A 115,343-nucleotide genomic window follows, 5' to 3' on the forward strand; every position below is an offset into this window, starting at 1 on the left:
AATCCATTATCAGTCCCAAAAAGCCCAACACTACAGAAGTTCAAATCTCCCGACCACAGACTGAATCTGTTGTAAATAATAAAAAAGCTAGCTATGTCCGCATGTTTGAAGACATTGCGATCGCGCCAAACTTCACACCTAAAGTACTGGAGTTACGGGGCATTAGTGGCGGCGAAGTCGAAACTCAAAAAACATCAGGACGCAAATCCACAGAAACGGGACCTTGTATTGGCTTTATTGATGCCACTCCCGATCACAAAATTACCCTAACAAAACCATTTCGCTATCTCAAACTGCAAGTCAAGAGTTCTGGCGATACAGTTCTACTTGTACGCGGACCAGGGGGAAGTTGGTGTAGTGACGATGTTAGCGATCGCAACCCCGAAATTGCTGGTGACTGGCTAGAAGGAACCTATGAAGTGTGGGTCGGCTCCTACGAAAAAAACGCCTCCTTTCCCTACCTGTTACAAATCACAGAAACTCCCTAGCTAAAGATTAATTCTTAAAAATCTTAGATGGGACAGCCGAGGGTCTGCCTACTGTCGTTTTTAGTAAATGGATGCGTGCCACTAGCGATCGTACAAAGATATAACCTAGTGCGATCGTCTAGGTTTCGTACACCCGTAAACTCCGTATCCGCACAAGTCCTCAAATTCTTTAAGATTGCCCCACGCAAATTTGTACCGCGTAAGTTGGAGCCTTTCATAATTGAGCCAGTAAAATCTGCTTCGATCAAATTAGCGCCACTGAAATTAGTGACGCTTAAGTTAGCGCGAATAAATTTGGTGTTTGATGAATTTGACCAAGTTAAATTTGCCCAACTTAAATCAGCATCGGAGAAATTGCCGCCTCTCAGTAATGCACCTCTTAGGTTAGTCTCGATCAAATTAGCCCCTGTTAAGTTTGCATCAATCAAATTAGCGCTACTAAGATCAGCTTTATTCAAAGTAGATCCACGTAAATCAATACCAATGAGAGTCACACTGCGTAATTGAGCGTTACTCAGATCTATATTAGAGAAGTTACGTTGTCCCTGTCTGTATAGTTCTAATAGTTGATCGACTTCCAAGGCATTTACTCCCACAAATTATGACTGTGTAGTTAAACAGCGTATGAGATTTACAGAGTTTATGTTCGAGGTATGAGTTTAACTCATGTTAGGTGCGTTTTACCTAAACATTAAGTCATTATTCCCCCATACAAATCGTATTAAATATTAAGCTATTTAACAAGCTTGATCTTGACTAATTCTCAAAAATTACCTTTTTCCTACTTGTTTGATCTATAGCTGTCGCCAAGTGTATCAGGACATAAAACCCAAGAAGAGAAAGGCGGCGCTTCGCGCCGCCTTTCTCTTCTTGGGTTTTGATTTTTTCCTAACAATAAGTGACGGCAGCTATAACTTGCGATCGGGCTAACTTAAAAATAGCTGTGAGAGAGGTTTTGCGCCGCAAAACCTCTCTCACAGCCCAGAAACAAAAGCTTTGCTAAGCAAATTATCTAGGAGAGCTAGACCCAAGAGATGAGTGGCGGCGCTTTGCGCCGCCACTCATCTCTTGGGTTTTATGAGTCTAGTTAGATCGCTAGTCTGAGGACGCTATAAGATATAAGCTGAATATAAACTTTAATAAAGCTGCACAATTCTGTAAGTAAACCGCTATGAGTACGACCGAACTTCCAAAACAATATAATCCTCTCGAATCCGAAGCCAAATGGCAAAAATATTGGGAGGAAAGTGGCGTATTTGTAGCAGAGAGCCAAAGCGACAAAGATCCATACTGCATCATGATTCCACCGCCAAATGTTACGGGTAGCCTACATATGGGTCATGCTTTTCAGGAAGTATTAATCGATATTTTAATTCGCTATCACCGTATGCGTGGGTTTAATACCCTCTGGCTGCCCGGGACCGACCACGCCAGTATTGCGGTGCAGACGATCCTCGATAAGCAAATTAAGGCTGAAGGTAAAACCAATCAAGAAATCGGGCGCGAAAAATTTCTGGAACGGGCTTGGCAATGGAAAGCTGAATCAGGGGGAACGATTGTTTCGCAACTGCGCCGCCTTGGGGTCTCGGCAGACTGGACAAGAGAACGCTTCACGATGGATGAAGGTTTGTCCAATTCTGTTACAGAAGCCTTTGTCAAACTCTACGAAGCTGGCTTAATTTATCGCGGCGAATATCTGGTTAACTGGTGTCCTGAGTCTCAATCCGCAGTTTCTGACCTCGAAGTTGATAATAAAGAAGTTAAAGGACATCTCTGGAACTTCCGTTATCCCTTAGCCGATGGCTCTGGGCATCTAGTAGTCGCAACTACTCGCCCCGAAACAATGCTAGGTGATACCGCCGTAGCCGTAAATCCTGACGACGATCGCTATAAGCATCTCATTGGCAAAACGGTGATGTTGCCAATCATGAATCGTGAGATTCCGATCATTAGCGATCGCTATGTCGATAAGGCTTTTGGTAGCGGCTGTGTTAAGGTGACTCCTGCCCATGACCCCAATGACTTTGAAATGGGACAACGCCATAGCTTACCCTTAATCAATATTCTCAATAAAGATGGCTCAATCAATGCCAATGGCGGCGAATTTGAAGGGCAGGATCGCTTTGTAGCGCGTAAAAATATCGTAAAGAAGCTGGATGAACTGGGCTTAGTAGAGAAGATTGAAGATTATGCCCACACGGTTCCCTATTCGGAACGCGGTAAAGTCCCCGTCGAGCCATTGCTATCAATTCAATGGTTTGTGAAGATTAAGCCTCTATCAGACTTTGCCCTAGAGCAGTTTGATAAGCAGAACTCGCCTACCTTTGTTCCCGATCGCTGGGGTAAGGTATATCGCGATTGGTTGATTCGCCTCAAGGATTGGTGTATTTCCCGTCAATTGTGGTGGGGACATCAGATTCCTGCATGGTATGCCCCCGATGGCTCCATTTTCGTGGCAAGAACAGAAGAGGAAGCCTATACACAGGCAAAAGCTAAATTTGGCGAAGAAGTCACCTTAGAACGCGATCCTGATGTACTAGATACATGGTTCTCTTCAGGTTTATGGCCATTCTCAACTTTGGGCTGGCCTGAAGAAACACAGGATTTTCAAACCTTCTATCCTACTAGTGTTCTCGTTACAGGGTTTGACATTATCTTCTTCTGGGTGGCGCGGATGACGATGATGGCAGGCTATTTTACGGGCAAGATGCCTTTTAATACGGTCTATATTCATGGACTGGTGCGTGATGAGAATAACCAGAAGATGTCTAAATCAAAGAATAATGGCATCGATCCGTTAGTTCTAATTAATAAGTATGGAACCGATGCTTTGCGCTATTCCCTAGTTAAGGAAGTAACGGGTGCAGGTCAAGATATTCGTCTTGATTACAATCGCAAAACCGATGAATCCACAACTGTAGAGACTGCCAGAAATTTCGCGAATAAGCTCTGGAATGCTTCGCGATTTGTGATGATGAACCTGACTAGTATCGAGACTCGCACTGCGAGTCTCGATACTGAGAAGTTAGAACTTGCCGATCGCTGGATTTTGTCGCGCTATGCTCAAACTGTATTACAAGTACGCGAACAGCTTGATAGCTATAGCTTAGGCGAAGCAACGAGAAGCATCTATGAATTCTTCTGGGGCGATTTTTGTGACTGGTATATCGAACTAGTCAAGTCACGTTTACAGGAATCCGCCGATCCTACTTCTCGCGAAACCGTACAGCAAAACCTCAGATTTGTCCTTGATGGTATTTTGCGCCTCTTACATCCATTCTTGCCTCACGTCACCGAGGAGATTTGGCAATTGCTGACCTACGGCACTAGAGAACCATCTAGCGATCGCCCTGTCCTTGCAATTCAACCCTATCCTGAAATTGATACCAGTTATATCAATGAGGAATTAGAAGAACAGTTCAATTTATTAATTGGCACGATCCGCACGATTCGCAATCTTCGCGCTGAGGCTGAGATTAAGCCTAGTGCAAAGGTCTCGGCGATTTTGCAATCCGATAGTGATCGCGAACGCAGTTTATTACAAGCAGGGCAAAGCTATATTCTCGACTTGGCAAGGGTTGAAGATTTAGCAGTTGTGGCATCTGTCGATGCATCGGCAACGGAACAGGCGATCGCAGGTGTAGTTGGTACGATTCAGGTAATTGTCTCGCTGGTTGGTGTGGTTGATATCGGTCAATTGATTTCCAAATTGGAACGCACGTTGACGAAACTTGAAGGGGCGATCGCTTCTACTCAGGGACGTTTAAGTAATGAGGGATATCTCAAAAAAGCACCTCCTGATGTTGTGGCAACAGCGCGTGCTGAATTGGAAGAATCTCTGAAGCAACAGGAGATTCTCAAAGCACGTTTGGCTCAGTTACAAGGCAAATAAATATGCTAGACAAGGGGCTTAAGCCCCTTGTTCTATAACTGAGTCAAGCGATCGCCTAAGTCAAAACCAAAATACACTCGCGATCGCTAGGCTGCTTTAAAAATTACGGATGTGCGTAAAATCTACTTAGATTGGGCGCGATTTTGCCGTGATATAATTACAAAGATATCGCTTTGGTATTGGCAAGAAGAAAGTTTATTATTAGTTTGACAGATGACTGTTTTAAAATCTTGGGATGAAAAAGTTTATATGCGATCGCTTGTCACTGAAATAATTAATGGCGAATCCTATAGCTACTATCCACTAGGGCAGTATGTTGTTCGGGCTATGGGGGTTTGTGGCGATCGCCCAACTTTTAAGTACACTCGGATTGAGATTGCGGGTGTGATGGAGCGATTAGCTAAGGGGGAAAATGTTGAAAGTATCGTGCTTGGCTTTCGGGGAAGGGTTTCGCGTGAGGCGATCGCTGAGGCGATTCAAGTTGTGACCACTCATTTTCTTGAGAGTCTTCCTATTTTGAGTGCAGCATGATTGTCCTTGACGAACAGCTTTTAGGAGCGAATCTGGAACAGGCGATCGGCAAGTGGTATCAGGGTAATGTTTGCTTTATTACGGACTTGCGACCTAATTCGATTATTAAAGATGAAGCGATTCCTATGTTGTTGCGAAAAGAGGCGCAGCCTACGTTTATTACTATCAATGAACGGGATTTTTGGCGAAAAGTAGCAATAAGTGAATATTTTTGTATAGTCTGCTTTAATTTGCCAGATTCGCGTGCTTCCGAAATCTCTCTTCTACTCAGAAATCTCTTTCGTTATCCTGAGTTTAATGTAAAAGTAAAGCGGATGGGAAAGGTGATCAGGATCGCGGATAGTAGTGTTAGCTATTATTCTACTGGCAATAGAGAAATACAAGAATTTACTTTACAGATTCAGTAACAATTCCACGTCTCAATCAAAACCAAAATACACCCGCGATCACCTTTACAGTCAAGTAGTTTTTGGCTTTATGGCAGGTAAAGACAGATTCTGGCTACACTATTTTCTCTTTCTTGAGCCGTTAGAGCTTCTACTGTAAAACCGTTGTCTTGATACCATTTGATTAGTTTCGGGTTAGCATTAAGATCGTCTTGAGTTATTGACCCATGAAGCTTTTTGATTCCTTTCTTCTCAATATACTCGATAAGAAATTTTAGCGTGGCAGTTCCTAGTCCCAGCTTGCGGTAGCTTTTCGGTTCTTGGTGAAAAAATGCATAAATGCGTCCTAGTGGGGTACGGGCTATCTTGTCTTCAAAGTGAATATCTGCTAGAAGCATTTCGTTATGAGACTTAAAAATGCACTTGATATGACCGACCATATCCCTCAGTCCATGCAGCGAACGATAAACTTTGAGCGAAAGAATGGACTCTTGCTCATTAACTTCAATTTGGTAATCACGCCCTTGTTTATCATAAATAGTCACAATATTTTTAGGAGTCATATTCATTAGTTTTGTATATCGCGTAGAGACTGGAGATTATTGCGAACGGTTTTAGTACTTGGATGTTCCATGCCTAGCAAAACTTCCATAATTTCTAATGCTTTCACATAGAGATGTTCTGCTTCTTCATATCTCTCTTGCGAAGAGTACAGAAATGCGAGGTTGTGGATACTGGTGGCGACATTGGGATGTCGCTCTCCTAAAAGTTCTTGCATCAGTGCAAGGGCTTGTTTCAACAGTGGTTCTGCTTCTTCATATCTCCCTTGCGAACGATACAGCAATGCGAGGCTGTTAATAATGGTAGCGACATTGGGATGTCGCTCTCCTAAAAGTTCTTGCATTAGTGCAAGGGCTTGTTTCAACAGTGGTTCTGCTTCTTCATATCTCCCTTGCGAATAGTACAGTCCTGCAAGGTTGCTGATACTGCTCGCGACATCGGGATGGTGATCGCCTAACAGTTCTTGCCTCAGTGCAAGAGCTTGTTTATAAAGTGGTTCTGCTTCTTCATATCTCCCTTGCGAACCGTACAGCCCTGCGAGGTTGTTGATAATGGTCGCGACATAGGGATGACGCTCTCCTAAAAGTTCTTGATACAGTGCAAGGGCTTGTTTATAGAGTGGTTCTGCTTCTTCATATCTTCCTTGCAAACGATTCAACTCTGCAAGGTTGTTGATACTGGTGGCGACAGAAGGATGTCGCTCTCCTAAAAGTTCTTGCCTCAGTGCAAGAGCTTGTTTATAAAGTGGTTCTGCTTTTTCATATCTCCCTTGCGAAGAATACAGCACTGCGAGGTTGTTGATAATGGTCGCGACATCGGGATGTCGCTCTCCTAAAAATTCTTGCCTCAGGGATAGGGCTTGTTTCAACAGTGGTTCTGATTCCTCATATCTTCCTTGGGAATCGTATAGCCCTGCGAGGTTGTTGATAATGGTGGCGACAGAAGGATGTCGCTCTCCTAACAGTTCTTGCATAGCTTTCAAACATCTTTGATAGGGATCTTCAGCAAGTGCGTAGAATCCTTGTCCTTCATAAAATCGCGCATTTCCTATAAATGCCCAAGTCAAATCTTCTTCAGGATTGGGAATATCATCCAGCATTTCGCGACTCAGCATATCTAAATGGGGAATAGTAAAAGCTACCCTTGCAATCAGATCTCGTGTTGGTGTTTCTGGTATTTCTTTAGCTAAGGCAATCAAACTGGTTACAAATGCTCGCCGAAATTGATGATTCTCTTCAGCTTTTGATAGCTTTGCCCGAAAGAAATCGCGGACTAGTGTATGAATCTTATAAAAGCTGCATTCCTCATCAATTGGTTGAATCAAATGCAAACTATCTAACTGCCCTCTAGCTTCATCGAGTTCATCTTCCGTAATTTCAGCACTTGCGCCAATCTTAGCCACCAACTCCCACAAAATCTCAACAGGTGCAAACAGCCCTAACAACATCGCCACTCCCTGAGAGCCAGTACTGATGTCATCCCAACTCAGTTGGATTGCTGCTTCCACACCACGATGGGCATAAAACCTATACTTGCGTTCCCGTGCAATCGACTCATCGGCAAGATTTAACCTTTCTTGTAACTTGGCAAAACTCAGATGACGATTTTTACTCAGATATTCACCGATTAACTCGATGCCCAAAGGCAAATAGCCCAAAGTTTTGCAAATCTCCTTGACCGTGACCAGTTCTTTATCTACCTTTGACGCGCCAACTATTTTTCTTAACAGTTCCAGCGCTTTCTCCTCTGACAGCACATCCAGAGGCACAGACTCAAAACCCACATTCAATTCGCGTTCTCTCGTCGTTACCAATACACGCACACGCGGATCGATGGGCATGGCAACATCGGGAATGCTCTCCGCCTTCGGCACATCATCGAGAATCACCAATAACTTACCAGTCTGAGGCAACCAGTTTTGCCAACACCATGCCGCTTGTTCATCTAGGCTAGCCGACTGCATCGCTTCGGGTAAGTCCAGATAAGGACTAGCCAAAGTCACCACCGCCTGAGCCAATCCCATCTCTCGCAAAGACAACCAATACCGCGCCACATATTCCTGTTGATAGCGAGTCGCATATTGCAGAGCAAGTTCAGTCTTACCGACACCACCCATTCCCTCAACCGCACAGACGATTACACCCTGCCCCTCTTGCAACTTTGCATGAATATCTGCAAGTTCTTCCTCTCGCCCCACAAAGTTAGGCGAACCATGCCGCACATTACTAGGAATGGGTTGCTTGGCTTTTGACGATGCAAAATTGAACGTATTATTCTGCGTGTTACCTGTTCCGCCTTGACCGATGTTAATTTCGGGATTGCTCACGACTCACCTCTTGCGAATCAGCGATCAAACTAGCCACAGAAATATGCGTTAAATAAAATTCTTCACCCTCCGAATCGCGCAAAGCATCCAAATAGGCATCAATCCCACGCGGTTTAGGCAACTCATCCACATCGGCAAGATGCAAAACCAACGCCGATCGCATTAATTTTGTCGTATCTTCTAAAGTCTCACCCGTAGCGATACAACCAGCCACATCAGGCGAATATGCCGAAAACCCAGTATCACTTTTTTCCAAGACGATGAGATATTGGTCAATCATTTTAAACCTGCCTGTCTGAGAATACTTGCCAACGTTCCTTTACGCACATCATCGCTCAACTTACCCGCCACCGTCACCTTTCCTGCTTTAGTCGGATGCTTATATTGCCTATGACTACCCACAGTATCAACCAAAAACCACCCATCAGCCTCAAGCAACTTAATCAGATCGCGTACCTTTGTGCTCATAGATTGAAAGTATTATTCTGAGTGTTATTTGTCCCTGACTGATCGACATTGACTTGTTTCTTAATTGTCTTGTTACCATCAACATTCAGCGTACCAATATTTACAACACTCCCTGATTGAGCAACAACACCGATTTTTTCGGAAAGTTTGTTTGTTTTATTCCCAATATTTTGGGTGATGTTGGAACCAACAGCTTCATAGGCTGTTCCAGTTAGAGCGCATTTGTATATGTTGCTAACACTTCGATCACATATCAGAAAACCACTAGCCGCCAAAGCATCAAGTGTTGTTGTTTTTACTTGAGGAATGTCTGAATTTCCTTTATATCCACCTAAAAGTGTGCCGTTAACAGTCCAACTAAACCAGATTTCTTCCTCATCAAGATTTTCTGCACGTACTTCTTCTACTAGCCAACGCAAAACACGTTTCTGGGTTTCATTTAAGTTCATAGCTAATGTATTTGAAAGATTTACATTTAATTTAAGCGATCGGAATCTGTTGCATATAAATAAATGCTGACTTACATATTGAACGTCCCAATATCCGCCTTGCCACCACTCTGAACAACAATGCCAATTTTTTCAGCTAACTTGTTTGGATTATCAAATTTTGACTGATTCAGTTGTGATTGCAAAGCCTCAACCTTAGCCGCTAGTTCTTGATTGCTGGCTAAAAGCGATCGCACCTCATCCAATAACTTCGTCACCTCAGGATCGTCCGCGATCGCCTCTACATCGATTACTGCTTGCCCAGCATCAAAATCTTCCCCCGCACTAATCGCTTTTACCGTCTGCGTATTGGGAGCTTTACGGCTGAGGACTGACCAAAGCGATCTCGCCAGTTTCAAGGTTTCATCAGTAATATTTTCGCCAACCTTGGTTAACGAACCTGTTCCCACAATCACCAACAACCCCACAATCAAAGAAACTGGCTCCATATTTGCACCAATGATTTACCAATATTTTGATTTTATAGCCATAGCCAGTTATGTTATGACAAAACCAAAACCCAAAAGAGAGTTGCGGGCGCTTCGCGCCCGCAACTCTCTTTTGGGTTTTAGCTATGGCTATATCCTAGCTACCAGAAACTAAAGCGATCGCCAAGTTACTTAGCTAAAGCACATGAAGGAAAGTAGAACGGATTTTTTGTGGCGTGGCTTTGCTACGTCACAAAAAATTTTAAATTGCAGAATCCTAATTTAATTCTTGTATTAATGCTATCTGTATCAACTCCCAAAAACAAAGTAATATTACTTACGGTCTTCGTCTAGAGATGTATAAAATATGATGCGAATACTGGCATTGGTTCCAGGTGGGACTGGCGATCAGTTACTGTTTTTCCCGACACTGGATACCCTCAAACAACAGTATCCCAATGCCGAAATTGATGTGGTGGTCGAGCCACGCGCGATCGCTACCTATCGAATTAGCCAATCTGTCAATCGCGTACTTAAATTTGATTTTAGCGATCGCAACTCTTTGGCGGATTTTGGCAATTTACTTGGGACAATCCGCGATCGCGAATATGACGCGGCAATTCTTAGCAAGCCCAGCTTCTCGATTAATACCTTGTTATGGCTAAGCGGTATTCCCAAGCGAATCTCCTTTGCAGGGGCAGGGGAATTTTTACTGACGGATGTGATTCCTGTAGATCCTGAAGAATATATTGCGGTACAGAACCATAACTTGCTGATCGGTCTTGGCATTCAGCAGTCATCCCCATCGATCAAGGTTAACCTTCCTAAAAATGACTTGGATTGGGCATCGGGTGAACAAAAACGCCTTGACATCCAAAAGAGTGGCTTTATCTTGCTCAATTGCGGTGCATATGCCAACTATCCTGCGGAAAGCTGGGCAGAGATCGCCCGCAATATTAAAACCAAACTACCAGATTTGCCAATTGTGGCGATCGATAGTGTCAACAATGCTGATTTACTCAAGCAGCTCTCAACGAAATTTCCTAACCTCCTGATTACCAGCCCCACGGATATTGGCAAACTGACTGCCATGATTGCAGCAGCCAATCTGTTTATCTGTGCGGAAGGTGATGCAATGCAGTTGGGCGTTGCGGTTGGTACTGCCTTAGTCGCAATTTTAAGTTCGACGATATCCGCATCTGCTTTCTTGCCGATTCAAGAAAAACGGGTGAAATATGTACAGGCGGTGAAGGGACAACCCCTCAAAGATATCCCAGCCAAAACAGTTCTTGCCAAAATTTGGGAAGGCTAAACAACAAAGGCTCGCTAAGCGAGCCTTTGTTGTTTTTATAGCTATATTCACCCGTATCAGGACAAATCAAAACCCAAATAGTGTAAGGCGGCGCGAAGCGCCGCCTTACACTATTTGGGTTTTATGTCCTAACAAGAATAGCGGCAGCTATAGGAAAGATTTAATGCTTGATATTTTCTAGAAAAGCTCCATCTAGTTTCGCCGCATGAAGATCGGTATTGCGTAAATCTGCCTCCTTGAGTTTTGCTCCATTAAAGTCCGTTTTGCGTAGGACTGCCCCACTCAGATTGGCTCTAGTTAAATTTGCCCCACTGAGGTTCGCTCCACTTAGCTCCGTTTCACAAAGCGTAGCATTACTCAAATTTGCCCCATTCAGATTTGCCCCACAGAGATTAGCATCGCTCAGATCGGCATTAGTTAAATCTGCGCCACTCAAATTCACTCCCATTAAGTTGGCATTTCGTAACACGGCTCCACTCAGGTTTGCACCACTGAGATTTGCCAGACTCAGATTGACAGCGCTGAGATTTGCCAAGCTCAGATTTGTGCCACTGAGATTGGTCATGCAGAGGGTGACATCCTGAAATGACGCTAGACTCAGATTTGCGCCACTGAGATTGGCGAGGGTTAGGTTTGCTTCTCGGAGATTTGCCCCAACTAAGTTGGCTCCACCCAGATTGGCTAAGCTCAGATCTGCGCCACTAAAGTCAGCTTTACTCACTTCGGCATAGGCAAGATCTGCTTCACTGAGATCGATTTGAGCACGATGCTTTTGCGATCGCCAGAAGTTCCAACTACCCACCCCTTTTTGTAGTTGAATCAAATGTTCATTATTTGCCACGATCTTAACTTCGCTTAGCGTATTGCGATTAGTAAAAATTTACAGAAAAAGATTTAGAGAGTAGATGCGGTATAGAGCCACAATTTCTCTCTTTAAGGATAAGTCAAGACTGAAAAAGTTTGTTTTAGTCATGACAATTCGCAATATAAAGTGGTATATCTCAATCAATTATTGGGAATATAGCGATTTTAATTTCGGCTACGGCAAAATGAAAACTCAAAACTCTGACTAGGATTGATTTTTTGTTTTCAAGTGAGGATGCACTTACGATGCACTTATTTGAAAACCGCTATATTTACCGATCTAGATGGTGGTTAACATAGAGGCTCCAGAGGAAATAGGTTTAGGATGATCAGATCGTTAATTTTCAATAGCAGTTCATCACGGGCGATCGCTGCCAATTGTTTACTGATTGCTGGATATGTCCTCGGTGATCTTGCCTTAACAGGCTCGATGGCGATCGCGGAGACAATCGCTCAAGCCAATATACCGACCAACAACTGCTCACAACTGACCAATCGGCGCTATGTGACCATCATTGATCGTCCTGCTAACTTATTGCCGCAGCTACCCAGATATCTAGTGCTAGCCGCCATTCCCTGCAACTATCTCAATGGTTCGATGACCTTTTTTGGCGGTTTCGATAATGTCAAAACCTCAGCATTTCGCGCCAATCAACTTCGCGAAATGGGACTAGATGCGGTTGTTTATTCTTTTAATACCAGAGTCAGTGATGTTCCGAGCAACCTACAAGCGGCAGCAGTTTTAGTAGAACTAAATAATGATCCCAATGTGGTCATGCAGCAGGTGCGATCGCTTACTGGCAAGACTGCGGTCTTAGCAACCTTCAACAATCGATCAGTGATTGTCAATGCACCGCTATCAAGTATCCCAACTGCTAATGCGATCGCCTCATTACTTCGCAACCGAGGGTTTGCGGCACAGGTCATTAGTGCAGATATCATCGCTCCACCGACTGCTGCCCCTGTCAATGATATTTCCACACCTTCAGTGCCAATTAGCAATCCCACAACCCCCAATAACAACTCAACTTCTACACGCACCATTTATCGCGTCCTAGTTCCTGATGCTAATGCCAATACATTGCAACAAATTCGTGCCTCTGCTCCCGATGCCTTTTTGACGATTTTCCGAGGGCAATCCTATATTCAGGTACGCACCTATACCAATCGCGACAATGCCCACCGTGAGCGCGATCGCCTAAATGCTATTTACCCCGGTACGATTTTGCTACGAGATTAAAGAACCGATTTTTGTGGTGTGGCTCAGCCACATCACAATACATGTCCCTTAGTTTTTGAGACTCTATAAAACAGGTTATAAAATTAAATCTATGGGATCTCGTTCTCCATCCTTAGCCAATCCAATCAACCCAGAGTTGCCAGCCTACACGGTACGGATCAGCGATCGCGCTAAATGTGTACGCCTTGCCCTGTCAGTTGACAAGGGACTAGAGGTGGTAATCCCTAAAAATTACGATCACCTAAAAATTCCTGAACTCATTCACCAAAAGCGTGATTGGATTATTCGCAATCAACGCAAACTTGATGAGCGTGAAGCATTCTTGCAGTCACAAGCACCCCATGAACTGCCTGATGTGATAAAGTTGAGATCGCTAGGTGAGGAATGGCAAATCATCTATAACCAAACAGTTACTAAATTTGGCTCGATTACCATTAGTGAACAAAAGGAACAGTTTCAGCTAATTATCAGTGGTAATGTCACCGACACCGAAGGCTGCAAAACCTTACTAAAGCAATGGCTGATGCGGAAAGCTGAAAAACATCTATTTAGTTGGTTACGCCGAGTTAGTATTCAGATCAATTTGCCTTATTGCACTACCACGATTAGGGGGCAAAAAACTTTGTGGGGTAGCTGCTCTAGCGATCGAAATATTAGCCTCAACTACAAGCTTCTATTCCTCGAAACCAAGGTAGTGGAATATGTCCTCATCCATGAGCTATGCCACACCATCCATATGAACCACTCCGCCAAATTCTGGAATTTGGTGAGTAAGTTTGAGCCAAATTACAAAACCTTAGATGAATCCCTCAAGCAAGCATGGCAGATTGTCCCTGCATGGGTAGGGTTGTAAAAACAAATAGTGTAAGGCGGCGCGAAGCGCCGCCTTACACTATTTGTTTTTACAGAAGCTTGTGCCGCCCACTCCACTATGTGGGCGGCACAAGCTTCTGTAGCTGTAGAATCATCCTTTAGGGAGATTTTCTATCTATTGTTGATAGTTTGAGATAAATAAAAATTGCTTGCAACTATTATCCCATAAGCAAATTAGCGCTTTATCTCAAGCTAGATGTGAGCAAGCTCACAATGGATACGTGCATTGGATCTATGGGGATTTTAGGGTTAAGCACTATACTGACATCTTGCAACTAACAAATTGGAGGTCTCATTTATGACTGAAAGAAAACCGAATTTACTGCCAATTATTGGTGGTGCTGCTGTAGTAGTTGCTGGTGGTGTAGGAGCTTATTTTTTCTTCAATAAACCAGCCATTTTGCCTACTAGCAATGCTGCTGCGGGAACTCTCAGTGTTGTTCCCAAACAGTCTCTGATGGCAATGTCTATCTCTACTGATGGTGCTGCACTTTCTCAAATAGAGCAATTTCTGTCTCCAGAAACCAAAAAACTTTACGATACAGAACTGGAAAAATTTAGAAAGAATCTTTCCTCAAGTGATTTTGACTATGATAAAGACGTAAAGCCTTGGATTGGCAAAAGTGTGACGATCGCCTTTTTACCATCGGGCAAGAAAGCAAGTTTTGTACCTAACAAATCTCAATCTTCACTCCAACCTCGATATGTACCCATGAGCGATACAGGGTCAATTCAGTTTGTGCAAGATAAGGCTAAAGATCAAGCTGAGCCTACATCGGATACTCCTAATGTACTCTTAGTAATTGAGGTAAAGGATAAAGCTGGTGCTGAGAAATTTTTGGCAGACAAAGTCAAAACTAAAGCGGGTGGAAAAGAGAAGCAATCTGACTATAAGGGCGTAAAAATTACGCAATATGGTGAAGGCTCAAATGCCAGTGCTACCGCCACAGTCGGCAATTATTTAATCGTTGCGCCCCGTGAACAAATTACGCAAAAGGCGATCGATACCTTTAAAGGTGAAGCTTCGATCGCTAGTGCTGCGAGTGCCGATGATCTCAAGCTTAAAAATACTGTTGCTCAAATTTATATTCCCAACTTCGGCGAATCAATCGTTGAGCTAGCAGCATTAAATCCCAAAGCTGAAACCATTCCTCCAGAATCCTTGGAACAGTTGAAGAAGATTAAATCCGTCAACTTAGGCTTTGGCATTGATGACGCAGGTATTCGCTTTAAAGCATTAGGCAAATTCGACGCATCCGCAATTGCTGCACTCAAGAATTCTCCTAACAAGATTATCGGTCAAATTCCTTCCCAAGCATTTGCAGTAATTTCTGGATTTAATATCAAGAATTCATGGGAAGAGTTTACCAAGTCAGCCGAGAAGAATCCTGAAATCAAGAAAAGTCTTGATGAAGCCAGAACTCAACTAAAGTCTTCTCCCTTGGCGCTTGATCTAGACAAAGATATTTTCGGATGGATGGATGGTGAATATGCCCTTGCCTCAGTATCTGGCAAGCCAGAGGGCATCCTTGCCCAAACTCAAGGATTAGCACCTGTCTTGATGATCCAAACCAACAATCGTTCTGCTGGGGAATCCTTGCTCAATAAATTGGATGATTTTATTTCCAAGAATGGCGGTAAGGTTAGCAAAAAAGATGTTGGTGGTGTTTCTGTCACTGAATGGTCAGTTCCCGGTGCCCCGGGGGCGATCGTCTCCCACGGTTGGAGCCAAAAAGATACAGTCTTTATCACAGCTTCGCCAATTGTGCCTCTCTTTGTACCCAAGCCTGAAAGCTCTCTAGATGCTGATGCTACCTACAAATCTGTAGTTAGTACTCTACCTTCCAATAATGTTGGCTATTTCTATCTTGATGCTGATAGAACATGGGGCATTATTCAAAGCTTCTTACCTCCTGCGGAGAAGGAAAAAACTCCTCCTGAAGTGAAGGCATTGATTACCTCTGTACGTGGTTTAGCCGCAACAGCCGCTTATCCTAATCAGGATACTGCCGAATTTGAGGCTATTCTCGCGCTTAAAAAGGGTGGAAAATAGATAAGGCTTAGATGGCTTTATTCTTAAATATAGAAGATGCACTAGTGCATCTTCTATATGAACAAAACGACTTGCAGGTTTGTTTTTTAGAGCAAGAGATAATAATTTTTGGGATAGTTATTAGCTGTGGATAGTTAGCTCTTAGGACATTGGGGACTCATGTGTTTAGATCTTGGAGCTATTTTGGGCTTACACTCTTTAGAAAGGGTATATCTTGAAAAGATACTATGTCTAAATCTGTTGATGTGTTTGTTGAGCCTGAGATTAGTTGTGGTGCGGTGTATCAGGGTGATCGTGCTAGTTGTCCTGTTGAAGCCACATTAGAAGCAATTGGAGGACGCTGGAAGGTATTGATCTTGCATGAGTTGTTTAATGGAACTAGGCGCTTTGGGGAATTACACCGAGGTTTGCGTGGGATAACTCAGAAAATGTTGACGCAACAGTTGCGAGAGATGGAGCGCGATGGGTTGATTCATCGCGAGATTTATATGCAAGTTCCGCCTAAGGTGGAGTACTCACTGACAGATCTGGGTAGAACTTTGCAGCCTGTGCTAGATGCGATGCACCTTTGGGGCAAGAAGTATATTGAGCAGAGATAGCTAAGTGTTTTTATCTACTTTTATTGTTTGACTATTTAAGGAATGAAATGAATAACAACTGGCAAGAGAATATGCAGGTTTTCTCGTCTCAAGTCATCAAAAACATTAAATCTAATGCTGTTGCTCCAGCTAATTTCTTAGCAGTATTTGGCGTAACATTTTTTTTAGGGGTTATGATCACTTGCTTGTCAATGCAACAGATATGGTTTGCAATTGCTTGCTTCGTATTAGCGGCAATCTGTGTAATACCTGCAATTTTCTTAATCATATATTTTGCATTGAAAGATCCAGATCGTCTTCAAACGGAAAGATACCTCACTGAAAATAGGTGGATAGATGCATGGAAAGATGTTGCTAAAAATGGTGATTCTGATGATCTCAAGCTTGCAAATTTGATAGATTCTGAATCACCAATAGCTAAGCCCAACTTGCAACCTCGTCTAAGTCGGAAAAAGTTATCTGATTCGACGCAATCCGATCTTGGCGAGGACAATTCAGACGAAACTATAGGAGATAATCATGGTCAGAAGTAGTAGTAATAATCCTAACAGAGGAAGAATAGCTCAGATCCCAAAAACTGATGTAGAGTTATATGCTTATTTACTAGTATGTGATGAATCTGTCGGGACAATGGTAGAAATAAGTAGTTTTCTAAACAAAAATGAAAGTGTTTTTTTGAATTGGCTAACTGTTCTTCCTCATTCATTTTTTATTGTTTCTCACAGATCTGCTACCGAACTTACAAAAGTATTTCGTACTTTTACTAAGGATCAAGCAAGATTTATTATTCTTGATGTCAATACGGATAGAAATGGCTGGCTCCCAAAAAAAGCTTGGGATTTTATCAATAATCCTCAAAGTATCTAAAAACTATAAAATCTCGTCAAAGATAAATCTGCATGTTCATTATTTAATTTTCTTGATTTGTTTCTTAGAGGATTTATAGCTGAAGTCAAAGGTTCGAGAATAAAAATATCTAAGTATTTTCCCATAGTATCTTTTTGGTGTGTACCTTACAAAAAAGTGCATACTTTACGTTAAGAGTGTATGTCAATTATATTGGAATGGTTGAAAGTTGAACCAATTAATACAAGGAACAAGGGAAAATGAGCGAGCCTAAAATTGTTGATAAGAAGCCTGTTGTATTGGAACTAGAACCTAAAACCTATTACTGGTGTACCTGTGGAGCATCCACCAACCAGCCCTATTGTAACGGCGCTCATAAAGGCACTGAGTTTACTCCCCTTGCCTTTGAAGTCACAGAAACGAAGAAGGTTGCACTTTGTTTATGCAAGCATACAGGCAATGCTCCTTTCTGTGATGGCGCACATACCAAACTTTAACTTTTAACTCACCTTACGCAGATGGAAGATTTGCCCTCACTCCCCAGCCCCCTCTCCCGCAAGGCGAGGGGGAGAAAGATTTAATTATTTTCTTGTTCCCCTCTCCTGCGAGAGAGGGGCTAGGGGTGAGGGCTTTACTAACCTTCTGCGTAAGATGACCTTTTAACTTTATTGTCGATTGTTGGTATTTTGTACCAACTAATCAACTAGGAGAGAATCTATGCTCACTATTCGGAAATCAGAAGAAAGAGGACATGCCAATCATGGTTGGCTCGATAGTTATCACACTTTCTCCTTTGCGAACTACTACGATCCGCAGCATATGGCGTTTCGCTCACTGCGTGTAATTAATCAAGATGTGATTGCTGGTGGTAAAGGATTTGGCACACATCCTCACCGTGACATGGAAATCATTACCTATATGCTTGATGGAGCCTTAGAGCATAAGGACAGCATGGGTAATGGATCAATCATTCATGTTGGTGATGTGCAGAGAATGAGTGCAGGTACTGGGATTACCCATAGTGAGTTTAATCATTCAGCGACAGAAACTGCTCATTTATTGCAAATCTGGATTTTGCCCAATCAGCAGAATGTTACACCCAGCTATGAGCAAATTTCTTTCTCACGGCAAGAGAAGTTAAACCAGTTAAAACTGATTGCTTCTCCTGACGGACGCGATCGCTCAGTGACGATTCATCAAGATGCAAATGTATATGCCTCGATCCTTGAAGATGGCGCAGAGGTGACGCATAGGCTCAATCCTAACCGCTATGCGTGGATACAGGTTGCTAGAGGGAATGTGTTAGTAGGCGATCGCCTGCTCAGCGCTGGCGACGCAATTTCTAGCGATCAAGCTGGTGATTTGAAAATCACTAGTCAAGGTAATGCTGAAATTTTAGTGTTTGACTTAGCTTAGATTTAGCATCTACATTAAAATAAAGGTTGATAGTGCGTGGCAAAGCCACGCGCTATCAACCTTTGTTTTTTATATTTGGAAAATTGCAATCAAATCGTTACAATACTCGCAGTGAAGAATCAAGTACTCTTCATATCCAAATATTTGCAACATCTAGAGACTTGTAATAACTGTGGGCGCAACTAATCACACCGACAACCAGCCGAATTTACAATCATTGAATAAACCTAAAATTGTATTAACAGGTGGTGGTACTGGTGGTCACGTTAGCCCCAATCTTGCTTTAATTCCTGCGCTCGAAGCCGATGGTTGGGAAATTTTTTATATCGGCTCTAGCAATGGCATTGAGAAGCAACTTGTTGCAGAAGTGGGACTTCCCTACTACGGCATCTCTTCAGGGAAATTGCGCCGTTATTTTTCTTGGCAGAACTTCATCGATCCTTTCAAAGTGATTAAAGGCATATTTGATGCTTTTTGGGCGATCGCGAAAATTAAGCCCCAAGTAGTGTTTTCTAAGGGCGGCTTCGTGACTGTTCCTGTGATCTTCGCGAGTTGGTTGCAGCGGATTCCTGTAATTATTCATGAATCAGATTTCTCTTCAGGTTTAGCCAATCGCCTCTCACTTCCCTTTGCTACTAAGGTCTGCGTCACTTTCCCTGAAACCGCTAAGAAATTGGCGAAATATGGCTCTAAAGTGAAGCATACAGGATTGCCCATTCGTCCTGATATACGGAATGGCAATGCCGATAGAGGGAGAGCTTTTTGTGGCATTTACGGAGACTTGCCAGTTCTATTTGTAGTGGGCGGTAGTACAGGTTCTGCCAAAATCAATCAGGCTGTGCGATCAGTTTTAGATACACTCACTCAAAAGTATCAAGTGGTTCATGCCTGCGGTAAGGGCAATCTTGATCCCCATCTCAAAGATCATCCGCGTTACTGTCAATTTGAATATTTAGGAACGGAATTGGCGGATGTGTTAGCATTGGCGGATTTAGTAGTATCTAGATCGGGTGCTAATGCTGTATTTGAGTTTTTGACTCTACGCAAGCCGAATTTGTTAATTCCTCTATCAAAATTATCGAGTCGCGGTGATCAGATTCTGAATGCGAAGTCTTTTCAAGCGCGGGGCTATAGTGCCGTTCTCTTTGAAGAAGATTTAACTAGTGAGAGTTTATTAACAGCGATCGCTGATTTAGATGCTCGTCGTGATGAATATATTCAAAACATGAATCAGAGCGAGGATGCTAATGCGATCGCCCAAATTGTAGAACTAGTTAAAGCTTTTTCCGAAAAATAATGATTGTTCTGTCACTATTGCGGGCGATCGCTTCAGGAATATTGCCATGAAGCATCTGTTGGAAAAAGTTTTCATGGCTTGCACCAAGCATAATTACATCGCTGCGTTGCTGATTGGCGAGATCGACGATCGCATCGGCGGTTGATTTGGCACAAACGGCAATTTGTCCTACGGAGAAACGCAAAGATTTATATAAGGATTCTGCGTATTTTTCCATTTGGCTAGATTCATAATCTTTGTCATTAGGAGAAAAGACTTGACAGAGATAAATTTCGGGATAGGGTGCAAGATTGATTAATGCAGGCATTAGTAATAATGCATTTTCAGTATTGGAACTACCAGCAATAGGAATTAACCAGCGATTGAAGGAAATATTCGGCTTCTTAAATTCCTGTTTAAAGGGATTAAATTTTTGGAGGCGATCGCTAAATTTTACGAGCATCACATCACAACTTGCTTGCTGCACTACCGTATCCACAATATCTTCGAGGATTCGCTCTGGTGATACAGACTTGCCATGCCAGCCAATTAAGAGCAGATTATTATCGCGATCGCCAGCTACTTCTAAAATTGCTTGACTGATATCATGGGCGACTCGTATCTGGGTATGTAAAGAAACCTGTTTCAATTCCGCTGCCACCGTTGCCGTTTGAAAAAGTTCCAAACTAGGATTTAAATCGACAGGAGTCTCCGACAGGGATAGATGGGGGGCGAGGGTAATAATATGCAGGCATTCTAATTCGTAGTTACGAGCAACAGCGATCGCTAAGCCAATTTCAATTAAGTAGGGTGCTGTCTGAGGATTAGCCAATGGTAATAACAAGCGTCCTTTGCCTGTGGCAGTACCCCGTCTCTGATAAACCAAATAGGAAGGTTTTGTAGTTTTAGAACTGACTCCCCGTAAGCGTTTAGCTTGAGCACGGAGAATATCACTGCGGGTGATAATTCCTACAAGTTTGTGGCGATCGATGACTGGTAAACGGGACAGTTTATAATAGGAAAGCAAATAGAGAACCTGAGATAGGCTTTCTTCTGGACTAACGGTAATCGGTTTGGTCGTCATGATTTGAGAAATCTCCATATCTCCCGATAGCTTTCTCTCCTGCACTTTGCCCAAATCCATTTGAGTGATTATACCTACTAATTCATCATCGGCAACCACAGGAAACCCACGATGGCGCGATCGCCCGAAAAACTGGATCGCTTCATCAATAGTCATCTGTTCAGGCAATGCCTCCACCTGACGCTGCATCACATCTAACGCTCTCATCCCATCCCATAGTCCCTCAGTGACAATTTCCGTTTGTAAGTAAATCCCCTTGAGTTCTAATAAGCGCGTATACAAGGAGTTGGGTGCATATTTCTCAGCACAGAGATAGGCAACAACGCTCGTAATCATCAATGGCAAGATGATATTAAAATCCATCGTGATCTCAAACACAATCACAAATGCAGTAATCGGAACCTTTGCCACTGCCCCAAAAAATGCGCCCATTCCCGAAAGCGAATAGGTTGCGAGGGTTCCTATGCCCAAGAAAGAATGCTCTAAATTCCCCACCAATGAACCTAATGCTGCCCCTAAAATCAAACTCGGTACAAATAAGCCCCCCGGAGTCTCCGCACTACAGGCAATCAGAGTCAGGATAAAGCGCACTACAAAAGCTCCTGCCGTAATCTGCCAGTCCGATTGTCCCATCGCTAAAAATAGCTGTAAGCCAGAACTATCTCGAAAGTCCATTGGTAGCATGGCGATCGCTATTCCTGACAAACAACCTGCGATCGCTATCCGCCACGACAATCCCATCCGAAAGGTTTGGCGATTCCATTTAGTCACATTAATAACGCTGTTATTAAATAGCGCCGCAAACCAGCCGACTAATAATCCCAGTAATAGCAAAAACGGAATCTCTTGAGCCGAAAATTGCACCTGCGGAATGCTCTGACTTAATCCCTGTCCTGTCAAGATCCGCGAAACCACACCACCAATAAATGAGGCAAGAATTGCTGTGCCTAATGTCAAGCTAGAAACATCATGCAGCAGTTCTTCGATCACAAATAGCACCCCAGCGATCGGCGCATTAAAACCTGCGGCGAGTCCTGCGGCGGCTCCTGCGGCAATCAGTTGGCGCTGATATTCGGGCGAGTTGGGAATCCATTGGCTCACCTGTCCTGCGATCGCAGCTCCAATTTGCACCGTTGGCCCCTGCCGACCAAGGGCTAAGCCTGAGCCCAAGGACAAGATTGTGCTAGCTAGCTTGACAACTGCCACACGAAAATTGAGCGCCACAGGAATATAACCGAGGGCTGCCTTAACTTGAGGAATGCCACTACCTGAAGCCTCCGTAGCAAACTTTTCAATTAAAAATCCTGATAGAAATCCCCCAGTTAGTCCAATTAAAGGTAATGCGATCCATGCAGGTATTTCTTGGGCAATATGGACGCGCCACCCTCCTAGCCAACCAATACCGATTTTGAGCACTACTGCCGCTAAGCCTGCCACTAGACCAATTAGACAAGCTTCGATAATGGCTAACCGTTTGGGATTTAACCATTTCTGTAATGCTGTTATTCCTAAAGCCATAAAAAATTACTGAGTTTTGTAGTAAAACCCATTACCTGTAGTCATTAAGAAGTCAAAGATATCATTTAATTCTTTGCATTTATATCTTGAATAAATTTCTGTATCCCATTTTTAAACTGGGCAGTTTCAATCATCTCTGAAATATTATTATGACCAAAGTTATCAATTAAAAGTAGTTGTTTTGGCTCAGGTGCAGCAGTATATAACTTTTGACTCATGATCGATGGATTAAATGTATCGGAAGTACCATGAATAAACATCACTGGTGTCTTTAAGTAAGGAACCTTACTAATTGATTCAAATCTTTGATTTAGTATTAGGTGAATAGGGAACATCCTATATCCTAAATGATATATCTCTTCTTGCATGGATGTAAAAGTACTAACCACTATCAATCCTGCTACATTTGGTTCTTTCAGTGCCAAATCAATAGCGACTGCACCACCTAAAGATACACCAAACAAATAAATACTTTTGAGTGGAGTTATTTTTTGCTCAGTTAGATACTTTAACGCAGTCTGAGCATCTGCATAAATACTCATTTCTGATGGAAAGTTTCCTATGCTTTTTCCATAACCTCTATAGTCAAATAAGAAAACAGAAAATCCTAATTTCTTAAGTTGGGCAACATCTCGAAGATAAATATGGTCACTAATATTTCCCCCAGATCCATGCAAATATAAAATTGTTCCTATCTCTAAAATATCCTTTTCTGGATATATAAAATATCCATGCAATTTATCTTGAGTGCTGTAATTACTGTCTAATGTAATCCAAACTTCTTCATAATCAAGATATAATTTCAAAGAATTTTCTTGGGATTCGTCATAGGTTGGAGTGAAGATCATTTGCCTCTGGCGAATCAATAGAAAAATACAAGCAGCTATATAAATTATTACTAATAACGCTCCAGTAGTAAATATTCCTATTTTGAAGAGATTATATTCTGTCATAAGTTTTCCAACTTTTTCACAAATCAAGAAGGGATCAAGTAAGTAGCTAGGCTCAATTAAATATAAAACTCCAAAACCTGTGGTGCACGCGCAGCGTGCACCACAGGTTTTGACTCTATTTTTTTAATTATGCCCAGCTACTTAGATGTTCTCTATATCTTAAATAAAGCACTTTTAAAGCGCTATAAGCTTCAATTAATCGTAACGCATCATTTACAGAAGATAATCGAAATTCAATACAACGTGCTTAATTAACGTCAGTTCGGGTTAAGCTGGCAAATTCTCAAAGTCCAAAAGTAAAAGCCTTGCTACGCAAGGCTTTTACTTTTGGACTTTGAGAGAGGGTTTGCATAGCAAACCCTCTCTCAAAGCTCGTTTCAAATTATCCCGAACTCGCGTTAATTAAAGACTAGAGAAAAATTTGAAAGCGCGGCTTTGCCGTGCTTTCAAATTTTTCTTGGGGTGCTAATGTGAGCGAAAAGCTACATCTACCTAGAAAATATCCTTGGTGGAAATCTTACCTGCAAGTTCAGGTTTATACTTGACGATCGCACTATATTCTGCGATCGTTTCAGGTCTTGCCCTCTTATAACAACGTTCCCAAATTGGCTTGGCTTGATCTGCCCGATCAGTCTTCTCATAAACATGTCCTAAAAAGCAAGATGCCATACCTGAACCTTTAAAAGTTACACCTGCTAAATGCTTGTCAGTAAGCGTTCTGGCATTTTCCAATTCCTGCTCTGCTTCCTTATAACGCTTACTCTCAACATATACCCAGCCTAAATTCCGATGAAAATGATATTGCAGTTCGTAATTTTTTTGATCTTCCTGATTCGCTATTCTCTCTAGACCAATCTTTAGATATGTCTCAGCCTTCATTAGATCTGGTTGTTCGGAACTAATGTAAACTCGCGCAATATTATTAAGTGATTCTTTATCGCCTAGCAAGATAGCGCGATCATATTTTTCGATCGCCTCCTTTGTCCTACCGACAGACTCTTCAATTTTTCCTAAATAATTCCAGACCTTCTGGATTCTCTCTGGTTCTATGTCAGGAAGTTGCAAAGCATTTTCTAGCTCTTTCTCAGCACGAATGAGTCTATTTTCTTCATAATACTTAATCCCCTGCTTAAGGGAAACTCTGAAGTAATAATCAGGTAAGGATTGACGTACCGCATAAGTAATCCCAAACAAAGTTGCAGCAAGAAAACAAGTCACTTCACTACAAAATTTGCGAGGAATACCTAATTTCTCCACATTTTTCATGAATCTGTCTCGATTTTCTCCTCCCTTGAAATTCGAGGCGATCACTGTCAGTAAGGCTCCTGGCCCTACAAATCCTAGGGATTCAATTAGTCCTAAACCATTAGAAAAGACCATTGGTAAAATTTCAGAAGTTAGGGATACAAATCCTGCCAAAAAGGCTACGCTAAGTAGATTAAATAGCCAATCAAATCGATCCCATCTAGATACTACTTCTGGTTCTTCAGCGAGTTGCATATACCACCACCATCTTGCTTCTGGTGGCATTAAAACCTTTTGGACTTTTTCTGAATTAATTGACTTGAGAAGGGTATTACGGTTCTCTATGAGACAAGTATCTAATTCAGCGATTACAAAAACCTGTGCTGGCGAAAGTTTGTGGTTTTGATCAAGTAGATCTTGCAATTCATCTCTAGCTAAGAGGATTGCCAATGCATCTTGTTCGTTGAATGGTTCAGGGGTCTGATTCTCTGTAGATTTATCTACTTCTGGAGGTTCACTATGGTCATCTATTTCTAATTTATGACTAGGATCTTCTTTCTTTCGCATCACATGGAGAGCGAGTGTATAATTTTTAATTTTGTCTTCAATTAGTTCATTCATTGACATAGATGTTAGTACTCGTCGCCAAAGCGAAATTGATAATTACGAATATTTAAACATATAAAAATCACTTTGAAAACTAAAAGTTATCCTAAAAACTTGTAGTATTTTTCACGGAATATAGAAATCTCTTAAGAAGTTAAATAATGGACTTCTCTACGGCGTGAATAAATCCCAAAAAAGAGATCGCCCCTCTTTTCTTGCTTGGTACGGGGGGATTTATTAAAATATTTATAGATAAATAAAAGTCAATCTAAATCTAGAAAGCATAGACCATTATTTAAGTGTTAGAATTATAGACTATATTAAAAGAAATGTCGCTAAATTAATTTACTATTTCACTACCTTCGGACGTAACATTACCTATTCTTTTATATGGATTTACCACTGGATTCTCTTCGCTAACACTCAAACTTATCGCGGGAAATATAACGCTTTTCAAGATCTGTTTGTTTCCCAGCCATCTGCGGGAAAACAAACATATACTTCACTAGATTGGGAAATGCTATATACCTTGAGCCGATCGCAAAACTTGTTTTGGTAATGTGCAACTCCATTAACTCGACACTCAGTCAAAAAGTGATCGCTAATTCGGGAATTTCAATATCGGGGCAAATAAATCCTCAATCAAGATCCAACCATTAAGGATTACGGTTTGCGCCTAGGGAAATTACCATAGAGCCAAATACTACAGCGATCGCACCTAGATAACCTAGCCAAGTTAGAGGCGAAGGTGGTAAGAACTGCGGTACAAAATTTGTCAAGATTGCTGAAGCAACTAAAGTCACAAGGGGCGCAAGGGTAATCACTGCGCTCACCCGTGAGGCTTCCCAATGTTCAAGAGCAGCAGCAAATGCACCATAGGCAATCAAAGTATTAAATGCACAAAAAATCAGTGCTGTCAGAGGTAATGCTGAGAGAGTGAGAACTCTTTGCGGATGTGCCATTGGTGCTAATAAGGTGGAGGCACTGAGATATAGGCACAACAATACTGAGGCTGAGGGGAGATTCAGTAATAGTTGTTTTTGGGCTAGTCCATAAAATGCCCAAACGATCGCACCTAATACAAGCAGAGCATTGCCCCACATATAGGTATCAAAACTAGTAATTAGCGATCGCACTTGGTCATGGGAAAAGAGCAACAATCCGCAAACGAGAATCGCAACACCGCCCCATTGCTTATAGTTATATTTCTCTTTAAAAATGACTAAAGAAGCCATGCCCATGATTACAGGAGCGATTTGCGTAATTACCTGAGCATTATTTGCAGAGGTTTTGCCTACCCCGATTAAAAACAAAATATAGTTCAGCGTTAGTCCCCCAACGGCAACTAAGAAAATGGGTAGGGAAACTTTGCGTAGTTGTTGCCACGTTGGTAATTTATGGCGTGAAGCGAGGTATCCCCCTAGCAAAATCCCTGAGACAGTAAAGCGAAACCAAGTAACTGTAAATGGATCTAGCTCCTGTAGGACTATCTTGAGAGCGATCGCTAGCAATCCCCAGAGCAAAACCGTAAGCAGTGATAGCGCTAGACCTAAACGCGATCGACCAGAAACTTGATGTAGAGGCATTGAAGTTGGTACTTATAAAATCAAAGGTGAGTGTTTTGCACTCACCTTTGATTTTACGAAAACATCTCAACGCTAGAGGAGTAAATTGGCTCGACATGGATGGCGATAACTCGCTTAGGTCGCACTAACAAAATTTCATTTAGCTCTGCTTTTACAGGAATGGGCATGAGATCATCCTCATTTGCCTTTGCCTTAAATTGCGATGCATACCAAGTTTTTACTTCTTCGATTGTGGTAAATCTGGTTGTAACTTCTTGCCCACCTTCTAGCTTTAAATGCACGATATATTCATTCGGCTTTCTGGGTTCTCTCGGCATCTCGATCTACTCCGTCTAAATTTCGCGTAATCATGCTGAATTATATAGCAAATGCTAGTAGGGGCAATTCATGAATTGATCCTAAGTATCTGAGCGCAAATTAAATATACTGTGGCGCAAGCGCAGCGTGCGCCACAGTTTTTTATTATGTCTAGCTACTTACTAGCATTTTCATTGCGATAATATGGGTTATTAAGTAGCTCAGCATACGCATAAACCAAACCCAAATTGCTGTTTCGCCCACATGGCGGGCGAAACAGCAATTTGGGTTTTAGGTTTACTTATGTTTAACTACTTAGTACAAAAGTGATTTTTAAAAGCATTGTCAAATAAGCCTTTTAAAGATTATTCGCACATAAGTTAAAGGAATTTAGAGTGAAAATTAATAAGTGGGCGATCGCCATATTATTGTGGGGTTTCCTCTTTAGGGCTACGTCCGCTATCTATCTCAATACAGGCTTTGACGAAGCTTATTACTATCTCTACACGCAAAATCTCAACTGGAGCTATTTCGATCATCCACCATTAGTAGCTTTAACGACGGGGCTTGGTGTTTGGCTCACAGGCGCAGTTACGCCCTTTACCATTCGCATTGGTGGCGTTTTACTTTATACAGGAACCTTAATTTTTTCCTATCTCACCAGTAAAAGGCTATTTGGCGATCGCACTGCCACGCTGACCTTAGGGATTCTGACAACGATTCCGATTTTTCAGATTGCCTTTGGCATTCTTACCTTGCCAGATAATGCATTGATGTTTTTCTGGTCAGCTTGTTTATATGTAGCCGCCATTGAGTTTTTTCCTTCTAATGATCTTTATGACGATAAGCCCTATAAACCGACTTATCGCCTCGCGATCATCGGACTCTTAGTAGGGCTAGCATTTTTAGGCAAATATCATGGAGTCATCCTCGGTGGTGGACTGGTACTATTTTGCTTGCTTAGTTCTCGCCATCGTCGCGCCCTATTGTCCATCTGGACATTGGCAGCGATCGCTTTATTTGCGATCGCGATTTCGCCTGTTCTCTTCTGGAATTATCAACATGAGTTTGCCTCATTCCGATTCCAGAGTGGGCGAGCAGTGCCATCACAGGGATATAACTTTGAGAGATTGCTGGTAACGTTTTTAGTGGCTTTAGGCTATCTCTTCCCTACTTTTGGCTTTCCACTCTGGTGGACAAGTTTCCGCACCTTGGGAGAACTATTGCAGTCTAGTAATCGCAAACTTAAAGGGATTCAGAGCGAAGCGCCAGAACAAGAAAATCTTGCTCTAGAGATCTTGCATCAAAAGCGATTACTCATTCTCTGCGTATCCATGCCAATTTTCTTTGGCTTCACCTTTATGGGAGGATTTATCCAAATTCTCCCCTCATGGCATATGCCTGGATTCTTCGGTGCAACTCTGTTGTTAGGCGAACGGGCTGCATTGGTACAGATCAAGAGACCAAAATTTATCCGCAATTGGCTCTGGGGTTCAGGTATGGTGATTTTGCCCCTGTTGCTAATCGGCTTGCTCCATGTGCATTTAGGACTTGTGCAAAAGGGTGGTGATGCCGCGATTGCAGGTGGTTTCTGGGAAGCGAAAGATGATCCTTCCACACAAATGATTGACATTGTGCAATTACGTCAAGCCTTTGTTGATTCGCCCAAACTGAAGGAGGAGTTACAAAAGGCAGATTTTGTATTTAGCAATAGTTTCTTTGTCGCAGGACAAATCGGTATGGCGATCGAGCCGTTGGGCAAAAAAGTGACTTGTTTTGACTCCGATCTGCGCGGCTTTGCCTATTGGAGTAAAGCCCAAGATTTTGTCGGAAAGACTGCTCTTTTTATAAGTTCCGAACAATTTATGAAGGATGAACGATTCCCAGATCCCTTAGTGAAATATCAAGATTATTTTCAATCCCTAGCAAAAATTACCGATATTCCCATTAAACGTGGTGGTCAAGCAGTTCAGATATTTCCTGTTTATCGTGCTTCTCCCATGCTTAAACCCTATCCTCGACCCTACGGCTAAATAAAAAATGGCTCAAAGAGCCGTTTTTTATTTAGCATTCTTATCGCTTATGAATTGCTGCCATTGGGTTTGCTTTATATAGCAATGTAAGAGATAGCTAGGACTAATCAAAACCCAAATATAGTGAAGGCGGCACTTCGTGCCGCCTTCACTTATTTGGGTTTTAAGTCCTAAGCAAAACTTATAGTTGTTTTAAATAATTTGCAGAGGGGCTTCGACTCCGCTCAGCCATCGGTGTAAGCTAGCTGAGCGAAGTCGAAGCTGTAGTTCTTATTTGAATTATCTATAGAACCCATTTGGTATCCTAGGAAGCCTTAGCGAGACGCTTAAGCATAAGCCTGATAAAGCAAAGATGGATTCTGGCATTAGCATTGTCTAAAGTTCTGTCAAAGTTTTTGACCAGACTTTTACAACGATCCATCCAAGCATTGGAACGTTCGACAATCCAACGCATCGGAATGACCACAAAACCAGATATGCCCAGTTCCGCCTTTTCCTGTCTAGACATTTTCGGTGCAACCTTAAACCGAATCTTGGACATAATTTGCGGGTAAATCGCTTCTAAAGCAGGGATTAACTTGTCAGGGTGATAGCCATGATCAACCATGACAGTGATCTTGGGTATATTCACAGGCTTAGCTTTAAAGTAGTCAATATTTTGAGCAAACATTTCAATCAAAGCCTTATCATCGGACAGACTTGCCTTGGTGCAAAGGGTGAAGAATGGCAAACCGAGAGCATCCACTCCGAGATTTTTCTTGATCCCATTCGTGGCTTTGTAGGAGCAGAAACCTTTGGACTCAGTGCTTGCGTTACAGGTATTTTTGGTTGCTTGGGAATCGACGATGATTAAGGTTGTCCACTTTGGCTTTTTTGCGGCTTGTGCTCTTACTTGCTCGTGTAATGCCGTCATGATTTCTCTCAGTACTCCTGATGCTCTCCATTGCTTGTAATGCCAATATACTGTGGAGTATGGGGGTAAATCTTTGGGTAAGTCTGCCCAATTACATCCATTTTTGAGTTGATAAAATACTCCATCTAATATTTGCCGTTTTGTCCATGTTGGTGGACAGGTCTTCTTTTTCTTAGGCAACAGAGGTTCGATTATCTCCCACTCTTGATCGCTTAGACTGCTGCTATATCCCATATTTGACTCATTTTTCTTTTCTTCCTAAGATACCAAATGGGTTCTATACATTGCTATATTTTGATTAATTCTGAACCATTGATGGATTTGCGAACATGAATTTGTGTGGGTAATCGCTCGGCTAAGGATTGGATGTGGGTAATCACACCAATTAAGCGATCCTGTTGGCGTAAGGATTCGAGGATTTGGGTGACGCTTTCGAGTGTTTCACTGTCGAGCGTGCCGAAACCCTCGTCAAGGAAGAGGCTACCCAGTTCGATACCCATAGATAATTTCTCTGATAGCGCCAGTGCCATTGAGAGGGAAGCTGCAAAGGTTTCACCACCAGAGAGGGTGCGGACACGGCGCTTTTCGCCACCATTCCAATTATCTGCTACCCAATAGTCACCACTTTCGATTTGGAGGATATAACGATCTTCCGAAAGTTGTTGAAGGAGAACGGAGGCACGGTTCGCGAGTTCCTGTTGCAGACTGTCGAGGATATATTCCTGAAAGCGATTTGATTGCAGATCTTGAGCGAGGATGTGATAGGTTTGCTCTTGTGCTTGTAGAGCTAGTTTACGTTCTTCAAGTTCCTGCGATTCTTGACGTTTTTGGTGGGCTTGCTCTAGCCATGCTTTGAGGTCGGCACGATTTTCACTGGCTATCTGTAAGGACTCTGCGGCTTGTTGAGATTCCTCACGCAATTTCGCGATCGCCTGTTGATCTGTCGTTCGCTCAGCGATCGCCTCCGCAAATATTTGTAAGCGCGTCGTTAAATCCTGCTCTTGACGCTGATAGTTGTCGATTTGCTGTTGCCATGCGTCCATTTGCGATCGCGCCGTTTGTGCAGCGATAAATTCTAGTTCAGTGAAGTTAATGGAATTAAGTTCCTGTTGCCAGTTGGATTCCTGTTGTGTTTGTTCAGCAATGGCGAGATCGTGATTTTCTTGAGCCTTAGTTGCCGCTTCCTCCCGCTTAGCAAAGGTTTCACGGGCTTGTTGATATTTGGTTTCGATGGTTTTGAGGCGATCGCTAAGTTCCTGCTTTGCTTGCACAATACTTTGTCGCAAGGATTCATAACTCTTGCCATTGGTAATTTCTAGCAACCGTTGCGAAATTTCCTGTAGTTGCGATTCTCTGAGGACTTTTTCCTGTGATGATTTATCGAATTCCGTTTGGGCTAATTGGAGATTTTCTTGACTAGTTTTAAGTTTATTTTCGGCATTTTGAGCAGCGATCGCGATTTCCTTTTGTTCGGCAATCAGCTTGAGATAAGCCGATTCTTGTGCTTCCAGTACTTGGCGATCGCGGAGAATATCAACCGATTGCCAAGCGGACTTAAGAACTAGATCAATCTGTTTTTGCGATTTAGAAAGTTGTGATTCTAAATCCTCGATTTCCTGAATTTGACTCTGGAACTGTTGCTGTGAAGCTTCAAGACTAGCCTCAATTTTTGCCTTGTCCTGTAATAATTTCGCTAACTGACGCTCAATGGTTTCTTTTTGTTTTACCAACCCTGTCGTATCAATTAATTCTAGTTCTGGAAGTTCGGGCAATCCCTCTAAACTATAAAGATGATTACAAACGGGGCAATGATCGCCATCATGCAATTCAGCACGTAAAGCGTTAGCGTGACTAGTTTGTAGGGCTTGCAAATTAGAAGCTTCCGCTTGCTTTAGAGCATTACTCGCAGTTTGGAAATCAGTTTCAGCCTTAGCGATCACCTGCTGTGCTTTTTCCAGTTGTTGCGTGAATTTCTGGATTTCTATTTGGAACTGGGTTGATTTTTGCTGCTGTTTAGTCAAATTTTCTTGCAGAATTTGCCATTGCGTAAGCGGTTCAGCGACTTGACGGAATTGTTCGAGTCTAGTGGGATCGTATTGCGAATTTTTAAGAGTGGTTTCAAGGTTTTGCAGATTTTGCCTAATAGCTTGTAAATCTAACTCTGCTTGAGTTACAGCCTTATTTGCCTTTTGGAGAACCTGCGATCGCTCTTGCAAATTCTGTTCAGCACGTTTTAACTCAGATTCCGATTGTTGTTGCTGTGTATGTAGAGATTCCGCTAGAGCAAGATTGCGCTCTTGAGACTCGATTTGACTTTGGGCGGCGACCTGCTCGGTACGCGATTTTTCATAGGCTTCTTGCTGCTGATCGAGATCCAGCCTCGAAATTTCTAGCTGTTTCTTGGAGCTTGCAAGATTAGCGATCGCAGTTTCTACCCGCTTACGCGCAGTCTGGAGAACTGTCCAAGTTCCCATAATCGAATTTGCTAATTGAGCATTTCGTAATTGATTTTCTAAAACTTGGATTTGTGATGCGTCCTCTTGCAATTGCGCTAATTTTAGAGAAAGCTGTTGATATTGCTGGATTTGAGCAAAGAGTCTTTCTTCTACTTCCAAAAGCTTCTGACTTTGCTTTGCTTGTAAATCCAACTCAGGAATTAAAATTTCCAGATTCGCTAACTCTAATTGTTGCGCTTCCACTTCCGCTTGCGTTGGCGCTTGCATCCCTTCAAGCACTTTATCTAAGCCTTCACGCTCCGCTTTAAACCGACTAGTGCGATCGCTTGCTTCTTTCCGCATTTGCTCAAAGATTTGAAATCCTGCTAACTGTCGCAAGATCTCGCGCCTTTTACCCGCTTCACCTTTGAGAAATTCATCAAACTGTCCCTGCGGCAAAATGATCACACGGGTAAAAGTCTCAAAGTCCATGCCGATAATATCTTCTACTTTTTGGGTGCGATCGCATCTTTCCCATTCCCCATCAATTAATTGATCAAACAGAAATTTCTTCTCATCAGTTTTGCCGCGATTGCGCCAAGTTCGCAATACCCGATATTCCGTTTGACGCATCTCAAACCGAAATTCCACTTTTAACTGGGTCGCGCCTTGGCTAACTAATTCCTTTGATGAATTGGGCTTATTCGCTACCTTGTCATAAAGAGCAAAAGTAATCGCATCCAATAGGGAAGTTTTCCCTGCACCCGTTGCGCCTGTAATCGCAAACAAATCAAGGTTCGTAAAATCTAATACTTGCCGAGTGCGAAAACTGGTAAATCCTTCGACAATTAACTCAAGGGGACGCATCAAGAAACTCCATGTAGAATAGCAATAATCAATTAGTTATTATTTTTGTTTTTTAAGCAGGTATTTCGCTAAATTCCATATACAACTCTTTAAAGGCGGTAATTACTTCAGGTGATAAGTTTTTTTCCCGATCACTATAAAACTTTTGAAACTCAGCGATCGGATCAAAGCGATCGTAATCCTTCATTTCAGGAACCTGTGCCGATTCATTTACGATTAACTTCGGCTCGACTATTACCGCTTGCGGACAAACTTTTCGTACCCGATCCGCGAGTCCGATGGGAGGTGTATCCACAGCGACCGCAAATTTCAAATAGCCTGCATAATCACGATGGGCTTCTAGATGTTCATCTAGTTGATCTAGGTGGCATTCGACGCGCTTGAGGGGTTTATGGCAAGTAAGCGGCTGAAATTGCACTTTTGCAGGTCGCCCAGTTTCCACTTCAATTAAATTAAATCCTTTCTCTTCGCCTACTTCCCCAAAATCCACTTGAATTAGCGAACCAGCATAATAGGTTGGCGCAGCATTGGGAATTTGCTGTGGTCGATGGATATGCCCTAATCCCACATACTGACATTCCGAAGGAATCGATTGTCCCGAAAGACTATACACAGCACCACTATAAAAAGCTGCCTCAGAACCCGTAAACTTCGCGCCATCAACGGTCATATGCGCCAGCATCACATTCACCGCATCGGGTTTAAAGGCATTAGCAAGATTCTGGAGAACATAGGTAACCGTAGTTTTATAATCATTTCGCTGTTCCAAAGCATCCTTATTCCAAACATCCTCAGCAGCTAATAATTTCCGTTCCGAGGCGAAGGGCATCGCACCGATGCAAAGTTTACCACTTGCCGTTTCCAGATTGACCACACCACCTTCTTCGGCAATTCTAGGACGACCTAATGCTCTCACGCCTGCGAGGGATAGTAAATGGGCAAGACTATCAATGCGATTCGCTGAGTCATGATTTCCTGCGATCGCTACGGAAGGAATGCTTAACTGATTGAGCTTATAGAAAAAATCATAGGCAACCCGCTCAGCTTCAGTGGTGGGATTTGGCACATCGAAAATATCGCCTGACACTAAAACGGCATCTACCTCATATTCTTTTGCATATTTGAGGATTTCGTCTAGGGCTAAGGCAATTTCAGGCGTGCGATCAACTCCTTTTAACTTTCTTCCCAAATGCCAATCTGAAGTATGTATTAAACGCATAATCGAGGTTTACCGATGAGAGCAAGCTAGGTAGATCAGAAATAGCACGAATACCAAAATTATGCCACTTAGCAGTTATTTATAGCAATTCCTTATCATTAGTAGATTTGAGGATTTATAAAAGAGATCGCACAAATAGAAGCTTTTTAGTAACGATTGAGGATAAATACTTTACATAAATTACAAGTTAGGTATAAGCTAATTGCAAATTATATTCAATTAGCTATGATGCTATGTGAGTTATAAAAAGTCATGCTTTTGACTAAATGGCGCTTACATAGTTTAATCAAATAATTGATAATGATAATCGTTATCAAATTCAGGATCATATAAATTTAGGTGAGGAACTACGCTGTGGCTAAGGTTTGGTCTCAACAAGTACAAATATCTCTGGTTGGCGCGATCGCTATTTCCGCGATCGGTATGAGTGCGAATGCGTCTGCTCAATCGCAACAGTTGAACTCAGTCGCAACTCAAGATGTAATCGGGCAAAATGTCACATCGGTCTCTCAACTTAGCGATGTCCGTCCCACCGATTGGGCTTTTACCGCTTTGCAATCCCTAGTTGAACGCTATGGTTGCATCGCAGGATATCCCGATCGCACATTTCGCGGGAAACAAGCGACGAGCCGTTATGAATTTGCCGCAGGTTTGAATGCTTGTTTAGACAAAATCAATGAAATTATTTCCGCAGGTTTAGCCGACAAAGTTAGCAAAGAAGACCTAGCCACATTGCGAAAACTGCAAGAAGAATTTGCCGCAGAGTTAGCAACCTTGCGCGGGCGTGTGGATGCCCTAGATGCTAAAGTTACTAAACTTGAAGCACAGCAATTCTCCACTACGACTAAACTTGATGGTCAGGTAATTGTGACAGTTTCGGCAAGTGGTTCGGGAACAGATAATCTGTTAACTCCAAATGGAACTCTCTCAGGCAATTCAGGCAAAGCGAATACAACTGTAATTAGTCGTGTACGCCTGAATTTGAATACCAGTTTTACGGGTGAAGATCTTTTGCTAACGCGATTGGAAGCAGGTAATGGCGGCGCTAGCGTCAGCAATTCTCTGGATGCCGCAAATAATATCTTTCGCGGTTTTACAGGATTTAAAAATAGTTCTGTTTTTGACTATAGCGAAGCAGGTAATAACTTTACTTTGGGGCGGTTGCGATATGATTTCCCCGTTGGCAAAGATGCGAGAGTCACCCTTGGTGCGGTGATGTCTTTAAATGACCACCTCGATCATAATAGTTTTGCCAATGACGAATCTGTGGACTTTTCCACCCGTTTATTCATCAATAATCCGCTAATTTTGCCTGTGAATGATGGAGCTGGAGCCGCGATCGCATGGAATATAAACGGTGGTGCTTTTAGCGTCAGGGCAGGATATGTGGCAGCAAATGCTAATAGTCCAACCAGTAGCGTTGCGGCGGCTTCACCGAATGGCAGAATTAACCAAGGATTGTTTGGAGATTCCTACCAAGGTACGTTTGAGTTAGAGTTTGCGCCAAAAAATGGCGAGGATGAAAAGCCTTTTGCGGTACGTTTGCAATATACCCGTGCATCGGTCAATAATCTTGATTACAACACTGGTGGCTTGAACCTAGAGTGGGCATTTAATAAAGCGATCGCTCTTTTTGGTCATTATGGATTTGGCAATATCAGCAATCGTGGTACAGCGATCGCCACAGCACTGCCGACATATATCAATGCTGGGGCAACGGGTGATTCGCTCAGTCCGCAAACATGGTCGACTGGGTTTGCTTTTCCTGATTTGTTTAAAGAAGGAGCAATGGCAGCGATCGCTGTGGGGCAGCCTCTAATCGAGAGTAAAGTTGGTAATGCCACGCAGACCAATGTAGAGTTGTTCTATCGCTTCCCAGTTTCCAGCAATATCAGCATCACCCCTGATTTGCAGTTCATCTTCAATCCCAATAACAACAGTGGCAATAGCACCATTACTGTCGGTACATTGAGAACGGTATTTACATTCTAAGAATTTTACCTATTCCCTATGCTTAACACCTAACGTATACACACAAGTCATAAAACCCAGTCAAGGCAACAACTAATCGCCCCCTAGCCCCCAATTCTGGGGGAACAAGAAAATACTTTCAAAGTCCCCCAGAATTGGGGGATTTAGGGGGCTTAGATACATCAAACCGTAGGCAGTTGACTTGTGTGTATACCGTAGTTCCTTAACACGAGTTTGATAATAGCTTTGAGGTTGTGCTACGCACAACCTCAAAGCTTAGGGTTCTGCCATTTTGAGTAATAGCTCAGCATCTAATAAAAATACCATTTGCAATTCTTCCGATTTTTTGAGAGGAACTTGCATCATATGACTAGCAATCCCTAACGTGTCACGAGCGCGATATTCAAGAGGGACAGGCTGCAAATTATTGACAGGCACATCCTGCACATTTGGCAAAGAAGCGATCGTGATCCCATAGAGACTACGGATTCCTGCAAAAATGACTAAAAATCCATTATCAATACTTGATTCTTGACCATAGATTCGCTTATACAGATCAATTACTAAAACTTCCTGATCCTCATAGGTTGTTATTCCCAATAACTTATTACCACTGCGATGAATTGTGGGTAGGGGAATAATCCGAATCACACTATCGATTCCCATCGCTAAATTGAGATTTCCCATTGTGAAAATGAGAAATTTGAGCGTTTCTTGCTTTTTCTGACTGCTGAGCATAGTAGAGTACTTTTTAAATTGGGAACGAATACTTTATGACTGCTTGGGCAAAAGATCTTGAATGGTTTTAATGAGTTCCTGCTCTAAATAGGGTTTAGTCAAATAGCCTGATGCTCCGAGCATTTGGGCAACCCCACGGTGTTTTGCGCCACCTCGTGAAGTGAGCATGACAATGGGGAGATTGGCAAAACGGCTGTCTTTGCGGCAAGCAGTTAAAAATTCAAAGCCATTCATATTCGGCATTTCCACATCACACAATACCACTTGGATTTCCTTGGAGCGGCAGAGTTGATCGATCGCTTCTCGTCCATCCCCTGCCTGAATAACCTGAAAGCCAAACTTTTCTAGGGTTAAATATAGAGATTGGCGAGTAGTCAGCGAATCATCAACAATTAAGACTGTTTTCCTTTGGATCGGCTGGGGTTTGAGATTGTTAGTTGGTAATGACGAATCAGGCTCCAAGGTGGCTGGGCTTGATGGTGATGTTGAAAATTTGATAGCGATTAAGGATGCACTGTCGATTACGGGTACGAGTGTGCCATCACCCAAGATCGTACAGCCATAAAGATATGGTGGTGGAGCGATCGCTTTACCAAAGGGTTTAATTACTAATTCCTGCTCATTGAGTACGCGATCAATTGGTATAGCTACTATTTCACTACCATCGCTCAACAGTAATAGAGTGGTTTGATCCTCCTCTATAAATGACTCAGTACTCAGTACTTCAATGGATTTTTTCGGTAAAGGATAACCATCTGCAAAGATTGAGGTGGGATATAGAGGAATGAGTCGATTTTCAAAACGGAAAAATTCTTTGCCTTGAATAATTTGAATGGCATCAGCATCGACAGTAATAATCCCCAAGAGTGTGTCAATAGCGATCGAGAATAACCGCTCCTGCACACTAAAAATCAGGAGTTTGGCAATACTCAGAGTGAGCGGCAACTTAATGATAAAGGTCGTGCCTTGCCCAATTTCTGATTTAATCTCAATGGAACCTTTAAGACTGCGGACTTGCTCTTGGACAGTTGATAGCCCCATGCCTCTACCTGATAGTTCAGATACAGCTTCGGCGGTGGAGAAACTTGGCTCAAAGAGAAATTGGTAGATTTCCTCATTAGTTACTTGATCGGCTTTGTCAGGGGGAAGTAATCCAACGGCGATCGCTTTTGTCTTGACTTTCTCCAGATTAATGCCCTGACCATCATCCTTAATTTCGATATAGGTTTGGTTTCCACGATAGTAAGCACGAATTTCAATGGAGGCAATTACAGGTTTTCCGAGATTGACTCGTTCTTGGGTAGATTCTGTACCATGATCGAAGGCGTTACGAACTAAGTGGACAAAGGGATCGTAGAGTTTTTCGAGTACGGATTTGTCAACTAATGTCCCTGTTCCAAATAGCTTCAGGTTGACCTGCTTGTTATATTTGTTGGACATTTCCCGTACCATGCGTGGCAAGCTACTGAGAATATCGCCTAGTGGCAACATCCGTGACCACAGCAGGTCATACCTTACTTGTTTGAGGATTTGCTGTTTGCGGCGTTGGGTTTGCTGGGTTTGCTGCATTAAAATTGACATGTCACGCATCCCCTCATCCATTTGGGCAATTTCTTCGAGGGCTTCCTGAATGACGCTATATAGGCGATTATAGGAATCCATTTGTAATGGATCGAAATCAGCCAGTAAATTGATAGAAGTAGATAAGTTAGTGGCTAGAGAGTTCGTATCAAATAAATTGATTGAGGAAGTAGGACTAAAAGCGCTAAATGCTTGATTCCTTACCTGCGATCGCTGAGCTTTATCGAGCCAAGTTTGCAGGTTTTTTGATAGGTTCTCAAATCCCTTAAACTGCTTTTGTAGGCGTTCAATTTTGGCTTGCATCTGCTGATTATGCAAAATTGAAGCATTCTCTTGGGTTACTAATTCACCCGAAAAGTTATTTAATCTTTCTAATCTTGATAGATCAACCCTGACCGTTTCCGAGATATAAGGAGTTGTTGTTTCTGAGGTTTTAGTAGTTTTTTTAGGAATAGGCTTGGTACTAGGCTTGACAACTGCCCTGAAAGGCAATGCTGCCTTCTCCAGATCAATTAGAGAACTCGATATGGATGAAAGGCTTTGAGAACTTAACTCCAGTTTTGGAGTAGCTGTATTTATAGAGATTTCAGGCTTGTCGGGAGGTGTAGATTCTAACCATGCTTCGGGTTCTTCTAAATCCTCTTGAGATAGAATCTGCGGAATATCATCCAGTAAAATGTTATTAGAGTCAAATTCTATAAATTCAAAGGCGGAATCTAGATCATTGTTTAAGTCATGAAAGATATTTGCTTCAGCTTCATCATGAACCTCATCTAGATTTGCAGAAAAAATCTCAAAATTCTGATCAAGGCTCATATCAAAACTTGCCTCACCAAAACCATTATCGATTTCAGAGTCTGGTATTTCCGCAAATAACTCTAAATTACTTGGATTACGCCCAAAGTCTTCAAAATCTTCAAATTCTAAATTAGATTGTTGGGGGGGTGGGGAATTTATCTCTGATAAATCAATTTGCTCTAGCTCTAGCAAATTGACACTACTATCTGGCAAATCTAAATGAGAAAGATAATTTTTGCTATCTATTTCCTGTTCTAAAGCTTCAAACCAATTGTCATGTTCTTCAAACTCTAGGTGCAATGCTTCTTCGTTTACAAGATTTTGAGTAGTGGTCTCTAGACTAGATTGAGGGTTGGGAGATTGCTTAACTTGACTTAGTTGATCTGGAGGTTGTTTACCTGTAAGGGCAATTAGCTCTGGACTTGGCTTGCCTCCTTGATGGCGATCGCCTGCTAATACTTCTGCTCGTGCCGCCACAAAATTGGCTACCGCCACATTGCCTACCAAAATTGGATTATCGGGATTATGATCAAGGGCTTGCAAAGTTGTATGGGCGATCGCTTTAAATCCTGATAGATTTAACAGCTCACCAATGCCGCTAAACACCTCAACCTGTGCTCTAATTTCCCCCGTAACAGGCACACCATCTGGATTCGCCAGTACATTTTGCAAGCGTAAGATTCCTTGCTGGACATCGCCATCAAAGACAATTTGGACTATATCTACGCCTAGCTCGGCTGCCGTTGGTAGTTCGGCATCCTCATCCGTATCACCCAAATAGAGCTTTAAGACATCAAATACAGGCTCCGCAGCTTCTAATGCCGAAGTCGATTCATAATGTCCCGATTGCAGTTGATCCATTAAAGGCAATCGCAAGCAGTCATAGGCTTGGAGTAGCAAGCTCTCTAAGTCAGCATCAATTTCCCCTTCAAAGCGATAGAGCGAACGAAAAACATCCTCTAATTGATGGGCGATCGTTTTGATGCCTTCCAAATTCAGACTAGCTGCTCCTCCCTTAATGGAGTGAGCCGCCCGCATCACGGAGTGGATATTTGACGTGCTACGATCTTCGCGGAGGGAGAGCAAACCAGTTTCAATTATCTGCAAAAATTCAGGTGCTTCTTGCTTAAAAAATTGATACGCCTGATCTTGAATTTCTGTTTCGGTACTGTACATCGCTACGATCCTGCTACTCTAGCTAACTTTAAACTGAGATACGCTGACTTGTAACTCTTGGGCAACCTTCAGTAGTTCTCTGAAAGCATCATGCATACTCTCAGATTGGGTAGAGTTAGTTGCAGCAATTAAAGCAACATCCTGAATGGTATGGCTAACCTCTTCTGAAGTTTTAACCTGAATAGAAGCCGATCGCGCAATTTCTTGAACCAGTTGATTGACTCTCTGACTAGAAGCAGAGATATCAGCAAGTTTTTGGCGAGATTCCTCGACTAACTGAGATCCATTATTTACCTGTGTTGTCCCAATCTCCATCGCTTTAATCAGGTCATTGGATTGGGCTTGAATTTCTTCGATTAACTGACGGATTTCTGTGGTTGCCTTGGCGGAGCGCTGAGCTAAGGCGCGTACCTCGTTTGCAACTACCCCAAAGCCCTGACCTTCTTCACCAGCACGGGCCGCTTCAATGGAGGCATTCAACGCTAACATATTTGTCTGAGCCGCAAAACCGCTAATTAGTTTGATTACCTTAGAAATCTTTTGGGAAGCTTCTCCTAATAGTTTTACCTTTTCGGCGGTTTCCGAAACCGTATCGCGAATTGCCGTAATCCCTTCAACGGTACTATTCATCGCTGCATCACCTGCAACTAGGACTTGACTGGTATAGTCCACTTGCTCTTTCGCCTGAGCAGCAAAGGCTTCTACCCCTTCAATCGATTCTGTGAGGTCATGGATACGTTGTAAGGTTTGGGTAATTGCTTGTACCTGTTGATTGGCTCCACTCGATACACTTTCCACAGTTTGCTCGTTATGGGAGATTGTTTGTGATAAAGCTTGAGAAGCTTGTTGTACTTCTAATACCAGTTTTCGCAGGTTTCTAATCGTAGAGTTATAGGAGTCAGCGATCGTGCCGATTTCATCTTCAGTTACCTTGGCACGAATTGTTAAGTCACCACGACTGATCGGATCAACTTCGATGAGCAATTCGAGTGCTCGTTGTTGCAGGGCTTCCTTAGCTTGACGCTGTTCTTGAATCCGCAATTCCGCTTCGGTTTTGGCAACTTCCTGTCTGGCTTCGGCAATGCGTTCTGCTTCCTGCTGTTTCTCAATAATGAGAATTTCTAACTGTTCCGCCATTTTATTTAGCTCTTTGGACAAAGTGCCAATTTCATCGCGGCGATCGCTATCGGCTAGACGTTCGCCAATTTCACCACGACCAATCTTTTGGGTAAAGCCTGACAAACGACTTAAGGGACTAGCAAAGGAACTGGCAATCATGACTCCGAGAGCACCTGCTATGACAATCGAAATTGTCGCGATCGCATAGCCAGCATTAGACAAGTTAGATAGTAATTCTTGGATTTCTGAGAGGGGACGACCAACATAGGCAATACCAACGGGCTTAGCATTGGGATCAAGCAATTTACGGTGGTCATAGAGTGGGGCATAAAATGTTAAGTAGTTAACACCTGTAATGTTTGTCTCACCCACATATTGCTCTCCTTTCTGAAGCACAACATCCGACACTTCACGGGCGGCACGAGTACCGATCGCTCTAGTTTTATCAGGATTTTTGGTATTAGGATCGGTATAGGGCACGTTGGTGCTCACTCGCCAATCTTGGGCAAAGATCGTTGCTGTCGGCATGTTGTAGCGTTTAGAAAATTTGTCAACGATGCCGTAGTTACGATTTAACAAAGCTCCGACAACTGCCGTGCCCACAACCCGACCTTTGACCTTGATCGGATAAACCGCCATACTCACCAGTCCTGATTTGCCTTGTTCAGTGTCATAGGTTCCTAAGGGTGCTGGTTGCTTGGATTCTTTTAAGCCTTGGGTGATTTGTGGACGGATGCCAATATTTGCTTGTTTTTCTAGACCTAAAGCCTGTAAGTCTGAGGTTTTCACTAGCTCAATGCCATACATGGGATTGCCCGTAGCGATCGCATTTTTCACAATCGGCAAGTTTGCCAAATTACTGCTCGGTAGGGCAACCTGCTGTTTATATTTCTGTGGTACGAGTTCCTCTTTATCCTTATTAACAGCAGCAAGTTGGGGATATTTGGTAAAGTCCTCATCCAAAATGATCACATTACCTTCAATACTGCGCCCTGTACTATCGGTGATCAATTTCACATTTTTAATAGATTCAGGATCAATCCCATCGCTACTAACTTGCAATAGGGGCTGTAGGAGAGATCGCTTTGCACTCAGATCGGCGGCATCACTCAAATCTAGTTTGGCATCTTCAACGGATTTAGCGATCGCCTCCGCATCACGCTTCGTTTCAGAATTTGTCCACATGACATATTCCGAAACGAAGAAAGAACCTTTTTCCTTTACTGTCGTGCGTAATTCCTTGAGTGATGCTTCTTCAGATGATTTAACTAAGGTCTGGGTAACTAACCATACAGGGATGCCTGCGGTTAATAAGAGTACAAGAGAGAGTTTCCATCGGACACCGACATTATTCCAAACTTGCAGAGGTAACTTCCAAACGGGAACCTTAGATTTGGATGGAGAAACTGCAACTGCTGCGTTGGCTACAGATATTTTGGTGACTGATCTTTTCTCTGAAGTCGGCGCTACATCTTCAGAAGGTGGTATCTCTGGTTTATCTTTTAGTAACATAATGCTCTCTAAAAATAATCATTTAATCGTTAACTGACATTAATTTCTCTATAGTCGGAAATCCCCTGTGCAGATCAAACCAATTGCCGCAGAGGATTTCCATATCTACGCAACTTTGAACTGAGATACGCTTACTTGTAAATCTTGAGCAACTTGTAGCAACTCAGAGAATGATCGCGCTACTTCTTCAGATTGGTGAGAGGTGTCTTGAGCAATGACCGCAATATCTTGCATCGTCTCACCCATACGTGCGGATGTTTTCGTCTGTGTATTTGCAGCGATCGCAATTTCTTGAACGATGGAGTTAACCTGCTGGCTCACCGTTGCAATTTGGTTGAGTTTTTCACGGGCATTTTGTACGAGTTTTGTACCTGTGACCACCTGCTCTGTACCAGTTTCCATCGCCGCTACGACTTCATTGGTTTGGGTCTGAATCTCTTCTACAAGCTGCTCGATTTCTGCCGTTGAGGTAGCGGACTGTTCCGCAAGGTCACGCACTTCTTCCGCAACTACACTAAAGCCTCGACCTTCCTCTCCTGCACGAGCCGCCTCAATCGCCGCATTTAGTGCGAGTAGGTTCGTTTGTGCCGCAAAGTTACTAATCAAGTTAACGATGCGGGAAATCTTTTGAGAAGTTTCACCAAGACGTTTGACTTTTTTTGCAGTTTCCGAAACGGTTTCACGGATCTCGGAAATACCTAATACTGTATTGTTCATCGCTTCGTCCCCTTCTTTGAGTACGACGGCAGCTACCTGCATCCCCTCCTCGGCTTGTTTAGCTTTGACCTCTACGCTTCGGCTCGACTCAGCCATCACTTTAATTTCTTCTAGAGCTGAGTTAATGGATTCCGCTTGCTTCATTGCCTCCACAGACACCGATCGCACAGATACCTCATTACTAGTAGCGGTTTGGGTGACTGACTGAGTAGCTCCTTGTACTTCTAATACGAGCTTCCGCAAGTTACGAATAATTGCGTTGTAGGAGTCAGCGATCGTGCCTACTTCGTCAGCCGTTACGTTTGCCCGAATCGTCAAGTCACCTCGGCTAACAGGATCAACTTCCATCAACAGTTCCAAAGCTCGACGCTGCAACAGTTCCTTTTCTTGTTTTTGTTGCTCAGCACGGGCATCCGCCTCGGCACGTGCTTCTTGACGCGCATTTTCCAGTCTTTCGGATTCTTTTTGTTGCGCTTCACTCAAGTACTTGAGCTGTTCCGCCATCCCATTAATGTTGCTGGACAAGATCCCTAATTCATCTTCGCTCTCGACAACTAGGCGCGTATCCAGATCTCCCTGACCAATTTTTTCTACCACACTAGCCGCATCTCGAATGGGTTTCACACCTCGGTTAGCGATAATTGCTGCCAGAATACCTACTAAAAGGGCAGTTATCCCAGTCCCTGTTGCTACTGTAAATAATAGATCGCGTTGGGGTTTGAAAACTGTGACGGTATCAATCGAGATAATTACTCCTAAATTGAGATTAGGCATATTGAGATAAGTAGGCAATGCAACATAAGTTATAAGTTTTTCCTTGCCAGAATCAGAACCTATAACCGTGGCTGAAGTCTTAGTATCAATCGCTGATGCTAATTGAGGAAAAATTTCCTTGGCCTGTTTATTTTCTTCATCATTTTCCTTAGCAATAAACATCTTGCCTGATCCATCAACCAAGTGATATTCATCATCATCGTTAATACTCTCTTTAACCACATCCTCTAGCTTTTCAATGGGCATTCGAGTTCGTATAACACCAATCGCCTTGTCTGAATTTACTTCTTTGACTGGGGCAGAGACAAATATACTCAGTTTTTTGGTGACAGTTGACAACTTTGGCTGACTGATAAATGGCTTACCTGATGTAAGAGGGGTTTCAAAGTAGTCACGTCCTTTAATATTAGGTGCAGGTTCAATCGTGATCGTTGAGTAGATGGTTGTGTTTGCTGTTAAATCTGCAAAGGCAATTAGGTTATATACGCCATAAGCTCTAGCATATTCATTCAGGATTCCCTCTCGCTCAACTTGTGGAACAACTGCCTGAACCTTACGATTAGTAAAAATAATTTGATTGGCTAGTACTTGAATATCACCATAGCGCTCATACATAAAGCGGTTGAGCTTAGAAGCAATTACGATCGCTTTTTGTTGTTGAGTGTCGCGAATCTGTTCATCCAGTGAACGGCTAGAGAAGTAGTAAGCAATACCACCGATCGCTACTACAGGCAAGGTACTGACAGCGACTGCTAGTAAGGTCACTTTTGCTCGTAAGCCCAGCGATCGCCAACTCCACCGTTTTGATTTAGACAATTTTGGACTTGAGGGTAGATCCTCTAATAAATTTTCTAGAGAAAGAGGTTCTGTTTGAGCATCATCATCAAAGTTTAGAACTCCATTTACGCTGTTGTTCTGGTCACTATTACCCGATTGAGGCTGATTTTTAGGTTGGTTATTTTGTGTTAGCATCGCCTATTCTCCGCAAATATAAAAATACTGAATATACTTAAAATCAATTTCATAAATCAAAGCTCGGAAACTGTCTGGACTATTGCCTATGTCTGGGCAAGTTGACCGATCGCATTTCCATCTAGCACCAAAAATGTCTCGTTACTTCCATTCAGCCAATATCCTCGGCAAGCCTTCATCATGGCTGGATTTGTAAAGGTAAAACCTGAAGTCTGGATTGTATTCGTATCACATCTAATCATCTGCCCCACCCTTGACACCGCAAATCCCAGCACATGTTCTTGGCTGCGTAAAAAGATTACATGACATCGATCTTGAAATTTCCCCTGATCATATTCCTGTGCATAGAGGGGCTTATAACCTAAGAGACTAGCTAGATCCACCACCCAGATCACGTCACCACGCCAGTTATACACCCCCATTACACTAGTCGATATACCTGCGATCGCCGTTATTTGTGACAAATTGACTTTGACAATTTCTAACAACTGCTGAGTTGGTAACAGAGCTTGTTGATCAGGTACTAACGAAAAAGTCAAAAACTGGTCAAGGGACTGCTGATATTTTGTTTGGGACAAATTTTGCGGATTCCCAATAATTTTATTTGCCACGGCGATCGACCTCCTAATCCTTGACTAATAATTTGATAGTACGCACTAGTTCCGCAGCATCGATGGGTTTCGTAAGATAGGCTGAAGCTCCCTGTTTCATCCCCCAAAATTTATCCATCTCACCATTTTTAGTTGAACAAAGCACAATAGGAATATCCTTGGTTTCAGGCTTTTCCTTTAGATCGCGACATAGTTCAAAGCCACTCTCATTTGGTAAAACCACATCTAAAACAATGGCACTAGGCTTCTGCTGGTTAATCTTAGTTCTCGCTTCATCACCATTAGTTGCCAAAACGGTTGTAAAGCCAGCATTTCTGAGACTTCCTGTAATAATCTCTGCTTGGGTCAAGGTATCTTCCACTACTAAAATCGTACTCATCTCAAATTTTTCCTTTATCTACTTTATTTGTCTAAATATTCTGAATGTTTAGTTAGGAGTACGGCATCAAATACCTTACTTCTCTATTTAATAAATGTTTGTTTGTACTTATTGACCTTTTTAACCTTTTTTATAGAAGAGAAAATATCTCTATGGAGCTTCATCAGTTTGCAAAAACCTACGGAGTATTTGCAAGACTTTACTAGGATCGGGAGGCTTACTTAAAAAGTCTGACGAGCCAGCTATTTTTGCCCGCACCCGATCAATTACCCCATCTCGCCCCGTTAGGATGACGATAGGAACTTCCTGAAAAGTAGTAGTTTTCCGCAAAAAGGTACATAGTTCATAACCATTGGTATTTGGCATGATCAAATCTAGAAAGATCAAATCAGGCTTTCGTTGTAATAGGGTACTAACACTCTGCAAAGGGTCAGTAATCCCTAAAACCTCATAACCTAATGGTTCCAAAATGCGGCGCATTTCTACTTCAACTTGAGGACTATCATCAATACAAGCAATCAATCCTCGATTTGGTGACTGATGCTTAGAAGATACCTTCCAATTGGGAGATGCCCAATCAGGAATTTCTCGGAAGGCGACGATGCCATCGATAACTAGGGGCAATAGCGATCGCATTACCGCAATCATGGAGCAATGCATGATGATCGACAAATCCCAAAGCGTATTTGTCCCATTCAAAATCTTGTTGAGACTGTTATAGGTTTTGCTAGAAATTGCATCAGCATCTAGCATTACTTTTAACTGATCGGGATTAGCAATGTAGGGTGCGATATCAAAGGAAAACCCTTGAATCATATTTTGGACATGGGATAAACCTGCTTTATTCCATTTGTTCTGTGCTGTGATAATGCTATCTAACGTCTGCATTGTCGAAAGCGCAACAATTGGTTTAAAAGATAGAGAATCTAGAGGCTTCCATGACGCTTTGGGTTGCTTTTGTTCACTCAGGCTATAAAAGACCTCATGAATACTCGTCTGAATGATGGCACGGGCTTGCTCAGTTGTCAGTTGCTGCCCTTGAATCGCGCTCTCAATTAGCTTTAATTCCCAAGCCTCAGTTTCGGGATTAACTTTTTTGAGCAGATCTTGAATATTGATGTTGTGGGCATGTTGGCGGATTGCCCTTGCTAACCTACGCACACGATGTTTGCCACCTGTGGCATATACCAATCGACCTAGATAAAAATATATGTTCCAGTCAGGTGCTGATTCATCTTCGTCGGTCACTACTAACTCGCCAGTAGCCTGTTGAAACAATACATGGAGATGCTTCAAATCTTGAATAAACTTTGGAGTTAACTGTGTTGATGTATTATCCACTGGAGAAAGTTTAGTAAGGAGCATTTGCAAGAGGTTTGGAGGACGCGAGAATTAAAAATAGTGTCAGGAGTCACCTACTAAAGTGAATACTTTCCCAAAAAAAAACACATAAAACAACTTTAATATAAGCATATATAAGTATTTTAGATATTTTATTGGTTCAAGTGGGGATTTGGTAATTTAACTTTTGAGCTTGTTTTGAATAAGCTACTATACTACAATCCAATGATTTTAACTACTGTTTTAAATAATTATTTAGAATTATTTAAACACCTCTAAAGTTGACTAATCATTAAAGATAAATTTGAATGCCTGTCTGCAAATAAATTTATTTAAATTAAGAGATAAGAGAATAAATTTTAAGAGTTATACATTATTTATATGACTAACTATTGTTCTAAATTGGTGTTTTAGGAATTGATGTTTTAGGATATATTTTTTATGTGATTCATTATTAAACAAACAAATAAATTAAATAAAATTGGTTTTTAAAAATAATTTAAATCAAGCTGTAAGTATTGAATGAATGTTAGATTATTTGCCATATAGTTTATTAACTAATTTATCACTACATCTATAGAGAGGGAGCCTACAAAGTCTTTATAAGAAATTAGATAATCAATAAAAAATCATAGATATCCATTTATTTAATTCGCCAAAAGAATAGACTTTTGCTTATGATTTGTTTGGCAGCTAAATAACCCCCTTTCAATAATATTTCGGTACATATGAATCATCTAGATTCTTATAATATTTTTCATTTATTTAAGTCCATGACTTGTACAGTATCTACCACGTATAGCTTTCCCCCAAAGCACAAATTTGTCATCAGTACTTTGTGCTGAATTTTACCAAAATTAAATTCAAGAAGTTTCTTGTGAATTTCTAGAGATGGATTTCTTAGTTATTACTTAAATGCTTTTGACTTTTATGATATTCATAATTCTTACAGGGATGTCAAGTATCTTTATCCCCTAATAAAAGCTCAAGAATAATCGCTCTGAATATCTGTATTAACTGAATCTTTGGGCTTTTGCAGATCTCTTGTGCAAATATTTAGATAAAAACAAGAAAATTAAAGTAAAATTTTTGATACGGGAGTGGTTGATATGGATTTTATAAAATTTTAGAGTCGAGCCTATGGCTGCAAAAAATGGAGAAACATCTATGGAACAGGCTATTGTGCGTGAACCATTAACGATTTCTGCGAATGCGACAGTTGCCGAAGCGATCGCTTTAATGAGTTCAAGTACAAAAACCTGTAACCTACTTCGCAACATTGACTCAGAGCTAAGTTTGCAATTAACCTGTGCTCAAAGTTGCATTTTGGTGACAGAGGCAAATCAATTAGTGGGGATTTTGACCGAACGAGACTTAATTAAGCTCTGTGGTCAGATTGAAAATGCTGAGCACAGTCAAGGAGCATCTTTAGGTCAAAATCTATCGGAAACAGCGATCGCGGAGGTCATGACATATCCCGTTCATTCGCTTTTAGAATGGGAATTTACTGATATATTTGTGGCTATTAACCGATTTCAGCGTTATAACGTTCGTCATTTACCGCTAGTTAACGAGCGTGGCGAAGTCTCAGGACTAATTACCCACGCAAGTTTGCGGCAATTATTACGCCCCATCGATATGTTGCGGTTGTTAGTGGCTAGTGAGGTAATGGTTACAGATGTTGTCTATGCTCAGGCAACTGATTCAGTCGCCCAGATCGCGAATTTAATGTCAGCGCATAAAGTTAGTTCTGTCGTAATTGTTGAGTCACGAAATCATAGTTTATTTCCTCTAGGAATCATTACTGAGAGTGATATCGTTCAATATTTAGCTTTGGAATTAAACCTTGCACAGACTCAAGCCCAGATGGTGATGAGTTTTCCTGTTATCTCAGTGCCACCAGATGAAACGCTCTGGACGGTACGCGAGGTTATGCAGGAGCGCATGAGTAATCATGTAGTTGTGGCTAATCCTGATGGTGAAATGCGGGGAATTGTTACCCAAAGTTCTATTCTGAAAACTCTACAGCCGATGGAGGTTTACAAGTTAGTCTCTAAGTTAGAAGTGCAAATGTCTCAGCTAGAGCAGGAAAAAATCGAACTTCTAGAAAGTCGCAATCGGTTGTTAGAAGGTCAGGTCAAAGCAAGCACGGATGCCCTAATTGACAGCAATGACATGTTTCGCCAATTTGCGGAAAATAATCAAGGTATCATTGTGATTCGTGAAATTGCTTCTGGCAAAGTGTTATATGTGAGTCCAGTCTATGAGGAAATATGGGGAAAATCCTGCGAAAGTCTATATCAAGATCCTAATTCTTGGTTATATTCTCTTCATCCTGATGATAGAGATCGCATTATCCAAATCTATACAGCCAAAGCTCATACAGGATACTTTAGTGAAGAGTATCGGATTATCCGTCCTGATGGTTTGATGCGTTGGATCTGGGGAAGATGTTTTCCTGTCAAAAATACCCGTGGTGAAATCTATCGCATTGCAGCAATTATTGAGGATATTAGCGATCGCAAAAATGCAGAGATCGCCTTAAAAGAGAGTGAACAGCGCTTAAAAGCTAGTGAATTTCTATTAGGTAGTATGTTTGAATGCTCTGCTGTCGGGATGGCAATTACCGATAGTGACGGCAAATATATCAGGACTAATCCCTGTTATCAGCAAATGGTTGGTTATTCTGAAAGTGAATTGCGAGAGATGCGATTTACAGACAATATGCTACCTGAAGATATCGAGGAAAACTTACGACTACGAGACCGCGTCTTGACAGGAGAAAATGCCAGCTATCAAATGGAAAAGCGCCTCCTCCATAAAAATGGTCATATTATTTGGGTAAGAACTACAAGTTCTAAAATTGCTGATGATGGCAATGCACAGCCGCTCTTTATAGGGGTCATTGAAAATATTAGCGATCGCAAACAAGCTGAAGAATCTCTACAAAGTCTGGTGGAAGGAGCCTCGACACAAATAGGGGATAATTTCTTGCCTGCTTTAGTTGAATATATTGCCAATATCCTAGAAATTCGCTATGTGTCGATTACTAAGATATGTGAGGATCGCCTCAAAATGATGGCAGTTTGGCTAGATGGTCAACTGCAACCAGTTTCAGAAACTACTATTCCCTTGGTGGATTCTCCCTGTGCTATTACTGTTGCTGAAGGTAAGTTTTACATTACGGAGCATCTACAGCAGCAATTCCCAGATTGTAATTCTATTAAACAATTGGGTGCAAATTCTTATTTAGGAATAGCCATTAATAATAGTAAAGGTGATGTGATTGGCTGTTTATGTATCCTCAATAATCAACCTATTCAAAATATGCAACGTGCAAATGCCATGTTACAGGTATTTGCACCTAGAGTCAGTGCAGAGATGGAACGCCAAGAAGCGATCGCAGAACTGTATCATCTCAATCAACAATTAGAATCTAGAGTAGAGCAGCGCACTCGCGAACTCAAATTTGCGAACCAACAGCTTATTGTCGAAATGGCAGAACGCCAAAAATTAATTACGTTAGTGGAGAATAGCACTGACTTTATTGCTCTGGCTGACTGTAATGGGCGACTTAATTACGTTAATAGTGCGGGACGAGAACTTTTAGGACTACCTGCTAATACTCAGTTTCTATCGATATTTGACCTGCATTTCCCTGAAGATCATCAAGTAGTAAAACGAAATATATTAGATTTAATTGCTCAGGATGAGACATGGGAAGGGGAATTCCGTTTGCGACATTACCAAACTAATGATGTAATACCTGTACTATTTAGTGCTTTTCCGATCCAAAATTCTTGGATTGATGAGACCTTGTCCCTTGCCTGTATTGTTAGGGATATTAGCGATCGCAAGAAATCTGAGGAAACACTGCTTACAACCAATGAAGAATTAATCAATGCCAATAAAGAGTTAGCTCGTGCGACGAGGTTGAAGGATGAGTTTCTCGCTAATATGAGCCATGAACTGCGGACTCCCCTGAATGCAATTTTAGGAATGTCTGAGGGATTACTGTCTAGCGTATTTGGTGATTTGAATGAGCGCCAAAAGCGATCTCTAAACCTGATTGAAAGCAGTGGACGACATTTACTAGAGCTAATCAATGACATCTTAGATGTTGCGAAAATTGGCGCAGGTAAGATGAAATTAGATATTGCACCTGTCTCCATCGAATATCTCTGTAAGTCAAGTCTCGGCTTTGTCAAGCAAATGGCAAGCCAGAAAAATATTCAATTGCGCTTAGCCATCCAACCTGAATTAGGTTTGATCGAACTTGACGAGAGACGCATCCGCCAAGCCCTAATTAACTTATTAAGTAATGCCGTTAAATTTACGCCAGCATCGGGCAAGATCTGCTTAGAAGTTAAGTTTATTAGTTCTGAAGAAACAGCCTTACCAGTCAATGCCAATTTTCCCTACGCATTGATCTTCTCTGTTATTGATACAGGCATTGGTATTGCTCCAGAGGATATTGGTAAACTATTTCAAACTTTTGTCCAGATCGATAGCAGTTTAAGCCGACAATATACAGGTACAGGGCTAGGTCTAACTCTTGTCAAACAAATCGCGGAGTTACATGGCGGTTGCGTCGGTGTAACGAGCCAAGTTGGTGAAGGTAGTTGCTTTTCCATCGCGTTACCCCACACAGGTAAACTTAGAAACCATAATAATGACGATCGCTTCACCTATTCTTTGGTCAACCAAAAGCCTAACCAGAACTTGGAGGATAATTTAGACGACAATCTAAACAAAGATGGCTCGATTTATCCCCTGATTTTGTTAGCGGAAGATAACCCAACCAATGTGGAAACTTTTGCTGATTATTTGTCGAATCGAGGATATCGCTTAATCATAGCCGCTAATGGACAAGAGGCTGTGGATATGGCGATCGCTCACATCCCTGACCTAATTTTGATGGATATTCAAATGCCTGTGCTAGATGGGTTGGGTGCAATTAAGCAGATTCGTGCCAATGTTGACATTCAGCATATTCCCATTATCGCGCTGACAGCCCTAGCGATGAAAAGTGATCAGGAGCAGTGCTTACAAGCAGGAGCAGATGAATTTCTTGCTAAGCCAGTTAAACTTGCACTGTTAGCAACTACGATCCAGCAGCAGATCAACAAATCTCGAGATTACAGTACTTTGCGCTCAGAGCCGAAACAAGAAATTTTTTAAAAGTGTTATAAAGTAACACTTTTAAAAAATTTCTTGGAGTTAGTTTGCAATACTTGTTTCCCCACCAAAGGTAGAGAACAAGCCTCTGTAACTTACTTGCTTCAAAGGCGCTATAGCGCTTTTCATTTAATGACTAGAAATCCTAAATGGTTTGTGGAAGCGCTCCCCGAAGGGGAGCGCTTCCACAAACCAAAAAATATACAAATTATTTGGGACTGCTATAAGATTGATTTTTATTTTCAAATGAGTATGTACTCATTTGAAAGCTACTATTTAAATATAGGACTTACAGATTTGACACAGGCAAAGCCTTCACAAAATCTACTCAAAACCTAGTCAATTCGTTAGGCTTGCGTAAGTCCTAAAATAATTGTTTAAGGGCAATGTATGAAAAATTATCCTTCAATTCTAATCGTTGACGATGAACCTAATAACTTCGATGTAATTGAAGCTCTTTTAGATAATGAAGACTATGACCTCAACTACGCTTCTAGTGGTTACAAAGCATTGGAGCGGTTAGAGATATTTCATCCTGATGTCATCCTGCTAGATGTGATGATGCCCGAATTAAATGGAATAGATGTCTGCAAAAAAATTAAAAGCAATCCTCAGTGGAAAGCAATTCCGATCATTATGGTCACAGCTTTAACTTCTAAAGAAGATATGGCTCAATGTTTGGACGCAGGGGCAAGTGATTTTTTAAGTAAGCCTGTCAATGGACTAGAGCTACGGGCAAGAATCAAATCGATGATTCGGATTAAGCAACAGTACGACGATCTCCAATCTCTCTTACAGATGCGTGAAGATATGGTGCATATGATCGTCCATGATTTACGCAATCCCTTGACAACGATTTTGCTATCCTCAGAACTCTTAAGCGATCCGTATTTGCCTGAGTCCCGCAAGCCTGAAAAAATTGAGCGCATCACCCGTAGTGGTCATCGTCTGCAATCCCTGATCGATAGCTTGTTAATTATGGCAAAGATCGAAGCGGGGAAAATGGTTCTCAAATATACGAGTGCCGATCTCAATCAAATGTGTACCTCAGTAATTGAAGATTTTGAAACGATCGCAGCTCAAAAGAAATTAGAACTGAGCCTAAATTTACCAGAAAGTAAGTTAGTAAATATCGATTTACCTGTATTTCGGCGCATTCTCGATAATCTCCTATCCAATGCCATTAAATTTTCTCCTGCGAACAGTCAAATTACGGTTAGCGTCAAATATCCTGAAATTGGGGGTGCAAGTATTAGTGTTGCCGATATGGGAGCAGGAATTAGTGATGGCAAAAAGTCAGTAATTTTTGAGAAATTTGAGATTGGCACTCCAATCCAAAGCACAGCACAGTTGGGTTTGGGGTTAGCTTTTTGTAAATTAGCGATCGAGGCTCACGGCGGCAATATCACTGTTCAAGATAATGAACCTAATGGAGCAATTTTTACTATTTCCATTCCATAAAAGCATTGCTTGGCAATACCTTTATGGAATTTTTTGATGGAATCACTTGATGGAACCGTTATCGATTTGATTCTATTGCCAAGTTTTGCGAAATGCTTCTACAACGCGATCCATCCCGACCGATCGCGAAGCTTTAAATAGAATTCGATCGCCACTTTCGACTTTTTGTAAGAGAGTTTGAGTAATATCATCATAGGAATGACAGGCGATCGCATATTTTAGAGAACCATTCGCACCAGCGAGAATAGCATCTGCTTCACCATCCGCTAAGATGATTGCCCCTTCTATTCCCAATTTGCTAATTGATTCTCCAACTTGGCGATGGAGCTGTGTAGACATTTCTCCTAATTCTTTCATCGTGCCAAGTACTGCCCAATGACGTTTAGCAGGCATATCTGACAGTTGACGCAGCGCGGCGAGCATTCCTTCGGGAGAGGCATTATAGGTCTCATCAAGAATCACCACATCCTGAGGTAGTTGATATAGTTGCGCCCTACCAAAGGGAAGATCGAGCTTACCAATTCCTTGAGTTGTTTGTTGCCAATCTAGATTCAGGGCTTTGAGTACCGCTAATCCTGCGAGAAAATTCAAGGCATTATGACGACCAGGCAAAGGTAGATCCCATGTTAAGTCACCCACCTGCAAGCGATCACCAATCAGTTCCCCATTGACATCACCGACACCGAGACCATAGGTAATTGTCTTGCCTTGCCAAACCTTGCTTGCCATTTCCAGCAATAGGGGATTACTGGCATTTAATATAGCTGTACCATCGGGAGGGGTTTCCGCAAGAAGTTCACATTTAGCCTGTGCGATCGCCTCCCGTGAGCCTAATCTACCGATATGGGCTGTACCTACATTTGTAATGACACTTACAGTCGGTAAAGTGGTGCGGGCAAGACGTTCGATTTCCCCTAAACCGCGCATTCCCATTTCTACAACCACAAAATCATGCTGTTCAGGCGCGATCGCCAATAGGGTTTGGGCAACACCAATGTCATTGTTATGGTTGGCTTGACTTTTGTGGACTTGCTTATCTGGTGAGACATAGCAAGCCAACATACTGGCAATAATTTCCTTAGTTGTCGTTTTGCCCACTGAGCCTGTTACGGATACTACTGGTTGCAGAAATTGCGATCGCCACCATCTTGCTAAATCTTGATAAGCTGTGAGTGTATTACTGACTGCAAGGACAGGCAAGCCCTTAGCTGCTTCTGACTTTGCCCATTCGAGACTAACTATTGCAGCGACTGCCCCCTGCGCGATCGCTGCTGCCACAAATCCATGACCATCAAAATTTTCGCCCGTTAATGCCACAAATAATTCACCAGCCTTAAGCTTGCGACTATCAGAAACAACGCCCCTGATCTCGATATTTTTTTGTGCAGTTTCGTCAATATTAGCTACTGTTGCTGATGTAATGGCGATCGCTTGGCTAATCGTACAAATAAAGGTCATGCTTGATTTTTTTTCTATTCTTAGCTGTTCTACGCTTTAGATATATTGCTTGGTACTCAACACAAAGCTAGATTTTGGTTAAACTAAAAGCGAAATTTTAATTTAACCAAAAATACCTTTAGCTTTATTATTATCATGCTTCAGGCAGCACATCATCACCAAACATTTCGCTTAAAGCGGTGAGATAGGGGGCAAATATGCGGATATGTTGCTCATCTAGATAACTGTGGATTTCTTGATTCAGCAATCTTAATAAAGTCCGCACTAGTTCCCAACTAACTTTTAAGGGAGGATAGAGCATTACGCAAAGGGGGAAAAGCTCTTGCTGAATAGAAGCTACACTTCTTTCAAGTACACAGAGACAGAGATAAACTTGAAACATCTCAATATCCCGCAAGCTGGAAATTCTCACCTGTGGAGAACTTAGGACTCCGCTATGGCATTGATAATCAGCATACATAATCAATGTTTTTTGCGAAATCTGGCGAGCAATCTCACTCGTGAATGGCAAAAGTTGGCGCACCGCTTCCAATGATGCGTCCTCATATTCTAAATTTGCGGCGGCTTCGTAAGCTCTCTGCAAAGGCATATAGAGATGATCATCAATCACCTTAAAGTATGAATTCACCACCAGTTGCTCCAAGGGTTGGAGAGAGTTGAGCAGCATTTGACCACTGTAGTGAAATTGCATACTCACAAAGCCGAGGGTGCGCGGATCTTCCGATGTATATTTTTTGCGAATTTTGCCCACACTTGGCGCGATCGCCACCGATAGCTGTCCAATTGTAGGTAGTTGGGAATAGGTTTCTAGCTTAAAATTTTGACCATTGCTAAACCAATCAAGTTCCACCAAACGATTGTCCCCATTTGTTGTATAAACCTTGAGCGCTTGATCTAATAGATCCCGCGAATCAGTAGCAATTTGCCAAGGGTCAATCAAGTCTGGAGAAATGCCATGAGATTGCAACTGACTGATTAAGAGAGTTTCAGTTTTTGCCCAAGCCTGAGCGCTAGAAAAGCGGAGGGATTGCAATAAATTGGTTGCAGTAGTTGTACGCCTTGCGGGAGAGAGAATTTCCGACAAATTATTAGACTCAAGCTCTTGTTTAGGAGCCTCAACTTGCAAATTTTGAATATACTTTTTTGCCCAAATATTTGCTAATGAGGGGACAGAATCGTGAGTATTACTATTTAAATCCTGCGCTAGACTATCTATAAGAGTCGGTCTAATCATTTGGGTTCCAGAAAATAAAGGGTTTTGTTAAATTAATGACATTATATTTGTTCTGACTGAGATAGTTAAGGTTTCGTTAAATTTTCTGAAAACAACTGGTTTATGGCACTTTATGGCAAATCTCAGCAGAATTCTAGTTTTTCCGATTAAATCCCTCGATCCGATCGCTTTAGATGAAGTTGCCATCACTTCGGGCGGTGCATTAAAAGGTGATCGCGAGTTTGCCATGTTTGATCAAAATGGACAGTACATTAATGGCAAGCGTAATCCCAAGATTCATTTAATTAGGGCAAGTTACGATTTAGGCGATCGGCTGGTGAGTTTGCAAATCCAAAATCAGAGCGAAGTAGTTACTTTCCATTTAGAGCAAGAAAGAGCATCCTTAATTGATTGGCTCAGTGAGTTTTTGGGTAAACCCCTAGAACTGCGACAAAATGTGACCAATGGTTTTCCTGATGATCCTGACGCATGGGGAGCTACAGTTGTCTCAGAAGCCTCTCTCAAAACTGTCCAAAGTTGGTATGACAATTCTCAAATTGACCTCGAACAGATTCGTCGGCGCTTTCGTACTAACCTAGAAATTGCGGATACAGAACCTTTTTGGGAAGATCAATTATTTGCCAAATCTGGCGAAACCGTTCCCTTTACAATCGGGGATGTCCAATTTATCGGTACAAATCCTTGTCAGCGCTGCCCTGTTCCTACACGCGATCCCTTCACTGGCGAAGTTTATCCTGAATTCCAAAAGACTTTTACTAGACTAAGAGAAGCGAATTTACCAAATAATGTCGAGCGATCGCGTTTCAATCATTTCTATCGTTTTGCGTTGAATACACGTATTCCTTTTACAGAAGCAGGCAAAGTTTTGAGATTAGGTGATGCTGTTACCATATGAGTGCCACAAAGCAGCGCTCATATGGTACTTAGGGTTGCGGATAACAAAGTTATCTAGCTTCGACTCCGCTCAGCTAACGTTGGCTGAGCGAAGTCGAAGCCATAGGTACTTTAATTAATAGCAAGTCCCTTAATGTAATCCTTTTAACTGGCGTACTAAATGGATGATCTCTGGCAAAATGAGCTGCTCGATCGCCAACTTCACCGCATTACTTGAACCAGGGAGCGAAAATACTAATTTGCCTTGATAAATCCCAGCTTCAGAGCGTGAGGCGATCGCCCTTGAGCCGACCTCTTGCCAACTCAGATACCGAAACATCTCCCCAAATCCGGGCAGGGTCTTTTCGAGCAACGCCGCGATCGCATCATAGGTCGTATCTCTCGGTGCAATCCCTGTTCCGCCATTGAGAATAATGGCATCAAGATCCTCAATCGCCACCAACTTATGCATTTGCGATCGGATCTCATCAGGTTCATCTTTGACAAGCGTGTAGTATTCCAGCAAATGACCTGCATTAGTCATCGACTGTTTAATAAAGTTGCCGCTTTTGTCAGTTTCAGGTATGCGGGTATCACTAACAGTGATCACCGCAAAACGTACTTGATAGGACGGTGGATCGGGACATGGGTTTTGAGAAGGTTTCATTATTTTGGGAATTAATATCTATCTAATAATTCTGGAGCGAGTTCTTCGCCTTCGGCGAAGAACTCACTCATTTAAAACTGACGACGGGCAAAAATGAGAATGGCGATCGCTAGAGTTAATAACGCATAACTCAGGATATAAATACCATTGCTGAGCATATCGGCTAAGCTTGGCAGGATGTTATATACTGCTTCATTCTTGAGGTTAGCACGGGATAAATCAGGCAAAATCATATAAAAAGTACGAGTAACCGCTTGTAAGCTTGGATTTTTAGATATTTCGCCTAAAAGCAGCAAGTCACGGCTAAAGTTGCCAATGACATAGGCAGCAAGGGTTAGTAAAGAGGCAATGAGAGAACCTGTAAATGTGCCAAAGAAAATTGCGATCGCGCCTAACAGCATAATCTGCCAAAAGATGAAAAAGTTCGCTGTGAGAATCGCAGGAATCGGAATGGTAATTTGCTTGATGGTCATCAAGATAATAAAAATGATGCTCATAATCGATACGAGCGCACCGACTACCGCACTCAACCCCAAATGCTTACCAAGGACAAACTCGGCTCGGTGCATTGGTTTAGCAATGAGAATAAAAATGGTACGCTTATCGATTTCTTTATTGATCAGATTTGTTCCAACCAATACCGCCACAATTAAGCTCACTACCTCGATCGCTGCGATACCCGTATCGACAATCATTTTTGCCGATGAGTCATAGGAAAACTCTGGCAGCATCATCATCGCTGACACCACAATTAAGGTGTATAGCAAAGAAAGATAAAGCACCTGCTCACGCACTGTTTCGCGAAAGACATTGGTAGCGATCGCCCAAATGCGACCTAAACTTAGACTCAGGTTCAGGCTAAAGTTCATAGGTCTACAAAATCCTCATAAGTCCTAACATCATCACATTTTACAGTGATTTGAGTGAGTGCGCCCCTTTGGGGCGCACTCACTATCCTAAGTGATTTGAGTAAGTACACTCCTTTGAGACGCACTCACTATCCTAAGTGATTTGAGTTAAGTGCACCTCTTTGGGATGGCATTCATATACTTGACACACCAAAGTAATCTTTGCCCTCACCCCTAGCCCCTCTCCCGCAGGAGATAGGGGTGAGGGGTGCGTCAAGTTATCCTACCTAGTTACCATAGGCTTGCCATGCTAAGCTAACCAGTGCATTAAATATGGCAGATGCTGCGATCGCATTTCCCTTACGCCCATCGACTCGAATATGGGGAATTTGTGAATCATGGAGCCGTGACTTAATCACGTCATTATCAATAAAGCCAGCAGGCGCACCAATCACTAAGGCGGGTTTAACTTCCTCAACTTCGATCAAATCGACAAGAGTTGCCAAAGCAGGCTGAGACTCCCCAATCACAAATATGGCTTCAGGATAGCGCTTCGCTAAGGTCTCAATTCCCCAAGCTGCCTGAGTTTTTCCCTTTTGCGGACGGGTGATCGCATCAACACCACAATAAATAGGATTAGCAAAGGTATCACAGACCTTGGGAAAGATTGCTGCCTGCACAGTAGGAACATCAACAACAACCGTAGTACGTGCTGCTAGAGCTGAGGCTCCCGCTTGCAAAGCCTGCTCTGAAAACCTTACAAGATTTTTATACTCAAAATCTGCGGTGGCATAAATTACTTGGCGCACAATTTCATATTCGGATGGTGATAGTGAGTGTTCACCAATTTCTTGATCAATGATTGCTAAGCTTTGTGCATCAGTAATATGCCATTCCATAGATTTTGTTCAACATCTAAATTGAATATATATTTGAGTTATGAACGTACCATGAGTTGCGAGCAAAGTTAAGGCAATAATTATAATGAAAGCGAAAGATGCCCCTAGCAGAGATGCTTTTGTGTGTTTAATCTTACAGCCTGTTGAGGCTTTGAGTAGTATAGAAATATTTTTGAAAGCGGCGCTTCGCGCCGCTTTCAAAAATATTTCTGGGTTTTAAGTAAGCGCAAAGCGCTGTAGTTTAATCTTTGACTAATTCACTTTGGCGTACACAATTGCGTCCTTCTGCCTTGGCAACATATAAAGCGCGATCGGCGGATTTAAGGAGCAAATTTATTGCCTGAGTATGTTGGTGGGGAAAAAGCGTCGCGACACCGCAGCTAATCGTTACATAGGGCGCAACTTTAGAATAACCATGTGGTAACTGGAGCGATCGCACCAATTCTGTCGCATTCGTAGCAACATTCATACCACCTTCTTGATCTGTATTTGGTAACACAATCACAAACTCTTCACCTCCATAGCGAGCGACTAAATCCGCAGGACGATTAGTCGCTTTGCTAATAGCTTGAGCAACAGCTTGCAAACAAAGATCCCCTTCTTGATGCCCGTAATTATCGTTATAGTTTTTAAAAAAATCGATATCGCATAAAACTAAGGAAATGGGGACTTTTTCCCTACTAGAACGCTTAAATTCCTGTTCTAGATATTCATCTAAACATCGGCGATTGGCAACCTGTGTCAAGCCATCGATGGAGACTAAGCGTTGAAGTTCTTTGACAACTACAGCCAAACGTCGATTTGCGGCTTCTAATTGCTGGCGCAAATTTGCTTGTTCCAGTAAGCGCCTTACCCTCTGGCGCAATACTGCCCAATGAATTGGCTTAGTGACATAATCCGAAGCCCCCACTTCATAGGCGCGATCAACGGACTCACGATCCTCAAGTGCCGTAATAATTAAAATAGGCGTATGATCCCCATGAGGTAGCTTTTGGAGTCTTGAACAGCATTCAAAACCGTCCAAAACAGGCATCATCGCATCTAGCAAAATCATATCTGGTTGATACTCTTGATAAAGCTTTAATGCTTCTAGCCCATCTGCCGCCTCAACTACCCGATAGTTTTCGCGCTCCAAATAACGCACCAAAATTTTTCGCATAAACATATCGTCATCCACAATTAAAATCAGTGCGGGTTCGGATGCTGCTATCTCGGAAATATTTTCTTCTTGAGGTGGATGCTTATTGTTATCGCGATCTTCGGTTGTCATTACATAACTGGACGGTATTGGACAAAACTAGGCAGGGGAAATTGCACTAATTGTATTTTTCATGTTCTAACTCAGTCTTAACGCTTGCGTACTCGTCAGCTATTTTATTGATTTTGGTATCTAAATCCTCATAGTTTTGGTTACGGAGATTTATCTCGAGATCACGACATAGTTCTGATAGATCCTCTGCGCCAATAACACCGCTACTAGATTTTAAGGTGTGAGCTGTACGCAACATCAAATCAAAATTTTGCTGTGCAAAGCTAGTATATAACTCTTGGAGGAGCGATCGCGTATTATCTAGGTAACTATCGATTAGCTCACTCAAAAACGATGGATCTTCACCGCCAATATCATTAGCGGCTTCATGCAGAGTGCCGATGTTAATCGATGATGGCATAGATATATTAGGGGTAACTGGCTGAGATTCTAGCAAAACTCGTACCAGTTCACCATTTTGAATTGGTTTACTGAGGTAGTCATCCATACCTGCTGCCAAACAAACCTCGCGATCGCCTTGCATAGCATTTGCTGTCATCGCAACTATACGCGGTCTATGAACTAACTTCCCATTTTGTAAGTTCTCATATATTCGTTTTGTCGCTTCTAAACCATCCATTTCTGGCATCTGCATATCCATAAAGACAACATCATAGGTTTGATGGTAGAGAGCAGCTAAAACCTCTAATCCATTTGCCACAACATCTGCCCGATAGCCCATCCTCTGTAAGATATGGACAGCAACCTTTTGATTGATTACATTATCCTCTGCCAATAAAATTCGTAATGGATGATTTCTTGCCATCCTTGGATCAAAAGCATAATTCTGTTGATAGCGTTCAGAATTAATATGACTGGTAATTGAGCCTGTGAATGGATATTTAGTCGCAAGAGAACTACCATTGTTACTGGGTGAATAGGCAAAATTTGTTACGGGGGCGGTAATCGTAAAGTAGAAGGTAGAACCTTGTTGATTCTGACTTTCTACCCACATTGTGCCGCCCATGAGTTCGCATAGTCGCTTACTGATGGCTAAGCCTAGACCTGTACCACCATATTGTCTGGTTGTTGAGGCATCCACTTGGCTAAAGGGTTGAAATAGTCGATGTAGGCGATCGCTAGGAATACCGATACCAGTATCTTTGACAGCAAACTGGATTGTACGCAATAGCTGTGATTCTTCGCGATGATTTCTGAGATCACAGCGCTCATAATGTGAGATTGGTGACTGGGTAACTGAAATATTGACAGAACCTTGACTTGTAAATTTAATGGCATTGCCAATCAAGTTGGCTAATACTTGGCGCAATCGGGTCATATCACCAATTACGAGAAGTTCCACGTCGGGATGGATTAAATAGCCTAATTCAATACCTTTTTCGACTGCCTTTGCCGATAGCAACTCGATGGTATCTTCTAAACAAACTCGCAAATCAAAGCTTTGTTCTTCTAATTCTAAATGCCCTGATTCAATTTTAGAAAAGTCCAAGATATCATTAATAATTGTCAGCAGGGTATTGCCCGCATTCCTGACGATTTCAACAAATTCTCGCTGTTCCTTATTTAAATTGGTATCTAATAAAACTCCTGTCATACCAATTACTGCATTCATAGGAGTCCGAATTTCATGGCTCATAGTTGCCAAAAATTCACTCTTAGAACGATTCGCGGCTTCAGCAATAATCTTTGCTTCTTCTAATTCAGCATTTTGCTTAATTAATTGCTGTCTTTGGCGAGTTTCCTGCATCAGTAAATGGGCTTGGGACAGAGCAATGCTGACTTGATTCGCCACCGATTCTAGTAACTGCTTTTCCTCAATTGTCCATTTATGAAAACTATTACAATGGTGCAATACAATGATTCCATTTGTTAATCCGTGGGATGAAGTCCGAATGGTTAATAGCGATCGCAACTGCATACGATAAAATAAATCGCCAAATTCATCTAACTCAGGTTCGGTATAAACATTCGTAATAGCGATCGCTTGATCTTGGCTAGCAATCCTTTGACCAAAGGCACTATTTAACAGAGGTATTTCAATATCTTTAACAGAAAAAATCCTCTCAGATAACTGTTCTGACATGAGAGAGATTGTTGGTTGAGAGAATTGTTTTTGCTCCTTGTTAACTGATGGATATTCCAAGCGATAGATGAGACAACGACTCGCATGAAAAGCCAATTGAATCTGACGAGCCGCAGTTTGGAAAATACTCTCAACATCAAGACTCTGACGAATTTCATCGGTAATTCGATTTAGCAAAATAGTGAGGCGCATTTGCCTTTTTAAATCTTTTTCTGCTTCTTTGCGCTCAGTGATATCCGTTTGAATACCAATAAAATGTGTTACTTTACCATGTTCATCGAAGATGGGAGAAATATTGAGTTCATTCCAAAACAATGTGCCATCTTTGCGGTAGTTTCTAATCACCACAGTACAAGGATTACCCGCAGCAACCGCTTCACGAATCAGCTCTTTCTCAGGTTGAAAAACATCATCGCCCTGTAAAAAACGACAATTCTTTCCCATCACATCATTAGCGGAATAACCAGTGATTTTTTCAAAGGCAGAATTGACGTAAACAATCGGATTATTCAGCATACGGCTGTCCGTAATCACAATCCCATTGTGGCTTGCAGCGATCGCCCTTTCCCTTAAGCGCAAAATTTCTTCAATGCGTTTGCGATCGCTAATATCAAAGCGAATTGCTAAGTATTGGGTAGGTTTACCTTGTTCATCCTGCAACGGAATGATCGTACTGTCTGTCCAATAGTAATTGCCGTCTTTAGATTGATTCCGAATTTCACCACGCCAAACCTTACCACTAGCGATCGTATCCCATAAATTAGTAAAAAATTCTTGGGAATGATATTGAGAATTAAGTAGCCGATGGTTTTGACCTAACAGCTCAGCTTCGGTATATCCAGATATTTCACAAAATTTACTATTGGCATAGGTAATATTTCCCTGCAAATCCGTCACAGCTACTATCGCTGCTTGATCAAGGGCAAATTTCTGAAATGCTAATTCATGTAATATCTTTTGGAGCTTTTGCTCAGATTGCTTCCGCTTGGTAATATCATTGGCGATGCCTAGAAAGCCAGTAATTTCATTGTCTCCATTACGCAAGACAGAGATAGAAAGGGTTACTGGAAACCGTGAGCCATCCTTACGGATATATGTCCATTCCCCTTCATCGATTTGTCCTAGTTTTGCTTTGGCAACAAACACGTCAAAACCTGCGTCAATAGGAACTCCCAACTCTTCAGTTAAGGCGATCGCCTTTTGTTTGATCTCTTCAAGATCATGAAAACATTCAGGCGTAAATTTGCCGACTAATTCCGATGCGGAATATCCCAACCAATTCTCAGCCGTTTTGTTAAAAACACTAATCACCCCATCTACGGTTGTGGCAATAATTGAATAGTTCGCACTATCCAAAATTGCTTGATGCAATCCTAAAGATTCTTGAATGTTTTTTTTCGATGATGATTTTTTGGTAGTAACTTTCTTAGAAGATTTGCCACGATGGCTTTCTGGGTAAGTCGGTAAGTCACCATTCATAAGTGTCAGCATAATTCAATAAAACCCAGATGCAAAAGTGCTCGAAACATTGACGAGAGATTAGCTATAGGTAATGAGCTTAAAGTCTTAAAAAAAGCTCCCCCCATTAGTATGAAATACAATCTTTATCCCCAATCTACAGCCATTTTAGTCTTGTAATCATTCTAATTCTAAATTCTATTTTAATTCTTATGAATCAATAATTAGCCAAAAAATTAATGAAAGTTTGCTTTAATCAGGTTTAAGTAGCTGGGTGCAATTAAATCTAAAACCCCAAAACCTGTGGCGCACGCTGCGAGTACGCCACAGGTTTTAGTTCTATTTTTTAATTACGCCTAGGTAATTAATCAATTGTCAATGAGTATTTACTCATGCTAAGTGGCTAACGGCTTCGACTTCGCTCAGCCAACGTTGGCTGAGCGAAGTCGAAGTCATATAAACTCGGTGGTACCTTTTTTCGTCAAGTCCCTAGGCACAATCAAAACCCGATTTTTTGTGGTGTGGCTTTGTCACACTACAAAAAATCGGGTTTTGATTAAATCACAGAACCTTAAATTCGTTAGACTTGCGTAAGTCCTATTTATCAATAAGTTTAAATGAGTCTATCTGATACGATCGCAGCGATCGCTACGGCGATTTCCCCACAACAGGGAAGTGTGGGCATTGTGAGATTATCGGGTGATCGCGCAGAGGCGATCGCTAGGCAAATCTTTTATGCAAGAGGTAAACAGGTGTGGGAAAGCCACCGTATCCTCTATGGCTATATCAAAAATCCATTAACCAAAGCCACAATTGATGAAAGTCTATTGTTATTGATGAAGGCTCCTCGTTCCTTTACCCGTGAGGATGTAGTGGAATTTCACTGTCATGGAGGCATTATGGCAGTGCAACAGGTATTGAATCTCTGTTTAGAGCATGGTGCAAGACTAGCGGAAGCAGGAGAGTTTAGTTTACGCGCTTTTCTCAATGGCAGAATCGATCTAACGCAAGCTGAAAGCATTAATGATCTGGTGGGTGCAAAATCTGCACAGGCGGCTCAATCAGCGATCGCATCTCTAAGGGGTAAACTCGCGCATTCTCTTAAATATTTGCGGAGTAAATGTTTGAATGTCTTAACGGAAATTGAAGCGCGGATTGATTTTGAAGATGATTTACCTCCGCTTGATGTGGAATGGGTAAAGACAGAAATTGGGATGGTTGCACAGGAGTCACAACAAATTTTAGCAACTGCGGATCGGGGTGAGCTATTACGCACAGGCTTAAAAGTTGCCATCGTTGGTCGTCCCAATGTGGGTAAATCAAGTTTACTCAATGCATGGAGCCGAAGTGATCGCGCGATCGTGACAGATTTACCAGGAACTACTCGTGATGTGGTGGATTCGCAATTAGTAGTTGGAGGTATTCCCATTCAAGTTCTTGATACGGCAGGAATTAGGGAAACAGAGGATGTCGTCGAGAAAATTGGTGTGGAGCGATCACGCCAAGCGGCTCAGTCGGCGGATTTGGTCTTAATGGTGATTGATGCCAGTATTGGTTGGATTGAGAAAGATAAAGAGATTTATAACATCGTTAGCGATCGTCCTTTGATCTTAGTAATGAATAAGATAGATCTTGCTCTCACCTCCCATGCTCCTCTCCTACAGGATCATGGACTAGGGAGTGGGAGTATTGCCATTGTCAAAACCGCAGCTTCTCAAAATCAAGGTATTGAGGATTTAGAAGCAGCAATTCTTAAATGTATTCAGCAGGATGCGATCGCGGCGGCGAACCTCGATGTTGCGATTAATCAACGCCAAAAAGCTTGTTTACTCAGGGTTGTGCAATCTTTAGATAATGTTAAAATTGCAATTACAGATCAGTTACCGCTTGATTTTTGGACAATTGATTTACGTGATGCCATTAGTGCGATCGGTGAAATCACAGGCGAGGAGGTAACAGAATCAGTTCTCGATCAAATCTTCAGTCGCTTCTGTATCGGTAAGTAAAATAGCCATGTTCGGTTTTGCCATTTTATCTGTTTTGATAAATCTATTAGTAGGTTTAGCGCTTCTTTTCTGCTTGATTTTTATTGTCAATGTGATAGTGCATCGCTCATTGAAATTTCATAGAACAAAATGGAATTATTGGGGAGCGATATGGGGAACAATCTTTGCTACAAGCGTATTAGGCACTCTATGGAATTTGAGCCAAGGTGCAAATGCTAAATATGGTTGGTATGATAACTTTATCCATATGCCTGTCTACGGAGCTTTATTTGGAGGATATTTGGGATGGATGATGGGCGAGCAAATCTTGGGTAAAGCACCAAAAAATATCCGAACTTGGCTATTAGGACTTAGTATCGCGATCGCTATTGCTGCTTTCTATGGATATCTCTACACAGGAGCAATCAGCTATGGGGATAGTTAAAATCAACAAGAAGTGCAAAGCAATTCTTGTTGATTAGTCTCAAGGATTGCAATAGGAGCAATACATCGGATCGGCAAATTGTTTTCCATCGGGAAATATAAACTCTTGTTGAAACTCACAGCGATCGCATTTGTATAAATGGGCGCGAATAGATTGAGTTGGCAATCCACAAAGCTCACAGGGTAAACCTTTTAATCGTTTGACAATATCAAAATTCACAAAATCACAATTAGGACAGAGTTGTTGTAATTTGCGAACCAGATCTTCCGTCGCTTTGGCAATATTATTCATGCGGGTGGGATTGTAGAGCGCTCGCATATCGGTTTCTATATGAATTGTGGGATATGTTCTCAGTAATTCCATTACATTCTCTTTGAGAAATTCTATCGAATTAATTCCCTTATATATTGACTGCTTTGCCGATGTCTGAGCATCTGGCATTAAGACAACTGCATGATCAGGAAAGCCTATTTTGAGCGCAAATTCGTAGGCTTGCTCGTAGCTAGAAATCTCTTGATGGCGAAAATTTGTATCTGTCGAGAGGGATTCACCATATACGGTGAAATCATGCTTCTGATCCATTAATAAAACCAGTTCTCGATTGTAAGCTATGCCTAAAATTGGATGGGGGAAGAAGCTACCTTCACTGGCGATCGCTAAATCAGCATTAGTTATTTCTAAGGCTCTCGCCGCCTTGATTTTAGCGGTTTCGATTTGATTGGCAGGGCGATCAATATCGCGAGTAAATGTACCAAACAAGTCGCTATTAAAATCCTGTGGAACTGTAACTTTAATCCCTAAAGAAGCTTGTAAGATTGGCGCGATCGCTAATTCCTTGTGGTGCATGGTGGCAATTACGGCTAAGCGATCGGTAAATTCGATGGCAGTCATCACTTTAACTATCTTGTGGCAAAACAAAAATTTTCGGTGGTGTGGCACAGCCACACCACCGAAAATCTATTCTACAAATTTTGGTGTGATCGCTAGCTGCGAAATTAGGCATGATGGGGTTAGCCGATAATTTCACTAGACGTAAATACAATATTTCCTGCGCCTGAAGGCGCAGGAAATACGATTACTCATCATGAGCAAAGCGGTTGTATAGGAAGTCTAGAGCTGTATTACGGAGATCATAATATAAAGGATCTTCCATGATTTGGGCGCGATCGCGTGGACGAGGGAAAGGAATTCGCATGATTTCACCAATGTTAGCAGCAGGTCCATTGGTCATCATTACTAGGCGATCAGCTAGGAACAATGCTTCATCGATATCGTGGGTAATCATCAATACCGTGCAGCGATGCTCTGTCCAAATTTGTAATAGCTCCTCTTGCAGTTCCTCTTTGGTAATTGCATCCAATGCGCCAAAGGGTTCATCAAGAATGAGAACTTCAGGACGGATTGCCAAGGCACGGGCGATCGATACCCGTTGCTTCATCCCCCCTGAAATTTGGGTGGGCTTTTTCTCCGCAGCTTCGCTCAAGCCCACCATGGCGAGGTGATGGCGGACAATATCATTTTTCTCGCCCTTAGAGAGGTTGGGATTAACGGAGTCAACGGCAAGCATGACATTTTCATAAACCGTTAGCCAAGGCAATAGCGCGTAGCCTTGGAATACGACCATGCGATCGGGACCAGGTTTGGTAATCAATTTGCCATTAACCGTTACTTCCCCAACGGATGGCTTAGAAAAACCACCTACCATGTTCAAAAGAGTCGATTTACCACAGCCAGAGTGACCAATTAAGCAAATAAATTCGCCTTCTTGAATATGTAGGTTTACATCTTTCAGAACGACATATTCACCCTTAGGCGTAGGATAGATTTTAGAAACGTTTTCAATACGAAGGAAAGATTCTTGGGGTGGAATCGTAGCGATTGTGCTTTTGTCAAGAGTTGTTTGGGTCATAGTTTTCTGTAATAAATGTCTAAAACTTTCTTACTCCCCCTCTCCTATGGGAGAGGGGCTAGGGGGTGATGGCTAAGCAACCATTCGTACTGATTCCATCGCAATTTCTGCCATGGTGATATTGCGCTTAATGTCTAGATGATTGAGATAGCCAATGGGATCTTCAGCATTAAAGGGAATATCATCAAAGAGTTGAATCGCATTGCGGCTGTAAGTGATGTCCGTTAGACCAAGTTCACGAGCAGCAGTGCTGAATACGCCAACGCGACAGGTTTTCTCTAATACTTCTACCCAGTTACGAGGGAAGGGAACATCACCCCAACGCGCCATCTGGGTAATGTGCCAGAGATGCTCAGAACGGCTCGGACGGTTAACACCAGCACCATAGAACTGGTGGTGAGCAGGTTCGCGCATGGGGGTGTCGATCGCACAGGTAACATCATCAGGGTTGCCCAAGTGGATGTAATTAACATTAGTGCTGACATAGGCGCGACGGGAGAGAATCTGGCGGATCTCTTCAGCATTATTGGGATCAGCGCAGTACATGCAAGCTTCTAGCAGTGCCTTAACGAGAGCGATGTGGGTGTTCGGATAGGCGTTTGCCCAGTCTTCGCGCACACCAAGAACTTTTCCGGGGTGACCATTCCAAATTTCGAGGTCAGTGGCAACGGTGAATCCGATATTTTCCATAGCAGCACGGAAGTTCCAAGGTTCACCAACACAGAATCCATCGATACTACCTGCTTTAAGGTCAACTACCATCTGTGCAGGAGGAATGGTTTTTAGTTCCACATCGAGATCGGGGTCGATGCCACCTGCGGCTAGCCAATAACGGAGCAGCAGATTATGCATCGATGAAGGATGGACTACGCCCATGCGGTGTTGACGATCGCGAGTATTTTGCAACATCGCTTTGAAATCAGCGAGGGTATGAATGCCGCGATCATAGAAATGCTTATCGAGGGTAATTGCGTTACCATTACGGGTCATGGTTAGAGCAGTGACGATGGGCTTGCAAGCGCCAGCACCACCGAGGGTGAGCCACATTGGTAGACCTGAAGGCATTTGCGCCGCATCGAGATATCCACCCGAAATCCCATCGACAATACCACGCCAACTGGTTTCACGAACAAGGGAAACTTCATCGAGTCCATGCTTCTCAAAGAAGCCTTTTTCCTTAGCGACAGCGATCGGCGCACAGGCAGTTAAGGGAACGAAGCCGATCTCTAAGTTGACTTTTTCTAATCCGTGACGAGCAACAGTGGCAACCTTACGGGCATTTAGTTTCTTGACGCGCTTTTGTTGGTTCAAGAAATAGATAATTTCGCTACGGAGACTGTAGTAACTAGGATGGTTAACTGCTTCCATGCGCTGACGGGGACGGGGAATGTCAACTTCCAAAATGCCGCCAATTTTCGAGGCGGGACCATTGGTCAACATCACAATGCGATCGCTCAGTAATACCGCTTCATCAACATCGTGGGTAACCATTACGGCTGTGATCTGGTCTTCATTACAGATCTGCATCAACTTTTCTTGCAGATTACCGCGAGTCAGTGCATCCAAAGCGCCAAAGGGTTCATCAAGGAGCAAGAGTTTGGGACGGACTGCTAAGGCGCGGGCGATCGCTACCCGTTGGCGCATTCCACCTGATAACTGTGTGGGTGGCTTATCGATCGCATGGGCAAGTCCCACCATATTTACATAGCGCTCAACTAGATCATGACGCTCACCCTTGGGCAAATGGGAAAGCACTTCGTCAACGGCAAGAGCCACATTTTCGCGCACCGATAGCCAAGGCAAGAGCGAATAGTTTTGGAATACCACCATGCGATCGGGGCCGGGACGAGATACACGCTCATCTTCGAGCATGACTACACCGCCAGTGGGTAAGTCTAGCCCTGCAATCATATTGAGCAAGGTTGACTTGCCACAACCAGAGTGACCGATCAGAGAAATAAATTCACCTTTCTTTATTTGGAGGTCAATTCCTTTAAGGGCAATATATTCTTTTCCGCCACCCAAGGGAAATGTTCTCTCTACCTGATCAACTAAAACAAAATCCTGCATTTTAAAATTCTCCAGATATAACCATCACAATTTGTAAAAATTCGTAGGGGCAAAGCATTAACGCCACAACTTCTGAAATTACAGACAACTTTGAATCGTTAAATGCTTTGCCCTTAACCTTGACCATCCACCGATAACTTCCAAGCCGCAGCAATAATTCATTGGTGGATGGCATAAAGGTCTGAGCATTGGCGATACAGTTTTTGTGGTGAATTTTGGAAATAATCGCGCCAATGCTCAACCCCTACTTCTGTTCTTCAGGCAAGATCACATTTTGGAGCCATGCTACAGCGCGATCGAGAATCAAGCCCACAGCACCGATGTAAACCAGAGCCAAGATAACTTCGCCCACCTTGTCATTGGTGTAGGAGTTCCAGATGAAGAAACCGATACCGACAATACCTGACATGATGATTTCCGCAGCAATAATTGCGAGCCATGCGAGACCGATGGAAATGCGTAAACCTGTGAAGATATAGGGAAGTGCAGAAGGAATCAAAATCTTGAAGAAATACTTTTGCTTAGACAGTTGCAGCACTCGCGAAACGTTGCGATAGTCTTGGGGGATTTGCTTAACACCAACGGCAGTATTTAATAGGATCGGCCAAACAGCAGTGATGAAGATAACGAACAATGCAGCAGGTTCATTTTGACGGAGAGCAGCAAGTGCGATCGGAACCCATGCCAAAGGTGGCACTGTTCGCAAAAATTGGAATAATGGATCGAGTGCTTTATCAATAACCGCATTAGTACCAACTAGAATCCCGACACTAATACCGACGATCGCTGCAAGTGAGTAGCCCTTGGCAACACGCTCAAAGCTAGCGAGAGTCTGCCAGAATAGTCCTTTGTCTGTACCACCGCGATCGAAGAAAGGATAAAGCAACAGGTTACGAGTGGACTTTTCAGCCATGATATTCCAAGGTCCGGGCAACTTGATCAAACCAATGCTAGAAAGAAGTTGCCAAACAATTAAAAATCCGAGAATCCCAACAATTGGGAGCGCCCAATTCTGAGCATTCTTTTCCCAAAACTTCGATAGCGATCGCCCAAAGCTACTGTTACGATTACCAATACTTGCTGCCATAAACTTGCTGCTCCTACTCTATGTTGATAATTAATTAAATTTAGTCTTCGTAATCACGGTTTATAAACTATTCGAGATAGCTTATAAACCGTCAAAGATAAAAAGTCTTAGAATGTGAATGTTGTCCGAACTACACCAACCGTTGCTGTAGGTGCATTATTGATACCTTCGGGATTAAACACAAAGAACACCCCTGGGGTAATGCTGATATTTTTGGACAATTTAAAATTGAAATAACCTTCTAAATGGTATGGAGTTGCAGTAGCTCCAGTTGGAATAGTGGCAATACCACCAACTGCATTACGTGCTAGAGGCTGTCCAAAGAGAATGCCAGCCGTGTTGCCTTCCTTAAAGACATCACTGAAATGGAATCCTGTCATCCAACTAGTAAAGGTAGTGGAAGCATCCTTATTAGTAAGATTGGAAAAGATCCATGCGCCAGATAGGTTAAAAGCAATCTTGGGAGTAATCCGCCATGTCAAAGTCGAACCAATAGAATTCAATTTGATTGGGTCAGCTAATACGCCTCCATTAATTGCTCCAATGTCTGCGGAAGCTAAGCCAGTTCCCAAGATATTGATCTGGTGGTAGCTATTGGCATAGTTAAGACCGATATCAAGATTGGAAGTGGGCTTGAGGGTTAATTGAGCAGCCGCAATGGTGCTACCACCAAAGAAGCCTGCACCCAGCAAAGTAGTGGGGCTGTTAGTCGCGATCGCAGAGTTAACACTGCCGTATAAAGCTCGAAAATCAACCTTATCAGAAGGAGTCCAGATGAAACCAACGGCAGCAGCTAGCCCAGTACCAGATGTACCTCCAGATACACGGGTCGCAGCATTTAAACCTTGACCAAAACGGGAGATAGAGCCTTGACCTTCACTAGCAAAAGGGCTAATCGCTGGGAAAGCATCGGAAACTTCGGCGTTAGAACCTGCAAATAAAGTCAACTTATCCGCAACTGGAAAAATGTAGAGAAGCTTGTACAGATTGACCGAGTTGGCGGCTGCTGTATTAGAGTTAGATGGATTGAAATTGAGGAATTGATTCTCAAATCCCAATCGGACATTGGAACTACCGGTATTAGGGTCGGAGGCATAGCCTAAAGGTACAGCAAGACTGTTGATATTGCTCGCTTGTAATCCAGTAATCAACAGGTCTTTTCCAGAGAAACTGGTCAATAAATTTAGGCGTACACGGTTATTAAAAACAATGTTGGTATTTGTGCCACCAGTAGGATTTGCTCCTGTTGCGCCCGATACACTGAAAATTGCTTCGCCACTTAGTTTAGTTGTAGTGGAGAACTGTTGCGCTTCTAGTTTGGCAGTTTTCGCATCAAGGGCATCAACTCGACCACGGAGGGTTGCGAGTTCGGCGGCAAATTCCTCTTGAAGCTTTTGTAAAGTTGCGAGGTCTTCTTTGCTAACCTTGTCAGCTAATCCCGCCGAAATAATCTCATTGATTTTATCAAGACAAGTATTTAAACCAGCCGCAAACTCATAGCGGGAGGTCGCTTGTTTGCCACGAAATGTGCGATCGGGATAGCCTGCGATGCAGCCATAGCGCTCAACTAGCGATTGTAATGCGGTAAAAGCCCAATCCGTAGGACGCACATCTGATAGTTGAGAAACAGAGGTTACATTCTGAGCAATGGGATCTGTAGCGATCGACTTCAGTTGAGTTTCATTAGAAACTGGAGGAATAGAAGCTGTTGTTTCAGTTAATTTAACTGTTGAAGAGTTAGCAGGATTTGCCTCCGCTGATAGCGACATCGCCCCCAAAGATAAAGGCAAGCTGAGTAGAAGCAATCCAAGTTTACTGGGATGAATTTTCACGGTTAATTTTCCTCACACAATATTTTTTAATTTGTTTGTAGATCTAGATCTAAAGATCTAGATCTATTTGAAGGCTCATAAGCCTAAGCCTTCTTGATCTTTAGGCTATCGAGATAGGCTTGAGGATTTTCGGGGTCGAACTTTACACCATCAAAGAATTCCTCAATACCGCGAGAGGTGCTAGCGGGAATATCAGGGAAACCTGCTTCCTTAGCAGCTTCCCGCCAAAGATCCTCACGGTTGACCTTTTTAATCAAATCCTTAGCGGTGGCTAGTGCTGATTTGGGTAAGAAGCCCCAACGCACGCTCTCGGTCAGGAACCAAAGGTCATGACTTTGATAGGGATAAGAGACATTTCCTTTCGCATCTTTCCAGTAGAGAGGAGCCATGCTCTTGTCATCGATAATGCGACCATCGCCCATGTCGTACTTGCCCATCATGGGATCTTCAAGGATCTCAGGAGCAACGCCAAAATAGTTTTTGGTGGCAACAATTTGGACAAGTTCTTTGCGATTGTCGAAGTTGTCGCACCATTGCTGAGCTTCCATAATTGCTTTAAGCAAAGCCTTGGTTGCCTTAGGGTTCTTATCTACCCAGTCTGCACGCATCGCCAAATATTCTTCAGGATGTCCCTTCCAAATTTCGGCAGTGAGAGCAGGAATGAAGCCAATCTTCTCTTTAACGATGCGATAGGGCCAAGGGTCGCCTGTGCTGAAGGCATCCATTGTGCCAGTTTTCATATTGGCTACGGTTTGTGCCGCAGGAACAGTCAACAATTCGATATCTGTATCAGGATCGACTCCATTGGCAGCTAACCAGTAGCGAATCCAGAACTCTTGATTTGCTTTAGGGAAGGTGTAAGCAGCTTTGAATTTTGCGCCTTCAGCTTTAGTCTTCTCAAAGAAATCTTTTGCTTTATCGATTTTCAGCGTCAAGCCCTTATCTTTGTGCTTACCTGCCACAGCGATCGCATTACCCTGTGTATTTAACTGCAACAGTACATACATAGGGATTTTGAGGTTATCGGTGATAATTCCTTCGGAAATCAAATAGGGCATTGGCATTTGCCATTGACCACCATCGATACCACCTGCAGAGGATCCAATTTTGACGTTATCTCTCGCTGCGCCCCAGTTGGCTTGCTTGGAGATTTCTACATCGGTCATGCCATATTTCGCAAAGAATCCCTTCTCTTTAGCAATAATTAATGGTGCTGCTTCGATAATGGGTAGGTAGCCTAGTCTGACTTTTGTAGTTTCAGGAACTTGTTCAGGGGGCAGGTTAATTTTAGTAGCATTAGCAGAACTTATAGTTGGGGTATCCTCGGGAGGGTTGCCTAGACATCCTTTAAGAAGTACCGAACTAAGAGCTGTAGCTCCAGCCGTAGCTATAAATCGTCGCCGTGAAATGTTGTTTTTTAAATTAGACATAACTTATTAAGTGATTCGCAAGAACGATTGATTTATCTCTATTGGTATCTTAGAGTGAAGAGCAAATAGAGTAAAGTCTATTATTCTTATAATAAAGATAAGTTTTAATCTATGTATTTTCTTGCTAAGGTGAACTATAGGTTGTTCTATATAGTTGCCATGCTAATTTCGCCACAATTATGCTCCTATGCCTGCTAAATCTAGCTTTTAGCAATAAATCCCATAGATTAGATAGATAAATAAACCTAATCATTCAGCCCAATCAATCCCCTAAGTCAACTCAACAATCAAAAGCCATGTTTTACAACATATCTGAGCAGCAAATACGAAAAGTACGTTGGGTATTAACTTGTGCTTGGTTACTTCTCATAGCTTCCCTCTTTTATGATCCGATTTCTCCTTTAATTACAACTCCAAATCAAACTTGGAGTCCTTTTCGCATCAAGCCCGAAGATTGCATATCTGTCCAAAATTCTTGTTTGGAATTGCAACCCTATCCCCTTGGCGCACCAATATTTTGGGGCATAATTGTACCTAGCGCTATTTTTATCTTATTGGTATTTGGGCATGAGCTATGGCGGCGGATCTGTCCTTTATCCTTCCTATCGCAAATTCCTCGCGCTTTAGGATGGCAAAGACAAATCAAAAGAACTGATAGCAAAACAGGGAAAGTTCGTTATGAAATTCCCAAAGTCAAAAAGGATTCTTGGCTAGGCAAAAACTATCTATACCTTCAGTTTGGACTGCTATTTGTGGGTTTATGTAGTCGGATTTTGTTTATTAATGGCAATGCGATCGCTCTAGGTTTATGGCTACTGATGACGATCGCCGCAGCTATCACCGTCGGCTATCTCTATGGCGGTAAGACTTGGTGTAATTACTTCTGTCCGATGGCTCCTGTCCAGAAAATCTATGCGGAACCATCCTCTCTCTTGGGGACTAAGGCTCATATGAGCGAAGTGCCAATTACTCAATCAATGTGTCGCACGATTACCAATGAAGGCAAAGAGCAGAGTGCTTGTGTTGCCTGCCAAAATCCCTGTATCGATATCGATTCTGAGCGTTCCTATTGGGATGGTATTGAGAAGTCTGAAACTCAATTTCTTTACTACTGCTATCTAGGGTTAGTAGTGGGCTATTTCTTTTATTACTACCTCTATGCAGGCAGTTGGGACTACTACTTTTCAGGGGCTTGGGCGATGGAGGGCAACTCCATTCAACAATTACTATCCTCTGGATTTTATCTGTACAATCAAGCGATTCCTATTCCCAAAATTTTAGCCGTACCGCTAACCTTGGGCTTATTTACAGGACTGGGCTATATCTTTGGCACTCTGAGCGAACGTCTTTATCGTTCCTATCTCCTTTTCTCTAAACAAAAAACTTCTAATTTACAGATTCGCCATCACTTATTTAGCGTCACTACTTTTATTGCTTTCAATCTATTTTTTATTTTTGGTGGTCGTCCTTTCATTCGCCTACTACCCAACTTTTTCCAAGAAACCATTGATGTATTGGTGGTCTTAGTCAGTACTTTGTGGCTAGCTCGTACCCTCAAGCGTGATCCTGAACTCTATGCAAGGGAAGGATTGGCAGGTAGATTCCGCAAGCAGTTATTGAAGATGAATTTCCCCCTTAACCAATACTTTAGCGATCGCGATGTGGATGATCTCAATCCCCATGAAGTCTATGTGTTGGCAAAGGTTTTGCCAGGATTTACCAAGCAAAAGCGCTATGAAGCCTATAAAGGGGTACTGCGCGAATCCTTGGAAGAGGGTTATACCAATTCTGCTAGTAGTTTGGAACTGTTAAGGCAATTACGCACAGAGTTAGATATTTCCGATACCGAACACCGTAATCTCCTCGAAGAGTTAGGTGTGGAAGATCCTCAACTCCTCGACCCTAATCGACAACGTAACCTTGAGAACTTAGTCCGCATTTCGGGCTATCGCAAGGCTCTTGAGCGCTTGGTTTATCTCCAAAATCTAGATACCAATACTGCCTCACAGCAATTGGCTCAAACCTATAATATCACGCCTACGGAGGAGCAAGAAATTACCCAAGGTTTTGATCACGATGCGTCTCTAAAGCAAAAGTCCTATTTCTATCTCGATCGCCTTGCCCAGCTATTACAGTCTTACCACAACCTCAATCAACCTTGCCTCTTAGAACATCGTCCTGCCGTCTCACTATTACTAGAAGCTATCTCCCGTAAAAAGAGAATTTTGGTATTAGCGTTGCTAGAGGCGATCTCTAGTCTCAATACCTCTGAAGGTAATGAGATTGCCAGTAATTTGGGTAAGCTCTCGCCTACGGTTTTGGGAGATATCCTCGAAGAACCCAACTCTGTTTGGTTTCATAAAATTCCATCAACCCAGATTAACTTACTGAGGCTATCCTCAGAAAATATGACTTGCTCAGTGGCGATCGCAGTTTCTGAGGTGGTTGATACCCTAACGGATCTGCTACAAGAACCAAACCCTTTAATTCAAGCCGTAAGCTTGTATTTATTGCAGATTTTAGATTTTGCGGCGAGTCGAGTTGCTGCGGTTGAAATCGAAAGCCAGCATCGCTTAGTTCAAGAGATGATCACCTTAATTCTCAAGAGTACGCACTCCTTGCCTTTGGCGAATTTTGAGAAATTAGAACGAGTGGTATATCTATTCAATAGTGACTTTTTCCATTCTCTCGACAATGAAATTTTGATTGAGTTAAGCGATCGCGCCTATGTCAAATCGTACCTAGAGAATGAACATATTACTGAGGTTGGTGATACTTGTCGAGAGTTGCTACTGCTAATTGAGGGCAATGTGGAAATTAGGATCATCCGTGCCGATCAATCCGAAACAATCTCAAATCTTGTATCAGGGAAAGTTTTAGATGAATTAGAAGTGTTAACCCATACTAATTTGACAGGTACGATCACGGCAAAGTCTTCACCAACTAGAGTTTTGGCAATTCCTGTTGATACCTTTGATGACCTCATGGAGCGCGATCATAGTTTAGCCCTAAAGGTCTTAGAACTAGAGAGTATTCGTCTTAAAACCCTCCTTAGTAGAGAGTAAATACCAATGGTAAGGATGGGCGGCGCTTCGCACCGCCCATCCTTACCATTTTTTTAGGACTACCCCAAATTGTTGTGATGCCAGAATAGCAGTCGGCATAACAATCTGGGTTTTAGGCTATATTTTTAAGTAATTCTAAGCAATTCGCTGACCAACAACCTTCTAGAAATCTTCATGAAACCAACTGTTAGTCTTTTACATACCTCTAGCTATGAAATTGCATCGCTTATGCAGTCTCTAGAGGCTGTACTTGCACCCCTAGGAGGTATGTCCAGCATCGTCAAAGCAGGCGATCGCGTTCTCCTCAAGCCCAATTTACTTACAGGCTCACGTCCTACCAAAGAATGCACCACCCGACCTGAATTGGTATATTGTGTTGCCAAGATGGTGATCGATGCTGGTGGTAGACCATTTTTAGGTGATAGCCCTGCCTTTGGTAGTGTCAAAGGAATTGCTAAAGCTAATGGTTTATTACCCCTTGCGGAAGAACTAGGAATTCCCATCGTAGAGTTTCATGGCAAGCGCTACGAAACGGACGGGGAAGGAGAACTACATAATCTCCGTCTGAGTAAAGAAGCGATGGATGCGGATGTGGTGATCAATTTGCCCAAAGTAAAATCGCATATGCAACTCACCCTTACCCTTGGTGTGAAAAATCTTTTTGGATGTGTACCGGGGAAAATGAAAGCTTGGTGGCATATGGAAGCAGGTAAGGATGTGAATCGTTTCGCACAAATGTTAATTGAGACAGCACGTACAATTAATCCTGAACTGACGATCATCGATGGTATTGTCGGACATGAGGGCAATGGACCTAGTGCTGGAGAGCCAAAAGAGTTGGGGGTTTTAGCAGCTTCCCGTGATGTTTTTGCCCTCGATCGCGTTATGGTAGAGATTCTTGGTGTAAATCCCCTCGATGTGCCAACGGTTGCCGCCTCGATCCGTACAGGACTATGCAGCGATCTAGATGCTATTGACATTGTTGGTGATCAGATCGAGCAGTTACAAATCCCTGACTGGCAATTACCTACAACAATGATGGCGATCGATTTTGAGTTACCTAGAGTAGTACGATCAACCTTTAAACATCTATATATTAAGTTCATCAAAGAACCGCTTAGCACCTATGCCCGCACCTAACAGCCCGCCGCTAATTTTAGTGGTCGAAGATGCCCCTGACAACCAAGTTTTGGTGGAGCAGGTGTTTCAAGATTCAGGCTATAACGTCACCTGTATCCAAGATGGTCAAGCGGCGTTAGATTGGCTGGGAAAAAATCACCCCGATCTAATTTTGCTTGATCTATCTTTGCCAGAAATCGATGGCTGGGAAATTGCGAGACAACTCAAAGCTAGCGATCGCACATCAAATATTCCGATCGTGGCGGTAACTGCTCATGCGATGAAAGGTGATAAAGAATCGGCGATCGCATCGGGTTGTGATGATTATCTGACAAAGCCTTTAGATATTGATTTGTTAGAAGCCTGTGTCAAACAATGGCTAGACAGGAAATAAGAGCAGGGTAGTGATTTCCACTACTCTGCTTTTGTCAATGAACCTCAAAACAAAAGCCTATAGTTATATATAACTTAGACTAAGATTTAGAGAGAGTTTAAAGTTAAAAAAGCTTTACAACTTCATTTAATAAATTCCATATATTTTTTCAAAACTTATTTATTCGCATTATTTACATTAAAACGACAGAGATACATCCATTGGTTGTGTTTCTGCCAAATCGCAAAAATTTATAAATCATCAAATTTAGGAAACTGTTTTATGTCTGGTCGTGTTGGAGTACTACTGTTAAATTTAGGAGGTCCTGAGAAGTTAGATGATGTCTACCTTTTCTTGTATAACCTGTTCGCCGATCCAGAAATTATTCGCCTACCGATTCCCTTCTTACAAAAGCCGATCGCTTCCTTAATAGCTGCTAGTCGCGCTCCCATTAGTCAAGAAAATTACCGCATGATTGGTGGTGGTTCACCCCTACGACAAATCACCGAAGAGCAAGGCGAAAATATCGAAAATGTCTTGCAGCGTAATGGGATTGAGGCAAAGGTGTATGTCGGTATGCGCTACTGGCATCCCTACACTACTGAAGCAATCGCTAAAATTAAACAGGATGGCATTACTCGCCTTGTGGTATTGCCTCTATATCCTCAATACTCGATCAGCACCAGTGGCTCTAGCATTAAGCAACTCGATGAACTCTGGGAAAATGATCCTGAACTACAAGCGATCGAGCGCATCACGATCCAATCTTGGTACGATCGCGCTGGCTACATTCGTGCCATGAATGAGTTGATCGATGCTAAGTTACAAAGCTTTGCTGATCCTGAGAATGTGCATATCTTCTTCAGTGCTCACGGTGTACCCGTAAAATATGTCACCGAATACAATGATCCCTATCAATCGGAAATGGAAAATTGTGTCGATGCCATCATGAAAGCAATCCGTCGTGATTATCATCGCTACAATGCCCATACCCTCGCCTATCAAAGTCGTGTTGGTCCTGTGGAATGGTTGCAACCCTATACCGAAGAAGCAATTCACAATCTTGCTAAACGCGGCATTAAGGATCTCTTAGTTGTTCCCATCAGTTTTGTTTCTGAACATATTGAGACCTTACAAGAGATTGATATTGAATATCGTGAAGTTGCCGAAGAAGCAGGTATTCATAATTTTGATCGCGTTCCTGCTTTAAATAGCCACCCAATCTTTATCAACGATCTCGCTGAGTTGATTATGGAATCTCTCGGCACAACAAAAATGGCAGCAGTTCCCGCCTAAACGTAACGCGAGTTCGAGATAATTTTGAGAATAGGGTTTGCTACGCAAACCCTATTCTCAGTAAAAGCCTTGCTTAGCAAGGCTTTTACTGAGAATAGGGTTTTGAAAATTTGTCAGCTTCACCCAAACTGACGTTAAACGTAAAAAGCCCTGCTTAGTGCAGGGCTTTTTTGTAAAGTCATAAAGTGGGGGTGAAGGGACTTGAACCCTTACGACCTTGCGGTCAACGGATTTTAAGTCCGTAGCGTCTACCATTCCGCCACACCCCCGAAAGGCTTTGTTATTCTAACCCAAAATGCGTAACTTTAACATCAGAATTTTGATAATTTGCAAAATCATCTAGCGAAATCAACTTAAAGCCTTATTTGGTAAGGCTTTAAGTTGATTTTTGATCAAACGAACCACAAGATATTTTTTAAAAGGCTTGCGAAGCAAGCCTTTTAAAAAATATCTTGGTTTGGTTTTGAGCGCAAAGCGCTGTAAGTTATCTGTATCGAGGCTTCGCCACGACAAAAATTTTATTCGTTGTCCCATTTGTCTTGGGTATAACCAAGTTCAGTGGCGGCAGCTTGTTCTTCACTAGTTAACTCTTCCCAAGATTTGTCCGCAGACGCAGGAATGTCATCTTCTCCTTCCCAGCTAGATTGAGTCCAACCTAATACTCCCCAAAGTTTTTGGTCTTCACTGGATAAGTCATCCCATTCAGGAAAATCCAGTCCGTCATCCCAATTTTCTTCATTCCAGCCTAATTGAGTCCAGAGATCTTGTTCAGCGCTGGTCAGATCGCTCCAACTTAGTTCACTCCAGAATTCATTAGGATCACCAGTTACTTTACGGATAGTAGTCATAAAAACTTGCTCACAAATTAGAGTTCATCTGGATTTCATCATAGTTTTTGTGAGTCTTGAGAAGCAACAGTTAAAACTTAACCTAAGAAGAAGAGGTCGTGCTTTGCACGACCTCTTCTCAATAAAGTTGAAATGGGCTGCAAAGCAGCCCATTTCAACTTTATTGGTTTGAATTGTTTGGAACTAGTCGCTTGCCTAAGCTGCGGTAATAGATTGTGCCAACGATCGCAAAAAAAGCAACATAGGCGATCGCCTGTACTAAATAAAGCTTATCGGTGTAGCCAAATAATGAACTGAAAATTACCCCAGGAAATTTTTCGGCGGGTAATACTTTGGTGGTGTTCCAAACCATATTGCCGAGGATGCAGGAATGCTCGCGGGCAAAATGCTCATAAAAGAAGCAGATGGACTCGGACTTGCGATCGCTTTGAGAAAGAATTCGTAACGCCGTATCAAAATGTCCGAGGGCGGAAATGACTAAACCTGAGACAATCGCAAGGAGCATGAAGCCCATAATTTTGAAGAAAGCGCGGATATTAATTTGGATACCAAATTTAAATAATCCGATCGCGATCGCTGTGGCGGCTAAGATGCCACTGACTGCTCCGAGAGCTGGCATAAATCCTTCTTGGAATTTGGCAGAAATAAATAGAACAACTTCAAAACCTTCGCGCAAAATTGCAAACAGGATTAAGCCAAAAATTCCCAAGCCTGCTTTTTTGCCTTTACCTAAAACACTATTTAATGAGCCTTCAATTTCTCCCTTCATGGCGCGACTCTGTTTCGTCATCCAGATCAACATCCATGTCAACATAGCGATCGCTGCAACGCTAAATAAACCTTCGAGCAATGGTTCAAATACTGCTGATAGTTCGGGGTTACTTGTACCGACACTTTGCATAAACCAATTAAAGAGAATGCCGACGATCGCACTAATTACGAGTCCAGTACCAATCCCTGCAAATACCCATTTATTTAGATGTGATCGCTTAGCACGTTTGAGATATGCCATAACGATGCCAATTACCAATGCTGCTTCAACACCTTCGCGCAGGGTAATTACAAAAGTTGGAAGAGTTAAACTGATGTCCATAAAGTTTTGAGATAAAAAGTGTCAATTCCCCTCTCCCAGTGGGAGAGGAGCTAGGGGTGAGGGGATCTACGATTTTGCGTAAACTTTCGTAGCGGCTTGCTCGTTGCCTTTAATTAGTTCTGCCATATCCGCAACGGACAGCACTGGCTTGTCTGGGGCGATAGCACTAGGATATGCCGACTTGAGCTTTTCTAAACTTGCCGTAAATTGTTTGTGAACATCAGGATGTTGCTTTTCCATTGCTGATGCGATGCTCTTGTACAACTGCTCCACATAAATAGTGAAACCTCGCGAATCTTGATACTCAATAATTTCTTTGATTTTGTCATTGGCGATCGCTGCACGATATTCCGTACCCGCCGTATCGAGAATTGTATTGATTACTTGGAGGGAAAACTTCGGTGATTGACGTTGAGTTTCGGGAATTGCCGCGATCGCTGAGTCAATACTAGCTATTGCGTCATTATATTTAGCGGCAATACTAGGATCGTTGGGCTTGGACTTGACCAACTGCTGCAAATCCATCAATGGCTGTTTAAATTCTTTGACCTTGCGTTCTTTGAGTTGTCCTTCCACATCCGCATAAATTTCTTCGACAGGATGCTCAATATGGGGAAGTGCTTGGTCAGGTTTCTGAAGATCTAACAATTCCTTCGCCACAATCATGTGACCTTTCATCAAACCAAGTTTAGTCAAATAATCAACATCTTTAGCTTCACCAGTTAGCTCTATAGTTTCCGTGCCAACCATATCTTTGATTTGAGCAAACTGTTCTGCCGTGACCACTTTCTTAGTCACTAGGTCTTCCACCTTCGTATAGGGACGCGCCGCTTGAATTTTGTTGGATAAACCTGCAATTCCTAACTTTGCTTCAACCTTATCAAGTTCAGACAAAATCGCTTCGTTGATATTGATCTTGGCTTTGTTGTGACTAGGTGTCATCGCGTCTTTTTGAGTCCCAGATTTAGACTCGGTTTTAGACTCAATGGTTGCAGGATTAGAAGGAATAGAAGCTTTCGGCTCATTGCTACATGCCGCGATCGCGATCGCACTAACTAAGGATAGGGTGAACAATAGGAAAAAGGCTTTGCTTTTGACTAAAGCTTTCAAGGCTCGACTAATGAAAGAAATAATTGCGGACATGAAAGTAACTAAGGGTTAATTAAGGGATGTTAGATGAATGAAATAATGATTGCTAGATAATGCAACTAATTTGCAATAACTGATTTAACCCTATTAGAGCATAATCTTGCAAGTAATTCTCAATAAATCTTGGTTGTAAATCTTTTGCCTACAGGTAAAACATTTACAACCCTAAGCGACTACATTAAATAAGCCCATACAACCTGCCTCTGCGATCGCATCTTGATGCGGATGAAACATATATTTTCCCGTAAAGCGATATTGCAACTCTAAAATATGCCTTTCCGCAGTCCCCATCGTGATTACATCCGTTTCCTCTGTGGGAGTCATGCCGCGTCCTGTGCGATAGACCTGAAATATATTCGCATGGACATGAAAAGTCGCCGCAGGGTCAAACTCAATCATATTAAGGACATATAAACGCAATAGCTGATTTTGCTGCACAGCGATCGGTTGCTGCATATAGAAATGGGGCAAACCATTAAAGGCATACATCTCATTGCGGCCATCTCCATCAATGTCATAGCCGCCCATGATGAGCACCAACTCATCCGCAGGAGGTCGTGGCGTTGGCGGATCGACAATAAACATTCCGTACAAGCCTTTACCAATATGCCTTGCCACAGGTGCAACATGGCAGTGATACAAATGCACTCCGTAGGGCTTAGCCTCAAATTCATAAATTGTGGCTGCACCATTGCGAATTGGTTTTACTCCATCCATTTCTGAAGCATGTTCACCGTGAAAGTGCAATGAATGGGCATGTCCTGCCTGATTGGAAAAAGCAATCCGCACGTGATCGCCTTCTGTTGCTCTCAAGGTTGGACCAGGAACGCGATCGTTTACATTCCAAGTAATGAAGTCCGTTGAGGCATTTAATTTAACTGTTTTACTTTTGGCTGTTAGCTCAAATTCGCGCACTGTGCGCCCATTTTCTTGACTAACTTTGCCGTAATCAAACTCTCGCAATGCGGCGATCGGATCGAGTCCACTAGTCTTAATTCTGGTCTGAGCCGCTTCGTTGAGCGACATCGGCGGAATCACAATCTTTTTAGGTGTAGGTTGATTATTCTCGTTGTTGCGATTTGAAATGATGGGACTACAAGCGATCGCGCCACCAATTAACCCAATACCTCCAAGCCCAAGTTCTAATATTTTTCGACGTTGACGATCCATTAATCCTACTTGCAAATAGTTCCTATTTACCTTAACAAATTTCACTTAACTTTGAATATTTGTCATAAAGCGATCGCGCAATAAAAACAGTGACTTTGAAAAAATAATTTAACAAGCTATTTTTAGCCTTATTCTAGGAATTCAAGACTTGTAATTAGACTTAAAAATAGACTTACTTAAATCATAGTTAGACTACATGCCTAAAATGATAGAAGAGAGATTTTTGGGTATCCTCTCTTTCTTCTTTAAACGTTTTAGCCGCGCATAAATTTATAAGCTTGCGAATTTAGTTGAATCCTTACATAGCAACTTAGCTTACGATAATGGTTATTTACGCAAGCACGGGTATTTGATTGCTGTTCAAAATACTAAAGTGCTTGTATATAGCGGATTTTGGGGATCGTTGTATCTTTACGCAAGCTAGCTAATTTAGTAAGCTAGCCTTTCTTTAGGTGAATGATCTGGTCGATGGTAACTACCCAAGATTGTTGAATTACCTTGTTTTCGACCTCGATCAAGTCTCCTTTGACGGAAATTATTTGCGCCCAAAAGCGTTTTTTCTTGACCAAAATTAGCACTTGATCGCCTGTGGATAAGCTTTCGATTTTTGGATTTTCGATAAAAATGCTTTCTATAATGGAGGCTTGCGAATTCGATGGTTCTAGCTCGTAAGCTGTGCGTAGAAAGGCATCTGATAAATTTTTAAACAGCTTAGCTGCAATTTCCTTAAGCTCACTCATATCTAAATAACCCTGATTTCATCACGAGAAAAATGATTGCCTTGAACCCACTTGGGACACTCTACAAAATATTTCAATCCCATTCGGGCGGTAATAGTCCCAGTGGCTCCTACAAAAAATCCTTTCACCACTTCAACGCGATCACCAATTTCTGGGCGATCTCCTTGCTTAAATGATTTTTTCTGCAAGTAATTATTAGTGACACACAAATTTGGTTCACCTTGGTTCATTGGTTCACTAATGGCGTGGTTGTCAGTTTTTTTTGCTTCACCGTCAAAATAATTTGGTTCACCCATCGATTTTGGTTCACCAGCTAAATTATTTGCAGTGTTATTAATTTGGTTCACCAAAAATGAATCAAATAAATTTGGTTCACCTTTTGGTTCATCGGTTGAAATACTCTCTATATCTTGATTTTTTTCTTCAGGTGAATCAAATGAATCAAAATCATGAGAAATTGCAAAATTTATAGATTGAATACCATAGACTAGAAAACCGTGCTTTGTCCTTTGGCTGAAACGCGCTCTTGGAAAGATTTTGGTTAACCCTTGTTTCATTAGCCTTGGTGCTTTTATCCAAGGATCGAAACGATTGCCATCGTCAAGCCAATCAAGTCGCTCTTTACCTTTGTCAGTGGTTTCAATATCTAAAATGCCTTGATCGACATACCAAGATTTAAGGCTTTCATAAAGATCGCCAATTTTGATGCATCCATCTCCCTGCTCTAATTTGATATCGGTAGCCCATCTAATTAGATGGCAGCTTGCCTCTTTCGCTTCTTGAATTGCGCCCGCCAAAGGTTTGTAGTCAATGCCATCTTGCATAAGTCTCACCAGTGCATCTAGTAGGCGATTTAGTAAGGATGGACAGACTTGATTTTGAAGAAATTCAGGGTCGTTTTTGAATCGTGGATCGGCGGGTAGTTCGTCTGGTGATTGCGGGTCGCTGGTGAAGGTCTTCGCAAATTTGACGATCGCATATCTTGACTCAATGGCTTTTTGTGCGCCAACAATTGACGGTGCTTCGTTACAGTTCAAAAGCACGATACAGGCGGGTTTGATGTCATAGTCATCTACGTTTTTACGTTCGATGTCGATTGGATCGCCAGTAAGCACATTCTTGAGAGATTGCAGACTGTCAAGGCTTAAGCGTGAGTGATTTTCTGATGCCCAGTTGATGCGACTGTATTCCAGCTTGGCAAGTGGGAACTTTTTGCCCTCATCGTATTGTTGGAAGTCGCGAAGCGAACAACCTGTAATACCACGGGAAAATATTTCGGCGATCGCTTCTCTGAGTGTGTCTTTACCGTTGGAACCATCACCTTGGAGAAGCAAGCCACGTAGACGATCTGGCATGACTTTACGCACATTTGCCAAGTCAAAAGAGGCAGCTATGGTTTTCAGAAATACGTCTCGCTGTGCATCATCAAGGGCAATTAGTAGGCGATCGCAGGTTTCAGGATCGGCTTTTGGGTCATATCTGACTTTGGAGCAGTAGGTATAAACCATGTTTGGATGATGGTTTTTAAGTTTCCAAGTTGGTGTTTTGCCTTCCCATTCAATAGTTAAAACACCGTTGGCAAGGTTTAAACCTGTGGGATTTACGGTTGTAGGGTCAACACCAAAGCCAACTTTCACCCATTTCATTACAGCATTGACGCTTTGCTCATTGGCATATTTGTAGGTGCGCTTATTGGTGCGGTCATCGTAGACCAGAAACTTATTGCAAAATTCACTGATGCGACGCTTTTCGACTGGATCGGGACTGACTTCGTAATGTGTGCCTGTCCAATAATGCAAGGTGTCATTAATACAAACCCAGTGTTTATCACTGAATAGTTTTTTCTGGGCAATTTGGTTGAAATGCTCAGAGATAGGCGGCTCGTCGGGGTCGTATCGGTCTAGATGGATAATTTCCTGCTCTGTTTCCTGTGTGGCGCTTTGCGCCGCCTCTGTAATTTCCTCTGAAACAACATCAATAGTATTTTCAGTCTTTGAAGCTTTGATAAGCATTTCAAGGTATTGATCGCCAAATTCCTTGAATCCGTCGGTGATGTCATACCCATTTTTGGGATTTTCGGGCGCTGGTACAGTGGCGACAAATGCGCGATCGCCAATTGCCTCGGCAAGTTTCTTGGCTCCATCCTGTCCAGCCCGTCGCCCTTTGTTATCGGGGTAATCCAAATCATAAAAAATCACGATGCGATCGTATTGGTCCAGGGGTGATAAATCTTTAGGAATGCCACCAGCACCACAGGTCGCTGTGGCTACGCTGATATTTGATTGCTCGTTGTAAAGTTTCTGACCCAATAGCAGGGCATCCCATTCACCCTCACAAATCCATAACTCTTTGCCGTCTGGTTGATGGGTAAAGTACCAGCGTGCGGTGACGTTTGGCTGTGACATTGGTTGATCGGGGCGATCTTCTTCTGGCAACCATTTATTAGGGAAATACTTGCCAAGCCATTTACCCGCCTCGATTTCGTAGGGGATAAACAGGCATGGTGTAGGTTTCCACTCTTCACCATATTTAAAATTTTTGAAGGTGTAGCCAATCTTGAAATACTCAATGGTGCGAAGCTCTAATCCTCTATCAAGTAGATATTGCAATGCTTTTGGGGCGGTTTTTGAAGTTTTCCCGCGCAGCAATCTTGATGATGATTCGATGTTTTCATCGGTTTGGTAAACGATTTCTTTTTGTGGTTTGGCTGTGGGGATGTAGGTTTTCTCAAGTGGCTTCGCGTCGCCGATCGCTTCTCTGATTTGCTCGGTTGTGCAGCCTCGATGACATTTGTAAGCACCATGATCGGCGGGGTCAAGTGATACCGATAGGTTGTATTTGCGGTAGCCTTCACCTTTAGTTAGTAGGCATGAGGGGCATATTGCACGCCCTGTTTTGTTGAATTGAACGTGGTCAAAGATTGAAAATGGCATGATTTTTCGTGCATGGATGAAATTTTGTACAAAAAAAATGGCGATCGCCACTTCACTGGGTAAAGTTGCGATCGCGTGAATTGGTTAGTCTTTTTTGAAGCAATAAATTCTTAGGAAGAGGTCAAGCTGTGTTGGGTCGTTTTGCACAATTTCAATGTTTTTGATGAGTTCATCTAGGATCATCTCCGTCGAAATAACTTCAAATCTTGATTGAATGTCGGCGGGAAAGTTTGCCTCGTGTCGCTTTCGCAAGTCATCCAGTATTGCTAGATGTCGTTGAGCTTGCTTTAAAACTCCTGTGATATCGACTTTCATGCTGCTAATCCCTCGTCTAGTGCGTCGTACATCCAATTTGGGTCGAGTACATCTTGAATAGCGGCTTCCTCGTCGATAAGGATTGCTTCAAATTCGCCGCACGCTTCTCCATCGCATTGCTCAGCAGGTAGATCACCACATGGGCAAAACTCATAAAGCTCCTCTCTAAGCTCGTCGGCAGCATCTTCTAGTTTTTGTTGCTCCGAATCGAGTATCAAATGTGATTTCAGAGAGTGGGCAAGGCATTCAATAATGGTTAGGCTGTCGATGATGGTTAAGGATTTAATCCATTGAGTAGCATCAGCGCTTAGGTTTAGTACTTTGAATCCCTCTTGTGCTTGTAGTACTGAGTCTGTGAGTTCGTTGAGTAGCACCGCTTGGGGGGTTAACTCAAGGGAAAAGACTTCTTTGGCGATCGCTTCACTTGGTAGAACGTTACTCATGATTCACCTCTTGCACTGGTACGGTGTGCAGGAATGCAAGGCGATCGCTTAACCAGCGCAATAAATCAACTTTTTTCTCAGTCGATAGCATATCTATCTCTGAACAAGTGTTGTAATGAAGCACGTAATTCACAAAATCAGTGCGGTGTCTGATTGCTGAGACTAAATCGTGTACCACTTCAAGTAAGGCTTTGTCGCTTAGCTTTGAGATTTCTGCTTCAGTCTGTTCTGATAGCTGCAAGCCGTAGTAGCCTGCGGGTTGTGGGAATGCCATTGGTAGTTACTCCTAAATAGGGTTGTAAGTTTTTACAACTTCATTTCAAATTAACACAGGGTTGTAAATTCTTACAACTATTTTGCCGTCTAATAACAATTGCCTCCAAAACCTTATAACTAGGCATTCCCAATGTTTCGCCTAACCTATTCAAAGTCTTTTCAGACAATAGCTGACCACTTAGATAGCGGCTAAGGTTTTCCTTTGCTATACCTGAAACTCTTGCCAGTTCTCCTATTGGAGTATTTAAAAACTCTTCTATAGTCATGTAGTTTTTTACAACTCAAAAATCATTTCTATGATAAACCCTTTGAGTTGTAAAAATAAGCATTGTAAGAATCTACAACCCTAAGCGATAATTAATTACCACTAAAAACTAAAAATATGAATCACAGAGAGGCTCTCGCTGAGGTCATAGAAAAATTTGCAATCAAGGCTTCGGATATTGCCCAGAGTGCGCACATTGAAGAGGCTCAATTCAGTCGTTTTAAAACTGGAAAGTCAGGGCTGAACCTTGCCACGTGGGAACATATAGTAGAAGCATTACCCCACAAAGCTAGAGCCTACTTATATTTTTTGTTGGCAACAAATGACGAGACAAAGCCAGCCGCGTAGAAATTAATGCCAGAAAATATTTACATTAGAGCGCTGATTGTAGTTGCTGTTGCGTTCATTGCAGTACAGGGAACAGCGTGGTTAATTCGGCAAATCTACTTTGTGATCAATGACTTGGATAATTGGGCGATTTGGATGCTGAGATATCCTACATCCGCCGCAGGTTTCGCCATAGTTGCAGGTGTTGTCTACTTGGTAGTATCAAAATCTTTGAAGAAAGAATAGGTGCTTACCAATGAGCTTGTTTTTAGGTTTGGTGTGTTTTGCGATCGCGCTGATAGCCCTGTGGGTAATAGTCAAAGAAAGTCAGAGAGGACAGCGCGTAAACCGAAAATCAAACGTACCTGAAGGGATAGCGGCTGACTTTAAACTCTTGATGTTAAGGATTGAGGATACTTTTAGTACCAAAAAACGTAGACGAGGCAAGTCTGAACAGCGCTCAAGGATTGATAGAGATACGGGCAGATATTTATAAACGAGAAAGGCGATCGCTAATTTAGCGATCGCCTTTTTAAATAATTACTTTTTTCTTGATTAGCCCAAACTTTAGATAGGTTTTGAGCATCCATAAAAATTTAGAGCTTTTGCGTCGGGGCTTCAGTCTTGCGGCTCGCACAACGTCAAAGCCAACATGATTGACTTTTGATAGCTTTTCAGCGTCGGCAATCGCTGTATCTTTGTCTCTGTATATATGTCCGCAAGGCACTCCAGCCTCCTTACAGCACAACGCACCTCGGAACGGAGCTATGCCACTTCTTGATTTTTTACGGATTATGTACATACCAAAATTATAAAAGGCGATCGCTAATTTAGCGATCGCCTTTATTGTTATGTAATTTTTACTGCTCTAAATTTGATATCTCGATAGGCTTTTTTCAAAAAAGATACCTCTGCCTCAACTGTCTTCTTATCGTACTGATGTTTGTTGTATCTCACCCACACACTAGCCTGCTCAAATCTTGTTACCTGTTTTTCGATTGCATACATTTCTGTTAAAAGCTCAATCTCAACCTTCCCATACTATCAGGAACACAATCAAACGGGAAAACATAGCGCACCGTCTGGACTTCCACCGCTTCGACCTCTACAAGCTCATTGACTACAACAGTCTGATATTGCTGATACTCCAAAACCAAAGCAGGATCGCTCGTTGTGCCATCCTCATTTATCACGCTTTGGTAAACCTCAGTACTACCCACTATCACCTGTTGAATTGTGCCAACAATATACGACGGGTAAAACTCAGTGTATGAGCTTTCAGTAACAAACAAACCATTAACACTATAAGCATTCGCATTAAAATCAGCGACGATTTGCATACTGTTCTTTCTGTCGCGATAGGGATATTTACCATAGTTTTGATAATTAAAATCCCTCTCCAAAAAATAGAGATTGATACTGTTATTAAATACATCCCTCATCGCATCAGAAATAGCACTCATAAAGCAATACTCCAATCAGGAGAAAGTTTAGTTTGACCAGTCGAAAAGAAGTCTAAACGGATAGGCTTAATTGTAGTCTTCTTGATTCCCTTTCGAGTTCCAGTATGGACAATATCGCCGCGGAGCCGCGGGTTAATCAGCTTCTCAAATTCATTAACTATCCGTTTCGCTTCCGCTTCCGTTGATGCATACACCTGAACCTTTGAATTGTCCTTGCAGACATAGATAGCGCTATGTTCTCCTTTATTAAATTGCGATAGATTTGGCTTCACTCCCTTTGCTCCGTTGTAATGAGGAATGCTGTGCTGGTAGTAAGTGTCGGTAAACTTCCCATTCACAAATTCACGATAGAGAACTACCGCTTGCGGTCTTTGTCCTACCCTCACTTGCCAGTATTCGGGGACAGTCAGAACCTTATCATTTAGGCTGCATTCTCTTGACCTAATTTCTAGCAATTCCTTAAAGCTTGCCTTGGTTTTCTCCTTATCTTTTGGTAATACCTGAATCGTAATTTGTTTAGTCTTAGCTGTCCCGTTTGTCTCGTTACAACCATCAAAAATATCAACAGTTAAATCAACAAAACACTTAGCCAAATTTTCACAAGAAAACTGACAATCTGTTTGTTTAAACCTATCTTTAGTAGTTTGCTCGACTACCTTGGCAGCATCTTGCGCCGCCTGCTCTGCCTGCTTGATTTGCTCCTTAAGTTTGCTAACCACATCATCAGGACTGCCTGTCTTCGGTGTTTGAGGCGTAAAGTTTGGAGAGGGAGCCGATCCACTGCTAGGGCTAGGAGAAGATTTTATTTGCGTATTTGGCGGCGCGATCGCAGGTTGTGGCGTGAAATTTGGCGCAACTGGTTGCGGTGCTAGGCTAGGGTTCGCATTTTTATTAAGCAATCCCTTCAGAGCGTCCAAGATATCGCCATTCTGTTGGCTAATGCCATTGACGCTATTTTTTAAATCCTCCAACCGACCGATCGCATCACCAATAGCATTAGGGTCAAAGGATGGGTTAGGTGCGCTGCCATCGTTGTTTACTATCGGTTTATATTCTGGGTTTCCCTCTGGCTGCCCATCGTTGCGAAATACCCTGTAAATTTGTGCTACTGGGTTCGCTCCAAAATTATAGATCTGTGTCCACCTTACCCCATCTATATAAAGATCGAGAATTTGACCTGTCCCGCGCAAAGTTACTGATCCTGCGATCGGTCCAGTAACTAAAGCGCCTTGCTCTCGAATTTGTTGCTCAGTTGGGGGCGTTTCCGATCCTAATGCGCCTTCAGGAGGGTGGTATCTCGGCGGCGCATCACTGTAGAAAACAACAAACCCCACCCTGTATTGAACGCCAGCACTCTGTCCGCCAGAAAATGGGGCTGCTGAAGAGCTAGCGATGTTGTTCTTACTGCCAAAAAATAACCCCATCAATGGTTTACCTAAGAGGGAGAGGAATAGCCCTCCAGCTTTTGCGTAAGGGTTAGGAGCCGCCAGCAATCCTAGAGACAGAGCATCTACAGCCGCCTCAGCCGCCGCCTCAGGGCTTTTTGTTTTCGCGAAATTAGCCAAATCACCGCCAATCGTCGCCGCCGCTTGGGCGATCGCCGCCGCTTTGCCGAGATTATTTATCCCATTGCCAATTTTTTCGCCGTATCTTGCTGGGGTTGGTGTTGATTGCTTTGGGGCTGGGTTCGGATACTTTGCCGCTCCCCTACTTGCAGATGGCGCATTAAAAGCATTCTCTAAATCTTGTGGACTAGTCTTTGGGGGCTGTCTAAGCAGTCCATTATCCGCAGGTATTGGTGTTGATTTTGTTTGTGACGGAGTTTTGGGGTCTGGTTGTTGCGTTGGAGTTGCAGGGTATTGGGTTCCACTGTATCTGTTGTACGATGGCGAATTTAATGCCTTATTCAAGGCTGCTATTTCTGCGGGTGTTGCCATGTTTTATGCGTAAAGAATGATTGCGTTTACTCCACCCGATGCTGTGCGGGTAACTGTTTGAGTGCCTGTCGTACTTGCGTAAGTTACTTGATAATTAGCATCAGATTTTTTGTACGAATCACCCAAAAGCTCAAACATTTGGATCTCACCGATCCTTAAAAGCCCACCGGGTACTGTAATACCTGTGACATTCAGCCTGTAATAGCGATAGGCAACACTGTTTGTAAAGTCAAAAACCTTCGGTGTTGCTCCTACCCATCCCGAAATGTTTGATTGCGAATCCAACGTTACCCAATCAGTATTGTTTAGGCTTCCCTGAAAAGTCCACTGCTTTGGAGTATTAGAGTTAACAATGCTCACGTTTGACGGGAATATTGAATACCGACGAACAACTTTGCTAGCAGATCCAAAATCCAAAGCTATCCAGTCACTCGATAAAGCTCCGCTACTAGCAAAATCAGGCTCGTTCGGTACTTGACCATCAAAGCAACGCCAAGCCCCATACGAGCTATCGTACTGACTGCTAGAACTTGCGATGATTGGAGATAGCGAGGAGTTTGATGTCATGTTTGACGGTGAAACCTGATTGTATCCAACCTGCTCAAATATGCCCAAAACTACACCATTGACTGTTGTTGATTGCCCTTGAGAAATGGATACTGATTGGGATTTTACCGAGAATCCATTTATTTCTGTTTTTAATGCATAGGCTGATAAGTCTGGTAATTGGGATGTTAGGGCATAGTTCGCCAAAGCTGTTGCTAGCTGCGAATTGCTGACATAGTTAGAAAGATTGGGAATGTCGATAAGTCTCGCGTAAGGAGCTAGATCGGGCAATTGCGAGATTAGGGCATAGGCTGACAGGTCAACGGCTCCACCAGAAGATTCTGACGACACATATAGGCTGAGAGTGTAATCGTCAATAAACCGACTCACAGGCACAAATAGGAAATTTGCACACTCAGACATATCTAGGGGGATAGTCTGGCGTTGGCTGACGATTGGGTATGGTTTAGAACGCCGAAGAGATGCGTCAACCTGATATAGAAAACCCAATAGGATCGGCTGTGCTGTGTTGTCCACAATGCCATCTACGATGGTTTCTAGATACGCTTTCGCCAAATTTGTCGCGGTATTTGGGATAGTGATCACACCTTGCAAAAAGTTGTGAGCGTCGCTGTAAATCTGAGTGAATAAGGTCATAGCTTAGGAGTTGTAATTATTGGATGCTGTAGCCGTTCCGATTTCTTGCGTTGCAAGCCATTCCTTAGTACTTCCATCGCGCCCAAAGTTCGGATCAACGGTTAGATAAATCGAAAAAAGCTTGGTGTTACTGCCGTTGGCAGCCTTAAAAGCATTTTTCTGGACTCGTTTGACTGGATCGGCATTTGCCACGGGATAAAAATCGCTGTTACCGTACAAATCCCACATCTGCTCTAAGCACCATGTTAGGCATTTTTCGACTGTATCGACGTTGTCAGGGAGTCTCATTTGAGAGCTTGTTGGTGTGCCACTACGGACAAATGCAGTCATATGTTTTTAGATAAATTTTGTCGGTTTTCGTGACGCGGATTTTAGTTCAAAAATATTTTTTTTCGCAAACGGAAAGACATCCTTGGATACTACTATCCAAGGATGTGACGGGTATTTAAAAGTGTTGCAAAATATAGGCTGTAGCGATTTGCGAGTATTTCGCCTTGGATATAGCTTGGCTATGCAAGTTTAGTCAAAGCAAACCCAAAAAAATGACTGCATATACCCCTACAGGTTCTTCTCTTAAGTCCACAAATATTGCAGGTGCTTTCGTTGAAGTATCGCGTTTATTGAACCAAGCAGAAATTACTCGCAACGCGGCTAACCCTGCTCTTGCGCCAAAGAATAACATTACAATGACTGCCTCTTTCGATGGCAACGTATTTGCCATTAACGCGGCTATACCCATTCAGACTTCCTTGGATTCAAGCGGTAAGTTGGTTGTCGATGCCAGTGACTATCTAGGCTCTACCTACAGCGCTTTCACCGTCGGCACTGGTGATGCTAAGTCCACCGATCTGCCTAGTGCATTCCTTGAAATTGCTCAATTGTTGGCAGCAGCAGAGAAGTCTGTAACACCTACAACCGATCAGCCTAACAACATCACCATTGATGTGTCCTTAGAAACAGGCTTGGCAACGATCGCCGCAAACATCCCTTTCACTCCTACCCTTGGCAGTGCTGGTGAAGTTACCCTCACCGCAGTTAACTACGTGTAGGCGACTGGCTTAGGGCTGTCTGAGTCCTAAGCCTTCCATCAATCTTTGAAATTTAAAGGGAAAATTTATGGCGACTACTCGCAAAAGTAGACCAGCGACAGGGCGGCGAGTTCCTCTTGTCTTTGGCTCAAAAAAGACTAAGAAGTCTGGAAAAGAAGTAACAGTTCAATTGATCGGCAAAGTTCCAGAAAGCACTATCAAGGCTTTGGATATCAAGTTAAAACCCGCGACAGCCGCCGCAAAGGATGCAAAGCTTATTAAAGCCAAGAATGGAGCTTTGTATCTACCCCGATCTGGAGGTACAGCCAGTGGACGGAGATCTATGCTGTGTAGTGCCGACGGTATCTCATGGTATTCAGTGGTAGTGCCAAATGGTTGCTCGTATTCGCTAGCCAAGACTGTTTTGGCGAAAAACAGCAAAGCGGTAGCATTCAAAACCGTTGCAGGTGGCACTCAGATTGTTGGTGATGCTAGCAAGGTCAAGGCAAAGCCAAAATCTAGCGCAAAGAAACCAGCCGCAGGTAAATAGAGCATCATGGGCAATATAAGGCTTTTGTATCGTGGCACAGTGAATTTCTCGATCAAGCGTGAGTTTGCTGTGCCAATTCAGTTCACACAGCCTAAATTGCTCATAGAAGTATCGGCTGCAAGGGTTCCTCAAGCTACTTTTGGCACTCTACAGTCGATACTTTTTATCCCAGAGCTAGGCTTTACAAGTGGCAAGGCTCAATCAATCAAATTCGATAAAAATATGATTGAAATTGATGTGCAATTTGCCACGAATTATCGATTGATCTTTGCCCCTTACAGCAAGATTAGAGGCAATGTAAACATCAGTATTTATGAGCCTTTGTACGCTCAAAATGTACAGGTTCTGAATGTTGGACAAAATATATTTATAGGGAGTCTATAGCAATGCCTCCATTCGTAATTGAAGCTAGTGTTCTCCTTGCGATATTGGGAACATCAGTTAAGATAACTAACTCAATAAATCGAATCGAACAAGCTCAGAAACAGGGATACACAGAGCTTGTAGGACACGTAAATGTGTTGAGGACTAAGATTGAGTTTTTAGAGAGAGAAAGTCTTGAACTCAAGAATGAGATAAAGGAATCAAGACGGCATAGGTATTCCGATCCAAATTCCTAGATCGTCTTTGGATTGACAAAATTTTCGAGTTTATATACCAGTTGGCAAAAGTTTGCCTCACCCATTGCAAAGGGAGCAACTTTAATCTTTTTCTCTATCAGTTTTGCGTTTCCCACACTGTCAAAAGATGCTTTCCAGTTAGATAGCAATGCTGTAATTAAATAAACCTCATCATGTGTCAGCTTTGCGAGTGGGATTGTATTTTTTAGCGATCGTCTACTGCGTTTCTGTTGCTTAGTTAATTTTTTCGATTCCATACTAAAAAGTCCTACAGCGAGACTGATAGTCTCATTGTAGGACTTTTTAGTATGTTTTTTGATTCTAGTTTAATAAACTAAAACCTTTGCCTAGAGCTTGATTTGGGGAATCGTTGGTTATTTACATAAGCTAAATAATTTCATAAGCTTATGTGTTATGTACGTATTTTGATGGGACTTACACAAGCGAGCACAAAGCAAGAACAACCTTAACCAATTGGTTAAGGTTGTTCTTGTGATGATTTTCATAAAATTTGCTGGCTCTTGGCTTTTAGCTTTTCTTTTTTTGAGAAGCAGTTTCCAAGCTAGCTTGTCCGGGGATTAATTTATCGATGATTGGTTGAGTGGGTAGAGGCATTTTAAAGCTGCGTAGTAAGGAACTCTTTTGAGCCGCATGATCTTTCCACTCTTTCAAGCTTAAACGGCGGACAACTGGAGGCTTAGTATCATTTGGTTTGACCAAAATTTCCTCACCAGTCAACAACACAATTTCCTTTGACTGATTAGGTAACTTCACCGATACCGTTCCTTCCCAAGAGAAAAACCTGACACCTTGATTGATATCCTTAGGAATTTCCACAAAAGCTGTTGTGCCACGGATAGCTGCGGTTGCATAAGGCGTAGAAATTTCTGTGGGAACTTTTAAACCAGGTTTAATCCAAGTAATCATCTTGCCAGACTTTAGGTGCAATCGATTTTGAGGTTGGATTTGTAAAATGGAATCACCACCAATCCGAAAGCCCACACCATTATTAAACTCAACCTGCGTTTTGCCATTTGCCTCAGTACGAACTGTATCAGCTACATATAAATCCATTCCTAATTGAGCATCAATTTCTTTGGACTGCGGATTTTGTTGAGATGCGACAAACACTGGCTTATCTTCGATCAATGACACCTTCGCGATCGCTTGATTTGTAGGAGCATTACTTGTAGAGCTAGGTACAGGAGAGCTAGGAGTTGGACTAGGTTGAGACTCACATCCAAATAAAGCGATCGCAGCAGCAGCTATGAATAGATAACTTTTCATTACTACATCTCAAGGAAAGGTGAAACAGTAGACTGATGGTTGCATATCTACCATGAGCAAGCAAGTGTACTTTATGCGTAATTCTTATGAATAGATTGTGGCGAGGCTTTGCCTCGCTACAATCTTTACGGATGCTTTTCGGCAATGACTCTTACTTGATACCAAGTCCGTTCAATTCTCCCGAAAATGCGACAGGCTATTTCAAATAGAGGTCTTCCACCAATTTTGGCGATTAGTTGGTACTTCGGAGGCCATTTGTGAATGTAAGGTTTGGACTCAATTACTGAAAATCCCGCCTCAGTGAAAAGATTGCCAATGCACATGGGACTCCAGCTAAAAAGATGATGATTAATATCATTGGGCTTATAGCTGTAGGAAATTGATTCACAGGGAACAACAAAAATGATTTTGCCGCCAGTCTTTAGTTTTTTATATAGTGACTTGAGTTCTTGAAGTGGTTGTAGAGTATGTTCTAAAGCATTGTCAGAAATGATGACATCAACATACTCATCTGGGATTTCATCGACACTGCGAAACATCTCCAGCCCATTTTTCTTAGCTGCGGCTGCGGCTGCTGGATTTACCTCAACTCCCACTTTTTTAGCACATTGGATATTTCTCAAGAGAAATCCCCCACCGCAGCCAAAGTCTAAGACTTCACTATGCTCTGATATGTATTTAATAAATTTGGTTTGATTTGCCCATCCTCCAAACTCACCAATCGGAGCTTGCCAGTCAAAATATTGGTCATCATAGTGGCTGCTAATCAAATCGGACATTATTGCTCCTAGTCGTGATATTTCAAGTGAGGTATAGCAAATTATATAGAATCTTCTTTATTTCTTATCCTCTAGTTCTATTTTTCCTGTGCCACTGCAAAATGAACAGTTTTCTTCTCGTTGAATTTCTCCAGAACAATCGCGCAGTTCGATATAGCCTTTACCTTCACAGTGATGACAAGGTTTGGCTATTTGTTGTAGAGATGTAAGGCGATCGCCTATTAATTTTTCTGGCATATTTTTAAATTCTTGTTCCAAAAAGGTGTACTTATTAACTTATTTACCAAGGGCGAATTATTAAATGGCTCAACCATTTTAAGACTTCCCAAATCAATTGCCAAAGAATTGCAACTCCTAGAATGATTTCTAAGGTAAGGGCTAATACAGTTAGTGTTAAAGCGATGATAGTAATCGCTTTATTCTGATGTTTTCTATTTCCCAGCAATGCTAAAAAAAATACTATCGTAGCGATCGCACCACGAAATGCCCACAGAGTAACGATAACGGAGTCTTCTACTTTACCTTGAATCTTTACGGTGGTAATCGCGATTGCTATATCAACAATTGCTAAGACTAATGCGAGAAAGCTATAGCTATTACGGTTCAGAAATATAGCTAATTTATACATTGCCCAATACTGAATGTAGAAGTACTGTACTTATCTCATCTGGTCATACTCTTCTGGCACTGCGTGGATAAATGATTTGATGGTGTCTGCTTTATCTAGATCACCACAGAATTTATTCTAAATCAACTAAACTCAGCCTTGAGGTTTGCTCTTTCATACCTAGAGAAACTTCCAACTTTTTCAAAAGCTCTACTGTTACTTCTGCAAAGGCTTTTGCGCCGCCTGAATTTGGATTAGATAGTGATACAGGGATAAAATCGTCTACAGCTTTGGCGATATTTACATCATTGGGAATTTTCGTTTTAAAAATTTTAGCACTACTAAAATCGGCACTTACCCGATCCATGACCTTATTGTAGTAGCGGCTCAGAGTAAAGCCCGCAGACAGACTGAAGACGATTCCTAATAGTTGAATATTCACCGACTTATCATCACGATAGACTTCTCTCAACTTCTCAATACGTCTTTCTAATAGCTGAATACCCACTACAGAGAGAGGTTCAGGTCTAGCTGGCATCAGGTAATAGTCACTAGCGACTATACTACTGCGCGTAATCAAATTATAGCCAGGGGCACAATCCAGAATGATGAAATCGTAGTTTTTAATTGCAGGTGCAAGAATAGCTCTGATTAAGCCTTGCTCAAATTTGCTCCATGTCTGTTGGAAGGTTTGCTTTTCTTCGTATAAAAGCGATCGGTTGTAGAGCATCTCTGAAACCAGAAACTCATCATATAGGTCTATATCTCCCACTAGGAGATCTAAGCCTTGAACCTTGCAAACATGGGGAATGACCAGATCTTTAACTTGGTAAATTTTTTCTTCGGGGTCGTTAACTTGGACTCCGTAACGGGTGATCGCTTGGCTAACTAAATGTCTTAGGGTTCGGTTTTCTTTACGACATTTAGCAAACTCAGCTGGGGAAATCATGCTCAGAGTGGCACTGATTTGGGTATCTAAATCGACGACTAAAACCTTTTTGCGATGGATTTTCGCCAAACAGGTGGCAATATTGACGGTTAAGGTGGTTTTACCTACACCACCCTTCATATTGACTGTCGCGATTACTTGAGCCATATTTTTATACCCAGTTATACCCAGTTTAAATACCCACCGAAAGCTGATCTGCCAAATCAGACATTTTCAGACACTTTGCGCCGTTTATCCTAAATCACTTTGAGTGAGTTAACAATACACCATTCGATTACAAATACAGAAAGTGGTAGCCAAGGCTACCACTTTCTGTTAATTAAGGTTGGGATTTACAATATGACCTCTAGTTGGGTCGGGTATAAACAGTCCCAGACGTAGCGATCGCAACATGGCTTCCCAGACTTCACGCATCTGTTCTTCGCCTTCTATCCAATAGTCAAAGGTAAACAGGACTTGGACATTACCACCAATACCCACCAAAATACGTGATGTGGCAGGCCTTTTTTCAGTAGCATCAATATATTGAATATCTGCCCAAACCAGTCTCATGCCATCGCGATTAGCACTAGTAACTTTGCTTTTATGGGTAATTTTGCGATCATCATCCTCCAAAATTTGATGCAGAGTCTTTTTGAGAGGAAATGTACTCCAATCATTAGGAGGAAGGCGATTAAAGGACATTTCTAATGCGCCAGTATCATCTGGTGGTTCGAGGTCGTGAAAGCTAACCGACTTTTCTTTAAATTTCACTATCCAATCTTTGGGAAAATCAAACCGTACCGCACCGCGATCGGCAATAAAAATCTTGTATCCTTCCTCGGATTTCCAACCATGATCGCTGCGTAAAGTTAAGTCTTTTTTGATCATATTTCTGCACAGTAGCTAGTAATACCAATCCACAATAGGGTTGATGGCGCTAAGGTCATTTTAGAGGATTGGTCAATATGCAATCTATTGAGGTGATGTAAATATTAACGGCAAGATAAAAGCGATCGCGATGCCACCAATTACTACGGCTTCAAAAAAGAATAGAAATGTGGTGGAAGGCTTGAGCTTAAAGCCGCGTAGCCAAAATTTGGGCATATCCTCAGGACGAATCTTCCAGTTATAAATTGAGAGCAATAGGGGCAAGCCTCCAACCTTGGCACTCATTAATAGATGGATCGCGACACTAACAAACATCAATAGCCATCCTATTAGATGCCCGATATACCAAACGTGATTAAATTCTCCAGTGGGTAGCCACTCCTCCTGCATCATCCTTCCTGTAATAACGGCAAAGGTTGCAGACACTAGGAGCAGACTATTGGCAAATCGCTGTAATGAGATCCACCAAATCGGTTTTCCCACTTCTTGCAGTTGTTTGAATGATTCCTTTTGAATCAGACGACGATCGCCTATATGAAAGCAGTAAATGGCAAAGAGTGGTAAAAGACATAAAAATGCTAAGGCGATCGTGCCATGAATGCCTTGAGTATCACGGATAATTGGTAAATTAAGCGTCCCAAATCTTTTGTCATATCGGTCATAAACCATAAAGCCTGTAATCAATGAGCCAAATACTAATAGAGCGATCGCACTATGTAGCAATCGTAAAAGGACAGGCTGGTACGGGACAGTACGCGACATAGGGTTTTTGTTATGATTGTGGGTGAATTACAGATAAAACAGGGATGAATAAAAACCTAATAAGCAAGGTTTTAGCCATTAGTCTTACCCATCTTGTATTTAATATTATGATGCGTTTTACTGAAAGTCCTGCTGGCAGTGGCGCATCCATCGCTCAATCTCTAAAATGGTTGAGCTTTGGTAGTGGTGAGCAATATGGAGTAATCACACTGATCTGTATGGCATTTGGAATGGACTCATTTTTAAAGAGAATTCTCTAGGAAGGAAGACAATGACAAAGATAGTGATGTATTTTGTGATGTTTGTTGGGGCTTTGGTCATCGCAGCATGGGTATCCCGTGAAGCTAGTTACTTTTTTAATAATTTGCTTTATTGGATTCGCTATAACTGGTTGCCCTTCTTTGGTTTAGTGATTTTAGGTGCGATCGCCTACAAAGTTTTTAGCAGTAAATCATGATGTGTAATGACAAATGACCTTACCAAGCGACTTATCAGAGCGACTTCTTAAGGCTTGCGATCGCGATACATTGGCAGGTCAGCGTGATTATGCAATTTTGCGATTACTCATCGAGAATTCTCTAAAGCGCCAGCAGGTTGCCGCGATTAATATTAATGATGTCGATTGTGAGGGGCGATCGCTACAGGTTGATAAATGCTATAAGCGGCAAGGGCAATCAAACCAAAAGGAAATTATTAGTCTCAGTTTGGACACAGCCACCGCATTACAGGACTGGCTAAATTTAACGCATCTTCCTAGCGAGGATGAGGATATTCCAATGCCGCTATTTATATCCCTAGATCGGGCGAAATATGGGCATAGGCTGACGGGAACAGCAATCTATGGGATTGTCAAACGGGCGGCGACTAATGCGGGGATTACCGATGCGATCGCTCCTGAACAGTTGCGATTTAGCCAAGATAAATATGCCTTAAATCATGCCTTAAATCAAGAGTTTGAGACACTCAATAAGACTGCAACTGGGACTAATGAGACTCAATCAAGACTAATTGCTGTATCTAAATTAGAACCTGAGAATCAAAATAGGACTTATTTAGATACTGATGAGACTCAAATGAGCGCTGTTTCTAGTGGAATTCCCTATGCTTTGACGGGATTTAATCCAGACATTCTCACTTCTCTCCTCGCAGACAAACGGAGTCTCAATACTAGACGTGCCTATGAGAAGGATTTACGTTACTTTTTTCTGGCTGCCTATGGACAAAAGCCAACGGAGACAGTGATTGCCCAATTTTTGCAGTTAAATCGTTTTGAGGCGATCGCGATCGCGCTACGTTACAAGTCAGATCTGATTACTCAAGGCTTAAAAGAATCGACAATTAACCGTCGTCTATCGGCTCTTAAATCGCTGGTAAATTTCGCCGCCAAACTAGGCAAATGCAATTGGAATCTCGATGATGTCCAAACTGAGACAGTCCAAACCTATCGCGATACGACTGGGATTAAGCCCGATGGTATTCGCACGATGCTTTTAAAAATAGATCGAACTACCCTCAAGGGAAAACGTGATTTCGCAATTTTGAGACTACTGTGGGATAATGCCCTGCGTCGTAATGAAGTGGTTAGCGCGAATATCGGTGATTTTGACTATGAGGTGCGATCGCTGCAAATTTTAGGCAAGGGACGTGGCTCTCAAAAGAGTCTCATTAGTCTTAATATGGGAACTGCTAATGCAATTCAAGACTGGTTATCTCAACTTAAGACAAAAAATAGCGATCGCCCATTATTTCACTCGCTCGATCCTGTTAATCATGGACATAGACTGACTGGCACAGCAATTTACCAAATTGTCGATCAATTGGCGCGAGACTCAGGCATTACCAAAAAAATGTCTCCCCACCGTATTCGTCACTCTGCGATCACGGCTGCCCTTGATGCCACTAATGGCAATGTCCGCAAAGTTCAAAAACTCTCGCGTCATAAAAAGCTAGATACCCTCATGCTCTACGACGATAACCGTACTAATATGCAAGGAGAAGTATCGAGTTTATTAGGTGATCTGATTTAGGAGGCATCTTCAGCAAAACCCAAAAAGCTGTGGGCGCACGCGCAACGTGCGCCCACAGCTTTTGCTAGATATTAGCAATTGCATTAGAATTTGCAGATTATAGATAATTCAAATTAGAACTACAGCTTCGACTTCGCTCAGCTAGCTTACACCAATGGCTAAGCGGAGTCGAAGCCCCTCTGCAAATTATTTAAAACAACTATAGAATATTAATGCAGTTCCCTATTCAACTCTATGGCTCGAAAATCTAAAATTGCTACAGATACTAACAACGAGCTTGGGCTTTCAGATCTGCGTGTTCGCCTCAACTTTTTGGAGAAGGAAAATAGTAAGCTCATCAAACAGATTGAGTCTAACCGCACTAAGTTAAATAATCTCAACGATAGTATCAAAGAAGTTGGGATTCAGATTGCTCAGCGTGTGGCTCCTTTTCGACAAAAGATATTGGAACTAGATACACAAATTCATGCTGTTTTTCAAGAAATATTCTCTGGTCGAAAATTAGGCAAGAAGTCCCGTAGGGATATTGAGACGGTCTACTATAATCTCCAAATCGATGGAATCATCAGTCCTAAACATTTGCCGACAGTATCAGATATGTTTGAAGAGATATTTGAACATGATGATGATTCTGAAGATGAGCCTAATTGGGATGGTTATAGGGAACGCGCTCATCAGCAATTTGTAGAAGATATACCTAAGCCAGATCGTGATGATCTTAAAAAAATTCGTCAGCTTTTTTTGCGGCTAGCTGATAGCTTTCATCCTGACAAGGTGACTGATGCAGCAGAAAAGGAATATCGTACAGAGATTATGAAGGAAATTAATCTCGCTTATCAAAATGGTGATTTGGCGAGGCTATTGGCGATTGAAAAGCAGCAAGAGTTAGGGGCAATTATCGATCGCGATAGCTCCGATGATCTAACGCGACACTGTGCCAAGGTGGAGGCGGAAAATACTTATCTCAAGGAGCAACTGGAAACTTTAAAGCGCCAACTTAAACTCACGAAAAAAACGCAGCAAGGTGAGATGACTGCGGTTTTTAAGAAAATTAGCAAGCGTGGTGGCGATCCAATTGGCGAGGCGTTACTGGAAGTTGAGTCTCAGATTGAAATTATCGAGCAAATGCATCAATTTGTTGTCGATTTTCGCGATCGCCGCATCACGATTAAAGAGTTTTTGAGAGGTCCCGAATTTCTGAGACAACAGCAAATGTCGGAGGAAGAGTTAATGTTAGAGTTCCTATCACAATTCCAATAAGAATAAGCGTGGCGAAGCCACGCTTATTCTTATTGGAGAGAATGCCCAGCTTTTTCTAGAACATGTTGGACTTGGCTAGCTTCGCGATCGCTACCAACTTCGATGATCAAAAACTTGCCATTGTCGATCGCTTCGATAAATCTAGCGATCGCATGATCACTAATTCCCAATCTTGTTAAAACTGCTGCCAAGCCACCCTCATTATTGATATTTTCCCAATTCATAGTGCTTTGAGAATCTTTATAGTTTTTTGCCACAATGGAAATATGCGAGACGAGTAAACCTTTCTGCTCTATTTCTAATACGGCTGTTTTTGCTGCCGCCTCTGAATCAAAAATATCAACGACAGATACTCTATTGGTCAGTTCAGATAGGGAAGTACCATACTCTGTATACATTTCTGGCTCGATCGCATAGTTATTGAGTAAACCTTCACTATCGACGGTGTGACCGTGGGACTTGTTAATTTCGTCAGAATGTACAGATGTCTGCTCGGTTGATCTAGTCATTTAGGCTCTCCTAAAAGGTTTCTGTACCTACCTTGTCAGAATCATGATTGACTTGATAAATGAGATCAGTAACTTGATTGATCTTGTTGCAAAGTTTAATACAGCGCTTTGCGCTCAAACCCAAGGAACTAGTGGCGGTGCTTCGCGCCGCCACTAGTTCCTTGGCGGGCATCCTGCGCGCTTTTTGATGATATTTATTCCCATTCGCGCTTTTCAAGTTCTTGTTGGGGCAACAATAAAGTTGCTTCTATTTCTTCGCGAATACTGGTGGTAACTTCACAATTGCTATTGAGACAATCAAGTAGTAGTTGATTAGCGTCGTAATAGTATTGCAAAGCTTGTTCTTGAGGAACGCTAAATTCCCACTTATTGCCGATATTGCGATGGGTAGCGATCGCCTCCTGTAGCTTTTTTACCCAAGTTGCATAATTGTTCTTACACCAGTCTTCAAAACTTGCCTTCGTATGATTGTCATTAGGTAGTTGATCACTGAGTTGCTGTAGTGATTTATGAAATCCAATATCAACGACAATTCCTAAAATATTGCTCAGCGCGTCACCACAGGCATGGACATAGGCAAAGTCTTTGCTCTTTTTGAGGACAGATTCGCGTAATAGGTCATCGAGAGCCGCATCTAAAAATTCACCCTGATCTAAGGTGCAGGCTAGCGCTAGGTCGGGGGCAAGTTTGGGCGCACGGATTAAAGCTAAATAAAAGGCTCGCCCCGTCGCAGATTTGGTTTCTAATGGATTAGATTTTGACTTTTGGCTAGCCCAAGCTAAAAAATCTTGTAGATGCGGATCTTCAGAAACAAGAGCATCAATTTGTTGTTTCATTAACTCCACCAAGCCATCAGCACTACGAAGCATACTCGCCGTTAGCAAAAAGATCTCTCGCCAATGGGGATCGGTAATATGGTCTACCAATCCCTGTAGAGACTGTCCTAAGGATTGGAGATTGTGATTAGCGACGATCTTCCGAGCAGTGAAATATTCTTGTAAGGCGAGATAGGAGAAGGAGAAGATCCCTCTTGCCCTCTCTGCTAATAGCCCATGTTGGGACTCGATCGCTCTCAATACGCCTTCACTTGCCTGTTGGATTTCTTCAGGATCATTACTAGCATCAGGAAGACTTTCTAGATAGTCACCGATATATTGTTCAACGGCTCCCTGTTCAAAGAAGTACTGACCCTGCTCAAAGGTTGCCGAGGCAATTTGGCTCAATAGCTTGAGTTTTTGCGGTAACAAAAATCCGCGATAAATTTGATCGCGTTCAATGCCCTCTGCTTCATCCCATTTACCGAGGAGTAAGTCCATTCCTTGTTTATAAAACTCAGCTTGCTTAATAGGGAATTTACCTTGACGATGAAATATGGAACAGGCGAGATGCAGAAATAAGGGTGTGGTAATCATCCGTCGAAAGCGCCAATTTTCAGGCAGTTCCAACTTGTCCATAAATTGTAGCGAACTGGCGATTCCATCATTAGGCTCTTGGCTAAAGGCAATAAACCATTTTTGCGAAAAATCAATAATTTGCTTTTGGGTAAAGGGGGCAATTTCCACATCTGTAAAACCTTGCAGAGCTAGCTTTTGGGATGCTGTGCGACAGGTGGCGACAAATTGATTCTTGTGGTATTTATCAGAGAATCGCCGAATTTCATTGAGGATCGCACTCTCTTCTTCATGGGAAACTTCATCCATTCCATCAATTAAAAGCAAAATTCTCCCTGCTTGTAGCAATTTCTTAATCACTGACAGTTGGGAAACATCTGAAGTGAGAAACTCCTGATGGATGAATCCTAAGAAATCAATTTGATTTTGCTCTTTACGACTTTCCGCAAAGTCTCGAAGTTTAATAAAGATAGGAATTTGACTCTCAACAAATTGCTCACGGTTACATTCAATGGCGAGATGTTTGAGAAAAGTTGATTTGCCAGAACCCGGTTTTCCCAATACTCTGAGCTTGTTATACTTGGCGACGGCCTGCATCCCTGGGATTTGACTTTCGACGATTTTGCCCAAGCCATAGCGATCAATATCTTCGGGGGCGAGACTATTGATTGCGGAGATTTCTAGCCATTGCTGACTAGCAATCTGTTCTAGGATGTTGACATCAATGTAAATCTGCTCAATTTTAATAGGGCGATTAACATCCAATAATTGCAAGATGCCACATTGGTGATTGATTTTCTCACGTCGTTGCGATCGCACTATTTGAACAAGAGCATCTATTCCAAGTTCGGTGAAATCAGTAGTTCCATCAATATTGAGAGCAATGTATTCAAGCGGAGGATCAAGGGCAATCTCTCGCCAATCCAAATCTAATCTTGTACAAAGTTCAAAGAATGTATAACGTTCGATCGCCTGTCCAGCAAAAAAACGCCAAATTGGTTGTCTCGTCTTAATTCCAACTTCATTAGCTAGATATTCCTGTGTCCAACCCTTGAGAGCAAATTGCTGCTTAGCCTTTTTCACTCCAATTGGTGATGCTCGTAGTGATCGCTTTGCCATAGGGAAAAAAGCTCATGTATATTTTGTATATTTATGAATATTTCAATTGTCAAAATAAAGAGTGAAAGCTTCGGACTTTTAATATCAATATTTGCAATTAAGTCAATCAAAACATAACAGCACCCTCACAAATATTTCTTTTCCATAACAATTTATTTATACTTTGTGATGAATCTAAGGAGAATAAGTACAGAATATTTTCTTCCATTTATCTTTTAATATTGACCATAGATGAATGGAAGAAAAGTTACTGGGAACTTCTATTCATCTATGGGTTCTGCAATTACAGCAATTTTCGATCAAACGAACCCCAAGATATTTTCTAAAAAGCTTGCTTCGCAAGCTTTTTAGAAAATATCTTGGTTTGGCTTTGAGCGCAAAGCGCTGTAGATTTTTGATGGCGTAGTAAAGACGCACCATCAAAAATCTGTTCCTTATTTTACGGCGAAGTCCTTATAGCTATTCATTTGATCTCGATAGTTTAGTGTCAGCCATTGCCAAAACTGGGGAATGAAGGATAGACTCTTGAAATCATAATATTTTTCATGGGACGTGAAAGAATCAGGATTTATCGGTGCAATATACTTTAAGTTTGCTCTTACATAACACTCTCCTAATTGATCTAAAAGCACAGGCTGAGATGGCTCTGCTAACTCATCGCGCATTCCCCTAATCTTTAACCAAGGTAAGTTATTACTATCTAATACAATCGCATCATTAGCTCGATTAGGTAAATCAAGTTTATTCTCATTTAGAGAACCTTTCTTAAAAACAGCAGTCACAATCGCTCCTCTCAGAATTCGCGATCTTATTTGCTCATTCGGTGAATATCGACAAGTTAACCCATAACCATCTGATCCAGTTTCTATCGGTTGGACAACTAACCACTTGTCAATAGCATAAAAGCCACGATTCCCTTGTTGAAATGCGGTATTAAAGTCTCCATTTTTGTCAGGATTCGGAACATCGCTAGCTTGAGCGATCGCTTCACGATCAGTACAAAACACAGAGATCATAGCCATGACTATTAATAGAATTAATGGATTTTTCATGTCAGTTTCCTAATTAATTAGAACTCACTCAAAAGCTTGCTTGGTAAACCTCTGAGTAAATTCCTTGAGTTTGGCGGTAGCGCCAATTTAGTAAGTCTTGATACAAGCCAATCGTTGGTCTTGAATCTTACTTTTTACAACCTTAAACTCAGTGGCTAAGCGTTTCTCTTGCTCATCACTAAGATTGTCCTGAATCCTCGAAAACATGGCGTTTTCCTCAGGAATGACATGCTCCTGCACAGAGGTCATCAAACTTCCTAAAGCCGTTTTAAAATCATCGACATGTTGAGGATTTAAGTCTTTAATCTGATTGAGCAATAGCTTCATCTTGGCTTGCTCATCATAGAGATTCTGCATCTCATCATGATAATGACGCACCAAAGGATACAAGACCTCCTCCACAGCCGCAGCATGAGCCGTCAAATCCTTATACAATTGACCAAAGTATTCCTCCAACTTTCGAGGATTATTGCTGTTTTGCAGTTGCTTAAACAGTGCAGTTACCTTTACCTGATCAATACGAATCAGATCACGAATAGTCATCTCATCTTCACGATTAACTATTCCTCCAGTCATGCCACTGACGATCGCGATCGCATCTTGAACCTTTGCCCATAGACTCTGATCTGCTTCTTGCCCTGTCAGTTCTACCGTACTCAACATCTCCATGATCCCTTTGAGTTGCTCTTGGTGAGAGCGATTGTCATAGTTGACTGTATTTAAAGGCGAGATCGCGATCGCAATATCTGCACCGACTATTTGCGCCGCCTTATGGATCAATAGCCCTGCCAACGCTTGACTATGATTGATCAGTTCATGTCCAGCAACCTTCTCAAACAAGCTCAGGTTAGAACTGACCATTGCTTCTTTAGCTAGTTTGATCATATTAACAACATTGAGCCTTGGTTCGGCTTTGATGCCATATTGCACAATCGCTGTATCAATAATCTCTAAGTTTTTTTGATCATCTTGTAATAAGCTTTCTAAACGGTTAGAAATATCGCGATCGGGACAAGCCGTAATTAATGCTTGATCATTACTAATAAGCAGATTCTGCATGGCTTTCATATCTGCCAGTTTGACTGCGATCGCTGTCCGTTTGTTATCTTCCAAGCTTACTGACATAGTAGGTTTATATCCTTTCAAATTATATTTACAAGTCCCGAAATAGCGGTTTGTGGAAGAGCATCCCTTCGGGATGCTCTTCCACAAACGATTAGCGTCGATAAGCAACAGCAGCTCTATCCCAAGCATCTTTGACAGCGTGCTTCGCTTTTACCCAAGAGAGACTGCCTGTCTGATCTGACTCATAGTCACTTTGCAAACTCGACTCAATATCGCTGTAGTCTCGACCATCATGCCCATAGCGATCGAATCCTTCATAGCCAGTTCTATAGGCAGTTTGATAATCTGCATAGGTGGTTCCCTTCTCAAAATAAGGACGAGAACTATAGGTCTGTCGCCAATGATTTTCTTCAACCGTAGGATTAATTTGCTCAGCAACATCTTTACCAGTCAAACCTCCCACCACCGCGCCAACGACTGCTCCTACCACTGCTCCAACTGGGCCACCAACTAAGCCACCTGCCACAGTAGCAACTGTTCCCGCACCTGCGGCTCCCACTCCTGCTCCTACAGGATGCGCTCCCAATTCGCCAGAAATTGGATCACGGTTAGGATTAGTTTGATCAGCCATATCTATATCATTGCTCTTATTTATGTCATTACTAATATCTTGATTAGTTGAGTTAATTTGATTCTCTAAGCTCATCATATTCTCCTTATTAGTTGTGATGGAATAGTTGTATAAGGCTTTGGAAGGTTACACAGCTTTTATTTTCTCCTTTTATACTAAGTTGCTTTTTTTGATCTTTGTTCTAATTGTTTTTATTCTATGTAACGATTTAAACCGTTTTAAAACATCTTATACAATTCACTCAAATATAATCTCTTACCTATACATTATCTCCAGCAACAAACTGCAAAACTAAATTACTACTAAATAAAGTTGTTCTAGGATTGACAAAATGATGAGTAAGTAAAACGAAAGCATCAATTGGGTAAATTAGCAACTCACAAAAAACAAATGAGCAAATTTTTTTCATGACATGGCAAAGCTATATTATGGAAAATTTTCTCTTTTACTAAACGCTAAATTATTAAGTAATTAATTTAAGTATCATTAATGTGATTTAGTCTTTTTGCTTTAAATTTTATTTTTAATCAATCAACTTATTCACTATGTTAAACATCGCTATGTCAAATTAGTAATTAAGAGATTTTTAAAGATTCTCTACAAGGAACAAAATCATGAAATTTAATCTTCTAGCTGGCATCACTCTATTATTGATGAGTAGTGCTATTGCTGAAGTATCAGCAGAAACTGTCACCCCTTCTAGTTGCGGATGGCGCAATAGCTGCATCACGACAGTCAACAAGGAAGTTACTAAATCAGCAAATCCTGTAAAAAGCTTAGTAATAGTTGAAAGCGTTCAGTTACCAGAGGGAAAAGTCTCAACAGTAGCAGCATTAACTGCAATTCCCCAAGGTAACGCAGTCAGCCTCAACAGCTCTCCGAATGCGATCGCTCAAGTCCTCCCTCCTACGGACAGTAATGGTAATCGCATCTTTCGCTCTACCCGTTCGGGTCCCAGCTATCTTGGTGTCGGCTTAAACTTTGGTCTTACTGGTAGTGGCAATTTAGGCGATCGCAGTCTCGTAATTTTGAGCAAGCTAGGCTTGACGGAAACTATATCAGTTCGCCCTAGCGTGTATCTATTGGGAGACTTTGTAAGTATCCTGATCCCTGTAACTTACGATTTTGAGCCGCAACAGCCCTTTGGTGATTTCAAATTCTCTCCCTATATAGGTGGAGGACTTGCGATTGATGCGGGTTCAAATAGTAGCTATGGACCATTAATTACCGCAGGTATTGATATTCCACTGTCTTCCATGTTCACGATTAATGTCGCCGCAAATCTAGCATTCTTACGCAACACAGATTTAGGCATTGTCGTTGGCATTGGCTATAACTTTTAGCTTTAGAGAAGTGATAATGCGATGCATTAAGTAGCTAAGGCTCTTGCGGATAAAAAATGTCCCACCAAAGTTATCTAGCTTCGACTCCGCTCAGCTAACGTTGGCTGAGCGGAGTCGAAGCCACAGGTTTTAGTACACACTTCTAAATCAGAAATTCTAATCAACTGATGTTACGTAGAACTAGGATCGCCCCTCATCCCCCAACCCCTTCTCCCGCAGGAGAAGGGGAGCAAAACCTAAATTATTTTCTTGTTCCCCTCTCCTGCGGGAGAGGGGCTAGGGGTGAGGGCTTTAGAAGACTTCTACGTAACATCAGTAATCAAGTCTAATCAAGAGAAATAAATGAGCAATTTAATTGTTGTTGGTTTTAAAGATGAATTTACAGCCGATAAAGCTTTACAAGAGCTTAGAGAATTACAAAAAGAGCATCTAGTAGATTTAGAAGATGCTGCGATCGTAATTCGTAATAAAGAAGGAAAAATTCGCATTAAGCAGACTCAAGAACTAGCTATTGATGGCGCATTAAGTGGAGGATTCTGGGGTCTGCTATTTGGATTTATCTTTTTTAATCCGCTCCTTGGTTGGACAGTTGGCGTGCTAGCAGGGGCAGTTTCTGGAGCATTAACAGATATTGGCATTGACGATAATTTCATCCGCGACCTCGGTAACACCATTGCCCCTAGTACATCTGCTATCTTTGTATTAGTCAGAAGAGCTACTGCTGATAAAGTACTCACAGATCTGAGTAAGTTTGAAGGCAAAGTACTCAAAACTTCTCTATCAAATGAAGATGAGGCAAA

At 42.1% G+C, this 115,343-nt stretch carries 103 protein-coding genes and 1 tRNA gene (2 of these 104 running past the window's edge); 38 read left to right on the forward strand and 66 right to left on the reverse strand.

Going from position 1 to position 115,343, the window contains the following annotated elements; translation table 11 throughout:
* Positions 1–488, forward strand: the 3' portion of a protein-coding gene (locus HC246_RS19185) for a hypothetical protein (protein ID WP_169365035.1). 85 nt of this gene lie to the left of the window's left edge; 488 of the gene's 573 nt are visible here — the last part of the coding sequence; its start codon lies beyond the left edge, outside the window; it ends in the stop codon at positions 486–488.
* A gap of 23 nt (positions 489–511) precedes the next feature.
* Here the strand turns inward: HC246_RS19185 and HC246_RS19190 are convergent, their stop codons facing one another.
* Positions 512–1,084 carry a pentapeptide repeat-containing protein gene (locus tag HC246_RS19190; RefSeq protein ID WP_318655974.1) on the reverse strand — a complete coding sequence of 191 codons (573 nt, stop codon included), beginning with the start codon at positions 1,082–1,084 and terminating at the stop codon, positions 512–514.
* A gap of 575 nt (positions 1,085–1,659) precedes the next feature.
* Here HC246_RS19190 and HC246_RS19195 point away from each other — a divergent pair.
* From HC246_RS19195 to HC246_RS19205, 3 genes are all read left to right on the forward strand, one after another.
* Positions 1,660–4,380 (forward strand): valine--tRNA ligase, encoded by a 2,721-nt coding sequence (locus HC246_RS19195; RefSeq protein WP_169365036.1) that lies wholly within the window; start codon positions 1,660–1,662, stop codon positions 4,378–4,380.
* A 213-nt stretch (positions 4,381–4,593) separates the two neighbouring features.
* Positions 4,594–4,911 (forward strand): DUF433 domain-containing protein, encoded by a 318-nt coding sequence (locus tag HC246_RS19200; protein ID WP_211167851.1) that lies wholly within the window; start codon positions 4,594–4,596, stop codon positions 4,909–4,911.
* Positions 4,908–5,318, forward strand: coding sequence for a hypothetical protein (locus HC246_RS19205; protein WP_169365037.1), 411 nt, complete (start codon positions 4,908–4,910; stop codon positions 5,316–5,318). Before HC246_RS19200 ends, HC246_RS19205 begins: the two co-directional genes overlap by 4 nt.
* Positions 5,319–5,386: 68 nt before the next feature.
* Here the strand turns inward: HC246_RS19205 and HC246_RS19210 are convergent, their stop codons facing one another.
* The 6 genes from HC246_RS19210 to HC246_RS19235 form a co-directional block, all read right to left on the reverse strand.
* The gene (locus HC246_RS19210) at positions 5,387–5,866 is read right to left on the reverse strand and encodes a GNAT family protein (RefSeq protein WP_169365038.1); all 480 of its coding nucleotides are present in this window, start codon (positions 5,864–5,866) and stop codon (positions 5,387–5,389) included.
* Entirely contained in the window at positions 5,866–8,184 is a 2,319-nt protein-coding gene (gene fxsT / locus HC246_RS19215; protein ID WP_318655975.1) for an FxSxx-COOH system tetratricopeptide repeat protein, read from the reverse strand. Before fxsT ends, HC246_RS19210 begins: the two co-directional genes overlap by 1 nt.
* Positions 8,165–8,464, reverse strand: coding sequence for a type II toxin-antitoxin system HicB family antitoxin (locus HC246_RS19220; protein WP_169365039.1), 300 nt, complete (start codon positions 8,462–8,464; stop codon positions 8,165–8,167). The genes fxsT and HC246_RS19220 overlap by 20 nt, the downstream gene beginning before the upstream one ends.
* Positions 8,461–8,652, reverse strand: coding sequence for a type II toxin-antitoxin system HicA family toxin (locus HC246_RS19225; protein ID WP_169365040.1), 192 nt, complete (start codon positions 8,650–8,652; stop codon positions 8,461–8,463). Before HC246_RS19225 ends, HC246_RS19220 begins: the two co-directional genes overlap by 4 nt.
* On the reverse strand, positions 8,649–9,101 hold the full coding sequence (locus HC246_RS19230; protein ID WP_169365041.1) for a hypothetical protein: 453 nt from the start codon (positions 9,099–9,101) through the stop codon (positions 8,649–8,651). The genes HC246_RS19225 and HC246_RS19230 overlap by 4 nt, the downstream gene beginning before the upstream one ends.
* Positions 9,102–9,172: 71 nt before the next feature.
* Positions 9,173–9,589: a hypothetical protein gene (locus tag HC246_RS19235; protein ID WP_169365042.1), complete on the reverse strand. Its 417-nt coding sequence runs from the start codon at positions 9,587–9,589 to the stop codon at positions 9,173–9,175.
* Positions 9,590–9,935: 346 nt separating this feature from the next.
* Here HC246_RS19235 and HC246_RS19240 point away from each other — a divergent pair, with 346 nt between their 5' ends.
* Positions 9,936–10,880, forward strand: a complete 945-nt coding sequence (locus tag HC246_RS19240) for a glycosyltransferase family 9 protein (protein ID WP_211167852.1) — start codon at positions 9,936–9,938, stop codon at positions 10,878–10,880.
* A 160-nt stretch (positions 10,881–11,040) separates the two neighbouring features.
* On the opposite strand, the gene HC246_RS19245 is transcribed toward HC246_RS19240, so the two are convergent.
* Positions 11,041–11,721 (reverse strand): pentapeptide repeat-containing protein, encoded by a 681-nt coding sequence (locus tag HC246_RS19245; RefSeq protein ID WP_169365043.1) that lies wholly within the window; start codon positions 11,719–11,721, stop codon positions 11,041–11,043.
* A gap of 348 nt (positions 11,722–12,069) precedes the next feature.
* Between HC246_RS19245 and HC246_RS19250 the strand changes: the two genes are divergently transcribed.
* The 9 genes from HC246_RS19250 (at position 12,070) to HC246_RS19290 (ending at position 20,068) form a co-directional block, all read left to right on the forward strand.
* The gene (locus HC246_RS19250) at positions 12,070–12,984 is read left to right on the forward strand and encodes a hypothetical protein (protein ID WP_169365044.1); all 915 of its coding nucleotides are present in this window, start codon (positions 12,070–12,072) and stop codon (positions 12,982–12,984) included.
* Positions 12,985–13,075: 91 nt separating this feature from the next.
* Positions 13,076–13,837 (forward strand): M48 family metallopeptidase, encoded by a 762-nt coding sequence (locus tag HC246_RS19255; protein WP_169365045.1) that lies wholly within the window; start codon positions 13,076–13,078, stop codon positions 13,835–13,837.
* A 318-nt stretch (positions 13,838–14,155) separates the two neighbouring features.
* The gene (locus HC246_RS19260) at positions 14,156–15,910 is read left to right on the forward strand and encodes a DUF3352 domain-containing protein (protein ID WP_169365046.1); all 1,755 of its coding nucleotides are present in this window, start codon (positions 14,156–14,158) and stop codon (positions 15,908–15,910) included.
* A gap of 227 nt (positions 15,911–16,137) precedes the next feature.
* Positions 16,138–16,509 carry a winged helix-turn-helix transcriptional regulator gene (locus HC246_RS19265; RefSeq protein WP_169365047.1) on the forward strand — a complete coding sequence of 124 codons (372 nt, stop codon included), beginning with the start codon at positions 16,138–16,140 and terminating at the stop codon, positions 16,507–16,509.
* Positions 16,510–16,556: 47 nt separating this feature from the next.
* Entirely contained in the window at positions 16,557–17,042 is a 486-nt protein-coding gene (locus tag HC246_RS19270) for a hypothetical protein (protein ID WP_169365048.1), read from the forward strand.
* The gene (locus HC246_RS19275; RefSeq protein WP_169365049.1) at positions 17,029–17,376 is read left to right on the forward strand and encodes a hypothetical protein; all 348 of its coding nucleotides are present in this window, start codon (positions 17,029–17,031) and stop codon (positions 17,374–17,376) included. Before HC246_RS19270 ends, HC246_RS19275 begins: the two co-directional genes overlap by 14 nt.
* A gap of 239 nt (positions 17,377–17,615) precedes the next feature.
* Positions 17,616–17,852: a CDGSH iron-sulfur domain-containing protein gene (locus HC246_RS19280; protein ID WP_169365050.1), complete on the forward strand. Its 237-nt coding sequence runs from the start codon at positions 17,616–17,618 to the stop codon at positions 17,850–17,852.
* A 220-nt stretch (positions 17,853–18,072) separates the two neighbouring features.
* Complete coding sequence (locus HC246_RS19285) at positions 18,073–18,771, forward strand: pirin family protein (protein ID WP_169365051.1); 699 nt, start codon at positions 18,073–18,075, stop codon at positions 18,769–18,771.
* 217 nt (positions 18,772–18,988) lie between these two features.
* A complete protein-coding gene (locus tag HC246_RS19290) occupies positions 18,989–20,068 on the forward strand; it encodes an undecaprenyldiphospho-muramoylpentapeptide beta-N-acetylglucosaminyltransferase (protein ID WP_169365244.1) in 1,080 nt (359 codons plus the stop codon).
* Here the strand turns inward: HC246_RS19290 and HC246_RS19295 are convergent.
* From HC246_RS19295 to HC246_RS19315, 5 genes are all read right to left on the reverse strand, one after another.
* Entirely contained in the window at positions 20,046–22,649 is a 2,604-nt protein-coding gene (locus tag HC246_RS19295; RefSeq protein WP_169365052.1) for a chloride channel protein, read from the reverse strand. The two genes, HC246_RS19290 and HC246_RS19295, sit on opposite strands and share 23 nt — an antisense overlap.
* Before the next feature lie 65 nt (positions 22,650–22,714).
* Positions 22,715–23,602 (reverse strand): alpha/beta hydrolase, encoded by an 888-nt coding sequence (locus HC246_RS19300; RefSeq protein ID WP_169365053.1) that lies wholly within the window; start codon positions 23,600–23,602, stop codon positions 22,715–22,717.
* A gap of 492 nt (positions 23,603–24,094) precedes the next feature.
* Positions 24,095–25,474 (reverse strand): tetratricopeptide repeat protein, encoded by a 1,380-nt coding sequence (locus tag HC246_RS19305; RefSeq protein ID WP_169365054.1) that lies wholly within the window; start codon positions 25,472–25,474, stop codon positions 24,095–24,097.
* A 635-nt stretch (positions 25,475–26,109) separates the two neighbouring features.
* Entirely contained in the window at positions 26,110–27,039 is a 930-nt protein-coding gene (locus HC246_RS19310; protein ID WP_169365055.1) for a DMT family transporter, read from the reverse strand.
* Between the two features lie 53 nt (positions 27,040–27,092).
* Entirely contained in the window at positions 27,093–27,356 is a 264-nt protein-coding gene (locus HC246_RS19315) for a hypothetical protein (RefSeq protein WP_169365056.1), read from the reverse strand.
* 375 nt (positions 27,357–27,731) lie between these two features.
* Between HC246_RS19315 and HC246_RS19320 the strand changes: the two genes are divergently transcribed.
* Positions 27,732–29,369: an ArnT family glycosyltransferase gene (locus HC246_RS19320; RefSeq protein WP_169365057.1), complete on the forward strand. Its 1,638-nt coding sequence runs from the start codon at positions 27,732–27,734 to the stop codon at positions 29,367–29,369.
* Positions 29,370–29,673: 304 nt separating this feature from the next.
* On the opposite strand, the gene HC246_RS19325 is transcribed toward HC246_RS19320, so the two are convergent.
* From HC246_RS19325 to HC246_RS19335, 3 genes are read right to left on the reverse strand one after another with little or no spacing between them, the layout of a single operon-like run.
* A complete protein-coding gene (locus HC246_RS19325; RefSeq protein WP_169365058.1) occupies positions 29,674–30,516 on the reverse strand; it encodes an IS5 family transposase in 843 nt (280 codons plus the stop codon).
* A gap of 53 nt (positions 30,517–30,569) precedes the next feature.
* The gene (locus HC246_RS19330) at positions 30,570–33,584 is read right to left on the reverse strand and encodes an SbcC/MukB-like Walker B domain-containing protein (protein ID WP_169365059.1); all 3,015 of its coding nucleotides are present in this window, start codon (positions 33,582–33,584) and stop codon (positions 30,570–30,572) included.
* 52 nt (positions 33,585–33,636) lie between these two features.
* Entirely contained in the window at positions 33,637–34,803 is a 1,167-nt protein-coding gene (locus HC246_RS19335) for a metallophosphoesterase family protein (RefSeq protein WP_169365060.1), read from the reverse strand.
* A gap of 354 nt (positions 34,804–35,157) precedes the next feature.
* Between HC246_RS19335 and HC246_RS19340 the strand changes: the two genes are divergently transcribed.
* On the forward strand, positions 35,158–36,795 hold the full coding sequence (locus HC246_RS19340; RefSeq protein ID WP_318655977.1) for an iron uptake porin: 1,638 nt from the start codon (positions 35,158–35,160) through the stop codon (positions 36,793–36,795).
* A gap of 255 nt (positions 36,796–37,050) precedes the next feature.
* Here the strand turns inward: HC246_RS19340 and HC246_RS19345 are convergent, their stop codons facing one another.
* From HC246_RS19345 to HC246_RS19375, 7 genes are all read right to left on the reverse strand, one after another.
* Positions 37,051–37,512 carry a chemotaxis protein CheW gene (locus HC246_RS19345; protein ID WP_169365061.1) on the reverse strand — a complete coding sequence of 154 codons (462 nt, stop codon included), beginning with the start codon at positions 37,510–37,512 and terminating at the stop codon, positions 37,051–37,053.
* A gap of 33 nt (positions 37,513–37,545) precedes the next feature.
* Positions 37,546–41,067 carry a hybrid sensor histidine kinase/response regulator gene (locus HC246_RS19350; protein ID WP_169365062.1) on the reverse strand — a complete coding sequence of 1,174 codons (3,522 nt, stop codon included), beginning with the start codon at positions 41,065–41,067 and terminating at the stop codon, positions 37,546–37,548.
* Between the two features lie 18 nt (positions 41,068–41,085).
* A complete protein-coding gene (locus tag HC246_RS19355) occupies positions 41,086–43,698 on the reverse strand; it encodes a methyl-accepting chemotaxis protein (RefSeq protein ID WP_169365063.1) in 2,613 nt (870 codons plus the stop codon).
* Between the two features lie 105 nt (positions 43,699–43,803).
* Positions 43,804–46,161, reverse strand: a complete 2,358-nt coding sequence (locus HC246_RS26495) for a methyl-accepting chemotaxis protein (RefSeq protein WP_169365064.1) — start codon at positions 46,159–46,161, stop codon at positions 43,804–43,806.
* Positions 46,162–46,247: 86 nt separating this feature from the next.
* Complete coding sequence (locus HC246_RS19365) at positions 46,248–46,772, reverse strand: chemotaxis protein CheW (RefSeq protein WP_169365065.1); 525 nt, start codon at positions 46,770–46,772, stop codon at positions 46,248–46,250.
* A 13-nt stretch (positions 46,773–46,785) separates the two neighbouring features.
* Positions 46,786–47,151, reverse strand: a complete 366-nt coding sequence (locus HC246_RS19370) for a response regulator transcription factor (RefSeq protein ID WP_169365066.1) — start codon at positions 47,149–47,151, stop codon at positions 46,786–46,788.
* Between the two features lie 150 nt (positions 47,152–47,301).
* Positions 47,302–48,516 (reverse strand): response regulator, encoded by a 1,215-nt coding sequence (locus tag HC246_RS19375; RefSeq protein ID WP_169365067.1) that lies wholly within the window; start codon positions 48,514–48,516, stop codon positions 47,302–47,304.
* A gap of 1,143 nt (positions 48,517–49,659) precedes the next feature.
* Here HC246_RS19375 and HC246_RS19380 point away from each other — a divergent pair.
* Positions 49,660–53,673 (forward strand): PAS domain S-box protein, encoded by a 4,014-nt coding sequence (locus tag HC246_RS19380; protein ID WP_169365068.1) that lies wholly within the window; start codon positions 49,660–49,662, stop codon positions 53,671–53,673.
* Positions 53,674–54,060: 387 nt separating this feature from the next.
* Complete coding sequence (locus HC246_RS19385) at positions 54,061–55,131, forward strand: hybrid sensor histidine kinase/response regulator (RefSeq protein WP_169365069.1); 1,071 nt, start codon at positions 54,061–54,063, stop codon at positions 55,129–55,131.
* 72 nt (positions 55,132–55,203) lie between these two features.
* On the opposite strand, the gene HC246_RS19390 is transcribed toward HC246_RS19385, so the two are convergent.
* The gene (locus tag HC246_RS19390) at positions 55,204–56,589 is read right to left on the reverse strand and encodes a UDP-N-acetylmuramoyl-tripeptide--D-alanyl-D-alanine ligase (RefSeq protein ID WP_169365070.1); all 1,386 of its coding nucleotides are present in this window, start codon (positions 56,587–56,589) and stop codon (positions 55,204–55,206) included.
* Positions 56,590–56,722: 133 nt separating this feature from the next.
* On the reverse strand, positions 56,723–57,823 hold the full coding sequence (locus HC246_RS19395) for a hypothetical protein (RefSeq protein ID WP_169365071.1): 1,101 nt from the start codon (positions 57,821–57,823) through the stop codon (positions 56,723–56,725).
* A 112-nt stretch (positions 57,824–57,935) separates the two neighbouring features.
* On the opposite strand from HC246_RS19395, the gene HC246_RS19400 reads away from it, so the two are divergent.
* Positions 57,936–58,718 carry an MOSC domain-containing protein gene (locus tag HC246_RS19400; RefSeq protein ID WP_169365072.1) on the forward strand — a complete coding sequence of 261 codons (783 nt, stop codon included), beginning with the start codon at positions 57,936–57,938 and terminating at the stop codon, positions 58,716–58,718.
* A gap of 129 nt (positions 58,719–58,847) precedes the next feature.
* Here the strand turns inward: HC246_RS19400 and HC246_RS19405 are convergent, their stop codons facing one another.
* The 3 genes from HC246_RS19405 to HC246_RS19415 all read right to left on the reverse strand — a co-directional run bounded on the left by HC246_RS19405 (position 58,848) and on the right by HC246_RS19415 (position 61,110).
* On the reverse strand, positions 58,848–59,363 hold the full coding sequence (locus HC246_RS19405; protein ID WP_169365073.1) for a MogA/MoaB family molybdenum cofactor biosynthesis protein: 516 nt from the start codon (positions 59,361–59,363) through the stop codon (positions 58,848–58,850).
* 71 nt (positions 59,364–59,434) lie between these two features.
* Positions 59,435–60,232 (reverse strand): ABC transporter permease, encoded by a 798-nt coding sequence (locus HC246_RS19410; protein WP_169365074.1) that lies wholly within the window; start codon positions 60,230–60,232, stop codon positions 59,435–59,437.
* 266 nt (positions 60,233–60,498) lie between these two features.
* On the reverse strand, positions 60,499–61,110 hold the full coding sequence (locus HC246_RS19415) for a precorrin-8X methylmutase (RefSeq protein ID WP_169365075.1): 612 nt from the start codon (positions 61,108–61,110) through the stop codon (positions 60,499–60,501).
* 85 nt (positions 61,111–61,195) lie between these two features.
* On the opposite strand from HC246_RS19415, the gene HC246_RS26500 reads away from it, so the two are divergent.
* Positions 61,196–61,330: a hypothetical protein gene (locus HC246_RS26500; protein WP_263972535.1), complete on the forward strand. Its 135-nt coding sequence runs from the start codon at positions 61,196–61,198 to the stop codon at positions 61,328–61,330.
* 21 nt (positions 61,331–61,351) lie between these two features.
* On the opposite strand, the gene HC246_RS19420 is transcribed toward HC246_RS26500, so the two are convergent.
* On the reverse strand, positions 61,352–62,380 hold the full coding sequence (locus HC246_RS19420) for a response regulator (RefSeq protein ID WP_169365076.1): 1,029 nt from the start codon (positions 62,378–62,380) through the stop codon (positions 61,352–61,354).
* 46 nt (positions 62,381–62,426) lie between these two features.
* Positions 62,427–65,954 (reverse strand): PAS domain S-box protein, encoded by a 3,528-nt coding sequence (locus HC246_RS19425; protein ID WP_169365077.1) that lies wholly within the window; start codon positions 65,952–65,954, stop codon positions 62,427–62,429.
* A 584-nt stretch (positions 65,955–66,538) separates the two neighbouring features.
* On the opposite strand from HC246_RS19425, the gene mnmE reads away from it, so the two are divergent.
* Positions 66,539–67,927, forward strand: a complete 1,389-nt coding sequence (mnmE, locus tag HC246_RS19430) for a tRNA uridine-5-carboxymethylaminomethyl(34) synthesis GTPase MnmE (RefSeq protein WP_169365078.1) — start codon at positions 66,539–66,541, stop codon at positions 67,925–67,927.
* 109 nt (positions 67,928–68,036) lie between these two features.
* Positions 68,037–68,351, forward strand: coding sequence for a hypothetical protein (locus HC246_RS19435; protein WP_169365079.1), 315 nt, complete (start codon positions 68,037–68,039; stop codon positions 68,349–68,351).
* A gap of 39 nt (positions 68,352–68,390) precedes the next feature.
* Here HC246_RS19435 and HC246_RS19440 read toward each other — a convergent pair whose 3' ends face one another.
* The 7 genes from HC246_RS19440 to HC246_RS19470 all read right to left on the reverse strand — a co-directional run bounded on the left by HC246_RS19440 (position 68,391) and on the right by HC246_RS19470 (position 76,679).
* Positions 68,391–69,242 carry a DUF6671 family protein gene (locus HC246_RS19440; protein WP_169365080.1) on the reverse strand — a complete coding sequence of 284 codons (852 nt, stop codon included), beginning with the start codon at positions 69,240–69,242 and terminating at the stop codon, positions 68,391–68,393.
* 184 nt (positions 69,243–69,426) lie between these two features.
* Positions 69,427–70,260, reverse strand: a complete 834-nt coding sequence (locus HC246_RS19445; RefSeq protein ID WP_169365081.1) for a nitrate ABC transporter ATP-binding protein — start codon at positions 70,258–70,260, stop codon at positions 69,427–69,429.
* A gap of 72 nt (positions 70,261–70,332) precedes the next feature.
* A complete protein-coding gene (locus HC246_RS19450; protein ID WP_169365082.1) occupies positions 70,333–72,330 on the reverse strand; it encodes an ABC transporter ATP-binding/substrate-binding protein in 1,998 nt (665 codons plus the stop codon).
* Position 72,331: 1 nt separating this feature from the next.
* The gene (locus tag HC246_RS19455; RefSeq protein WP_169365083.1) at positions 72,332–72,571 is read right to left on the reverse strand and encodes a hypothetical protein; all 240 of its coding nucleotides are present in this window, start codon (positions 72,569–72,571) and stop codon (positions 72,332–72,334) included.
* Between the two features lie 3 nt (positions 72,572–72,574).
* Positions 72,575–73,417 (reverse strand): nitrate ABC transporter permease, encoded by an 843-nt coding sequence (gene ntrB / locus HC246_RS19460; RefSeq protein WP_169365084.1) that lies wholly within the window; start codon positions 73,415–73,417, stop codon positions 72,575–72,577.
* A gap of 107 nt (positions 73,418–73,524) precedes the next feature.
* Positions 73,525–75,249: an iron uptake porin gene (locus HC246_RS19465; RefSeq protein ID WP_169365085.1), complete on the reverse strand. Its 1,725-nt coding sequence runs from the start codon at positions 75,247–75,249 to the stop codon at positions 73,525–73,527.
* An 83-nt stretch (positions 75,250–75,332) separates the two neighbouring features.
* Positions 75,333–76,679 (reverse strand): CmpA/NrtA family ABC transporter substrate-binding protein, encoded by a 1,347-nt coding sequence (locus HC246_RS19470; RefSeq protein ID WP_169365086.1) that lies wholly within the window; start codon positions 76,677–76,679, stop codon positions 75,333–75,335.
* A 296-nt stretch (positions 76,680–76,975) separates the two neighbouring features.
* On the opposite strand from HC246_RS19470, the gene HC246_RS19475 reads away from it, so the two are divergent.
* The 4 genes from HC246_RS19475 to hemH all read left to right on the forward strand — a co-directional run bounded on the left by HC246_RS19475 (position 76,976) and on the right by hemH (position 82,532).
* Positions 76,976–79,744, forward strand: a complete 2,769-nt coding sequence (locus tag HC246_RS19475; RefSeq protein ID WP_169365087.1) for a cyclic nucleotide-binding domain-containing protein — start codon at positions 76,976–76,978, stop codon at positions 79,742–79,744.
* A 174-nt stretch (positions 79,745–79,918) separates the two neighbouring features.
* The gene (locus HC246_RS19480; RefSeq protein WP_169365088.1) at positions 79,919–80,884 is read left to right on the forward strand and encodes a DUF362 domain-containing protein; all 966 of its coding nucleotides are present in this window, start codon (positions 79,919–79,921) and stop codon (positions 80,882–80,884) included.
* On the forward strand, positions 80,871–81,257 hold the full coding sequence (locus tag HC246_RS19485; protein ID WP_169365089.1) for a response regulator: 387 nt from the start codon (positions 80,871–80,873) through the stop codon (positions 81,255–81,257). Before HC246_RS19480 ends, HC246_RS19485 begins: the two co-directional genes overlap by 14 nt.
* Positions 81,258–81,518: 261 nt before the next feature.
* Entirely contained in the window at positions 81,519–82,532 is a 1,014-nt protein-coding gene (gene hemH / locus HC246_RS19490) for a ferrochelatase (RefSeq protein ID WP_169365090.1), read from the forward strand.
* 186 nt (positions 82,533–82,718) lie between these two features.
* On the opposite strand, the gene HC246_RS19495 is transcribed toward hemH, so the two are convergent.
* From HC246_RS19495 to HC246_RS19545, 11 genes are all read right to left on the reverse strand, one after another.
* A tRNA-Leu gene (locus HC246_RS19495) sits at positions 82,719–82,801 on the reverse strand.
* Between the two features lie 249 nt (positions 82,802–83,050).
* Positions 83,051–83,380, reverse strand: a complete 330-nt coding sequence (locus tag HC246_RS19500; RefSeq protein ID WP_169365091.1) for a hypothetical protein — start codon at positions 83,378–83,380, stop codon at positions 83,051–83,053.
* 160 nt (positions 83,381–83,540) lie between these two features.
* Positions 83,541–84,473 (reverse strand): FTR1 family iron permease, encoded by a 933-nt coding sequence (locus HC246_RS19505; protein WP_169365092.1) that lies wholly within the window; start codon positions 84,471–84,473, stop codon positions 83,541–83,543.
* Positions 84,474–84,539: 66 nt separating this feature from the next.
* The gene (locus HC246_RS19510; protein WP_169365093.1) at positions 84,540–85,616 is read right to left on the reverse strand and encodes a helix-hairpin-helix domain-containing protein; all 1,077 of its coding nucleotides are present in this window, start codon (positions 85,614–85,616) and stop codon (positions 84,540–84,542) included.
* A 171-nt stretch (positions 85,617–85,787) separates the two neighbouring features.
* Entirely contained in the window at positions 85,788–86,792 is a 1,005-nt protein-coding gene (locus HC246_RS19515; RefSeq protein ID WP_169365094.1) for a multicopper oxidase domain-containing protein, read from the reverse strand.
* Between the two features lie 437 nt (positions 86,793–87,229).
* Entirely contained in the window at positions 87,230–87,532 is a 303-nt protein-coding gene (locus HC246_RS19520) for a hypothetical protein (protein WP_169365095.1), read from the reverse strand.
* Positions 87,533–87,534: 2 nt separating this feature from the next.
* A complete protein-coding gene (locus tag HC246_RS19525) occupies positions 87,535–90,465 on the reverse strand; it encodes a DUF5906 domain-containing protein (protein WP_169365096.1) in 2,931 nt (976 codons plus the stop codon).
* Between the two features lie 84 nt (positions 90,466–90,549).
* Positions 90,550–90,780 (reverse strand): hypothetical protein, encoded by a 231-nt coding sequence (locus tag HC246_RS19530; protein ID WP_169365097.1) that lies wholly within the window; start codon positions 90,778–90,780, stop codon positions 90,550–90,552.
* A complete protein-coding gene (locus HC246_RS19535) occupies positions 90,777–91,223 on the reverse strand; it encodes a hypothetical protein (RefSeq protein WP_169365098.1) in 447 nt (148 codons plus the stop codon). The genes HC246_RS19530 and HC246_RS19535 overlap by 4 nt, the downstream gene beginning before the upstream one ends.
* Positions 91,216–91,497 carry a hypothetical protein gene (locus HC246_RS19540; RefSeq protein ID WP_169365099.1) on the reverse strand — a complete coding sequence of 94 codons (282 nt, stop codon included), beginning with the start codon at positions 91,495–91,497 and terminating at the stop codon, positions 91,216–91,218. The genes HC246_RS19535 and HC246_RS19540 overlap by 8 nt, the downstream gene beginning before the upstream one ends.
* Before the next feature lie 40 nt (positions 91,498–91,537).
* A complete protein-coding gene (locus tag HC246_RS19545) occupies positions 91,538–91,765 on the reverse strand; it encodes a hypothetical protein (RefSeq protein ID WP_169365100.1) in 228 nt (75 codons plus the stop codon).
* Between the two features lie 116 nt (positions 91,766–91,881).
* On the opposite strand from HC246_RS19545, the gene HC246_RS19550 reads away from it, so the two are divergent.
* From HC246_RS19550 to HC246_RS19560, 3 genes are read left to right on the forward strand one after another with little or no spacing between them, the layout of a single operon-like run.
* Complete coding sequence (locus HC246_RS19550) at positions 91,882–92,112, forward strand: hypothetical protein (protein ID WP_169365101.1); 231 nt, start codon at positions 91,882–91,884, stop codon at positions 92,110–92,112.
* A gap of 6 nt (positions 92,113–92,118) precedes the next feature.
* Positions 92,119–92,337, forward strand: a complete 219-nt coding sequence (locus HC246_RS19555; protein ID WP_169365102.1) for a hypothetical protein — start codon at positions 92,119–92,121, stop codon at positions 92,335–92,337.
* Between the two features lie 10 nt (positions 92,338–92,347).
* Positions 92,348–92,587: a hypothetical protein gene (locus tag HC246_RS19560; RefSeq protein ID WP_169365103.1), complete on the forward strand. Its 240-nt coding sequence runs from the start codon at positions 92,348–92,350 to the stop codon at positions 92,585–92,587.
* A 36-nt stretch (positions 92,588–92,623) separates the two neighbouring features.
* Here the strand turns inward: HC246_RS19560 and HC246_RS19565 are convergent, their stop codons facing one another.
* From HC246_RS19565 to HC246_RS19585, 5 genes are all read right to left on the reverse strand, one after another.
* On the reverse strand, positions 92,624–92,818 hold the full coding sequence (locus HC246_RS19565) for a hypothetical protein (protein ID WP_169365104.1): 195 nt from the start codon (positions 92,816–92,818) through the stop codon (positions 92,624–92,626).
* A gap of 286 nt (positions 92,819–93,104) precedes the next feature.
* A complete protein-coding gene (locus HC246_RS19570) occupies positions 93,105–93,554 on the reverse strand; it encodes a hypothetical protein (protein WP_169365105.1) in 450 nt (149 codons plus the stop codon).
* Positions 93,551–95,491, reverse strand: a complete 1,941-nt coding sequence (locus HC246_RS19575) for a hypothetical protein (protein WP_169365106.1) — start codon at positions 95,489–95,491, stop codon at positions 93,551–93,553. The genes HC246_RS19570 and HC246_RS19575 overlap by 4 nt, the downstream gene beginning before the upstream one ends.
* Before the next feature lie 3 nt (positions 95,492–95,494).
* A complete protein-coding gene (locus tag HC246_RS19580) occupies positions 95,495–96,694 on the reverse strand; it encodes a discoidin domain-containing protein (protein WP_169365107.1) in 1,200 nt (399 codons plus the stop codon).
* A gap of 3 nt (positions 96,695–96,697) precedes the next feature.
* The gene (locus HC246_RS19585; protein WP_169365108.1) at positions 96,698–97,024 is read right to left on the reverse strand and encodes a hypothetical protein; all 327 of its coding nucleotides are present in this window, start codon (positions 97,022–97,024) and stop codon (positions 96,698–96,700) included.
* Positions 97,025–97,236: 212 nt separating this feature from the next.
* On the opposite strand from HC246_RS19585, the gene HC246_RS19590 reads away from it, so the two are divergent.
* From HC246_RS19590 to HC246_RS19600, 3 genes are all read left to right on the forward strand, one after another.
* Entirely contained in the window at positions 97,237–97,743 is a 507-nt protein-coding gene (locus HC246_RS19590) for a hypothetical protein (protein ID WP_169365109.1), read from the forward strand.
* A 67-nt stretch (positions 97,744–97,810) separates the two neighbouring features.
* Positions 97,811–98,272 carry a hypothetical protein gene (locus tag HC246_RS19595; RefSeq protein WP_169365110.1) on the forward strand — a complete coding sequence of 154 codons (462 nt, stop codon included), beginning with the start codon at positions 97,811–97,813 and terminating at the stop codon, positions 98,270–98,272.
* Between the two features lie 6 nt (positions 98,273–98,278).
* A complete protein-coding gene (locus HC246_RS19600) occupies positions 98,279–98,656 on the forward strand; it encodes a hypothetical protein (RefSeq protein ID WP_169365111.1) in 378 nt (125 codons plus the stop codon).
* A 232-nt stretch (positions 98,657–98,888) separates the two neighbouring features.
* On the opposite strand, the gene HC246_RS19605 is transcribed toward HC246_RS19600, so the two are convergent.
* The 8 genes from HC246_RS19605 to HC246_RS19640 all read right to left on the reverse strand — a co-directional run bounded on the left by HC246_RS19605 (position 98,889) and on the right by HC246_RS19640 (position 104,146).
* Positions 98,889–99,149 carry a hypothetical protein gene (locus tag HC246_RS19605; protein WP_169365112.1) on the reverse strand — a complete coding sequence of 87 codons (261 nt, stop codon included), beginning with the start codon at positions 99,147–99,149 and terminating at the stop codon, positions 98,889–98,891.
* 271 nt (positions 99,150–99,420) lie between these two features.
* Complete coding sequence (locus HC246_RS19610; protein WP_169365113.1) at positions 99,421–100,179, reverse strand: FecR family protein; 759 nt, start codon at positions 100,177–100,179, stop codon at positions 99,421–99,423.
* A gap of 125 nt (positions 100,180–100,304) precedes the next feature.
* Complete coding sequence (locus HC246_RS19615; RefSeq protein ID WP_169365114.1) at positions 100,305–100,958, reverse strand: class I SAM-dependent methyltransferase; 654 nt, start codon at positions 100,956–100,958, stop codon at positions 100,305–100,307.
* Between the two features lie 57 nt (positions 100,959–101,015).
* On the reverse strand, positions 101,016–101,150 hold the full coding sequence (locus HC246_RS19620; protein ID WP_404822284.1) for a molecular chaperone DnaJ: 135 nt from the start codon (positions 101,148–101,150) through the stop codon (positions 101,016–101,018).
* 88 nt (positions 101,151–101,238) lie between these two features.
* Complete coding sequence (locus tag HC246_RS19625; RefSeq protein ID WP_169365116.1) at positions 101,239–101,586, reverse strand: hypothetical protein; 348 nt, start codon at positions 101,584–101,586, stop codon at positions 101,239–101,241.
* 112 nt (positions 101,587–101,698) lie between these two features.
* The gene (locus HC246_RS19630; protein ID WP_169365117.1) at positions 101,699–102,661 is read right to left on the reverse strand and encodes a ParA family protein; all 963 of its coding nucleotides are present in this window, start codon (positions 102,659–102,661) and stop codon (positions 101,699–101,701) included.
* 168 nt (positions 102,662–102,829) lie between these two features.
* Entirely contained in the window at positions 102,830–103,384 is a 555-nt protein-coding gene (locus HC246_RS19635) for a hypothetical protein (protein WP_169365118.1), read from the reverse strand.
* Positions 103,385–103,468: 84 nt separating this feature from the next.
* On the reverse strand, positions 103,469–104,146 hold the full coding sequence (locus HC246_RS19640; RefSeq protein ID WP_169365119.1) for a cytochrome b/b6 domain-containing protein: 678 nt from the start codon (positions 104,144–104,146) through the stop codon (positions 103,469–103,471).
* Positions 104,147–104,253: 107 nt separating this feature from the next.
* On the opposite strand from HC246_RS19640, the gene HC246_RS19645 reads away from it, so the two are divergent.
* From HC246_RS19645 to HC246_RS19660, 4 genes are all read left to right on the forward strand, one after another.
* Entirely contained in the window at positions 104,254–104,406 is a 153-nt protein-coding gene (locus HC246_RS19645; protein WP_169365120.1) for a hypothetical protein, read from the forward strand.
* 11 nt (positions 104,407–104,417) lie between these two features.
* Entirely contained in the window at positions 104,418–104,603 is a 186-nt protein-coding gene (locus tag HC246_RS19650) for a hypothetical protein (protein WP_169365121.1), read from the forward strand.
* Positions 104,604–104,616: 13 nt separating this feature from the next.
* Positions 104,617–106,173 carry a tyrosine-type recombinase/integrase gene (locus HC246_RS26505; RefSeq protein ID WP_169365122.1) on the forward strand — a complete coding sequence of 519 codons (1,557 nt, stop codon included), beginning with the start codon at positions 104,617–104,619 and terminating at the stop codon, positions 106,171–106,173.
* A 234-nt stretch (positions 106,174–106,407) separates the two neighbouring features.
* A complete protein-coding gene (locus HC246_RS19660; RefSeq protein WP_169365123.1) occupies positions 106,408–107,433 on the forward strand; it encodes a J domain-containing protein in 1,026 nt (341 codons plus the stop codon).
* Between the two features lie 29 nt (positions 107,434–107,462).
* On the opposite strand, the gene HC246_RS19665 is transcribed toward HC246_RS19660, so the two are convergent.
* From HC246_RS19665 to HC246_RS19685, 5 genes are all read right to left on the reverse strand, one after another.
* The gene (locus tag HC246_RS19665; RefSeq protein ID WP_169364649.1) at positions 107,463–107,942 is read right to left on the reverse strand and encodes a hypothetical protein; all 480 of its coding nucleotides are present in this window, start codon (positions 107,940–107,942) and stop codon (positions 107,463–107,465) included.
* 194 nt (positions 107,943–108,136) lie between these two features.
* Positions 108,137–110,452, reverse strand: a complete 2,316-nt coding sequence (locus HC246_RS19670; protein ID WP_169365124.1) for an NACHT domain-containing protein — start codon at positions 110,450–110,452, stop codon at positions 108,137–108,139.
* Positions 110,453–110,886: 434 nt separating this feature from the next.
* On the reverse strand, positions 110,887–111,504 hold the full coding sequence (locus HC246_RS19675) for a hypothetical protein (protein ID WP_169365125.1): 618 nt from the start codon (positions 111,502–111,504) through the stop codon (positions 110,887–110,889).
* 87 nt (positions 111,505–111,591) lie between these two features.
* Positions 111,592–112,629 (reverse strand): hemerythrin domain-containing protein, encoded by a 1,038-nt coding sequence (locus HC246_RS19680; RefSeq protein ID WP_169365126.1) that lies wholly within the window; start codon positions 112,627–112,629, stop codon positions 111,592–111,594.
* A gap of 91 nt (positions 112,630–112,720) precedes the next feature.
* Positions 112,721–113,275, reverse strand: coding sequence for a hypothetical protein (locus HC246_RS19685; protein ID WP_263972536.1), 555 nt, complete (start codon positions 113,273–113,275; stop codon positions 112,721–112,723).
* A gap of 539 nt (positions 113,276–113,814) precedes the next feature.
* On the opposite strand from HC246_RS19685, the gene HC246_RS19690 reads away from it, so the two are divergent.
* Together HC246_RS19690 and HC246_RS19695 are read left to right on the forward strand one after the other, a co-directional pair.
* Positions 113,815–114,543: a hypothetical protein gene (locus tag HC246_RS19690; protein ID WP_169365127.1), complete on the forward strand. Its 729-nt coding sequence runs from the start codon at positions 113,815–113,817 to the stop codon at positions 114,541–114,543.
* A 342-nt stretch (positions 114,544–114,885) separates the two neighbouring features.
* Positions 114,886–115,343, forward strand: partial view of a DUF1269 domain-containing protein gene (locus tag HC246_RS19695; protein ID WP_169365128.1) — the 5' portion only. The gene runs 25 nt beyond the window's last position; only the first 458 of its 483 coding nucleotides appear in the window; the start codon lies at positions 114,886–114,888; the stop codon falls past the right edge of the window.

Origin of the sequence: Pseudanabaena yagii GIHE-NHR1, assembly GCF_012863495.1 — a bacterium.
Lineage (GTDB): Bacteria > Cyanobacteriota > Cyanobacteriia > Pseudanabaenales > Pseudanabaenaceae > Pseudanabaena > Pseudanabaena yagii.

Excerpts from the sequence above, each read along its gene's own strand:
- HC246_RS19195 (WP_169365036.1), top strand. The coding sequence starts at position 1,660 with ATGAGTACGACCGAACTTCCAAAACAATATAATCCTCTCGAATCCGAA.
- HC246_RS19200 (WP_211167851.1), top strand. The coding sequence starts at position 4,594 with ATGACTGTTTTAAAATCTTGGGATGAAAAAGTTTATATGCGATCGCTT.
- HC246_RS19205 (WP_169365037.1), top strand. The coding sequence starts at position 4,908 with ATGATTGTCCTTGACGAACAGCTTTTAGGAGCGAATCTGGAACAGGCG.
- HC246_RS19210 (WP_169365038.1), bottom strand. The coding sequence starts at position 5,866 with ATGAATATGACTCCTAAAAATATTGTGACTATTTATGATAAACAAGGG.
- HC246_RS19220 (WP_169365039.1), bottom strand. The coding sequence starts at position 8,464 with ATGATTGACCAATATCTCATCGTCTTGGAAAAAAGTGATACTGGGTTT.
- HC246_RS19225 (WP_169365040.1), bottom strand. The coding sequence starts at position 8,652 with ATGAGCACAAAGGTACGCGATCTGATTAAGTTGCTTGAGGCTGATGGG.
- HC246_RS19230 (WP_169365041.1), bottom strand. The coding sequence starts at position 9,101 with ATGAACTTAAATGAAACCCAGAAACGTGTTTTGCGTTGGCTAGTAGAA.
- HC246_RS19235 (WP_169365042.1), bottom strand. The coding sequence starts at position 9,589 with ATGGAGCCAGTTTCTTTGATTGTGGGGTTGTTGGTGATTGTGGGAACA.
- HC246_RS19240 (WP_211167852.1), top strand. The coding sequence starts at position 9,936 with ATGATGCGAATACTGGCATTGGTTCCAGGTGGGACTGGCGATCAGTTA.
- HC246_RS19250 (WP_169365044.1), top strand. The coding sequence starts at position 12,070 with ATGATCAGATCGTTAATTTTCAATAGCAGTTCATCACGGGCGATCGCT.
- HC246_RS19255 (WP_169365045.1), top strand. The coding sequence starts at position 13,076 with ATGGGATCTCGTTCTCCATCCTTAGCCAATCCAATCAACCCAGAGTTG.
- HC246_RS19260 (WP_169365046.1), top strand. The coding sequence starts at position 14,156 with ATGACTGAAAGAAAACCGAATTTACTGCCAATTATTGGTGGTGCTGCT.
- HC246_RS19265 (WP_169365047.1), top strand. The coding sequence starts at position 16,138 with ATGTCTAAATCTGTTGATGTGTTTGTTGAGCCTGAGATTAGTTGTGGT.
- HC246_RS19270 (WP_169365048.1), top strand. The coding sequence starts at position 16,557 with ATGAATAACAACTGGCAAGAGAATATGCAGGTTTTCTCGTCTCAAGTC.
- HC246_RS19275 (WP_169365049.1), top strand. The coding sequence starts at position 17,029 with ATGGTCAGAAGTAGTAGTAATAATCCTAACAGAGGAAGAATAGCTCAG.
- HC246_RS19280 (WP_169365050.1), top strand. The coding sequence starts at position 17,616 with ATGAGCGAGCCTAAAATTGTTGATAAGAAGCCTGTTGTATTGGAACTA.
- HC246_RS19285 (WP_169365051.1), top strand. The coding sequence starts at position 18,073 with ATGCTCACTATTCGGAAATCAGAAGAAAGAGGACATGCCAATCATGGT.
- HC246_RS19295 (WP_169365052.1), bottom strand. The coding sequence starts at position 22,649 with ATGGCTTTAGGAATAACAGCATTACAGAAATGGTTAAATCCCAAACGG.
- HC246_RS19300 (WP_169365053.1), bottom strand. The coding sequence starts at position 23,602 with ATGACAGAATATAATCTCTTCAAAATAGGAATATTTACTACTGGAGCG.
- HC246_RS19305 (WP_169365054.1), bottom strand. The coding sequence starts at position 25,474 with ATGTCAATGAATGAACTAATTGAAGACAAAATTAAAAATTATACACTC.
- HC246_RS19310 (WP_169365055.1), bottom strand. The coding sequence starts at position 27,039 with ATGCCTCTACATCAAGTTTCTGGTCGATCGCGTTTAGGTCTAGCGCTA.
- HC246_RS19315 (WP_169365056.1), bottom strand. The coding sequence starts at position 27,356 with ATGCCGAGAGAACCCAGAAAGCCGAATGAATATATCGTGCATTTAAAG.
- HC246_RS19325 (WP_169365058.1), bottom strand. The coding sequence starts at position 30,516 with ATGGGATATAGCAGCAGTCTAAGCGATCAAGAGTGGGAGATAATCGAA.
- HC246_RS19330 (WP_169365059.1), bottom strand. The coding sequence starts at position 33,584 with ATGCGTCCCCTTGAGTTAATTGTCGAAGGATTTACCAGTTTTCGCACT.
- HC246_RS19335 (WP_169365060.1), bottom strand. The coding sequence starts at position 34,803 with ATGCGTTTAATACATACTTCAGATTGGCATTTGGGAAGAAAGTTAAAA.
- HC246_RS19345 (WP_169365061.1), bottom strand. The coding sequence starts at position 37,512 with ATGCTCAGCAGTCAGAAAAAGCAAGAAACGCTCAAATTTCTCATTTTC.
- HC246_RS19350 (WP_169365062.1), bottom strand. The coding sequence starts at position 41,067 with ATGTACAGTACCGAAACAGAAATTCAAGATCAGGCGTATCAATTTTTT.
- HC246_RS19355 (WP_169365063.1), bottom strand. The coding sequence starts at position 43,698 with ATGTTACTAAAAGATAAACCAGAGATACCACCTTCTGAAGATGTAGCG.
- HC246_RS26495 (WP_169365064.1), bottom strand. The coding sequence starts at position 46,161 with ATGCTAACACAAAATAACCAACCTAAAAATCAGCCTCAATCGGGTAAT.
- HC246_RS19370 (WP_169365066.1), bottom strand. The coding sequence starts at position 47,151 with ATGAGTACGATTTTAGTAGTGGAAGATACCTTGACCCAAGCAGAGATT.
- HC246_RS19375 (WP_169365067.1), bottom strand. The coding sequence starts at position 48,516 with ATGCTCCTTACTAAACTTTCTCCAGTGGATAATACATCAACACAGTTA.
- HC246_RS19380 (WP_169365068.1), top strand. The coding sequence starts at position 49,660 with ATGGAACAGGCTATTGTGCGTGAACCATTAACGATTTCTGCGAATGCG.
- HC246_RS19385 (WP_169365069.1), top strand. The coding sequence starts at position 54,061 with ATGAAAAATTATCCTTCAATTCTAATCGTTGACGATGAACCTAATAAC.
- HC246_RS19390 (WP_169365070.1), bottom strand. The coding sequence starts at position 56,589 with ATGACCTTTATTTGTACGATTAGCCAAGCGATCGCCATTACATCAGCA.
- HC246_RS19395 (WP_169365071.1), bottom strand. The coding sequence starts at position 57,823 with ATGATTAGACCGACTCTTATAGATAGTCTAGCGCAGGATTTAAATAGT.
- HC246_RS19400 (WP_169365072.1), top strand. The coding sequence starts at position 57,936 with ATGGCAAATCTCAGCAGAATTCTAGTTTTTCCGATTAAATCCCTCGAT.
- HC246_RS19405 (WP_169365073.1), bottom strand. The coding sequence starts at position 59,363 with ATGAAACCTTCTCAAAACCCATGTCCCGATCCACCGTCCTATCAAGTA.
- HC246_RS19410 (WP_169365074.1), bottom strand. The coding sequence starts at position 60,232 with ATGAACTTTAGCCTGAACCTGAGTCTAAGTTTAGGTCGCATTTGGGCG.
- HC246_RS19415 (WP_169365075.1), bottom strand. The coding sequence starts at position 61,110 with ATGGAATGGCATATTACTGATGCACAAAGCTTAGCAATCATTGATCAA.
- HC246_RS26500 (WP_263972535.1), top strand. The coding sequence starts at position 61,196 with ATGAAAGCGAAAGATGCCCCTAGCAGAGATGCTTTTGTGTGTTTAATC.
- HC246_RS19420 (WP_169365076.1), bottom strand. The coding sequence starts at position 62,380 with ATGACAACCGAAGATCGCGATAACAATAAGCATCCACCTCAAGAAGAA.
- HC246_RS19425 (WP_169365077.1), bottom strand. The coding sequence starts at position 65,954 with ATGCTGACACTTATGAATGGTGACTTACCGACTTACCCAGAAAGCCAT.
- mnmE (WP_169365078.1), top strand. The coding sequence starts at position 66,539 with ATGAGTCTATCTGATACGATCGCAGCGATCGCTACGGCGATTTCCCCA.
- HC246_RS19440 (WP_169365080.1), bottom strand. The coding sequence starts at position 69,242 with ATGACTGCCATCGAATTTACCGATCGCTTAGCCGTAATTGCCACCATG.
- HC246_RS19445 (WP_169365081.1), bottom strand. The coding sequence starts at position 70,260 with ATGACCCAAACAACTCTTGACAAAAGCACAATCGCTACGATTCCACCC.
- HC246_RS19450 (WP_169365082.1), bottom strand. The coding sequence starts at position 72,330 with ATGCAGGATTTTGTTTTAGTTGATCAGGTAGAGAGAACATTTCCCTTG.
- ntrB (WP_169365084.1), bottom strand. The coding sequence starts at position 73,417 with ATGGCAGCAAGTATTGGTAATCGTAACAGTAGCTTTGGGCGATCGCTA.
- HC246_RS19470 (WP_169365086.1), bottom strand. The coding sequence starts at position 76,679 with ATGTCTAATTTAAAAAACAACATTTCACGGCGACGATTTATAGCTACG.
- HC246_RS19475 (WP_169365087.1), top strand. The coding sequence starts at position 76,976 with ATGTTTTACAACATATCTGAGCAGCAAATACGAAAAGTACGTTGGGTA.
- HC246_RS19480 (WP_169365088.1), top strand. The coding sequence starts at position 79,919 with ATGAAACCAACTGTTAGTCTTTTACATACCTCTAGCTATGAAATTGCA.
- HC246_RS19485 (WP_169365089.1), top strand. The coding sequence starts at position 80,871 with ATGCCCGCACCTAACAGCCCGCCGCTAATTTTAGTGGTCGAAGATGCC.
- hemH (WP_169365090.1), top strand. The coding sequence starts at position 81,519 with ATGTCTGGTCGTGTTGGAGTACTACTGTTAAATTTAGGAGGTCCTGAG.
- HC246_RS19500 (WP_169365091.1), bottom strand. The coding sequence starts at position 83,380 with ATGACTACTATCCGTAAAGTAACTGGTGATCCTAATGAATTCTGGAGT.
- HC246_RS19505 (WP_169365092.1), bottom strand. The coding sequence starts at position 84,473 with ATGGACATCAGTTTAACTCTTCCAACTTTTGTAATTACCCTGCGCGAA.
- HC246_RS19510 (WP_169365093.1), bottom strand. The coding sequence starts at position 85,616 with ATGTCCGCAATTATTTCTTTCATTAGTCGAGCCTTGAAAGCTTTAGTC.
- HC246_RS19515 (WP_169365094.1), bottom strand. The coding sequence starts at position 86,792 with ATGGATCGTCAACGTCGAAAAATATTAGAACTTGGGCTTGGAGGTATT.
- HC246_RS19520 (WP_169365095.1), bottom strand. The coding sequence starts at position 87,532 with ATGAGTGAGCTTAAGGAAATTGCAGCTAAGCTGTTTAAAAATTTATCA.
- HC246_RS19525 (WP_169365096.1), bottom strand. The coding sequence starts at position 90,465 with ATGCCATTTTCAATCTTTGACCACGTTCAATTCAACAAAACAGGGCGT.
- HC246_RS19530 (WP_169365097.1), bottom strand. The coding sequence starts at position 90,780 with ATGAAAGTCGATATCACAGGAGTTTTAAAGCAAGCTCAACGACATCTA.
- HC246_RS19535 (WP_169365098.1), bottom strand. The coding sequence starts at position 91,223 with ATGAGTAACGTTCTACCAAGTGAAGCGATCGCCAAAGAAGTCTTTTCC.
- HC246_RS19540 (WP_169365099.1), bottom strand. The coding sequence starts at position 91,497 with ATGGCATTCCCACAACCCGCAGGCTACTACGGCTTGCAGCTATCAGAA.
- HC246_RS19545 (WP_169365100.1), bottom strand. The coding sequence starts at position 91,765 with ATGACTATAGAAGAGTTTTTAAATACTCCAATAGGAGAACTGGCAAGA.
- HC246_RS19550 (WP_169365101.1), top strand. The coding sequence starts at position 91,882 with ATGAATCACAGAGAGGCTCTCGCTGAGGTCATAGAAAAATTTGCAATC.
- HC246_RS19555 (WP_169365102.1), top strand. The coding sequence starts at position 92,119 with ATGCCAGAAAATATTTACATTAGAGCGCTGATTGTAGTTGCTGTTGCG.
- HC246_RS19560 (WP_169365103.1), top strand. The coding sequence starts at position 92,348 with ATGAGCTTGTTTTTAGGTTTGGTGTGTTTTGCGATCGCGCTGATAGCC.
- HC246_RS19570 (WP_169365105.1), bottom strand. The coding sequence starts at position 93,554 with ATGAGTGCTATTTCTGATGCGATGAGGGATGTATTTAATAACAGTATC.
- HC246_RS19575 (WP_169365106.1), bottom strand. The coding sequence starts at position 95,491 with ATGGCAACACCCGCAGAAATAGCAGCCTTGAATAAGGCATTAAATTCG.
- HC246_RS19580 (WP_169365107.1), bottom strand. The coding sequence starts at position 96,694 with ATGACCTTATTCACTCAGATTTACAGCGACGCTCACAACTTTTTGCAA.
- HC246_RS19585 (WP_169365108.1), bottom strand. The coding sequence starts at position 97,024 with ATGACTGCATTTGTCCGTAGTGGCACACCAACAAGCTCTCAAATGAGA.
- HC246_RS19590 (WP_169365109.1), top strand. The coding sequence starts at position 97,237 with ATGACTGCATATACCCCTACAGGTTCTTCTCTTAAGTCCACAAATATT.
- HC246_RS19595 (WP_169365110.1), top strand. The coding sequence starts at position 97,811 with ATGGCGACTACTCGCAAAAGTAGACCAGCGACAGGGCGGCGAGTTCCT.
- HC246_RS19600 (WP_169365111.1), top strand. The coding sequence starts at position 98,279 with ATGGGCAATATAAGGCTTTTGTATCGTGGCACAGTGAATTTCTCGATC.
- HC246_RS19605 (WP_169365112.1), bottom strand. The coding sequence starts at position 99,149 with ATGGAATCGAAAAAATTAACTAAGCAACAGAAACGCAGTAGACGATCG.
- HC246_RS19610 (WP_169365113.1), bottom strand. The coding sequence starts at position 100,179 with ATGAAAAGTTATCTATTCATAGCTGCTGCTGCGATCGCTTTATTTGGA.
- HC246_RS19615 (WP_169365114.1), bottom strand. The coding sequence starts at position 100,958 with ATGTCCGATTTGATTAGCAGCCACTATGATGACCAATATTTTGACTGG.
- HC246_RS19625 (WP_169365116.1), bottom strand. The coding sequence starts at position 101,586 with ATGTATAAATTAGCTATATTTCTGAACCGTAATAGCTATAGCTTTCTC.
- HC246_RS19630 (WP_169365117.1), bottom strand. The coding sequence starts at position 102,661 with ATGGCTCAAGTAATCGCGACAGTCAATATGAAGGGTGGTGTAGGTAAA.
- HC246_RS19635 (WP_169365118.1), bottom strand. The coding sequence starts at position 103,384 with ATGATCAAAAAAGACTTAACTTTACGCAGCGATCATGGTTGGAAATCC.
- HC246_RS19640 (WP_169365119.1), bottom strand. The coding sequence starts at position 104,146 with ATGTCGCGTACTGTCCCGTACCAGCCTGTCCTTTTACGATTGCTACAT.
- HC246_RS19645 (WP_169365120.1), top strand. The coding sequence starts at position 104,254 with ATGATGCGTTTTACTGAAAGTCCTGCTGGCAGTGGCGCATCCATCGCT.
- HC246_RS19650 (WP_169365121.1), top strand. The coding sequence starts at position 104,418 with ATGACAAAGATAGTGATGTATTTTGTGATGTTTGTTGGGGCTTTGGTC.
- HC246_RS26505 (WP_169365122.1), top strand. The coding sequence starts at position 104,617 with ATGACCTTACCAAGCGACTTATCAGAGCGACTTCTTAAGGCTTGCGAT.
- HC246_RS19660 (WP_169365123.1), top strand. The coding sequence starts at position 106,408 with ATGGCTCGAAAATCTAAAATTGCTACAGATACTAACAACGAGCTTGGG.
- HC246_RS19665 (WP_169364649.1), bottom strand. The coding sequence starts at position 107,942 with ATGACTAGATCAACCGAGCAGACATCTGTACATTCTGACGAAATTAAC.
- HC246_RS19670 (WP_169365124.1), bottom strand. The coding sequence starts at position 110,452 with ATGGCAAAGCGATCACTACGAGCATCACCAATTGGAGTGAAAAAGGCT.
- HC246_RS19675 (WP_169365125.1), bottom strand. The coding sequence starts at position 111,504 with ATGAAAAATCCATTAATTCTATTAATAGTCATGGCTATGATCTCTGTG.
- HC246_RS19680 (WP_169365126.1), bottom strand. The coding sequence starts at position 112,629 with ATGTCAGTAAGCTTGGAAGATAACAAACGGACAGCGATCGCAGTCAAA.
- HC246_RS19685 (WP_263972536.1), bottom strand. The coding sequence starts at position 113,275 with ATGAGCTTAGAGAATCAAATTAACTCAACTAATCAAGATATTAGTAAT.
- HC246_RS19690 (WP_169365127.1), top strand. The coding sequence starts at position 113,815 with ATGAAATTTAATCTTCTAGCTGGCATCACTCTATTATTGATGAGTAGT.